The sequence below is a fragment of the Mycobacterium lepromatosis genome (genome assembly GCF_000975265.2).
In the GTDB taxonomy this organism is placed as follows: Bacteria; Actinomycetota; Actinomycetes; order Mycobacteriales; family Mycobacteriaceae; genus Mycobacterium; species Mycobacterium lepromatosis.
In genome coordinates, this window is record NZ_CP083405.1 from 288,358 (window position 1) to 403,700 (window position 115,343).

The following is a 115,343-nucleotide window of genomic DNA, read 5'->3' on the forward strand; positions in this document are numbered from 1 at the left end:
GCGAGGTTATTGGTCGGGTGAAGTTCCGGCGACTCCGCGAGGTATGGCGGTCGTACCCGGCCCGGGGCATCGGAAGGCGGTGCTCTGCACCCAGAAGAAAAGGAAAGATCTAGAGATGCCACAGGGAACTGTGAAGTGGTTCAACGCGGAGAAGGGGTTCGGCTTCATCGCCCCCGAGGATGGTTCTGCGGATGTTTTTGTCCACTACACGGAGATTCAGGGTTCGGGCTTCCGCACCCTTGAAGAGAACCAGAAGGTCGAGTTTGAGATTGGCCACAGCCCCAAGGGTCCCCAAGCCACCGGAGTTCGCTCCGTCTGATCCGGCAGATTCTGGCGAAACCCCTGTGTCTTCCCGCTTAGCGGGTGCGGCCGGGGGTCTTCGTTATCTAGCTGCTGTTCGAATACCGCCGACCTGGCTGCCTGGCGCCTCTGGGCAGGCGCTGAGCAAGATTGCTCAAGCCGCGGATCGCCGAGCTGGCCTACTGTCGGGAGCGTGAGTCAGCTTTCCTTCTTCACGGCCGAGTTGCTGCTCCCTGCAATCGCCGATCTTTCCGGTGTGCTCGCGGCTTTCGGCCAGATCGTGGTGGTTAACGCTCCTGGTAAAAGTTCCGTCCCGGGCGCCCGGCTTTCGGTGGCGGTAGATCAGCCCTGGCGTGCCTCGGCGCTGGCCGAGATGATTAGCGAGACTGGTTTGTTACCTGAGATTTCCCGGACTGAGGAAGGCACTCCGCTGGTCAGGACGACGGTGGACCCGCGGTTGTGTCCGATCGCCGTCGAATGGACACGCGGCGCGGTCAAAACGGTGCCCCCGGGATGGTTACCCGGGCCGCGCGAGCTGCGAGTGTGGACTTTGACAGCCGGCATCCCGGAGGCCGCCGACCGTTACCTGCTGGGTCTAGATCCGCACGCACCCGATACCCACTCACCGTTGGCGTCGGCTCTGATGCGGGTCGGAATTGCGCCCACCCTAATCGGCACACGCAGTAGTCGACCGGCGCTTCGGATCAGCGGTCGTCGTAGGCTATCGCGCCTGTTAGAAAACGTTGGGGAACCTCCCGACTGGGCCGAGGCGTTAGCGCTGTGGCCGCGAGTTTAGCGTACCGTTAAGATCTTATGTTTTTTGCAGTCGGTTTGTGCAGGCTCACCCGAGGGTGCGAAATTGTTAGTTGCCCGCAGGCGGAGAAATGTCAACGCAGCTGACTTTCATCGGAGTCTTAGACAGCCGGCCGGTAATTTCTTCGTGAAGGGGGGGTCTCGGAAGAGGCCGGAATAAGATGATGATGGAGCGTAAGCGAAGTTGGCTGACCCGATGTCGGTGAAGGGCCCTAAGGGCTCTAGGAGCCGCGGAAATGGGAGTCGGCGGCGACTTGTTATAGTCGAGTCGCCGACGAAAGCGCGCAAATTGGCCGACTATCTAGGATCTGCGTACATAGTCGAGTCATCCCGGGGGCATATCCGTGACCTGCCGCGGACGGCAGCCGATGTGCCCGCGAAGTTCAAGTCCGAGCCGTGGGCTCGGCTGGGCGTAAACGTCTACGCAGACTTTGAACCGCTCTACATCATCAACCCCGAGAAGAAGAGTACCGTCACTGAACTCAAAGGCCTGCTTCAAGGCGCCGACGAGCTCTATCTGGCCACAGATGGTGACCGCGAGGGCGAAGCTATCGCCTGGCACCTGATACAGACTCTGAAACCGCGAGTTCCGGTCAAGCGGATGGTTTTCCACGAGATCACCGAACACGCGATCCTCGCTGCCGCTGCGCATCCCCGTGAACTGGATATCGACTTGGTTGACGCGCAGGAGACCCGACGCATCCTGGACCGGCTGTACGGGTATGAAGTTAGTCCGGTGCTGTGGAAGAAAGTCGCGCCTAAGCTGTCGGCCGGCCGCGTGCAATCGGTGGCCACCCGCATCATCGTGCAGCGTGAACGCGATCGGATGGCGTTCTGCAGCGCAGCGTACTGGGACATTGTTGCCAAGTTGGACGCCAGTGTGTCCGATCCGACCGCCCAGCCGCCCACCTTCGTCGCCCGTCTTACGGCTGTAAATGGCCTGCGGATCGCTACCGGCCGCGATTTCGGTTCGCTGGGAACGTTACGTGCAGACTGTGAGGTCTCCAAAATCACTGTCCTTGACGACCTGAACGCAACCACGTTGGCCGCAGGATTGCGCGGCGCTCAGCTTACCGTGGCGTTAGCAGAGGATAAGCCTTACACTAGGCGGCCGTACCCGCCATTCATGACGTCGACGCTGCAACAGGAAGCCGGACGCAAATTGCGGTTTTCCGCGGAACGCACGATGAACATCGCCCAGCGGCTATATGAGAACGGCTACATCACCTACATGCGTACCGACTCGACCACTCTGTCCGAGTCGGCGATCAACGCCGCTCGTACGCAGGCGCGTCAGCTCTACGGCGAAGAGTACGTTTCTGAATCGCCGCGTCAGTACACCCGCAAGGTAAAGAACGCCCAGGAAGCCCATGAGGCCATCCGGCCTGCCGGCGAGACATTCGCTACTCCGGACGCGGTGCGTGGCGAACTTGACAGTGACGAATTCCGGATCTACGAGCTGGTATGGCGGCGCACGGTAGCTTCGCAGATGGCCGACGCTCACGGTACTACGCTGAGCTTGCGGATCGAGGGCCGAGCCGGCGAGCAACATGTTGTCTTCTCGGCTTCCGGGAGCACCCTGACCTTCCCCGGTTTTCTTAAGGCCTATGTGGAAACCGTGGACGAGCTGGCCGGCGGCGAGGCTGACGACGCTGAGCGGCGACTGCCCCATCTGACCTCTGGTCAACGGCTGGCTGTTATCGATCTGACCCCGGAAGGGCACGCTACCAACCCTCCGGCGCGCTATACTGAAGCTTCCTTGGTTAAAACGTTGGAGGAGTTAGGTATCGGCCGTCCGTCGACGTACTCGTCGATAATAAAGACCATCCAGGACCGCGGCTACGTACAGAAGAAGGGCAGCGCTCTGGTGCCGTCGTGGGTCGCGTTTGCTGTTACCGGTCTTTTGGAGCAGCATTTCGGTCGCCTCGTCGACTACCACTTCACCGCGGTGATGGAAGACGAGCTCGACGAGATCGCTACCGGGAATGAGCAACGCACCAACTGGCTCAACAACTTCTACTTCGGGGGCAACCACGGTATGCCCGATTCGATAGCCCGCTCCGGGGGTTTGAAGAAGTTGGTTGGTGTGAATATAGAAGGCATTGATGCACGAGAGGTCAACTCCATCAAACTTTTTGACGATGCGCAGGGTCGTCCTGTCTATGTTCGGCTAGGCAAGACTGGGCCATATCTGGAACGCTTGTTGGCAGGCGATGATGGTGAGCTCACCCCGCAGCGGGCCAACCTCAAAGGCATGCTCACTCCGGATGAGCTCACCTTGGAGGCTACCGAGGAGCTTTTCGCCACACAGCAAGAGGGGCGCTTCCTGGGGGTGGATCCAGAAACTGGCCACGAGATCGTCGCCAAAGACGGCCGGTACGGGCCTTATGTGACTGAGGTCTTGCCTAAGCACGATGACGACGACGGTGCAGCGGATCAGGGAAGTAATAAGGGTAAGAAGGCTTCCGTTTCTCAAAGTCCCAAGCCGAGGACCGGGGCGTTGTTGCGGAGCATGGATTTGCAAACGGTCACTCTCGAGGATGCGCTGAAACTGTTGTTATTGCCTCGGGTTGTTGGCGTGGACCCTGCTTCAGGTGAAGAGATCACCGTGCAGAACGGGCGTTACGGCCCATATCTGAAACGCGGCAACGATTCTCGACCACTGGCAACCGAAGACCAGATGTTCATCATCACCCTCGACGAAGCGTTAAAGATCTTCGCTGAACCGAAGCGTGCTGGTAGACAAAGTGCTTCGCCGAGGCCGCTGCGTGAGCTGGGGACTGATCCGACGTCGGGTAAGCCAATGCTAATCAAGGACGGCCGGTTTGGTCCGTATGTCACTGACGGTGAGACCAACGCTGGCCTGCGCAAGGGTGACGATGTGGTGTCGATAACCGATGAACGTGCCGCCGAATTGTTGGCTGAACGACGGGACCGGGGTCCGGTTAAACGGACTGCTAAGAAGGCTCGCAAGATCCCGGCGAAGAAGACGGCCAAGCGCAGCTAAACTAGTCCTGTTCTGCGGGTCAGCCAGTCACCTCGCTGGAGATCTCTTCAGGGACAGCAAGATTCAGCGGTCGAGCAAGTTGGGTGGGTGCGGTGCGTCCGCGTAGCTCGACGATTTCGCCGACGTTCCAGCACAAGGCTTCGGCGTCGAGCGCACCGCTGACTGCGATTGCCGACGCGAGCACATGGCCGTCCTCGAGTTTGGCCAGTTCGGTAAGCCTCGCTGCCTCGTTGACTGGGTCGCCGATTACGGTGTACTCGAAGCGGGCTTGCGCGCCGATATGACCGGCGATGGCCCTGCCGGCTGACACCCCAATGCCGAACTCTGCACTACCCAGCACCGGTAGGAGTTCGTCGTGCAGCTCACGTGCGGCCGACAGCGCCGCACCGGCACTGTCCGGGTGCTCGATCGGTGCTCCAAAGATCGCTAGCGCGGCATCACCCTGGAACTTGTTGACGAACCCGCCGTGTCGCCCCACGGTGTCCACGACCACACGGAAGAACTCGTTAAGCAGGTGGACCACCTTGGTGGGTGGTTTTGTCTCGGCCAGTTGGGTGGAGCCGATCAGGTCCACGAACAGCACCGCGACGTCACGCTCTTGCCCACCCAATTCGGTGCCGCGCTCCAAGGCCCGGCGGGCCACGTCTTCGCCTACGTAACGACCGAACAGGTCACGAAGCCGCTGTCGCTCGGACAGCTCACGCACCATGTTGTTGAAGCCGGCTTGCAGTAAGCCCAGCTCACTGGCGTCGTAGATCTGCATGTGCGCGTTGTAATTGCCGCGCTGAACCTCGGATAGCGCCCAGCGCAGTTGTCGCAGCGGATCAGCGATCGACATAGCCACCAACCAGGTGCTCACCAGTCCGATGACCAGAACTGCCAACGCCAGCAGCAGGATGGGGCTAAAAAACTGCTCCGGCACGGCATGCAGCAAGGCAATCTTGTCGGCCACCACTGCCAGCACGATTGCCAGGACCGGTACTCCAGTGGACGGTACCCAGGTCAACATCAGCCGCAAGGTTACGCCGGGTGTTTTGACGTTCTCTGGCACGCCGCTGCGCAAGGCTGCCACGGCCACTGGTCGTAAGATCCGTTCAGACTGCAGGTAGCCGATAATTGCGGTCGCGGTGGCGCCCAGTGCGGTGGCGAGCGCCACAATGGGCGCTGAATCCCTGGCTGCCGACCAGCTGGCGACGATGAATACCGCCCCACCGATACCCCAGGTCACCAAGCTGATGATGGTGTGATAGAAGGGCATACGCAGCGCGCGGCTCCGGGCCAGTTCGATCGCGGCAGGATCAGCCTCGGCGAGCTGGTTGTCATGGCGCTGCCATCGGAAAACTGGCATCAGTAGTTTCAGGTTCACTGCGAACCCGGTGGAGAACGCCACGACCACTGAGGTGGTGGAGATTGCCAAGTTGCGAAGGGGCAGATCCTGCAGTTCAACGCGGTCTTGGGGTGGCAAACCGTAGCGCAGGAAACCGAGCACGAACAGGGCGCCGATGATGTCGGACTGCAGCATGCTCAGCGAGAACAGCGGCCACGGGGTGCGTATCCCCCAACGGATGAACGTACTGATCCGCGCGGGCAGTCCTGCCGCCTGGGTTGCCACCACCTAACCGTATCGGTCTGCGGTGACTTGTCGAAACCTCCAGCGTCTTTGCCGGCTGAGACCCGGCGATGCGGGCGGTTAGAGGTTACGGAAATGTTGCGACACGGCCGCTGATTAGTGTCATATCGGTCGGTATCATTACTGTTATCGTTGATGTCCGGGGTGTTTACGCGGCTGGTGGACCAGGATGCGGTGAAAGCCGAGCTGTTGGCCGCCGCTAAGGCCGCCCGAGGCGACATGGTTCACAGTCGGCCTGCTGACGGGACTATGACACATGCATGGCTCATCACCGGTCCGCCGGGCTCGGGACGCTCGGTTGCGGCGGTGTGCTTCGCGGCTGCGCTGCAATGCACTGCGGATTTCGAAGACGGCGGACCGGGGTGCGGGCGCTGTCGTGCGTGCACGACGACGATGGCCGGCACCCACGCCGACGTCCGGCGGGTGATTCCCGACGGCTTGTCGATCGGCGTAGACGAGATACGCGCCATTGTGCAGACGGCTTCGCGCCGTCCAACCACCGGATATCGGCAGATCGTGCTTATCGAGGACGCCGACCGGTTGACCGAAGGAGCCGCCAACGCGCTGCTCAAGGTTGTTGAGGAACCGCCACCGTCGACGGTGTTTTTGCTGTGCGCGCCGTCGGTGGCTTCAGAAGACATCGCGGTCACGTTGCGGTCCCGCTGCCGGCATATCGCACTGGTGACCCCATCGCACGCAGCGATTGCGCAGGTATTGATTGACAGCGAAGGGCTGGCCGCCGACACAGCGCACTGGGCGGCGTTAGTCAGCGGTGGCCATGTGGGTCGGGCACGCCGGTTGGCGACTGATCCGGAGGCCCGGCAACGACGTGAGCGGGCGTTCGGGTTGATCCGCGATGCCGCAAAACCGTCGCGGGCGTATGCCGCGGCCGAAGAACTTGTGGCCGCCGCTGAAGCGGAAGCTCTGGTGCTGACCGCTGAGCGAGCCGAGGTCGAGACCGAAGAGCTGCGGACGGCTCTCGGGGCCGGCGGCACCGGAAAAGGCGCCGCTGGGGCATTGCGCGGCGTTACGAGTGTGATCAAGGATCTAGAGCGGCGGCAGAAATCCCGTCAGACTCGTGCCTCGCGTGACGCACTGGACCGAGTATTGATCGATCTGGCAACCTACTTTCGGGATGCCTTGTTCGTTTCGGCAAATGCGGGGCCGGTGCGACCCAATCATCCGGACATGGCCGACCGAGTGACGGCGCTGGCCGCCCATGCCACACCGGAACGGTTGTTGCGCTGCATCGAAGCCGTGCTGGAGTGCCGCGAAGCGTTGGCGGTCAACGTCAAACCCAAATTCGCGGTCGACGCTATGGTTGCGACTATCGGCCAGGAACTACGTGATTAACTTCTCTGGTGACGATGCAGCTTGGGTTAGCCCGCGCACCTGCCGTAGACTCGTTCCGCCCGAAGCCAGGGCAGGCCGCCTTAGCTTAGTCGGTAGAGCGATTCACTCGTAATGAATAGGTCGGGGGTTCGATTCCCCCAGGCGGCTCCATGTGATGTGTTAAGACATCGGGATTAGGTGTTCACCCTAATGTTTAAGGGTTCGCGCTTTTTCTTTGGGGTCCGTGGCTCGGTGTGTGCTGGTGGCGCTTCCTGGTGGGGTCCGGGGTTAGCTGGCGTATGAGTTTGCCGGTGGCGGCGTCGGCGTATAAGGCGGTATCAAGTGTGGACAATAGAGCCAATAAGGCAGACAGTTCTTGGGTGGCAATCGAGTAGTGCGTAGTGGCTGGCTAGTCGTGGCGCGGACGTGGCCGTCGATTCGGGTGGATCTAGTTAGCGGTCATGGTGAAGAGTTTTGACCCCGGCTGGGTAGGATCTTCGCCTCTCCCTGTTCCCATAAGTTCAGCCAGCTTGCGGACATCAGCGACACCGTGTTCGCTTGCTGGTACCGCTCACATTTATACAAGTTCGCGCTGGGCGATGGTCGGTTCATCGGTTAGGGTGAGTTTGATGCCTTTAACGTGGGCTTTTCATCGGCAGTGCTGCAACGACGTTGGCCTTTGGGTGAACAGTTCGTCTACGAATTCGATTTCGGCGATTGTTGGACACATTTGTGCACAGTCGGGCTGGCGCTCATCGACCAGGAGTCCGTGGTGGAGATTGTGTCCTGCTTACCGCTTCCGTCCTGGAGGTGGGATCGATCCCCGATAGTTACGGGGCGTCGCTGGGTCGGCGACGATGGCGAAAGCTCGAATTGTCTAATCCGAGTTTGATCAACCTGCCGCCCCTTCAGCTGTTCCGGTAACCGTATGCTGCGCAAGCAACGACACGAACGGGATGTGACCCCATGCGCGCTGACCACCGTGAAGTTTGTGTCCACATCGCACACTTAGACCGAGCTAAAGCTCGCCATGCACTACCGGATCAGGCTCCGAAGTGATTGACGCAGTTGAGTTCTGCATAATCTGGCTTAGAGCCCGATCACCGTCTTGGTACAGGAGGGCATTGGTCTGGGGAGCTTACTCCAGGTGTCCATAGTCAGCTGAGCATCCCCCTGTAGTTGGTTCTCCCACGAAGACATAGGCCTACATTCGCACGCGTATCCGGGTGTTCAGTGACCTGTTCCTAATACCTCCTGTCACACCATCCGCCCAGCACCCACTCCGTCGGGATTGGTTCACCGGCTCAACGCCATGTCCTGGTGCCAGCAACGCCAACGCAAGCAAGTACATCCAACAGTAACACTGACCTGACTCAAGCCACCCGCTAAGCAGGCCGACCTACTAAGATCGGCTGCCTCACAGCCATAGACCGCCGAAAAGCCCGATGAAATAGGCTATTAGCGCTGATACCTGTTAGGCTGGCGCGAGAAAGCCAACCGGTCCGGATGCGATACACAACGACAGCGCGGTTGTGTTGGCGAGCACGGTGATTGCGTCTCCGGCACCCGGCAGCCGTGCGAAGATTCGGTTAAGTCCTGGATGCACCGAAACCTTAACGCTGGGCCCTTGGGTTAGCGACAACGTCATTAAGCCGTCGCTGTTGGCCAGGTAGTTGAGTTCGACGGTCCAATCGGCCGGCAGTAGTGGACCGTCGAGCATCATGCGCACCGGCCTGTCCGGTTGCACCAAATAGCCGCAGTGTGACGTAAGCCCTGGAACGATGATCCGGATCCAGGTCACCCTGGCGTCGATTAGCCAGCCGGAACTGTTCAACATCATCAATTGTGATGTAGCCGAGGAAAACTCCGGCCTATCTCGCAGCAGAGCGAACATGTGGCTGGCCAGGTTTTCCGGCCAGGCTACCCGTTGCAGCACCAATTGATCTACCTCGGAATCCAGCAGAGGGGCACTCGAGGCCGCGTGCACGGCGGCCAGGCCAGCACGGACGTTCCGCAGATAGGGTTGGGTGGGGTTGTCACGCCAGCTGGTGAGAAATGTCGTCGTCGAGTATAGGCTGCCGGCCAAAAACAACAACGTGATCCCGATTGTCACCCCAGTGCGGGTCGGTGAAGCGTCTAGCCAACGCGCGGCGAACGCGCGGTTAGGCGCATGAAACGCGATGGCCGTCAGCAGCGCTAGCACAATCACAAGATCCGGCAGATACCGTAAGGTTTGTGCCAATTCTAAAGCGGTTTGCTGCGACGACCGCATCAGATAGATCGGCAGCTGGCAGGCTATCGTATACCCCGCCGCGGTCAGCCACACCAACCCGATGTGTTGTTTGTGGACCAGCGAGAACACCAGCACCCCGATCAACAACAGCCAGCCGAGCGCCATCACCAGCGGCGGGGGAGCGGCCCACGGCGAGGCCGGCGTCCACCGGTCCCAATGCCACGGTCCGCCGGCCAGGCCCGGGACGATACCGTGGGTGATCGAGCGCAATAGAAGCCGCCCCGTCATCGACAGGTCGAAACTCCATCGTTGCTGATTAACCACGACCAGATAGAGCGTTACCCAGCCAACGGTCAACGTCAGCGACGCGATCCACAAGCGCCGGCCGTTACGCCATACCGTACGTAACGCCGCGTGATCACCTCGCACATGGTGCAACAGGGCGGCCACTGCGAACGCGATGAATGGGATCACCGCAGCTTTCTCGAAAAACAACAGCCCACCGCAGTAGACCAGCACACCGGTGGCTGTGTAGCGATGGTTGCCGGTGCAGACCAGCAGGATCGCGTCAGCGCACACCCAGTCCAATGCCGCCAGCATAGGCAGTGAATTCAGCGCCGCTGCCCACCACGCGAACCCCGGCACGGCAAGCGGAGCAAAAAGCGCAAATGTCAACGGGATCAGCAGCATCCTGCGCCAGCCTAGGATTACGTAAAGTGCGCGCAGCAGGGTCAGTGAGACCAGCAATTGCATGACCACCAGGCTGATCGCGGGTCCGGTCCAGACCAGTGGCGCCAATCGGATGAGAGCGCCGGCGACTAAGAAGGCAGCCGGCATCAGGTGGCCGTCATGGTCGTCGAACAAGTAAGATGGTGACAATAGGTTCTGGGTGCCAGCCTTTCCGATCAGGATCAGGTCGTCCCAATAGAAGTAGCCACCAAACGCCAGCACCGCGCGAATCCCTAGCTGCAGCAAGATCAATACTGCGACGGCTAACGCTATGTATGGTGAGCCGGTGCGCGCACTAGTCACCGGGGCAGCCGGTTTCATCGGTTCGACGCTCGTAGATCGCCTGCTGGCGGATGGCCACACGGTGGTGGGACTCGACAATTTCGTAACCGGTCACGTTGCCAACCTCGAGCATCTCGCTAGCACTCCTGCGCTCGCTTTCGTTGAGGCCGACATTGTGACCGCGGACCTGCAGGCGATCCTCGATGAGCATCGGCCCGAGGTGGTGTTCCATTTGGCGGCGCAAATCGACGTGCGCCGCTCGGTCGCCGACCCGCAATTCGACGCATCGGTCAACGTCATCGGCACGGTGCGACTAGCGGAAGCCGCACGCCGCACTGGGGTGCGCAAAATCGTGCATACCTCGTCGGGGGGGTCCATTTACGGCACACCTTCACAATACCCAACTCCCGAAACAGTGCCCGCCGACCCGGCGTCGCCGTACGCTGCCGGCAAGGTGGCAGGGGAGATCTACCTGAATACGTTTCGCCACCTCTGCGGCCTGGACTGCTCGCATATCGCTCCGGCCAATGTTTATGGCCCCCGTCAGGATCCGTACGGTGAAGCGGGTGTGGTGGCCATCTTCGCCCAGGCGTTGCTGTCGGGTAGACCCACAAAATTGTTCGGCGACGGCACCCACACCCGTGACTACGTGTTTGTCGACGACGTGGTCGATGCTTTCATTAAGGCCTCTGGCGATGCGGGTGGTGGCCAGCGCTTCAACATTGGCACCGGGATAGAAACGTCAGACCGCCAGCTGCACACCGTGGTCGCAGCTGCCGTCGGAGGGCCTGACGATCCCGAGTTTCATCCGCCGCGTCTAGGTGACCTTAAGCGGTCCTGCCTTGACATTGGCTTAGCGACAAAGTTTTTGGGCTGGAGTCCACAAGTTCAACTGGACGACGGGGTACGGCGCACGGTCGAGTATTTCCGTGCCGCCCAGCTGCCCTAGGGTGTTGTTGATTTTTGTGTGGTGGGTTATGTGGTGGGGATCGGTGGTGTGGGTTGTGTTGGTGGTTTAGGGTTGGTCGCGGCGTAGGTGGGCTGCTTGCAAGGGCCGCCGAGTAGTTGGTGTTGGTCACCGGCCGCGACATCGAAGCTGGCGATGCTGGGGGTGCGTCTGGTGTGGCGGGTGGCCGGGGATCAGTTGCGCTTTTCTGGTGATGTGTTAGCCCGCCACGCGCACAAGTCACCAGATCACGCCGTGGATGGCTTTTATCTTCCTTCCGCGGTCGATCCCCACAAAAAGTCAAGTACTGCCCTAGGCTAGAGCACCGCCGTACGCGTCATCACCGGCTGCGAGGTCATCGACGAACTGTGAAACCAACACGGCACCAACACAGCCGGGGGCACACCGGCTGGCCGAGGGCCGGTGAACAAACAGACACCCCACAGCCATAGCATGCACCCGAAAGCGCCCCCAACACCCAGCGCCAACAAGATCTAGGCTAGCCCACCAAACTCCCGACCGTATCGGCCAGCGATGGCACACCAGAACACTACTTCACCTGCCACCTATGAAACCGACCAACAATTCCTGCCACAAACACCAACACCCCCGGCCACCACACAACAACGTGAGATCGCAGATCCCGGGAACCGCTGCAACTATGTGCAGGCCTTGAACTCGCGATGATTACGGAACACGCTCCAGGTGAGTGCCGCGCCGACGAAGAGCACACCCACCAAGGCGGTGACGGCCTCGAGGATTTCGAATCGCGGTTCGACAGAAATCAACATCATCACCGATAACGCACCAATCGCCCAGTGCGCGCCATATTCCAGGTACACATAACGGTCCAGTGCGTCCTGGTGGACCAGGTATATGGTGATCGAACGGATGAACATCGAGCCGATCAGTCCCAGGCCCAGCGCGATGATGACTGGGTCAGAGGTGATCGCAAAAGCGCCGGTGACCCCATCGAAGGAGAAGGCGGCGTCGAGAACCTCGAGATAAAGGAATCCAGCTAGGCCAGCCCTGCTGGTTCCTCCCCGCCCGGAAGCCGTGTCAATGTCGGGTGGTCGAAACGCCCGGCTCAATACTTTGACGAGCAGATACGTAACCAAGCCCAGGAATCCGGCGATCAGCACCTTCGCGCGCTTATCGCCAGAGTGCGTCAGCACGGTGGCGATAAGGACCAACACAACGATAGCCACCATCAACAGCGGAGCAAGCCGTCCGATACGGGCGAAGGGGACCTCGATCCACTTGATATCTCGGTTTTGAAAGACGAAATCCAGGAACAGCATCAACAGGAACATTCCGCCAAAAGCCGCGATCTGTGGGTGGGTCGACGTAATGAGCTTTTGATAGCTAGGTGATCCGTCCGGAAATTCCAGTGCGTGATTAGGCGGCGGATGCAAGGCCAAGTCCATGGCGCGAACGGGGTCCAGCGCGGCGGTTGCCCAGACGGCGGCCACTGGGAAGACCAGGCCCATACCGAATGCCGCGATGAGAATCCCGATCGTCAGAAACATCTTCCGCCAAAACTGACTCATCTGCTTGAGCACCGCAGCGTTGATGATGGCGTTGTCGAACGACAAGGACACTTCGAGGATAGCGAGTACTATCAGCAGAAAGAGGGCGGTGAGCCCACCGTAGACGTATCCAACTACGAGGGCTATCGCGGTTATTAAAAACGGGATGCCGAAACCGCGGAACGCTGCCATGAATCCTTCCTGCCAGCCACCCACAATAGCGAAGCCGATAGCAGTCACGAGCCTATTCGACTCTGTGTACTTAGGTATTTTCGAACTGTGCCGATGCATCAGGTCAGTCGACTGGAAGTGCCGCCACAGTGACCGAGTTCGGTGGCGCGTCCTCGCCAATGGTATTCTCGTCAGGGAATTCCATTGGATCCGACAGCGCCTTGCGGGGGCCATTTGCGTGTGGCAGCGTGACACGGGTCGGTGCGGCGGCAGCATTGACTGCGCTGTGCGGCTATGCGGTGATTTATCTGGCCGCCCGAGACCTGGCGCCGACTGGATTCTCGGTATTCGGGGTGTTTTGGGGAGCGTTCGGTCTGTTCACCGGCGCCGCCAATGGCTTGCTGCAAGAAACCACCCGCGAGGTCCGAGCGACGGGTTATGTAGTAAACGATTTGGCGGCCATTCCGGGTCGGCCTACTCGTCCGCTGCGGTTCGCCGGGATGGTTGGTCTCGCTGCCACCATCGTGATCGCAGGGAGCTCACCCGTGTGGAGTGGGCGAACGTTCGCCGAGGCGCGCTGGTTTTCAGTGGCCCTGCTCAGTGTTGGTTTGTGCGGGTTTTGCCTGCAGGCCACCCTGCTGGGCATGCTGGCTGGCACAAACCGATGGAGCCATTACGGGTCCCTGATGGTGACCGACGCGGCTATCCGGGTAGCTATCGCCACAGCAACGTTCGTGATCGGATGGGGTCTAATTGGCTTCTTGTGGTCAACCGTCGCCGGTGCAGCGGCGTGGCTTATAACACTGCTGATCTCTCCCACAGCACGCGCCACGGCACGCCTGCACACACTCTGCGGCACTGCGACATTCCTGCGCGGCGCTGCCTATTCAATCACCGCTGCCGGTGCCAGCGCGATTTTGGTTATGGGGTTTCCAGTACTGTTGAAGCTGACCTCGAATGAGCTCGGGGCACAAGGCGGTGTCGTCATCCTGGCTGTGACACTGACTCGTGCGCCGCTGTTGGTGCCGTTGACCGCCATGCAGGGCAACCTCATCGCTCATTTCGTTGATGAGCGCTGCAACCGACTCCGGTCGGTTCTCGTGCCGGCGGCGATCATCGGCGGTATCGGTGCGGTCGGTGTGTTAGCGGCAGGCGTTGTGGGGCCGTGGCTGCTGCGCGTAGGTTTTGGTCCGCAGTACGACGCCAGTAGAACGTTGTTGGCGTGGCTGGCGGCGGCCGCGGTGGAGATCGCCATGTTGACTCTCACCGGCACGGCCACGGTAGCGGCGGCGCTGCATCGTGCGTATTCACTGGGCTGGGTTTGTGCAACAGCCGCGTCGGCATCGTTGCTGCTGTTGCCCCTGCAGCTGGAGACCCGCACTGTGATCGCACTGTTGTGCGGTCCGCTGGTGGGGATCAGCGTCCACCTGGCGGCCTTGGCACGTACCGGCCATTTAGCCTGACCGGCGTGTACCTTGTGGGCATCGAAACGCATTACCCCGGCGTCTGGATCGTCATCCCCGCTTTCAACGAAGCCGCTGTCATCGGTGAAGTAGTAACCGATGTGCGCGCGGTTTTCGATCATGTCGTCTGCGTGGATGACGGCAGTGTCGACGGCACTGGCGAGATCGCTTTACGCGCTGGGGCGCACCTAGTACGTCATCCAGTCAATCTGGGCCAGGGTGCGGCAATCCAGACCGGCGTCGAATACGCTCGTCAGCAGCCGGCAGCGCAGGTTTTCGCCACGTTCGACGCCGATGGTCAGCACCGCGTCAAAGACCTGACAGTGATGGTCGACCGGCTAGGCGCGCATGACGTCGACGTCGTTATCGGAACGCGGTTCGGCCGGCCCGACGGCAGCCGGCCGCAAGTTCTGAAAGGACCACCGCTTTTGAAAAGGGTTGTGTTGCGGACTGCAGCACGGTTAAGTCGACGCGGTCGCCGGTTAGGCCTTACCGACACCAATAATGGCTTGCGGGTGTTTAACAAGAAGGTGGCCGACGGGCTGGATATCACAATGAGCGGCATGAGCCATGCCAACGAGTTCGTCATGTTAATCGCCGAGAACCACTGGCGCGTAGACGAGGTACCGGTGGAGGTGCTGTACACCGAGTACTCGAAGTCGAAGGGGCAACCACTGCTCAATGGCGTCAACATCATCTTCGATGGGTTCCTGCGCGGAAGAATGCTGAGATGAAAAGGAGCGAAAGATGAACTGGATCCAGGTGCTGTTGATCGGATCGATCATTGTGTTGCTGATCTACCTGCTGCGATCGCGCCGCAACGCGCGGTCTCGGGCCTGGGTGAAGGTCGGGTACATCGCGTTTGTGCTCGGCGGTGTCTATGCTGTGCTCCGGCCCAACGACACCACCGTGGTGGCGCACTGGTTTGGGGTACGACGCGGCACCGATCTGATGCTTTATGCACTGATTATGGCGTTCAGTTTCACTACGCTGAACATCTACATACGGTTCAAGGACTTGGAGTTGCGCTACGCATGTTTGGCTCGCATCGTTGCGCTGGAGGGAGCGCAGGCACCCAAGCCGTTCTAGGGTGTTGGTGTTTGTGGCAGGAATTGTTGGTCGGTTTCATAGGTGGCAGGTGAAGTAGTGTTCTGGTGTGCCATCGCTGGCCGATACGGTCGGGAGTTTGGTGGGCTAGCCTAGATCTTGTTGGCGCTGGGTGTTGGGGGCGCTTTCGGGTGCATGCTATGGCTGTGGGGTGTCTGTTTGTTCACCGGCCCTCGGCCAGCCGGTGTGCCCCCGGCTGTGTTGGTGCCGTGTTGGTTTCACAGTTCGTCGATGACCTCGCAGCCGGTGATGACGCGTACGGCGGTGCTCTAGCCTAGGGCAGTACTTGACTTTTTGTGGGGATCGACCGCGGAAGGAAGATAAAAGCCATCCACGGCGTGATCTGGTGACTTGTGCGCGTGGCGGGCTAACACATCACCAGAAAAGCGCAACTGATCCCCGGCCACCCGCCACACCAGACGCACCCCCAGCATCGCCAGCTTCGATGTCGCGGCCGGTGACCAACACCAACTACTCGGCGGCCCTTTGCAAGCAGCCCACCTACGCCGCGACCAACCCTAAACCACCAACACAACCCACACCACCGATCCCCACCACATAACCCACCACACCCCTCAACCACACAAAAATCAACAACACCCTAGGCTTCAATTACCCCAGCGATGCACCGTTCAATACTGGCTCGCACGGAAGCCGGCAGCACAATAAGACCGTTGAGCTCCTTGTTTGCCCGCGCATAGGCATTTTGTCGTTCCTCGCGTGCTGCCGCATCGTCTTGCGCCAGGTGCAGCAGGTTTTGGGCGCGCGCCAGCCGTTGCTGTTCGTCGGTTGAGAAGTCACTTCGGCGTCGGAGAATCGCTTCAGCCTCGGCGATCTCCAGCGCGCTGATGTACTCGTGGACGGCATCGCGGTATTCGAGTTGCGCTGCTCGATCTCTGACGATGTCGTTGGGCAATTCCGGCCGCAGCAGGTCTGCGCGACGTTTCGCCTTGTGGAAGGCGATGGTCAGTGGATTGCGCATGTCGGTCATCACGGGGAAGTCCAGTAGTTTAGCGATATCGAATTCGTAGTCCAACCACCGGGCGTCGGTCCGCTCGTGAGCTTCGATGAGTTTGGTCAGCTCCCGGAGGGAGCTTTCCTCGTTGGTTCGCAATCGGCCGGATGCCTCGGCCAGGGCGATCTTGGTTTGCTGCTTTAGGCGGTAGCGTTCCAGCCGTCGCTCAGCTCGCCGCTCGTTCGCGGTGGCAATAGCCTTCAGGCCACCGCCGAACGTGCCGCCCAGTGGGAAGATCAGCCACCAGAAATTCGCAGCTAAATGCAGCATTGGGGTCACGTCGCCAGGATGCCACCGAGAATCGGCGAGCACTCCAACCACGATCTTCAGCTCTTCGCGAAATCCGTGTCAGTGCACGTCGGCCTTGAACCGCTCCACGGAACGCTGCACCTCTGCTTCAGCTTCGTCTCGGCCTACCCAGTCTGCGGCTTTCACAAACTTGCCTGGCTCTAGATCCTTGTAGTGCACGAAGAAATGCTTGATTGCGTCCAGCTCGAATGTCGGAACATCGGTGATGCCGTGGATGTGATCCCATCGGTGGTCGTTGAATGGAACGCACAACACCTTGTCGTCGCCGCCGTGTTCGTCGACCATCCGGAACATACCCACCGGACGTACCTCCACTAATACGCCAGGGAACAGCGGCTCCGGTAGCAGCACTAGTGCATCCAGCGGGTCGCCATCATCGCCGAGAGTGTCTTCAATGAAGCCGTAGTCGGTCGGATAGGCCATCGGGGTGTAGAGGTAGCGGTCTAGACGCACCCGTCCCGTTTTGTGGTCGACCTCGTACTTGTTCCGCTGACCTTTTGGAATTTCGATGGTCACGTCGAATTGCACCGTGTCGGCTCCTTAAGTCTTAGCTAGGCCTGGGTAGATCGGTTGCGTTGCGGAGTTCACCCTAGCCGAGATGTTGGTTTGGCGGTTGGTTCGGCACAATGAAGTTAGACAGTCAGGAGGATCATTGAATCCCATTCGCTGGCAGAAATCCTACTTAGTCGTCGGGTCGGCCATGCTGGTGTTCGTCGTCGCCGTGGTGGAGGCGGCAACGGTTTTCATCGTGGGCGACCACAACACGAGTGGAGCACGGTCCGCGGTACCATCTTCGCGGGCTTCTACGGTCAAGCCGGCATTGGTTCCGGTAACCGATACCGCCGTGGCACCCAGCGTTGCCGGGCTGGCTGCGGCGTTGGCGGCGGTGTTGGCAGATCCCAGCTTGGGTAGGTTTGGGGGCCGGATCACCGATGCGATGACTGCCAAGGAACTCTGGCAGCAACAAGACGACATGCCTTTGGTGCCGGCGTCGACCAATAAGATCTTGACTACAGTTGCTGCGCTGTTGACACTAGACGGTCAAACCCGGATCAGCACCCGGGTGGTGGCTGGAGGCCCGAATGCCCAGGGGCCTGTCGTTCTGGTAGGTGCTGGGGATCCGACGCTGTCGGCCGCATCGCCCGACCAGGGCACCTGGTATCGGGGTGCACCGCGGATCAGTGACCTTGTCGAGCAGGTTCGTCGCAGCGGCGTGACGCCGACGGCTGTCCAGGTGGATACCTCGCTGTTCACCGGTCCGACAATGGCACAGGGCTGGGATCCTGCCGATGTGGACAACGGCGATATCGCCCCGATCGAGTCGGCGATGATCGACGCTGGGCGTATCCAGCCGACGACCGTCAACTCACGACGGTCACTTACCCCTGCTCTGGACGCCGGGCGAGAATTGGCCAAGGCCCTGGGGGTCGATCCCGATGCGGTGACAATCGTCAAGGCATCGTCTGGGGCGCGGCAGTTGGCTGCGGTGCAGTCAGCTCCGCTGGTTCAGCGGCTATCCGAGATGATGGACAACTCCGACAACGTGCTGGCCGAATGCATCGGTCGCGAGGTGGCGGCCGCCATAAACCGGCCGTTGAGCTTTGCCGGCGCGGTCGACGCGGTGACCAACCGGTTAAGCACCGCGCATATCGACATCACTGGCGCTGCCCTGGTGGATTCCAGCGGGTTGTCAGTTGACAATCGCTTGACCGCCAAGACACTCGACGGTGCGGTGCAGGCGGCGGCGGGGCCGGATCAACCGGCGTTGCGAGCACTGCTGGATCTGCTCCCGATCGCCGGCGGCAGTGGCACGCTATCGGACCGTTTTCTCGGCTCGGCAACCAACCAGGGTCCGGCCGGCTGGTTGCGTGCCAAGACCGGTTCTTTGACTGCCATTAACTCTTTGGTCGGGGTAGTCACTGACCGCAACGGTCGTGTGTTGACATTCGCGTTCATCTCCAACGACGCTGGCCCGACCGGTCGTGCCGCGATGGACGAGCTTGCTACCAGGCTGTGGGCGTGCGGATGCGCGACGTGACCTCATCGAGCGCATCGTCGAAGTTCACGCTCGGTACCGTGATGGACTTGGGATGCGCGGGCAGCGTAGGAGAGTGGTTAGCATGTCCCTGTCCGCCGGCTTCCGAATACACGCGCCGCCAGGTGATCGACGAGCTGACCCGTGTGGCGGCGAAAGCTGAACCGCTGGTGCGCGACGTCACCGGACTGGCCACCGATCGTGTGGTACTTCCGGTGTGCATCGTCGACCGGCCCGGATGGGTTTGGGTGGCGACCGAGTCCATACGGGTGATGACGAACGGAACCGACAAGGCACGGGGTTTTTTCGCCGGACGGATCACTGGTGCGCAGATAGGTGCGGTGCTGGCGTGTGTGGCGTGTAAAATCCTCGGTCAGTACGACTCGTTCGCCGCTTCCGAACAGAGCTGTCTGCTGTTGGTGTATTCCAATGTCATCGCTGTCGAGCGTCAACTGCGAGTTGAGCCCTCCGATTTTCGGTTGTGGGTGTGCTTGCACGAGGTGATTCACTGGATCCAATTCACCGCTAACCGGTGGTTGTCCGACTACATGTCGAAGGAGCTGGTCTTGTTGAATCAAGAAACCAGTGAAGACATCGGGCAGGTGGTGGGTCGGATCGCCTACTTTGTCCGCAGTCGGTGTAATGGGTCATCCGCAGCAGAGAATTCCACTGCTCACGTATCGGGCATTCTCGGTTTGGTGCGCACCGTGCAGTCTGAGCTGCATCGCGTAGCTCTACATCAGCTTCTGATGCTTGGTAACCTGCTAGAGAGTCTTGCTGACCACGTCATGGATGCGGTCGGCCCGATGACGGTGCCGTCGGTGGCTACGATACGCCATAGGTTTGACGACCGTAGCCACCGCAAGCAACCATCGTTGCAGCGGTTGCTGCGTGCACTGCTTGGCGTCGATGCCAAGCCCAGGAGATATAAACACGGCAAGGCGTTCGTCGACCACGTGGTGGATCGGATCGGAATGGCACGGTTTAACGTGATTTGGTCGGGCCCCGAAACGCTGCCGTTGTCCGCCGAAGTCGAAGACCCGCAACGATGGATCGACAGGGTGCTGTAGAGCATCTGCGCAGGGCGGTCGAGGAGTTCGCTGGCACCTATTGTGTTGTCGATGACCAGTGGTGCGTAGCGCTCTCCGGCGGCTCGGACTCGTTGGCGCTCACAGCGGTTGCGGCCCAGCTACGCCCTACGACCGCATTGATCGTGGATCACAGTTTGCAGTCGGACTCGGCCGCTGTCGCAGAAACCGCTCGAAAGCAAGCTATCGCATTGGGATGTGTTGACGCACAAGTTCTTTGTGTGCAGGTGGGTCGTCCGTTTGGCCCCAAAGGCGGGCCCGAGGCAGCGGCCCGTGCTGCCCGATATGCGGTGTTGGGCGCCTATCGCGATGGCCCGGTGCTGTTAGCCCACACGCTTGACGATCAAGCTGAGACGGTGCTGCTGGGCTTGGGCCGCGGTTCTGGGGCGCGCTCGATCGCTGGAATGCGGCCGCACGATCCACCGTGGTGCCGGCCGTTACTGGGTGTGCGGCGCAGCGTACCGCGTGCTGCGTGTCGTGAGCTGGGCCTAACCGCTTGGCAAGATCCGCACAACACCGACCGTCGTTACACCCGAACCCGGCTGCGCCTCGAGGTGCTGCCGCTGTTGGAGGACGTACTAGGCGGTGGGGTTGCCGAGGCGTTGGCCCGCACTGCGACGGCGTTGCGCGAGGACACCGAACTGATCGACGCGCTCGCCGCACAGGCGTTGCCCAATGCCTGGACCGGGTCAGGGCTACATGCGCGGGCTTTGGCCGCACTGCCCGACGCGGTTCGACGCCGGGTGATCCGTGGCTGGCTGTTGAATGAAGGCGCGACCGGGCTGACCGACAAGCAGATCCGTAGAGTAGACACGTTGGTCACCGCGTGGCGCGGGCAAGGTGGGGTGGCGGTGGGGTCCACCTTGCGCGGACAGCGTTTGATCGCCAGCCGGTACGACGGCGTACTGACCTTGCACTGCGAGCCCCTTTAGCGGCCCGTAGCGAGTCTTGATGCTGCCGGGCCGCCGTGGTTTTTCGCGGGACAGCATGGCACGCTGTGCTCGTGGCCCAGAGCTCCTCGGCGATCAACCCCGGACCGATTGCAGAGCTGTACCTGGCCGATGTCAAGTCGGTTATGCTTACCCAGGAGCAGATTCAGGCTCGGATTGCCGAGCTCGGCGTCCAAATCGGCAACGACTATCGTGACCGTTTGCCTGCTAGTGGCCAGGATCTGCTGTTGATCACCGTGCTTAAGGGCGCAGTGATCTTCGTCACCGACCTGGCACGTGCGATTCCACTGCCAACCCAGTTCGAATTCATGGCCGTTAGTTCGTATGGATCCTCGACGTCCTCGTCGGGTGTGGTGCGGATTCTCAAGGACCTTGATCGCGATATCCACGATCGCAATGTGTTGATCGTCGAGGACGTTGTGGACTCAGGTCTGACCTTGTCTTGGTTGCTGCGGAACTTGGCAACCCGGCGTCCGCAGTCGTTGCAGGTGTGCACGTTGCTGCGTAAGCCCGATGCGCTACATGCGAACGTCGATATCACTTATGTGGGTTTCGACATTCCCAACGACTTCGTCGTGGGCTACGGATTGGATTACGACGAGCGTTACCGCGACCTGCCCTATATTGGGACGCTGGATCCCCGAGTTTATCAGCAGTAGACCAGCAACAGCTGCTAGTCCATCTCCCACACCGCGGTCACCGAAAAGCCCACCGTCTGCTGGCCAGCGTCCTTGATGTGTTGTCCGACGCGTGGATCTTGTCCTCGAGTGCGTTGTTCGCACGGTAGCCGGCTATGGTGGCAGTGTCGGCAAGCTAGTATTTGCTGCACTTGGGCTGCAGAATCACGCTGGCGGTGCTGGTGTTTTGTGGTCCATTATGACGTTGATCAACGCATTGATGACTGCTTGCTGGCCGGTCATTGGTCTGGTTCATCGCGGTGTTGATGTCGAGTTCGGTGAACTCGATGGAGCCTTCGGCGATCAAAGGCCCTGGGACGCCTTGGACTTGCCCTGTCCTAGCGACGGTCACTTGACGTGAATTCTACCCCAGGTGGCGCGAGATTGTGCTTATCGTACGTCGACAGCGTGATTACGGCCAAGCCGGCAGCGGCCACAGCAATCGACTTATGGGTACACTGGGGAGTGCTCGCTGCAAGCGGCCTTCCTGGTACCCTAGCGGATTCGGGAGCGCGTGAATCAGTGAGGCGGTGTGTCGGGGGGCAAGGGGTTTGGTTAGTTGGGTTCCCAACTCGAAGGCAACCCCTTCGACGCTCGGGGTTCGTTCACCCAGGTGCAATAGGGGCTGGTATCGGGTGTGTTTTTGAAGAGAAACAGCATGTCGCGCATGTGGTTTAGGAATGCTGGTGCGGCTATTTTCTGTTTTTGAGCATGTTCTAGGTGTTGTCGTTCTTCGTTGACAGGTCTCTGCTCTGGGTTATGCGTGTGTGTCTGTGCAATTCGTGCGCTGCGTAGCTGCTACTTGGCTACTTGTTTCGTCTACTGGGGGGTCGTTGTGGCGCATGCCGGTCCGTGCGGCTGGGACAAGTCAGTGCCAACCGGGGAGGTCCGCCCGTTGGGTGAAGTTCAAACTACGGTGCCGTAAGTTAGTTGTGTGTTGGGTCATCCACCCATGGATGTTTTGAATTGGTGGTGTTGCCGGCAAAGGCATTTGAGGTTTTCCAGCAACGTCAACCCTCCTGCGTAGGTATCCTGGTGGTTTAACGGGATGGCGTGATCGATGTCCCAGACGATGGACAGGAAGCTATATCTAGGGAAGCGGCAGGTTAGGTCGCGGAAACGGGCGGCACATTCGAGCACTGCCGATGGTTGGTAGCGTAGTGATTCGGCTGAATTGGTCAGCAGATCGGCAAAGTGTTAGGGATACGGTGGCAGTCAACTGGCGAACTTGCCCGGCGTCGATGATTCCGTAGCTTTCCAGGTGGCCTGGCGCAGCGTTATCACAATAGAAGGTCTGGTCATGGGCAACTATAGTGATCATCCCTCGCGTCCCAGCTGTATCGCACTCAGTCTCACCATCGCTAACTTGAATGGGGCAATTGGCCTGTCCGCAGCTATAGGTCAGGCTGCTGCCCTGGGTCAATGCGTCGGTGCGGCGCTGATTCGGTGTTTGCAGGTCAGCCCGGGCACACCTGTGTAGCTAGCTGCAAGAATCTGCGGTCAAAGGTCGTCGCGGCCGCCGTGCCGTAAACCTCGGCCCTCCCTTTGTCGAGAGCGTTGCTTCTAGTGTGACGGTCGTCTTCGGCGGCAAGACGGCGTTGCCGGGCGGCGCCCGATCTACCGCGCGTACTGCAGTGTCGACGAGGTTCGATGATGTGCTGTCGTGACCAGCCATGCGGGTTGCTTATGCGTATAGTCGGCTACACGTCAACTTTAGTGATCAATTCATTGTCCGTGAAAATCGATGCTGAAGATGATTAATTGTATTGTTTCCCAATCGATTTTCTCTTGGTTCCAACCTGGGGAACCCTCTGGCCAAGTGCCTAGGCATCCAGACATCCTGTGGCTGGTCGCCATGGGGGATAGGCTCATTGCGGCGGCCGCCTCGACAGTCATCTGCTTGAACCCGTCGACAACCGTGTATTCGCGCTGGTGCTCGGCTCGCAGGTTTTCGAGGACGTTCGATGCCATAGCAATGACGCCACAGCGGCCATCCGCCTGGCCGCAGGGCCGACTTGAGTCGGTACGCAGACGCGATCGTGGCAACCAAAGCGGTTGATGCCAGGTCATGAACCGCGACCAAATCAGGCACTTTATCGAATATAAATTCGATAATAGCTATGATGTCCGACAAACCTGTCACTTAGTCGGCTGGTACTATATCCTGCCGGTCTGAGAACTGTACGGTCGGATTTGCAGCGCTCGTTGGCGGGTGGTGACCTGGAATGGGTCAAGGAATTGGGACGCGGCGCTAGGTCCTAATATGTTGAGCGGCACGGCGAGCTTCCTCGGCGTTGGCTGACGCCGAACTATCACCGGTTGGGTGGCAGTATGTCGATACGGCACTGCGGCGCATTGATGCGCTAAGTGCTGAGATCAAGCCACTGCGAATCCAATTAGTGAATTGAATTCGACGCCAGCGGGGTTGCCAGGCGCTGCAGGACCACCACGGCATCGGCTGGCTCTGTACGGCGACAATGTGGTCCTAGATTGATGATGCACGCTTGTTCTCACGCTCCGATCAGTTGCTTCGTTTCGCCGAGCTGGATGTCACCGTCTACTCGTCTAACGGCAAATGCATACCGGTACATCTCTCGCGGTAGGGCTCGTCGGAACTGTGTTGGACGGCGTTAATGCCGTCAAGTGCGTCGCTTGACGTGGTTCTCCAGATCGGGGCTACTTACTCACAAGCGGGGCGACCAAGCGTGACGGCTACAACGGCCAGAATCCCATCTTGGCGGTGGAGCAGAAAATCCTGCGCTGGTTGTCTATACACATGCTGCACAAGTGGCCGGTGCCGGCCCTGGAGTGGTCCGACAACCAAACTCAGGAGGAGGCTTCCTGAGATGCGTTGCTTGCGTGCCCTGTTTATAAGTCAGCTGGTGCCCGCGGCCAGCTCCCTGGATTCTCTTTTAGCTGCATCGTTGTTGGGTGACCTCCCGAAAAGATTGAGCAGACGTATTTCTTCGGTGGCACGCACTTCGGGCCCCACCAGTCATCGTGCCGCCGGACTTTGTCCGTGTACCCAGGCAAGGCTGGGCGCCAGCATACGCACCAAGTGCATTTACCGAACGTACGTTCATGGGAAGCAGTAGATGATTTGGGCCACAAAGTCTTTTCCTTGTTCTGGCTGCCAAATATGCAGCCTAGCATCGTCGATTTCAAGCTAATTCGTCCTCGCTGCGCTGTGGGCGCTCCACCTTGACCCCGACCGCTACCCAACGCTCACCAACGCGGTGAGAACAAAGTAAAACAACCCAAAACGACCAACTAGCAACCTTGTACTTGGGGGCCTAACACAGATTAGGAGAAACCGCATGTGGTTTTTGATGGCTTAGCCAGAGTTGTTAGCGGCGCTGACTGCGTGGCTGGAGGCGATTGGCTTCGCGTTGAGCGCAACTAACGGGATCGCGGCACCCCGATAAGCGGCGTGCGTCCAGCGGGAGCCGATCAGGTGTCGGTAGCAGCGGCGGCCACGTTCGCCAATCGCGCCCAGGAGTATCAGGCAATCAGTGCTGAATCCAGCTCTAAAACGTGTTCACCGGCAGCAGCCGGATCACTGCTAACGGCATGACCGGCCAGGTTACACCGCGGGTCCTTACTGCGGTGCAGAGTCAGGCCGTTGGGGCGGCATTAAGGGTCGTATCGAAGGTTCCGCTGAAAGCGGAACTGCAACCTGCATTAAATCAGCAGTGGCAATCCCAGCGGCCTTATCAGAGCCGCCGATTACGGCAACTTTGGCGCCAGCAGCACAAGCGGGATTTCGGTAAATGCAGGCTGTTGCCGTGCTAGGCATAACCACCTACGGATTAACCAGCATCTTGCAATGCCGTTCGGGTTCCGCCAGCTCATCGAAGGCCTGGCCCACTGCGTCCAGCCTGACTTCTATGGTAATCAACTGGGGTGGCATCGATGTAGCCCTCGGCGATCACGTGCAGCGAGTCCGCGAACTCGTCCGGGTGGTATTCGAGCACGAATTGCACGCTGATTTCCTTGGTGATCGCAAAAATGGATGCGTAGAGTCGGCTGCATGCACATCTCGGCGACTAGCAGGTGTATCCTGAGTGTTGTCCGTATCCATACGTCGTAGACGGTCCCGGCCACCCCTACTGCGTCCAACACCGCCGCGGGTTTGCGGTGTCGAGCGAGGAGCCCTGTGCCGGATCTGGTGTTTGGTGCACCCTATCGTGCCGTTCAGTTCACATAGCTGCGACCAAAATGATTCTCTAACGGTTTATGTGCTAATTGTGGCAGGGAGGCGATGATTGCTGGGAAAATCGAACTGCCACCAAGCAACAGGGCATTTCACCGGGAGCGAATTAGACTTGTAAATGGCATGCAATCCTACCGCCATGGATCCGGTCAGCGCTGCGTGTTTGGGATCTAGGCTGTTGGCGATTAGGCAGCAAAGGCGGCGCCGAAAGCAGCATCCGACGATCGGATGCTGATCGAAATAATCGGTTCGATGCCGTTTACGGACAGCAACACCGGGATCGATATGACTAGGATTCCTGGGTGGATAGTTTTTAGCCTTTTAGCACCCCGTATCGAATTCGTGGTTCGCGATAGACATCGCGGCTCGAATCGACGTTCATGCCGCCAGAATCATGCGCAATCCGCTCGGTGAGCGCCGGCATGTCAGCACCGTTAGTGGCGAATACAAGTCAATGCCATTGATTCCACACGACCGCACGCCGATCAGAAACTGACTTGGTCTGGGTATCGTTTCGGGCACGTCGTACCGGTAGATCATGCGTCCATTGCTAAACACCACGACACTTATCAGTTATTCTCGGTGACGGTTTCACCTCCGCTTCGTTGACGCGACTAATCAATTTGGTTACGTTTGCTTTTGGCTTAGTCGTGAAAAGATTGTTTTACTTCTAGCTGTCCTTTGCAATGAGACATCACCTTCCGGTCTAATAGGTGATAGTAGTGGTATGTCGCAAGGAGAGAGGACCAGTTATGGTCAAGAGTCGGTAGCGTTTCTAAGACACCGGACCGTTCGAATACGTCTTCAATATTTGCTATTGTATCTTCGGATGTACCGATACGGTAATTAATTTTACCCACATAGTTGTTGACTAAACTAACGAGGTTTCTATGTGCTGTTGACTTTATTGGTAAGCAAAACAAACCCTTCCGCGTCGGAGTAATTCGCATAATCCTGCAGCCTGTAGTTGCAGTCGTCAATAGCCTGGTCGCGGCTTTACACAATATGCATGATTTTCAGAACACACTATTAGCTCGGTCCGGTTCGTCCTGGTAGACTTCGGCGGCCTACTTGCGCAACATTTCCAGATGTTTTCCAGCGCAGCATGGCCGCTGGGCACAGACATCGACAATGACGACGTGTCCAGTGTGCCGTCCAGGCGTGGCGCAGACGGCTAGTATTGTCGCTGTGGCGACTTCTGAGTAGGTTCAGTGCCAGAAGATGTGTAATTGCTTGTTGCGCAAGGTGAACCGGTAGAAGTGGTGATAGATTCGTGCGACGGGTGCGGAATAACGCGAGGATGGCCTTGAGAGATTTTTGCATCATCCTTCGCTGCCCAGTTAATTTGATAACCATTATTTTCGGTGTCCGATGACAGTATACCAGCAACCCAAGACCACTCCGGTGTCGGTCCGGATGTGCTTGGTCCGCTCCGCTGCGGCGGCGATGAATACTTCCGAGCACCTCATCAGCTCGTAGCTGCCGGAGTGGTGTTCGCCAAACCACGCCTCGTCTACCCCCGAGCTATCCTGCGCAACAACGCACTTCATATCGTATTCCAACGCCGCTGTAAGGAGACTGGCCGATATTATTAAACGGCGGGATAAAGACGTCGAAACGCAGTGGCGCACCCACCATCACTCCAATCCGTTGAGGAAATCCCACAAGGTGATGTTTTACAAGGTTGGATCGTTCCTGCTGCAGCCAGTGCTCTGCCCCACCGATCATCATCTGACGGTACAGGCAGGAGATCACCGCAAAAACGTGGTCGGTGTGGGTAAATGCCAGCACCGGTTCAGCAGCGCCGGCGGTAAAAATGACGGTACAGAGATAGCGGCGTTCGTGCGTTCAGCAATGGCCTCCCTAGTTGCAATCGACATTGCACTACAATAAATTCAGGACGCCCATGAAGTCGACCGAAAAACTCGCTGAAGTAATGGTCAAGTTGATCCTGGCTGATCCAATCCGGCAGCTGGTCCGGTTCCGGAAGCCGATCGGTGAAACCTTCCGGGCTGGGGCGACCATCCGTATTGCCTCACTCTGGTTACCGGGCGATGCTCGCATGGCGCCTAAATCATTCGGCGTATCGTGCGTGCGAGATACGAGATAGCCGTTGAGTTCGTTGTCGGCAACACGGTGCTCTTGAAACTACAAAATGTTCAAAGGAGTTCTCTCGAATATTATCCGGCGGAACGCGTCTGTTAGGGGAAGGAGTGGCGCTTTCCACACCACGATGGTGCCCCAAATAGTGGCCCATCCAGACGGCCCGCTGGGCGCTGAGATTTGTCGAGCGGATCAACGATGTCGGCAGTCAGCTTATGGACGGTGTAGGCTTCTACCGCATCCGGATGAGACAGAGTCGCCGTAACCACGCTGCTCGGAAGCCAAGACGTAGTAGCTCGCCTGGCTAGAGCCGGAATTTGGTTCCGACACGAGTAGGCCAGTTCGGGAAAGTCTATGGGCCGAGACCACCACCACCACAGGTGTGTCGCGGTCCCTGGCCTCGATTATCCGTAGCGGCACATCATTGGGTTCGGTATCCAGCTGACTTGAACGCATCGTCTACACCAAATCGCTATGGCACCGGGGCTGAGAAGGACTTGTTTGCTCTCGCGATTGGCTGGTACTCGCGGCTAGCCAGTTGACTATGCGCTCAGGGTGATGTTGCCCAGGACGTACACCGGTTACCTGTTCGGTGGCGGAGCTGCAGTGTCGCCAGACTCGGGAACTGCCGGTCGTTAGTTTGTGCAAGGTGGTGGAGACCCGCTGTGATCGGCTCTGCCGAGCTGGCGATCGCCACTGGCGGTAGCCTAAACTTTTCTAGCTAGCGTGTATCGGGGAAGGAACCTGGCCAGCACGGCCGAATATCATTGATGAACCGAAAAAGCGTTATCCGTACGGTTACGGCGATCGCCGTATTGGTGCTGCTCGGCTGGTCGTTTTTCTACTTCAGCGACGACACCCGTGGTTACAAGTTCGTTGACACATCGGTGGCGATGGCCCAGATCAACGGCCATAATGTCAAGAGCGCGCAGATTGATGACCGGGAACAGCAGCTGCGGTTGATCTTGAAGACGGGCAACAACGACACCGATGGCTCCGACAAGGTCATAACCAAATACCCCACCGGGTACGCGGTCGATCTGTTCAATGCGCTGAGCGCTAAGAACACAAAGGTCAGCACCGCCGTCAACGAAGGAAGCATCCTGGGCGAGTTGCTCGTCTATGTGCTGCCGCTGCTTTTGCTGGTGGGCCTGTTTGTGATGTTCTCTCGCATGCAAGGCGGCGCCCGAATGGGCTTTGGATTCGGCAAATCACGCGCCAAGCAACTTTCCAAAGACATGCCCAAGACTACTTTCGTTGACGTTGCCGGCGTTGACGAGGCAGTTGAGGAGCTCTATGAGATCAAGGACTTCCTGCAAAACCCCAGTAGGTACCAGACGCTCGGTGCGAAGATCCCCAAGGGCGTGTTGCTCTACGGGCCCCCGGGCACCGGTAAAACGTTGCTGGCTCGCGCTGTGGCGGGAGAGGCAGGCGTTCCGTTCTTCACCATCTCCGGCTCCGACTTCGTCGAGATGTTCGTTGGCGTTGGCGCTTCACGCGTAAGGGACCTGTTCGACCAAGCTAAGCAGAACAGCCCGTGCATCATATTCGTCGATGAAATTGACGCAGTGGGTCGTCAACGCGGCACCGGGCTCGGTGGTGGCCACGACGAGCGCGAGCAAACACTGAATCAGTTGCTGGTCGAGATGGACGGTTTCGGTGATCGGGCGGGCGTCATCTTGATCGCGGCAACTAACCGGCCCGACATCTTGGACCCCGCGCTGTTAAGGCCTGGGCGTTTCGACCGGCAGATCCCGGTGTCCAACCCGGACCTGGCAGGTCGTCGCGCGGTGCTGCGCGTGCATTCCAAGGGCAAGCCGATCGCCGACGATGCCGACCTCGACGGACTCGCCAAACGTACGGTCGGCATGACCGGCGCCGATCTAGCCAACGTTGTCAATGAGGCGGCGCTGCTGACTGCCCGAGAGAACGGCATGGTCATCACCGGACCCGCCTTGGAGGAGGCGGTGGACCGGGTAATCGGCGGGCCGCGTCGCAAGGGCCGGATTATCAGCGAGCAGGAAAAGAAAATCACGGCCTATCACGAGGGCGGGCACACCTTGGCGGCTTGGGCGATGCCTGATATCGAGCCTATCTACAAGGTGACGATCCTGGCTCGGGGACGTACCGGCGGGCATGCGGTGGCGGTGCCCGAGGAAGACAAGGGCTTGAGGACCCGTTCGGAAATGATCGCGCAGCTGGTGTTCGCGATGGGTGGACGCGCCGCCGAGGAGCTGGTGTTCCGCGAGCCGACGACTGGTGCGGTATCGGATATCGAGAAGGCCACTAAAATCGCGCGCTCGATGGTCACCGAATTCGGTATGAGCTCCAAACTTGGTGCGGTCAGATATGGCTCTGAGCACGGCGACCCGTTCCTCGGCCGAACTATGGGTATCCAGGCGGATTACTCTCATGAGGTCGCCCGCGACATCGATGATGAAGTTCGCAAGCTTATTGAAGCTGCCCACACTGAGGCGTGGGAGATTCTTACCGAATACCGCGACGTGCTCGACACCCTGGCCGGCGAGCTGCTGGAAAAAGAAACTTTGCACCGACTGGAGCTGGAGGGTATCTTCGCTGCGGTCGAAAAGCGGCCCCGGCTCACCATGTTCGACGATTTCGGTGGGCGGATCCCGTCGGACAAGCCGCCGATCAAGACACCCGGCGAGCTGGCGATCGAGCGTGGCGAGCCCTGGCCCCAGCCAGTCCCCGAGCCGGCGTTCAAGGCAGCCATCGCCCGTGCTTCGCAGGCTGCTGAGGCCGCGCGACAAGCAGCAAAGGCGGATGCCGATGGGCCTGGCCAGGGTGCCAATGGTTCACATGCCGGGGACCGTCAACGCCAGCAAGACCCTAACCAACCCGACTACGGCGCTCCGTCGGGTTGGCATGCGCCCGGATGGCCGCCACAACAGCCGCCGGTTTATTGGTATCCGCCTGCACAGCAACCCTCACAGTCGCCCTATTGGCCGCAGCCCAGCTATCCGGGCCAAGCCCCCTCTCCGTATCCGTTGTACCCGCCCTGTCCACCTTATCCGCCGCCTGGTCAATCCGCCCCGGACGCGGGTAAGCCCCCTGCACAGTCGGACGAGGGCGTGAGCCCCTCCAACCCGCCGGCGCACGGCTGACGAAACGGAGAATCGATGGCCTTACTGGATTTGGGGCTGGAAGGCACCGTGGTTCCGCCCATCCGGGTGTTCGACCAGCCGCGTGCTGAGGCTGCGATTCGCGAGTTGCTGTACGCGATTGGCGAGGACCCGGATAGGGAGGGTTTGGCCGACACCCCAGCTCGCGTGGCCCGCTCATACCGTGAACTGTTCTCTGGGCTCTACACCGACCCGGAAACGGTTCTGAACACCATGTTCGACGAAGTACACAATGAACTGGTGATCGTCAAAGAGATTCCGATGTACTCCACTTGCGAACACCATCTGGTGTCTTTTCACGGTGTGGCGCACGTCGGCTATATTCCGGGCACGGACGGTAGGGTGACCGGCCTTTCGAAGATCGCTCGACTAGTGGACCTCTATGCCAAACGGCCACAAGTGCAAGAGCGGCTCACCGGCCAGATCGCTGATGCCTTGGTCCGCAAGCTCGATCCACGCGGAGTCATCATCGTCGTCGAGGCTGAGCATCTGTGCATGGCAATGCGCGGTGTCCGCAAGCCTGGTGCGATCACGACGACGTCGGCGGTGCGCGGCCAGTTCAAAACTGATGCGGCTTCTCGAGCCGAAGCGCTCAACCTCATCCTGCGTAAGTGAGTCCGGCGCCGGTGCAGGTTATCGGGGTTTTGAACGTCACTGACAATTCGTTCTCGGATGGCGGGCGTTACCTTGATCCTGACGATGCTGTCCAGCACGGCCTGGCAATGGTCGCGGAAGGCGCGGCGATTGTCGACGTCGGTGGCGAATCGACCCAGCCCGGTGCTATTAGGACCGATCCTCGAGTTGAGCTCTCTCGTATCGTTCCTGTCGTAAAAGAACTTGCAGCACAGGGGATTACAGTAAGTATTGATACTATGCGCGCTGATGTTGCATGTGCGGCGCTGCAAAGCGGTGCACGGATTGTCAACGATGTGTCCGGTGGGCGAGCCGATCCCGCGATGGTTCCTCTGGTGGCTGAAGCCGGTGTTGCGTGGGTGTTGATGCACTGGCGACTGGTGTCGGCCGACCGGCCGTATGAGGTTCCTAATTACCGTGACGTGGTGGCCGAAGTGCGTGCCGACCTACTGGCCGGTGTCGATCAGGCGGTGGCCGCAGGTGTCGACCCTGGGAGTCTAGTGATCGATCCCGGGCTTGGATTCGCCAAGACGGGACAGCACAATTGGGCGCTGCTGAATGCGTTGCCGGAGTTGGTGGCCACCGGGGTCCCGATTTTACTTGGCGCCTCGCGTAAACGTTTCCTGGGGAGGTTATTAGCTGGGGCTGATGGCGGGGTGCGACCGCCGGACGGACGCGAGACGGCGACCGCGGTGATTTCCGCACTTGCAGCCCTACACGGGGCTTGGGGTGTGCGGGTGCACGACGTGCGGGCCTCGGTCGACGCGCTCAAGGTCGTCGGTGCTTGGCTGCATGCTGGGCCGCAGATTGAAAAGGTTAGACGCGATGGCTGATCGAATGGAGTTGCGTGGCTTGACAGTTCATGGACGACACGGAGTCGATGAGATCGAGCGCGCCAACGGACAAGACTTCGTCGTGGACGTCATCTTGTGGATCGATCTGGCCGATGCGGCTATGAGCGACGACCTGGCTGATACCCATGACTACGTGGTTCTGGCCGAGCGGGCTGCCGCGATCATCGCCGGCCCACCACGGAACTTGATCGAGAAGGTCGGCAGCGATATTGCCGACTTCGTGATGGACGACGAACGCGTGCACGCTGTCGAGGTGGTGGTGCACAAGCCGCAAGCGCCGATCCCGCAGCAGTTCTCTGATGTGGCGGTGGTAGTTCGGCGGTCGCGGCACGGCGGTCGCGGTTCGGTGATTCCTGCGAGCGTGGTGTGATGACTCGCGTCGTACTCTCCATCGGATCTAATCTGGGTGACCGGCTGGCGCGGCTGCAGTCAGTCGTCGATGGGCTCGGTGATGTGGTAGTCGCGGTCTCTCCGGTGTATGACACCGTCGCATGGGGCGGCGTGGAGCAGGGCTCGTTCCTCAACGCGGTGTTGATCGCCGACTGCCCGGCGTATGACGCGAAGGCCTGGCTGTGTTGGGCTCAGGAGCTCGAGCGGAACGCGGGTCGGGTTCGGGGCCAGCGCTGGGGTCCACGCACCCTCGACGTCGATCTGATCTCCTGCTACCAGACTTCGGGCGCTACGGCCGGTGTGGTCGAGGTGATTAAGTGCGAAAGTAACTTGACGTTGCCGCATCCGCGGGCTCATCTGCGGGCTTTCGTGCTGGTTCCGTGGTTGGCCGTCGACTCGAATGCTCAGCTGACCGTCGCTGGGCGAGTGCGACGGGTCGACCGGCTGTTGGCAGAGATGGAGCCGACCGAGCGGGAAGGTGTGCGGTTGACCAGGCTGACGCTCAAGCTGAAACGTAGTTCGCCAGCGCGGCTAGTCATTCCGAAATCAGACTGATGGGACCGACCCGGAAACGTGACCTGACGGCCGCGATGATCGGCGCTGCGGTGGTGGGTTATCTGTTAGTGTTTGTGCTGTACCGGTGGTTTCCACCCATCACCGCGTGGACTGGTCTGTCGTTGTTTGCGGTTGCTATCGCCGAGGCGCTGTGGGCACGCTACGTGCGGGCCAAGATCAGCGATGGTGAGATCGGCAATGGCCCCGGTTGGCTGCACCCGCTAGCGGTAGCACACAGCCTGATGGTTGCCAAGGCGTCGGCCTGGGTGGGTGCGCTGGTGCTGGGTTGGTGGGTCGGTGTATTGGTGTACTTTTTGCCGCGGTGGCCGTGGCTGCCGGTTGCCGACAAGGACACTTCTGGAACGGTTGTGGCGGCCCTCAGCGCCTTAGCGTTACTAGTTGCGGCCTTATGGCTGCAACATTGCTGCAAATCTCCGCAACACCCCACCGAGCACGGTGAGGGTGCCGAAAATTAGCTTGCTCGCCAACGTTGCGGACCGCCAAGCGTAGCTTTGGTTAGCAGCCGGGCACTTCTACCGCAGTTTGACCCGCGATTGACGCAGGTGGGAATCGCGAGACTGGCGCGACACGCGGATTGACCCTGCCCGGGTACAGTCAGGCCATGACCGTTCTGTCTCGCGGCGCCCGGGTCCGGCGCAGCGGCCGCAGGCCGGGTTGGGTGCTCTTGACGGTGTTGCTGATCCTCGCGATGGGGGCTAGTTCCGCACTAGTTTTCACCAATCGGGTGGAACTTCTCAGGCTCGCGGTGATCTTGGCGCTCTGGGCCGCAGCCGCCGGCGCTTTTGTGTCGGTGTTTTACCGTCGGCAGAGCGACGTGGATCAGTCTCGGGTGCGTAATCTCAAGCTCGTCTACGATCTGCAGTTGGATCGAGAAATCTCGGCCCGCCGCGAATATGAGTTGACGGTGGAGTCCCAATTGCGTCGCGAGCTGGCCTCCGAGCTGCGTGCTCAGGCCGCCGACGAAGTGGTGGCACTGCGGGCTGAGCTGACAGCGTTACGAACCAACCTGGAGATCTTGTTCGACACGGACCTTCAGCACCGCCCGGCATTGGCGGGTGTGGAGACACCGCAGACAAAAGCTGCCCCCCCAATGTGCGCTTATAGTGATTGGGCCCGCGATGGCCAGAGCAAGCCCGTCGACTGGGTGCCCAGTAATCGGGTTACGTCGGTTCGCCAAGACCGGGTGACCAACCGCACCGACGACACCTCGATCATCGACGTCCACGAGGAACCGCTGTTGCCGCCTCGAGAGCAGGAGCTCTCTCAGGAGGAGTTGGGACCTCATTTTGAGGACTCGCCGTCACAGTCGGATTCGCGGTTAGAACCCCGTCACCGGCCGCCACCATCAACCCCACTACAGGAACTGCTACAACCGCATATGCAGGATTGGCAACCGGTCACCGCCGACGAACAGTGGCTGCCTCATGATACACAAGACGGTACCTGGGCGGGCGTCGAGTCCGCGAGTGCTTCGGTTGCCACCCCGTCGGGTAGTTGTCGGCGGTCCCGCCATTCCTGCCCGGACGAAGCTGCGGCAGGCCCGCCTGGCGAAGTCGAGACCGCGCAGCAGCACATTGAGTCGGGTCGCCGGGCGCGGTCGCGTCACTCCGCCGAATATCGCGCGTACAGCATCGAGGGCGTCACTCCCGAAGGCAGCACCCCGATCAGCCAGCCGCCGCCACCTGCTGGTCCTGCTTTCGCCGAGCAGCCACCACGACTAGTGCCGGCGTCGCCTTTTGATCCGGTACCCCGGCACCGCAGCGCGGATCTCTCGGCGGACGGGGTGAAGGGACGTGACTTAGCAGCCGGTGGACAGTCGGTCGCCGATTTGATGGCGCGGTTAGGGGCCGAGTCGACCGATAGTGGCCGGCGTCGCAGACGTGAGGGCCGTAACGCATGACACCGGGTCTCGCCTGTCAAATCGGCGACCGTCATAGTGACCGTCCGGTACCCCCTGCCATGGGACTGGAACGAACCAACAAACATGTGAGGCCTTCTGCAATGGTGCAGTTCGACGGTTTGCACTCGGTCAGGCTCGAGGCTGGGGTCCTCTCTATCGGCTGGGTGGTTACTGTGCTGGGTGTCGCATTGGAGCGTGCTGACCACGTCGTGTTGGCATGCAGCGTCGTCTTCCGTGTGTCGCGGCAGCGGGCGCAGCGTAGGTTGCCCGAAACCTCAGTGGCCTCGCCGGCCAGGGTGGCCTCCAGTGCTAGGCTGCTGCTGTTGGCTGTTCCCGACTGTGAACTCGCCGGACTGGTGTCCGGTGTGGCTGCAACTTCGGTGGTGCGACCCGGGATGATCGTGGCGTACACTTCGGGGGCTAACGGGGGCACTATCCTCGCGCAGCTGGGCGAGGATAGCTGTATTCCGTTGGGAATTCATCCGGCGATGACGTTCACCGGCTCCGACGAGGACCTCAGCCGATTGCCGGATACCAGCTTCGGTATTACCACGACCGATGAGGTCGGGGTCGGGTATGCGATCGCGCAGTCATTGGTTTTGGAGATGGGCGGACAGCTGTTCTGTGTCGTAAAGGACGCTCGTATCCTCTGCCATGCCATTTTGGACCATGTGGACAACCACATCGTGACGGTGTTCGCCGACGCGCTTGAGGCGCTGCGGGTCGTGCTGCGCGGTAGCGAACTACTCGAGCTGGGGGTACTTCCAGCTTGCGGGGGCGAGGTCGTCGACGATCAGTTCGGCAATACCGCCGAACTAATCTTTGGGCCATTGGCCCGGGCGGCGTGCGAGAACACCGCGCAGCGCGGCCAAGCTGCGCTCACCAGACTGGTCGACCGCGGTGATGCGGACGCGGTAGCGGGACACTTGGTCGCGTTGATGCGGATTGGCCCAGAACTGGCTCAGGCGTATCGGGTGAATGCCTTACGGGCGGCCCAGTGCGCCCATGCTCCCGACGATGTCGTTGAGGCGGTGGCGCCATGACGAACAGTCGGCCGCCCGTATTCAACCCGGACGGGCTCAATGTGTACTCGACACCCCGAGACGTCACCAACGTCAGCAGCGCGCTGCGTCACACCGGCCGTCGGGTGATGCTGGTGCCGACGATGGGTGCGCTGCACAACGGGCACCGGGCCCTGGTGCGTGCGGCTAAACGTGTGCCCGGTTCGGTGGTTGTGGTGTCGATCTTCGTTAACCCGCTGCAATTCAGTGCCACGGAAGACCTCGACGCTTACCCACGCACCCTCGACGATGATTTGGCTCTACTGCGCGCTGAAGATGTCGAGATCGTGTTCACACCAAGCACCGCGGCGATGTATCCCCACGGATTGCGCACCACCGTACATCCCGGGGCGTTAGCGTTCGAGCTCGAAGGTAATGCGCGGCCAACCCATTTCGGCGGTGTGCTGACCGTCGTGCTCAAACTGCTCCAGATCGTGCGGCCTGATCGGGTTTTTTTCGGAGAAAAAGATTACCAGCAGCTGGTCCTCATCCGGCAGATGGTCGCCGATCTGAATGTCGACGTTGTCGTGGTCGGCGTACCGACCGTGCGCGAAGTCGACGGGCTGGCGATGTCGTCACGCAACTGCTATTTGGATTCCGTGCAGCGCGACCTGGCCTCAGCGCTGTCGGCTGCGCTGACGGCCGGGGTGCACGCCGCGACCGGGGGGGCGCAGGCTGCGCTGGACGCAGCCCGCGCGGTGCTGGACGCTACACCCGGCCTTGTGGTCGATTACGTGGAGCTACGCGATGCCGGGCTCGGCCCGGTGCGCGACAATGCGTTAGGCCGGTTGCTGGTGGCGGCCAGGCTTGGCACCACCAGACTACTCGACAACATCTCGATTGAGATCAGAAATTTCTCCGGCATCGCTGGTCCGGACGAATTTCGGGTTGAACACGCCCAAACACCTTGGATGAAGTGATGTTACGGACGATGCTGAAGTCTAAGATCCATCGCGCCACCGTCACGCAGGCTTACCTGCACTATGTCGGCTCAGTGACCATCGACGCCGATTTGATGGACGCTGCGGACCTGCTCGAGGGGGAACAGGTCACCATCGTTGACATCGATAACGGTGCTCGGCTCGTCACTTACGCAATTGCTGGCGAACGTGGCACCGGTGTGATTGGAATCAATGGTGCCGCAGCGCATCTCGTTCATCCGGGCGATCTGGTAATCCTGATCTCCTATGGGACCATAGAAGACGCCGAGGCGCGCGTCTATCAGCCGCGGATTGTGTTCGTCGACGCCGACAACAAGCCGATCGATCTGGGCCACGATCCCGGCTCCGTGCCCGTGGACATATCTGTCACTGCCGAACTATTTGATCCCCGGATCGGTGTGCGGTAACTGTGCTGCTGGCCATCGACGTCCGCAACACGCATACCGTCGTCGGATTGCTGTCCGGATCCAAGAAGCATGCAAAAGTCGTGCAGCAATGGCGGATCCGCACTGAATCCGAGGTTACTGCGGACGAACTAGCCTTGATCATCGACGGCTTGATCGGTGATGATTCCGAGCGACTCGTCGGCGCTACCGCGTTGTCCACCGTACCGTCGGTGCTGCACGAGGTGCGGATCATGCTCGATCAGTACTGGCCGGCGGTGCCGCATGTGCTGATCGAGCCGGGGGTACGCACCGGTATCCCGCTGCTGGTCGATAATCCGAAAGAAGTGGGCGCCGATCGGATCGTGAACTGCCTAGCGGCGTTCCACAAGTTCGGTCAAGCTGTTATTGTGGTCGATTTTGGGTCGTCGATCTGCGTAGACGTGGTGTCGGCCAAGGGGGAGTTTCTGGGCGGTGCCATTGCGCCCGGAGTGCAGGTGTCTTCGGATGCCGCGGCGGCCCGCTCTGCTGCGCTGCGCCGCGTCGAGTTGGCCCGACCCCGTTCGGTGGTTGGTAAAAACACGGTCGAATGTATGCAGGCTGGTGCGTTGTTCGGCTTTGCTGGGCTGGTCAATGGCTTAGTTGACCGTATGCGCCAGGACGTGGAGAGATTTTCCGACGACTTAGGTGATCGGGTTGCGGTCGTGGTGACCGGACATACCGCGCCGCTGCTGCTGCCCGAGCTGTATACCGTCGACCACTACGACCGCCACCTGACTCTGCATGGCCTGCGACTAGTCTTCGAACGCAATCGGTAGGCGCAGCGTTGCCGGTTGAAGACGGCGCGCTGACGACAGCTGGCAGCGCGCACGTGATGTTGCTCTACGTCACTGAACAGTGCCGACGTGAGGTCATTATAAGCTGGCACGTCGTGAACGCTGACCCGTGGGATACGGATGCTGCTCTTCCTGAGCAGTTTCGGATTCGCCGGGACAAGCGTGCTCGTTTGTTGGCGGAAGGGCGCGACCCGTATCCGGTCGCCATCGAACGCACCCATACCCTAGCTGAGGTTCGTGCAGCCTATTCTGACCTGACGACCGACTCCGCTACCGATGACATCGTTGGTATCGCGGGTCGGGTGATATTCGCCCGTAATTCGGGGAAACTGTGCTTTGCGACACTGCAGGACGGTGATGGCACCAACCTGCAGGTGATGATCAGCCTCGACAAGGTTGGTGCCGAAGCGCTTTACGCGTGGAAAACTGACGTCGATCTTGGCGACATCGTTTATGTACACGGGAACGTGATTAGCTCGCGTCGTGGCGAGTTATCAGTTCTTGCCGATTCCTGGCAGATGACATCCAAGTCGTTGCGGCCACTGCCCGTCGCGCATAAGGAGATGAGTGAAGAATCGCGGGTGCGACAGCGTTATGTCGACCTGATTGTTTGCCCGCAAACGCGAACAGTAGCTCGTCAGAGAATCGCCGTTATCCGTGCTATACGGACTGCGTTAGAACGACGCGGGTTTCTCGAAGTTGAGACGCCTATGTTGCAGACGTTGGCTGGCGGTGCTGCGGCCCGGCCGTTCGTAACACATTCCAATGCCCTGGACGTCGATCTGTACTTGCGGATCGCACCTGAACTGTTCCTCAAGCGATGCATAGTCGGTGGTTTCGACAAGGTCTTCGAACTTAATCGAGTGTTTCGAAACGAAGGCGCCGATTCTACGCATTCTCCGGAATTTTCCATGCTAGAGATCTACCAGACTTACGGAACCTATGACGATTCGGCGGTCGTTACCCGAGAACTTATTCAAGAGGTGGCCGACGAGGCGATCGGGACCAGACAACTGCTGATGCCCGACGACAGCGTCTACGACATAGATGGAGAATGGGCGACGATACAAATGTATCCATCCCTGTCTGCTGTGCTGGGTGAAGAGATCACGCCGCAGACGTCGGTCGATCGGCTGCGAGCCATCGCGGATCGGCTTGGCCGCGAGATTGGCCCAAACATTCTTGACAAGCCCAGTTACGGACATGGAAAACTCGTCGAGGAACTATGGGAGCACACAGTGGGCAACACCCTGAGCGCGCCCACATTTGTTAAAGATTTTCCGGTAGAGACAACTCCTTTGACCCGCCAGCATCGAAGCATCCCCGGAGTGACCGAGAAGTGGGATCTTTACCTGCGGGGAGTTGAACTGGCCACGGGATACTCTGAATTAAACGATCCGGTCGTACAGCGGGAAAGATTTGGTCAACAAGTTCGTGCTGCAGCCGTCGGGGAAGATGAGGCGATGGCACTTGATGAGGAATTTTTAGCGGCATTGGAGTACGCGATGCCGCCATGCACTGGAACTGGAATGGGTATCGACCGGTTGTTGATGTCTTTGACTGGACTGTCAATTAGGGAGACCGTTTTGTTCCCGATTGTTCGGCCGCACTCCAACTGAACTGTTCATGTTGTGTCGAGATTGAGTATGCGGTGTTCTTATGGCAGATTAGTATCTGGGGAGGTTTGATCCAAACTGCTTAGGAAGAAACGTGAGGGTAAGATAATGGCGAAGAAAGTGACCGTCACCTTGGTCGATGATTTCGATGGTGCGGGCGCCGCCGATGAAACGGTCGAATTCGGGCTTGACGGGGTGACCTACGAGATTGACCTTACGAACAAGAATGCCGCGAAACTGCGCGGCGATCTGAGGCAATGGGTGTCCGCCGGACGCCGCGTCGGCGGTCGGCGGCGAGGCCGTTCCAATTCTGGACGCAGCCGTGGGGCGATCGATCGCGAACAGAGCGCGGCGATCCGTGAATGGGCTCGTCGGAACGGGCATAATGTGTCGACTCGTGGTCGTATTCCGGCCGACGTTATCGACGCATTCCATGCGGCGACTTAAAAAGTTGCGTATTGACACCCGGACCCTTAGTGCCCGGGCGTCAATAACTTTTGTTGCTTTCGTTGTTGGCAAACTGATCGTCAGCAGCTGGCGGATAAGATTCGGCGGTTTCCTCGTTTCTGGGGTTAAGAACCTGGTGTCGTAGGGCTGAGGCCTCAGATACTTCAAGCCACTGGAAACGGCAATGTTGCCGACCATTACAGTGGACGACAGGTACACGGTTCCGGCCCCTGGGCTAGAACGGGTCGTATTTATGTTATGGTGTAGGAAGAGCAGGTAACCGCCGATGTTCGAAAGATTTACCGATCGTGCCCGCAGGGTGGTCGTCCTGGCGCAAGAAGAGGCCCGGATGCTAAACCACAACTACATCGGTACCGAGCATATCCTGTTGGGTCTGATCCATGAAGGCGAAGGCGTCGCGGCGAAATCGTTGGATTCGCTGGGGATTTCACTTGAAGGCGTTCGCAGCCAGGTCGAGGATATTATCGGCCAGGGTCAGCAGGCGCCGTCGGGGCACATCCCGTTTACACCTCGTGCCAAGAAGGTTCTTGAGCTAAGCTTGCGTGAGGCGCTGCAGCTCGGCCATAATTACATCGGGACCGAGCATATTTTACTGGGCCTTATTCGGGAGGGGGAGGGCGTGGCTGCCCAGGTGCTGGTCAAGCTGGGCGCCGAGTTGACTCGAGTGCGCCAGCAGGTGATCCAGCTGTTGAGCGGCTACCAGGGCAAAGAAGCAGCCGAAGCGGGTACTGGAGGCCGGGGCGGAGAATCCGGTAGTCCATCTACTTCTTTGGTGCTCGACCAGTTCGGCCGAAACCTGACGTCTGCTGCTATGGAGAGCAAGCTGGATCCGGTCATTGGTCGCGAAAAGGAAATTGAGCGAGTGATGCAAGTGCTGAGCCGGCGCACCAAGAACAACCCGGTGCTGATCGGCGAGCCCGGTGTCGGCAAGACCGCTGTCGTCGAGGGTCTTGCTCAGGCCATCGTGCACGGTGAGGTTCCCGAGACACTGAAAGACAAGCAGCTTTACACATTGGATCTGGGCTCGTTGGTAGCCGGCTCGCGCTACCGCGGTGACTTCGAGGAGCGCTTGAAGAAGGTACTTAAGGAGATCAACACTCGCGGTGACATAATCTTGTTTATCGATGAGCTGCACACCCTGGTAGGTGCCGGTGCCGCCGAAGGGGCGATCGACGCCGCCTCGATCCTCAAGCCCAAACTGGCCCGCGGTGAGTTGCAAACCATTGGCGCCACGACCCTCGACGAATACCGCAAGTACATCGAGAAGGACGCCGCCTTGGAGCGCCGCTTCCAGCCGGTGCAGGTAGGTGAGCCAACGGTGGAGCACACTATCGAGATCCTCAAGGGCCTGCGGGACCGCTACGAGGCCCACCACCGGGTATCGATCACCGACTCGGCGATGGTGGCCGCCGCCACCCTGGCCGACCGCTATATCAACGACCGATTCTTGCCGGACAAGGCGATCGACCTGATCGACGAAGCAGGAGCCCGGATGCGAATTCGCCGGATGACCGCGCCACCAGACCTGCGCGAGTTCGACGAGAAGATCGCCGAGGCCCGCCGGGAGAAAGAGTCGGCGATCGACGCCCAGGATTTCGAGAAGGCGGCTAGCCTACGCGATCAGGAGAAGCAATTGGTAGCTCAGCGTTCAGAACGCGAAAAGCAGTGGCGTTCAGGTGATCTCGATGTTATTGCTGAGGTTGACGACGAGCAGATTGCCGAGGTACTGGGCAACTGGACCGGTATCCCGGTATTCAAGCTCACCGAGGCTGAGACTACTCGGTTGCTCCGTATGGAGGAGGAGCTGCACAAACGGATTATCGGCCAGGAGGATGCCGTCAAGGCCGTGTCCAAGGCGATCCGTCGTACCCGCGCCGGGCTAAAAGACCCCAAGCGCCCGTCGGGTTCGTTCATCTTCGCCGGACCATCCGGTGTCGGTAAGACCGAACTGTCTAAGGCGCTGGCCAACTTCTTATTTGGCGACGATGATGCGCTCATCCAGATCGACATGGGCGAGTTTCACGACCGGTTCACCGCGTCGAGGCTGTTCGGCGCTCCGCCGGGATACGTCGGTTACGAGGAGGGCGGCCAGCTCACTGAGAAGGTGCGGCGCAAGCCGTTCTCGGTGGTGCTGTTCGACGAGATCGAAAAAGCGCATCAGGAGATCTACAACAGCCTATTGCAGGTGCTCGAAGACGGGCGGCTTACAGATGGACAGGGTCGCACGGTAGACTTCAAAAACACCGTGCTTATCTTTACATCCAACCTTGGTACTTCCGACATCTCCAAGCCGGTCGGTCTGGGCTTCACCCAAGGTAGTGGTGAGAACGACTACGAGCGGATGAAGCAGAAGGTCAACGATGAGCTGAAGAAGCACTTCCGCCCAGAGTTCCTCAACCGCATTGACGACATCATCGTCTTCCACCAGCTGAGCCGTGACGAGATCATCCGGATGGTCGATCTCATGATCAGCCGGGTCGCTAACCAGATCAAGGCCAAAGACATGACGCTGCAGTTGACCAACAAGGCCAAGGCCTTGTTGGCTAAGCGTGGCTTCGATCCGGTGCTCGGTGCTCGCCCGCTGCGGCGTACTATCCAGCGCGAGATCGAGGACCAGCTCTCGGAGAAGATCCTCTTCGAGGAAGTTGGGCCAGGGCAGGTTGTCACCGTCGACGTCGATAACTGGGATGGTGAAAGCCCCGGCGAGGACGCGAAGTTCACTTTCACTGGGACCCGCAAGCCGGCGACAGAGCCGGATCTGGCTAAGGCCGGAGCACACAGCGCTGGCTGTCCTGGCCCGGTCGAGCAATAGGCTACGCCATCCAGGTCGACTGGCGTTGTTAATTGCTTATCTCGCTGCGTATGCGGCGAAGTATAAGGTAGAGCATCGCGGGAGCCGCGGTGATTCTTGACTTGTTTGCGCACACCTGGAAATTAGCGCCGCTGCATAGTTGTCCCGCCGCTCAAATGGTAGGTAGCAGTGTTACGATTCGTAAGGAATTAACCAAGCGAGGTTTTTTCTGGCGCCTGCCAGTAAGATTACCGCCGAAGATCGATTTCGCTGACATATATTTCGGCTTGGTTCCTTACTCGCTTTTGGCAACTGCCAATGAGTGGCGGAATGTAGCTAATGAGATGTTTGAAATAACTCGTTCGTTCGAAAAAGCGCAAATTGTGTTATAAGGTTAGTGGTTAGTTCTCTCGGCAAAAGATGGCCGCAGCGACTCCGCCATTTCAGAAGTGGCCATGAAAGGTTGCAGTTGGTACCCTGCGACGGTCAAACAGATCGGTAAGGTTGTTGCAGAGTATAACGGAGCTGCGTGAATCGGCGATGCCCCGCACGACGTTGATGAGAATCTATTACGGTAATATACGCTAGCTGCATCCAACGCGTTCGGGAAACACGATGAGGAACTCGCCACAGCTCCAGAAGCAATATTTTCTTGTACTGGTGAAGTAAACAAGCAGGCGTCGTAGGCTTGTGCAATAGGCGTGGCTAAGGGGTTGGAGCAGTAGAAGTTGCCACTGAAAATTGTCAACGAGGCTGGCAACTGGAACGTCAAGGCAATAGCGGGTTAAAGCAGCGAGCTGTCTGGCTGCTTATGACGTCGTCGCTGTTCATGGTCTAGGCCGGCGTGGTATGCATTAGGCCAACAAAGTGATCAACAACGTGAGGCTGTGTGCAGGACAGGAGTTTGAGAGCATCACCTCGAAGTGGCGGAGTTCCCTCACGCCAGGTGTGGTTGTGCTGGTTGTTGGTGGTTATTTCTTGCTGGTTTGGTTTTGTGTGGTTGAGGGGTGTGGTGGGTTATGTGGTGGGGATCGGTGGTGTGGGTTGTGTTGGTGGTTTAGGGTTGGTCGCGGCGTAGGTGGGCTGCTTGCAAGGGCCGCCGAGTAGTTGGTGTTGGTCACCGGCCGCGACATCGAAGCTGGCGATGCTGGGGGTGCGTCTGGTGTGGCGGGTGGCCGGGGATCAGTTGCGCTTTTCTGGTGATGTGTTAGCCCGCCACGCGCACAAGTCACCAGATCACGCCGTGGATGGCTTTTATCTTCCTTCCGCGGTCGATCCCCACAAAAAGTCAAGTACTGCCCTAGGCTAGAGCACCGCCGTACGCGTCATCACCGGCTGCGAGGTCATCGACGAACTGTGAAACCAACACGGCACCAACACAGCCGGGGGCACACCGGCTGGCCGAGGGCCGGTGAACAAACAGACACCCCACAGCCATAGCATGCACCCGAAAGCGCCCCCAACACCCAGCGCCAACAAGATCTAGGCTAGCCCACCAAACTCCCGACCGTATCGGCCAGCGATGGCACACCAGAACACTACTTCACCTGCCACCTATGAAACCGACCAACAATTCCTGCCACAAACACCAACACCCCCGGCCACCACACAACAACGTGAGATCGCAGATCCCGGGAACCGCTGCAACTATGTGCAGGCCTTGAACAGACCAAGTTGGGGTCCGCATGTGTGTGGCAGGGTCGGCAGAGGAGACGGGACCGGCAGTTTGAGGGTGTGGGCAGGCCTGCGAGAATTGCTGGCGGCTTCGGTAGCTCTGGGGACAGGGCCGGAAGACCCGCGACGGACGCGGGAACACCCACCAACGCCGGAAGCCTTCGCTACCGGCCCCAAGCCCCGCCGCCAGTGCCGAGTTGACCGACGTCAATAGCGACGACTTGCCGAGCGCTAGTAGCAGAAACATCGGGGCCGTCGCCCAGTGCCTGTCGGATATCTAACGAAGGTATACCCGGGGTAGTTTAACCCCACTAGCAATGAGTGGAGATCTCCCGCTATCGATGACGGGATGCCTTGTGCGGGATTCAGCAGCCCGGCTACACTGCCGGATTCAGAGTTAAGACCGAAAGCGATAACGAACGCTAAGCCGATTATATTTATATTCTAGTGCCAGGAGGGCATAGGCCAAATCCCCCCCAAGACCTGTACGGCAGTTGATGATCGACCCAGGCTGCGCTCTGTGTAATCTCGAGGTTAACCCAGAAGTCGGAGTAGGCCAATACCAAACCCGGGGGACGGCAAACCCAGGTAGGCTCAGCAGGGCGAGATCGGCCAATCCGGAAGATGATGGTTAGCCTGCCTCCCTTCAGGCAAACCTGCCGGCATGCTCAGGTCGAGCACGTCGGATAGGCCCGGGTCGGCGAGGATGGGCAGCGCGGTCGGCAGGGCCTTGGCCGCTTGTTGCTAATGCTTGGAAAGGGCATCCCCGACTCCCGATTCGCGATATAAGGGTTTATGCGCTAGAACATAGGTACGCGGGGCCTGTGTTGTGAGCGTTATCAGAAATTTCGTCTGGCTAACCGACCGACGCTGCGGTTGCGATGGAATCTAGCCCGAGTATAGGTGCCGCCTTATGCAGGCACTCCTGCAGTTCGGCGTCGGGATCGGAGTCGGCGGTGATCCCGCCGCCTACTCCCAGCACAGCGTTACCGATGGTGTCGAATTCGACAGTTCGGATCGCGACATTCAGCTCACATCCGGCGATTGGCGACGCTAAACCAACTGTGCCGCAATATATTCCGCGACGGCTACGCTCCCATTCCGAAATCAATTGGCGGGCCCTTAGCTTGGGGGTCCCAGTGATCGAGGCCGGGGGGAAGGTGGCGTCTAACAGCGCCGCCATTGGCAGCTCGACGGGAACCTGGGCCGTCACCGTGGACACCAGGTGCCACACGCCCGGAGCGTGCCGTACAACCAACAGCTCAGGCACGGTTACTGTGCCGGTAATGGCTACCCGGCCGAGGTCATTACGCACCAGATCCACGATCATGATGTTTTCAGCCACCTCTTTGGCCGAAGCCTGTAATGCCGACGGCCAGGCCGCCAACGGCAGGGTGCCTTTGATCGGGCTAGACGTCACGCCGGCACCACGGCGTCGAAGGAATAGCTCCGGGGATAGCGATGCCACCGCACCCCACGGTCCAGCGACATAAGCGGCACGCGCCGGCGCGGTACGTGCCACCACAGCGATGAAGAAGTCCAGCGGGGCCCCGGTGACTGTTCCGGTGAACTGTGTGCACACACACGCTTGGTAGATCTCGCCGGCATGGATCGCTTCTAGGCAGGCAAGTACCCCGTCGCGATGGCCCCCCCAGTCGGTCCTATCCCAGTCTACCTGGCAATTTCGCACAGGTCCCGGCGTTGTTGCTAATGCGGCAGCCAGCCAACCGGGCATCGGTGCACCGGAGAGGCTCTCGTACCACCATTGCGCGCCACGGTCGCGACGCAGCACACAGTCGGTCCAACCTCCAGCGGCTTCGGGTATCCGGTTCGGCTGCTTGTCGGCTGCAGGGTCTGGGTAGGACAGGTAGCCGACCCAGCCTCCGCCTACTGCTGCTGCCGAATCGGGTGTTCGTGCGCCTAACTGGACTGCAAAAGCGTCGTTGACATTCACCGGTTGTACCGACAGACTCGGCGCGATTACGGCCATCGCGTCGAACCACTCGCCGGTCAGCGCGGCAGGCGGCGGCAAATCGAGTCCGGTTGTGGCGTCGCCGAGAGAGCGCAACACCTGGGGTGCGTCGCCAAGATTGCCGAGCCGCTCGATTCGCACCGCACTAGCTTGACAGAACAGCGCATTTTCTCACTCCAGGTGTCATCTAAGTTGGATTAGCCTGCCTCTAGCTCTGCCACCGACCCGCGGTGTTACTAACTACGAAAAGGGCTTGCGCTACATCATCAAATATCACGTGTCGATGACGTCGAGTGCCAACTTCCCGGGTCGGGATTTGAAATCGGCGATAGACCCGAGGTTGTATCAACTTTGGGCGCAAGCAAATGCCGTCGCTGGTTACCGGTACTCGGTCGAGGCGTGATCGGGATCGCAATCGATACAAGGTAAAATGGCGAAGATAGCCGTCGTTTGGACCAACTACGGCTCCGCGGCTGCCAGCGAAAATTGGCAACTCAGCTATAAAGTTTGGTGGATTCCTCGAGCGCAGTGGTTCGCACGTTACCGGCAACGGTCAAACTCAAGACGTTGGTCCGTGATGACTTCAGCCAATCGCGCGAAGAGCCTGGCCAGCATCGACCAGTGAAGCTACACCCGCCGACCTGGTCGGCTTGGCACCGGGGTATTATACGCTGCGGGCGTGGGTGGAATGGCAACAGCCCAAGCCAGATGGTCCACAGGTGGTGAAATTGTCCGCCGATAGCATTGTCTCGCAACGGCCGAGATCTCTCCAGGTCGTATCCAGCTGCTACGCTCGATATTCCTCGCGGAAATCTGACATCCGCCAACGGCCAATGACATTGTGCGTCTTCTAGACCGAGTCTGCCGAATGGAAAAGTCGTTGACTTTCCAGGATAATTAACCAATGACGTGAGTGGGTGTATCGCGAATTCTCAACAGATTCTTTGGCACCGGCTAGCTGGCACGCGTGAAATTTCGAGTCGATCCGAAATTATTGTATTTAGGGCAATTATATATTATACTACGATTGTCGGTGCTGATTTGTCCAGACTCGCACAAGCTGGACATCACTAAAAACTACTGCCTAGGTGGTCAATGGGGTTTGGCGATTTGGGGTTGTGAGACGTCGAAAGGTACCCCGACCAGTCCTACTGGCACTAGTGGATGCAACCAACAGTGCATCTAACTAGGGTGATTATAGTAATAGTGACTGCGTCAGCAACCGCGGCAACAATGTTTTCTCAGCCTCGCCACCGTCTGGTGGCTGCTATGCGGCAATTTCGCCTCCGAAGCTTGCTTTGACCGTAACGGGTGGTGGCCGCGACCTGACCACAAAGCCCAGTGACCGGGGTCACCGGAGTCCCCTGATTACTCCGTTCCACTCACTCGATTGCGGATGTTTGTCTCGTTCGGCCCCACTACGCCCGATTATTTGTCTCACTCTCGTCGCTTAAGTGTAGTTCTCTCCGCCTGCTCGACTTCACGGGTTCCGCGCACTCGGCGCTTCTGAAGGCTGGTAGCGGGGGAACACACCGGTGGGTGGCGGCAGCGCCGTACCGGGGGCCAGCCGCACACTGACGGCCGTAAACGCCCTTTGGTCTTCGTCCTGGCCAAGCAAGTCCAACATCTTGCCGGCCGATTCCGGCATAACGGGCTGGACGAGCAACGCCGCAATCCGCACTACCTCGCAAGTCGTATAGAGGACGGTACGGAACCTGGCCTGATCCGCTTCGGACTCGCTCTTGCGTAAGACCCAGGGCTGTTGCGACGAAAAGTACTTGTTCGCCTCGCCGAGCATCAGCCAGATAGCTTCCAAGGCCAGGTGCATCGCTTGTCCGTCAAAGTTGCTGCGCACCCGCTCCAACAAGCTGTCAGCCGTCGCGAAGAGCGCAGTGTCGGCGGAGGTGAACTCACCGGGTTCAGGCACCAAACCGCTCAGATTCTTGGCAACCATCGACAACGACCGCTGCGCTAGATTGCCGAGCTCGTTGGCCAGGTCGGTGTTTATCCGGGTGATGATCGCCTCTTCGCTGTAGTTGCCGTCCTGGCCGAACGGGATCTCGCGCAACAGAAAATATCGGACCTGGTCCACGCCGAACGTTTGCAACAGCATCATCGGGTCGACGATGTTGCCCACAGACTTGCTCATCTTCTCGCCGCGGTTGTGCAAGAACCCGTGTGCGAAAATCCTTCGCGGCAACTCGATGCCCGCCGACATCAAAAACGCTGGCCAGTATACGGCATGAAATCTGATGATGTCTTTGCCGATCATGTGTAAATTAGCGGGCCAGTAACGACTGAACAACTCCGAGTCGGTTTCCGGGAACCCGGCCCCGGTGAGGTAGTTAGTCAGCGCGTCGATCCAGACGTACATGACATGGTCAGGATGTTCTGGGACCTGTACACCCCAGTCGAATGAAGTGCGCGAGATCGAGAAATCTTCCAGCCCACCAGAGACAAAGCTAATCACTTCGTTGCGACGCACTTCGGGTCCGATGAAGTCGGGGTTGGCGTCGTAGTGGTCCAACAATTTGTCGACATATGCCGACAGTCGGAAAAAATAGGTCTGCTCTTTCTCGGTCCAGGTGACTGGCGTGCCGGTTTCTGCTGCTACTCGGGTGCCGTCCTCGAGAAGTCTGGTTTCCGAATCGACGAAAAACCGCTCGTCTCGCACCGAGTACCACCCGGAATAGGCGCCTAGGTAGATGTCGCCAGTCGCATCCATCCGCCGCCAGATTTCTTTAGCTGCCTCGTGGTGGTCGACATCGGTGGTGCGGATGAACCTATCGAAGGAAATGTGGAGTTCCTCTTGCATGCGCTGAAATACATCCGAATTGCGCCTGGCAAGTTGCGTGGTCGGCACGCCGGCGGCTTCGGCGGCCTGTGCGACCTTCAGACCGTGCTCGTCGGTGCCGGTCAGGAAGCGCACGTCGAAGCCGTCGAGCCGCTTGAAGCGGGCAATTGTGTCGGCGGCGATATATTCGTACGCGTGACCAATGTGCGGCGCAGCGTTGGGATACGCGATGGCAGTGGTGACGTAGTAAGGTTTCATCGACAATCCACCTTATTGTGTGCGCGTGAGTTTTAATCGCATAGTTAAACAAGACGCGCCTCCTGCGCCGGAACCCTTGTCGCCGTTGGTAGACGCCCATACCCACCTCGACGCGTGCGGCGCTCGCAACGCCGATGACGTGAATGCCATTGTTGAGCGAGCCGCGGCTGTCGGCGTGGTTGCGGTCGTTACCGTCGCAGACGACTTGGAATCTGCGCGTTGGGTCACCGCGGCCGCCGGGTGGGACCGGCGAGTGTACGCGGCGGTGGCGTTGCACCCGACGCGCGCAAACGCGCTCACCAGTGCCGCTCGGGCCAAGATTGAACGACTGGCGTCCCATCCTCGGATGGTGGCTGTCGGCGAGACCGGTATGGATCTGTATTGGACCGGTCGCCTCGACAGTTGTGCCCCACCTGACATGCAGCGCGAGGCGTTCGCATGGCATATCGATCTTGCTAAGCGATGTGGCAAACCGCTGATGATCCACAACCGGCAAGCCGATGCGGAGGTGCTTGACGTCTTGCGTGCTGAGGGCGCCCCCGAACAGGTAATCTTTCATTGTTTTTCGTCTAATGCTGTGATGGTCCGCCGCTGCGTAGACGCCGGGTGGATGTTCAGTCTGTCCGGGACAGTGAGTTTCCGGAATGCTCATACCCTGCGGGAAGCCGTTCCGTTAATCCCAGTGCAACAGCTTCTGGTGGAAACCGACGCGCCATTTTTGACCCCGCATCCCCACCGCGGTCTAGCGAATGAGCCCTACTGCCTTCCTTACACCGTTCGGGCCATTGCTGAACTGGTCGAAAGCTCCCCAGAAGAGCTGGCGCAAATCACCACTAGCAATGCTCTACGCGTGTATAAACTAGGATCTGGATAGGTTTAGTTGCCCATCGCCCCCTCGCCATTCCGACGCGGAATGTAACTTGGCCAGCCCAGAAGCGAGAGAGTTTCGTCGTGATTTCTCTTACATCTTGCGCGTCAGAGTTGCCCTGTCTTGGCCAGTTCGTTATCTTCTTGTTATCCACTAGTTGGGGGCTATTTTTTGTAGTTTTTTGAGCCGAAAAGGTCGATGATATCTGGTTGCTGAGGTGGTCGGGGTAGGCGAGCGTTGAACGTATTAACGAAGCTCGATCAGACCCCGTCGACAATGTTGCGGTTTGTAGTTGGGATGCTGCTTTTGGTCCTCGCGTTCGCTGGTGGTTACGCGGTCGCCACATCCAAGACAGTGACATTGACTGTCGACGGAACCTCTATGCGGGTGATGACCATGAAATCACGGGTGATTGACATCATTCAAGAGAACGGGTTCGCCGTCGGCGAGGGTGACGATCTGTATCCTGCCGCTAACGTGTCGGTTCATGCCGCCGACAACATCATGTTGCGGCGCAGCAGACCACTACAGATTTCTTTGGATGGTAAAGAGGTCCAGCAGGTTTGGACGACGGCATCCACTGTGGACGAGGCGCTGGCCCAACTTGCGATGACCGACACGGCTCCCATCGCGGCTTCTCGCTCCAGCCGTGTTCCACTGACTGGTATGGTGCTGCCTGTCGTCAGCGCCAAAACGGTCCAGATCAACGACGGTGGTGCGGTGCGCATGGTGCACCTGCCGGCGTCGAATGTCGGAGGGTTGCTGGCCGCTGTCGGTATTCCGCTGCAAGCGAGCGATCAGGTGTCGCCGAGCGCGACCTCACCGATAGTGGAAGGTATGCAGATCCAGGTTACCCGCAACCGCATCGAAAGAGTCACCGAGCGGATTCCGCTACCCCCGAGCTCCCGTCGTATCGAAGACCCGGAGATGAACATCAGCCGTGTGGTCGTCGAGGACCCGGGCACCCCCGGCACACAGGATGTGACGTTCGCGGTGGCCACAGTCAACGGTGTCGAGACCGGCCGGCTGCCCGTCGCCAATGTGGTGGTGGAGCCGGCCCGCGAAGCGGTGATCCGGGTGGGTACCAAGCCCGGTACCGAGGTGCCCCCGGTGAACGATGGATCTATCTGGGACGCCATCGCGGGCTGCGAAGCCGGTGGTAACTGGGCGATCAACACTGGTAACGGGTATTATGGCGGTGTCCAGTTCGACCAGCGCACCTGGGTGGCCAACGGCGGCTTGCGATATGCGCTCCGTGCTGACCTTGCTACCCGGGAAGAGCAGATCGCGGTTGCCGAGGTGACACGGGCGCGCCAAGGATGGGGTGCTTGGCCAGTGTGCAGCGGAAGAGTGGGTGCACGCTGACCATTCGGCTGCTCGAGCGTACCGAGATCAAGCGGCTGATCAAAGAACTTAAATGTCGGCCACGAAAGTCTCTCGGCCAAAATTTCGTGCACGACGCCAACACAGTGCGACGTGTGGTTTCGACCTCAAGAGTGAACCGGTCTGACGTCGTCCTGGAGGTTGGTCCTGGCTTCGGGTCGCTCACTTTGGCACTGCTAGACAGCGGCGCTGCCGTCAGTGCTATAGAAATTGACCCACTGTTAGCGGGTCGGTTGCTGCAGACGGTTGCTGAGCATTCAAATAACGAGATCCACCGGCTCACGGTGTGCAATCGTGACGTTTTATCCCTTCGCCGTGGTGATCTGGCTACCGAGCCGACGGCGCTAGTTGCCAACCTGCCGTACAACGTTGCGGTTCCAGCGTTATTGCATTTGCTCGCCGAATTCCCGTCCATCCGGACTGTGACTGTGATGGTGCAGGCCGAGGTCGCCGAACGGCTTGCCGCCGAGCCAGGTGGCAAGAATTACGGCGTGCCCAGTGTCAAGCTGCGTTTCTTTGGACGGGTCCGTCGCTGCGGCATGGTGTCTCCAACTGTTTTCTGGCCGATTCCTCGTGTCTACTCCGGTTTGGTACGCGTCGACCGCTATGCGACCTCGCTATGGCCGACGGATGACGTCTTCTGTCAGCAGGTATTCGAGCTGGTGGAAATCGCATTCACCCAGCGGCGAAAGACATCTCGCAACGCCTTTGCGGAGTGGGCGGGTTCGGGTGACGAATCAGCGAATCGATTGCTTGCTGCCAGCATCGATCCTGCCCGTCGCAGTGAGACGCTGTCCATAGATGACTTTGTCCGACTGCTGAGATGTTCCGATGATCGGGACGACGCGGTGGTGCGGTCTGCTTCGGCGAGCTGACGGGCGGGTTGGTTGCCCGCAGCGATAGTCTGCTGCGGTGTTCGCGTCTGATGGCAACACCACTACCCAGTGGATGCCCACCGGGTCGGTTACCGTTCAGGTGCCCGGGAAGGTTAATCTCTACCTCGCTGTTGGTGATTGCTGCGACGATGGCTACCACGAGGTGACGACGGTTTTCCATGCCGTATCGCTGTTCGACCAGGTTACGGTGCGCAACGCCGATGTGCTATCGCTCGAGCTCATCGGCGAGGGCGCCAACCACGTGCCTACTGACGAACACAACATCGCCTGGCGGGCGGCCGAGCTAATGGCCAAGCACGTTGGCCGAGCGCCGAATGTTTCGATCATTATCGGCAAGTCCATTCCGGTGGCCGGGGGGATGGCGGGTGGGAGCGCCGATGCGGCCGCGGTGTTGGTTGCGATGAACTCGTTGTGGGAGCTTGGTGTGCCCCGCCGAGATCTGTGCATGCTCGCGGCGAAGCTAGGCAGCGACGTGCCGTTCGCCCTACAAGGTGGTACCGCGCTGGGGACCAGGCGCGGTGAGGAGCTAGCTACCGTGTTGTCCCGCGCCACTTTCCACTGGGTGCTGGCGTTCGCCGACAGCGGTTTGCTCACTCCGGCGGTGTACACCGAGCTTGACCGGCTCAGGGATGTCGGAAATCCACCACGGCTTGCCGGACCCGGGCCGGTGTTGGCCGCCCTGGCCGCCGCCGATCCCGAGCAGTTGGCGCCGCTGCTAGGCAATGAATTGCAAGCAGCCGCGGTCAGCTTAGACCCGGCGCTACGGTGTGCGCTCCGCGCCGGTATGGAGGCAGGTGCGCTCGCGGGCATTGTGTCTGGCACGGGCCCGACCTGTGCATTCCTGTGTACCTCGGCGACCTCGGCGATCGATGTCGGTGCGCAGTTGGCAGGGGCGGGTGTCTGCCGCACTGTTAGGGTCGCCACCGGGCCGGTACCCGGTGCTCGGGTGGTACCTGTGCCCACGAACCGAAGTCTGAATGACATGTGAAATCCAACTCAAATTAAGTCATCGTTTGGCATTTACTTAAGAAAATTTTAAGATACCTCCCGGTGATGTCGACGCTGTGTCGGTGGGCGATTAACGAATCGTCGGGTCACCGCTGATGCGAGATCTAACCGCTCCCCAGCTGTGCACGTGTACCTGCTACACAGCGACGTCCAGCAGGCGGAACATGATATCCAGGTTCTTGGCAAAACACCTGAACCGAGGAGGGTTTGTGAGCAGGTTTACCGAGAAGATGTTTCGCAACGCCCGTGAGTCCTCCAAAGGCATGGTGACAGGTGAGCCACACAATCCGGTTCGTCACACCTGGGGTGAGGTGCATGAGCGCGCTAGCCGAATAGCTGGTGGGTTAGCAGATGTTGGTGTTGGTCACGGCGATGCGGTCGGTGTGCTCGTTGGCGTGCCGGTGGAGATTGCTCCGACCGCGCAAGGGCTGTGGATGCGCGGCGCTAGCCTAACCATGCTGCATCAGCCCACCCCGCGGACCGACCTGGCGGTATGGGAAGAAGACACCGCCACCGTCATCGACATGATCGAAGCCAAAGCGGTCATCATCTCCGACCCGTTTATAGCAGTAGCGCCAGTGCTGGAGGCTCGCGGTGTCAAGGTGGTGACCGTCGAGCAGTTGTTGGCAGCGGATCCGGTCGACCCGATCGAAACCGACGAGGACGATCTGGCGCTGATGCAATTGACATCCGGCTCCACGGGTTCGCCCAAAGCTGTTCAGATCACTCACCGCAACGTGTATTCCAATGTCGAGGCGATGTTTGTCGGCGTCAGGTACAACGTCGAGAAAGATGTGATGATCAGCTGGCTGCCGTGCTTTCATGACATGGGGATGATCGGGTTTTTGACCGTGCCTATGTACTTCGGCGCCGAGCTGGTCAAAATCACCCCGATAGACTTCCTGCGCGACACCCTGCTGTGGGCCAAACTAATCGACAAATACAAGGGCACCTTCATCTGCGGCCCGAACTTTGCCTACTCGCTGTTCACCAAGCGGCTGCGTAAGCAAGCCAAACCTGGCCAGTTCGACTTGTCGACTCTGCGGATTGCGATGTCAGGTGCGGAACCGGTGGACCCGGCGGACGTCGAGGACTTGATCGACGCGGGCAGGCCGTTCGGCTTCAGGCCGGAGGCCATCCTGCCAGCATATGGAATGGCCGAGACCACACTGGCGGTGTCGTTTTCACCGGTTGGAGAGGGGTTGCTTGTTGACGAGGTGGATGCCGACCTGTTGGCGGCGCTACGCCGCGCGGTGCCGGCCACCAAGGGCAACATCCGCCGACTGGTTTCGCTCGGTCCGCTGTTGGACGGCCTGGAGGCCCGTATCGTCGATGAGGATGGCAATGTGCTTCCACCCCGAGGGGTCGGCGTGATCGAGCTGCGTGGTGAGTCGCTGACCTCGGGCTACATCACGATGGGCGGTTTCATTTCGGCCCAGGATGAGCACGGCTGGTATGACACTGGCGATCTCGGCTATCAGATGGAAAACGGTCACGTTGTGGTGTGTGGTCGGGTCAAGGACGTCATCATCATGGCTGGCCGCAATGTCTACCCGACCGACATCGAACGGGCGGCGGGTCGGGTTGATGGTGTCCGCCCGGGTTGTGCGGTGGCCGTACGACTCGACGCCGGGCATTCGCGTGAAACCTTCGCTGTTGCTGTAGAGTCAAACGCTTTCGAGGACACCGCCGAGGTGCGCCGCATTGAGTATCAGGTGGCGCACGAAGTGTTCCAAGAGGTGGACGTGCGGCCACGCAACGTGGTGGTTCTCGGCCCGGGAACCATTCCGAAGACGCCGTCAGGCAAACTGCGGCGGGCCAGTTCCGTTACCCTCGTCACCTAGCGTTCTACCCGAAGCCGAGCGGATGCAAACTGCCGTAGTTTGCGGCTTGTCGTTGTACGGACAGGCGCGCTCGTGACACGCAGCTGAGGGGGACACGGTGGTTACCAGGCGTGGACGCGGTTCTGTGCGGGCTTTAGGCCCAATCCGACCAACAATTCGGTGGCGTCAGCGGCCTGCTTGCAGATAGTGAGAACCTGCACGCGCTCGGCAGTGGTGAAGTTCTCCAGCACGAAAGACGCCGGATCTTTGCGGCCAGTCGGACGACCAATCCCAATGCGCACCCGCTGAAAATCTTTGGTACCCAACGCGGCCGTCACCGAGCGCAGCCCGTTGTGGCCACCCTCCCCACCGCCGAGTTTGAGCCGGATGCGACCGAAGTCGAGGTCGAGGTCGTCGTGGACGATGATGATGTCTGCGGGTGCTACCGAGTATAATTTCGCTAGTGGCCCCACCTGCTTGCCAGACTCGTTCATGTAGTTTCGTGGCTTGGCCACCAACACCGGACAACCCGCTAGCTGGCCGTTGACGACGTCAGCGCCGGAACGCTTATGCACCTCGAATTTCGAGCCCAGTCGAGCAGCGAGTAGGTCGGCAACCATAAACCCAACGTTGTGCCGAGTACGGGCATAGTTTTTGCCGGGGTTGCCTAAGCCGACCACCAACTGGGGGCACCGCCCACTGACCAGGGTGGGCTTGGCCACCGCGCGAACCGCCTACTCGGACTCGGTTACGGTGTTTTTGGCTTTGCCAGCCTTGTTTTCGGCTGTTCCTACTTCCGGAGCTTTGGGAGCCTCGCCGGCGTACTCGGCCTTGGTTTGTGCGACCGTCGCCGCGTTCACCACATTGACCACCAGCATCTCCGGGTCGGAAACTAGGGTGACGCCAACCGGCAGGGGTATCTGTCTGGCGGTGAACATAGTCCCCGGTTCGATGCCCTCGATAGATATGGTCAACTGCTCAGGAATCGACAGCGCTTCGGCCTCGATCTCAATGGAGGTGGCCTCCTGGGTGACCAAAATGTCGGGTCCAGCGTCACCTTCGACCTCAACGGGGACTTCGACTACGACCTTTTCTCCACGACGGACTACCAGCAGGTCGGCGTGCATGATGGTGTGGCGGATCTGGTGGACGTCGATTGCTTTAGTTAGCGCCAACTGTTCCTTGCCATCGATGTCGAGGGTGAGCACCGCATTGGCACCGATCTGTCGGAGTACAGCGGCGAAAGCGTGTGCCGGCAACTCCAGGTGCTGTGGCTCCTCGCCGTGGCCGTAGAGGACGGCGGGAACCTTGCCGTCACGCCGGGCTCTTCGGGACGAGCCCTTGCCGATGTTAGTACGTACCGATACGCTCAGCCGGTTGACTGTTGACTTAGCCATGATGTCGTTTCCTGTGTGCTCTGTGCCTTGAGATTCGGGAGATAGGAGCGCGATGTCTAGGTGGTTTTCCGGCGATAACGGTGCTCTGGAAGTCTAGTTAACCGCCATCCACCCTCGCCGTGACGCCCGGACAGGCTAGCGCATAGAACCTCCAGAGGGAAATTTGGCGTCTGGAGGTTGCTTGGATAGCCTACACAGCGCGGAGGCGGTAGATCTGATCGCCGAGCCTCCCGACTGCGGCCCATCGGCTGGGTCCGGCCGAGAAGGCCGAACTTCGGGTAGGCGAACGTGTTGTCCAGCATATCCTGTGACATGGCGTAAAAAGTTTGCCGGCCGTCGAAATCGGTGTTAGTGGACACCACGTTTGGTACCGGCCCTCATCAACGCGTCACCGAACTTGTGACCGGAGTGTCCTTGCAAGTCGGTGTGCGAGTAGCCCGGATGAGCGGCCAATGTTCGCAGCGGCGAACCTACTGCGGTGAGACAACACGGCAGCTCGCTGGTGAACAGCAGGTTGGCGAGCCTAGTACTGGCCGTAAGCCCGCCCGCAGACGGGACGGTGGAGATTCGGGCATGCTCGAGGGCCGCTCAGGTCAGTTCCAGCGCCGCGAACGCACCCCACCGTAGTGTCATAAGTTATCCATTGCTGCAACGTTTTGGGCCCGGCACTGCTTATATTGCTTCTCAAGACCTACGATCATCGCAGAGTTTCGCTCGAACAGATTGTCCGTGATTTGCTCTTCTCACTGAGCTCAGGTCAAAAGAGGTCGCACGGCTAACTGTCGCCTCATAGGTTTCCGCGAGGATCAGGTTCTGGTGGGTGGTCACACTAGATATTCTGTTAAACTACTTGTAGTTTGCAGTCATCACCGGTAGGGCACGGTCGCTTCAGCCATGTGTGTCACTGTCGGACCCGGCCACTCTTGCTGCAGCATACTAAACACACCGTTAAATGCTGTAGATGCAATACTAAAGTTAAAAGCCTATTTTTCCAAGTCTTGCTGACCGTTGGCGGCATTATCTATCGAGTCAAACACCCGGGCCGACATATAGGTCGGCAGAGATAGTCTCTGGTGTTAGCGCTCCGAAATACATCTCTTTAGTTTTTATCCTTTCTTGCTGGGGATCAGGCAGTTCATCAGGTGTGGTTGTCCAGGATTTAGCCACCGCGGCATGGAAGCAACCGTGACTGCTTTGGGTCGGGATTACTTGGCGGCAACGACAAATCCACGGATGATCGTCTCGATATCGTTTGATTGTGCGACCGCCTCGTTGGCCAAGCTGGTAATGGTGAGCTGAACGAGGTATTGCTGTTTAGCGGGTGGTGGGCCAGTGGGGATCACGATTCGGTTCCAGGCATGTAGTCGTTTGCCCTCGAGGTCATAGCTGCCTTGAATCATTGCCGACGGAAAACCGTTGTAGTTTGCCGTAGAAGCGTCCAGCTGCCTGAAGTTCTTGAAGAGTTGGGCATCGTCATTTCCGTGTTTAATGACTTGGGTCGGGTCGAATTCTCCGCGCAGCTTGAATACCACGAGCCTTGCTGTCGGATACTTACCGCCTTTGGCGATGATCAACGTCTCCGGTGTGATGTTCGGATTGCTATACGGTGACCATCCTGGTGGTGTCGGTATTGACACGGTCAGACCGACTAAGGAGCTCGGCGCCACCTGCTGCCCGGTGACACCGATGCTTTCCAGATACTGCGGCAAAGGGATGGGCTTGTCGGTCGTGGTCGTAGTGGTTGTCGAACTTTTCGACAGGATTAATTGGTAGTCAGGGGCTTTCGGCCCACAGGCGACCGCGGATATGCTCAGCGTGACCACCGCGGCAGCAGTGTGCAGCCTGGCATGGATTGCCTTCCTCCTCATCGTTTCGTTCTGCATCGTCGCCGGAGGCTTTCACTAAATTTCACGTACCACGTCGATCGACCGAGCCAGCCTGGCGCCCTTCGACGTGACGACAAAAGGTCGTTCGAAATGGGTGGGTTTTTCGGCCATGGCGTCCAGCAGCTGCTCGTCGGTCGCGGTGGCGAGGTTCATTTCGGCATAGAGCGATTCACATTTACGCACGGCGGCGCTAACATCGGCCCTGTCGGCGTGGCTAAATTAGCTCGTTCCGGGATAGTTGCACATTCAAAATATTTCGCGATTCTGTGATCGAAATCCTTCCCTTGCAATAGGTTTACCCTCTTACAGGAGGTGCTGCAATTCGGGTTGTGGTAGATGACGGTGGTGCCCCGCGGACCGCCCTGGTCGGTAACCATCTACGCGTCTCCGTCGAATAACCCTGTTACTGAGCCATTTTCGAAAACAGCGCGGATGGTGCTGGCTAACAACGGTGCGATGGACAGAACCGTGAGCTGGGGGAAACGCTTCTCCTCTCCGATCGGCAGCGTGTTCGTGACGATTACTTCCCGGGCGCCGTACTGGGCCAGCCTTTCAACAGCCGGGTACGACAGCACGCCGTGGATAGCTGCGATGATCACGTCACTGGCGCCATCGTTACGCAGCAATTGCACTGCTCCGGCAACGGTGCCGCCAGTGTCGATCATGTCGTCGATCAGCACACAGGTGCGGCCTTCGACTTCGCCGACGACCCGGTTGGATACCACGTGGTTAGGTACGCGCGGGTCTCGGGTCTTGTGAATGAAGGCCAACGGGACACCGCCCAGTGCGTCGGCCCATTTCTCGGCGATCCGCACTCGTCCGGAATCGGGGGAGACCACCACCATGTTATTATCCGGGTAATTGTCCTTGATGTAGCCTGTCAACAAGTTTTGCCCGCGCATGTGGTCGACGGGCCCGTCAAAGAACCCCTGAATTTGGTCGGTGTGCAGGTCGACGGTCACGATCCGGTCGGCTCCCGCCGTTTTAAGCAGGTCAGCGACCAGTCGCGCCGAGATCGGCTCACGGCCGCGGTGCTTCTTGTCCTGTCGAGCGTAGGGGTAGAATGGCATAACGGCGGTGATCCTCTTGGCGCTGCCCCGCTTCAGCGCGTCGATCATGATCAGCTGTTCCATTAGCCAGGTATTCACCGGTGCCGGGCAGGATTGCAAGACGAACGCGTCACAGCCGCGCACTGATTCGTGGAAACGCACGAAGATCTCGCCGTTGGCGAATTCCCGCGCGTCCTGAGTAGTGACGTGCACGTCGAGTTCTTTGGCTACCTGCTCAGCCAGCTCGGGATGCGCACGGCCCGAAAAAAGCATCAGGTTTTTTCGATTGTCGGTCCAGTCGTGGCTCAACATGCCGCCCTCGCCGTATCGGGGTTGAAATCGGGAATGAGAAGGCCCCATCGTACGCAAGCGTTTTGTCTGAACACGTGGCCGGGTTGCCAGAAAACAAAATTCACGGTGGCTAGTCGGGTTTGGATTTCTGCTGGAATTGTTTGCTAGCATGTGTCGAGGCCTTTTCTGCGGCCTGAGCCGCGGCACTGCCGGGTCGCTTGTGTTGCACCCAGTTTTCGATGTTGCGTTGCGGGCCCACGGAAATAGCCAGTGCCCCCGGCGGGACGTCGTTGCGCACAACTGTACCGGCGCCTGTGTAAGCGCCGTCGCCCACGGTCACCGGCGCGACGAACTTGGTGTCCGACCCAGTACGTACGTGCGACCCGATAGTGGTGCGCTGTTTGGCTGTGCCGTCGTAATTGACGAATACACTGGACGCGCCGATGTTGCTGTGCTCGCCGATATCGGCGTCGCCGACGTAGGTCAAATGCGGCACTTTGGTGCCGGTTCCAATGGTGGAGTTCTTGGTCTCGACGAAGGCGCCCAACTTGCCATTGGTGCCCAGCACGGTGCCGGGTCGCAGGTAGGTGAAGGGGCCGACCATGGCTCCCGCACCTATCGTCGACGATGTGCCGTGCGTGCGGACCACCGTGGCACGCTGACCGATTGAGACGTCGGTCAGCGTGGTGTCCGGTCCGATAACGCAGCATTCGCCGATCTGAGTGTGGCCGAGCAACTGAGTGCCGGGGTGGATTACGGTGTCGCGGCCGATCGTCACGTCTATGTCGATCCAAGTGGTAGCGGGATCGATGATGGTGACACCAGCCACCTGGTGAGTGGCTACAATACGGCGGTTGAGTTCGGCGCTTAGTTCGGCCAGCTGAACGCGGTTGTTGACGCCAGCCACAAGCACGTTGTCGTCGATGTGTTGAGCATTCACCTTTTGGCCGTCCCGGCGAAGGATGGAGATCACGTCGGTGAGGTAGAGCTCCTGTTGGGTGTTGTTGGAGTTCAGTCTGATCAACGCCGACCGCAATGCCGTGATGTCGAAAGCATACACGCCGGTGTTGACCTCGCGAATCTCGCGTTGTGAAGGCGATGCGTCGGCGTGCTCGATTATCGCCATAACTTCATTGTCCTGGGCGCGCAGGATCCGTCCGTAGCCAAGGGGATCGCTAAACGTCGTGGTTAGCACCGTTACTGCGGCAGATGTGGCGTTGTGGGTTGCGATCAGTTCGGCCAGAGTGTCGGTGTCGAGCAGTGGGGTATCGCCTGAAGTGACGACGACAATGCCACCGTAGTCATCGGGTAGTGCGGATAGGCCGCAGAATACGGCATGTCCGGTACCACGAGGTCGATCCTGGAGTGCGACGTCAATTGTGCGTCCAAGGGTGTCGGCCAGTTCGGCGACTAGCGGCGCAATGCGCTGGTGCCTGTGGCCTAATACCACAACTAGATGCTGGGGTGCCAGTTTGGTGATCGCGTGCAGTGAATGCGACAACATGCTGCGACCGGCGATGGTGTGCAGCACTTTCGGGGTATCTGATCGCATTCGGCTGCCGGGACCGGCCGCTAAGACGAGGACCGCGGTATCACCACGAAACGTCATCGACTCTCCTCGAGTGTCTGCCCGTGAGCACGCGTGTCTGTACATCGACTTGCCGTCAAGCGTGGCATTTCATGTACGCTTGACGGCAAAGAAATCGCTCCGTCGCCAGGACTCGAACCTGAACTATCTGAACCAAAATCAGAGGTGCTGCCGATTACACCACGACGGATTGGATACCGACGATGAGCGGTCCACCGTGGTTGGTGGACCGTGTCACCATGTGAGACTCTAGTCTGCCGGCCGCGTCCGGTCCGAGAGGAGTCGGATAATTTGATCAGCCGAAACGCTATCCTCAACGGCGTGGCAGTGCTGGATGAGGAGCCGGACAAAAAATAAGTGCGCGCACCGCGCGCCAGGATGACCGGTCATGAGCGCCGACGCCAACTTATTGGTATCGCACGCTCATTGTTTGCCGAGCGCGGCTATGACGGGACCGCAATCGAAGAGATCGCGCAGCGCACCGACGTGTCCAAAAGCCGATCGTGTATGAACATTTCGGCGGCAAGGAAGACCTCTACACAGTGGTGGTAGACCATGAGATGTCGGCATTGTTGGACGGCATCACCTCGTCGAGGACCAATAACCGGTCCCGGGTGCGTGTCGAGCGGGTCGCACTGGCCTTGCGCACGTACGTTGAAGAACGTACTGAAGGCTTCCGGATCATGATCCGCGACTCCCCGGTTTCGATCAGCTCGGGCACTTATTCCGGCTTGTTCAACTACACCGTCAGCCAGGTCAGTTCCATCCTGGCCGGCGACTTCGCCCGGAGCGGCCTAAACCCGAACCTGGCCCCGCTGCCCGTACAAGCACTGGCGGGTTTGGTGTCGATGACAGCACAATGGTGGCTCGACATACGGGAGCCCAAAAATGAAGTGGTCACAGCGCACCTGGTCAACCTGATGTGGAATGGCCTGACCCACCTGGAGGCTGTTCCTCGGCTGCAGGACAAGTAGAGGTTTTGGTGCGCTGAACCACACGGCACCGGAGCAGTGGAAAACCACCGGAAACTACGACCTATTCGACGATCCTGTCGGAACGTGTTACTAGAGTGAAGTATTCGGCTTAAGCGAAGTCGCTCGAAAGCAGGTCAGCGGTCGTTTTGCGGCGGACTAGTACACGGGGCCGGCCATCCGTGGTGGCTACCAAAAGTGGCTGGCCGACTGTGTTGTAGCGTGACGCTATGCTGTGGTGGCAAGCACCGGTACAGGACACGACCGGCCAGTCCCCACGGTAGCACGTCCGCAGGCAGTTCGATATCGCGCGTGATTTCGTCGCCCGCTTTGCAGTGCCGGCTCGCTGACGTGACCTTGTACTGCATCCCACCCCGTACCAGCGACAAATGCAGGTTATCGCTCATACTGCTGTCCACTGCAGCGAAAGTGCCCCCCCGAGTTGGACCTTTACCGAACACACGCAGTAATTAAAGTGACACTGACCCAACCGCTGATCGTATGGCCAGGCCACACCATTATGGCCGGGTGAAGGAAATGCTCGGCGGCATCCGCGTGATCGAGTGACTCCTTCGATCACGCGGATTAGCTTGTCAAGGTCCAGTCCGCGATCTGCAGCTACATACGGGATACTGTAGGTCAATCCCAATATTGCGTTCGGTGAGGATGACGCTGTTCTGGGCGCGCACATCGGTCATCGCCGCGATGGTACGGTGAACGGCCTCGCCTTACAGGGCCGCGTCGGTGATCTGCGAGTCGCTGTCGCAATGCAGCCCGACCAGATCGCGGGATCGAATCGCCGGGGCGCTGCCTTGCCAAAAGACAGCAGGAGCTCTATGCATGTCACGCTTCCAAGGTGTGCCCGGTCGGTGTCAGGTGCGGGTTATTCTTACGATTCCTTGTTGCCGCCGGAGTCGATCTTGACGAAGCCTCTAGTGCTCCCGATGGGCCCTAGAATGGCGCATCATGACCGCACCGGGGCCTGCCTGCTCAGACACCCCAATCTTGGGGCTCGTTGAATTGGCACTCACCGCGCCGACCTTCGGCCAGCTCATCGAGCTCGCGAGCACTAGACCAGCTGAATTGAGCCTGACTGGCCCTGCCTGTGTGCGGTTGTTCGTCGCCAGTGCACTGGCTCGGCTGGGTCCCTTGCTGGTGGTCACCGCCACCGGTCGCGAAGCAGATGATCTTACCGCCGAGTTACGCGGCGTCTTCGGCGACGCGGTGGCGGTGTTCCCGTCCTGGGAGACGTTGCCACACGAACGACTGTCACCTGGCGTAGACACCGTCGGCACCCGGTTGATAGTGCTGCGCCGACTAGCCCATCCCGACGATGCCCGGTTGGGTCCCCCCTTGCAAGTGGTGGTGACCGCGGTGCGTTCGCTGCTGCAGCCGATGACAGCGCAGCTGGGTTTGGTGGAACCTGTTACCTTGAGCGTCGGCGATGAGATCGATTTTGAACGGGTTATCGCGCGCTTGATCGAGCTGGCATATACCCGGGTGGATATGGTCGGCCGGCGCGGTGAGTTCGCTGTCCGCGGTGGGATTCTCGACATCTTCGGCCCGACCGCCGAACATCCGGTGCGTGTCGAATTCTGGGGTAACCAGATTACCGAGATACGGGTGTTCTCGGTGGTCGATCAGCGCTCTATTCCCGAGATCGGTGTCGACACGTTGATTGCGGTCGCCTGCCGAGAACTCCTGCTCAGCGACGATGTGCGGGCGCGGGCCGTCGAGTTGGCCGCGCAGGCGGCTGCACGGCGGCCGACAGGGGAAGCTGCTGTCTCCGGCAGCGTCACTGACGTGTTGGCCAAGCTGGCCGAGGGGATACCGGTCGACGGGATGGAGGCGCTGCTCCCGGTACTTTGTCCTGGCGAGTACACGCTGCTGACTGACCAGTTCGCTGCTAGCACGCCGGTGTTGTTGTGTGACCCGGAAAAGGTCCGCGTTCAGGCGGCCGATTTGATCAAGACCGATCGGGCATTCTTCGAGGCGTCGTGGTCGATAGCCGCCATAGGTGCCGACAACCCGGCACCTATCGATGTCGAGCAGTTGGACGGGTCGGGGTTCGTCGAATTAAGCGATGTGCAGGCCGCCACCATCCGGTCCGGTCATCCGTGGTGGACGTTGAGCCAACTGCCCGACGAGTCGGCGTTGGAGCTCGACATCCGAGCGGCACCGTCGACACGTGGGTATCAGCATGACATCGACGGTATTTTTGCGATGCTGCGTGCGCATGTTGCCACCGGTGGATATGCGGCGATCGTCACGCCTGGGACCGGAACCGCCCATCGAGTGTTGGAGCGACTTGCCGAGTCTGACATTCCGGGTGTGATGCTGGAACCGGCCGCCGCACCAGGACTTGGCCTGGTCGGGGTGCTCAAGGGTCCGCTGATCGATGGTGTGGTGATACCGGGCGCCAACCTGGTGATCATCACCGAAACCGATCTGACCGGCAGTCGGGCGACGGCCGTCGACGGCAAGCGACTGGTGGCCAAGCGGCGCAACACCGTCGATCCGTTGGCACTTACCGCTGGCGACTTGGTGGTGCATGATCAGCACGGCATCGGACGGTTCGTGGAGATGATAGAGCGCACTGTTGGCGGCGTTCGTCGCGAGTACCTGGTGCTGGAATATGCTTCGAATAAGAAAAGTCGGCAGGCTGATAGGCTGTATGTTCCGATGGATTCGCTGAATCAGTTGTCGCGGTATGTAGGCGGGCAGGCGCCAGCGCTGAGCCGGTTAGGCGGCAGCGACTGGGCCAACACCAAGACCAAGGCCCGCCGCGCGGTGCGAGAAATCGCGGGTGAGTTGGTGTCGTTATATGCCAAACGCCAGGCCAGCCCAGGACACGCATTCGGGCCGGACACGCCCTGGCAGGCCGAGATGGAGGACGCGTTCGGCTTCACCGAGACCGTCGATCAGCTTACCGCGATCAACGAGGTCAAGGGCGATATGGAAAAGTCGGTGCCGATGGACCGGGTAATCTGCGGCGACGTTGGTTACGGCAAGACCGAGATCGCGGTGCGTGCGGCGTTTAAAGCGGTGCAGGACGGCAAGCAGGTTGCCGTGTTGGTACCGACCACGCTGCTGGCCGAACAGCATTTGCAGACGTTCACCGAACGGATGGCCGGATTCCCGGTGACCGTCAAGGGGTTGTCACGGTTCACCGACGCCGCCGAATCCCGCGCGGTGATCGACGACCTTGTCAAGGGGTCGGTGGACATCGTGATCGGCACACATCGGCTACTGCAGACTGGGGTGCGCTGGAAGGATTTGGGTCTGGTCGTGGTTGACGAGGAGCAGTGGTTCGGCGTCGAGCACAAGGAGCACATCAAGTCGCTGCGCACCCACGTCGACGTGCTGACCATGAGCGCCACCCCGATCCCGCGCACCCTAGAGATGAGCTTGGCTGGGATTCGCGAGATGTCCACGATCCTGACGCCGCCTGAAAAGCGCTACCCGGTTTTGACTTATGTCGGCCCGCACGATGACAAGCAGGTAGCGGCCGCGTTGCGGCGCGAGCTGCTGCGCGGCGGGCAGGCGTTTTATGTGCATAACCGGGTCAGTTCCATCTATCAGGCCGCCGCCCGGGTGTGTGGCTTGGTACCCGAAGCGCGGGTGGTCGTCGCGCATGGGCAGATGCTTGAGGATCGGCTGGAAAACACAATGCGGGGGTTCTGGAACCACGAATACGACATCTTAGTGTGCACTACGATCGTAGAGACCGGCTTGGACATCCCCAACGCCAACACGCTCGTCGTCGAGCGTGCCGATACCTTAGGTCTGTCCCAGCTGCACCAGCTGCGGGGTCGGGTCGGTCGTAGCCACGAGCGTGGTTACGCCTACTTCCTCTACCCGCCGCAGGCGCCGCTGACGGAGATCGCCTACGACCGGTTGGTGACCATCGCACAGAACAATGAGCTGGGCGCGGGCATGGCGGTCGCGCTCAAGGACCTAGAGATCCGCGGCGCCGGCAACGTGCTAGGTGTTGAGCAGTCCGGGCACGTAGCAGGAGTCGGCTTCGACCTCTATGTGCGGCTGGTGGGTGAGGCCGTCGAGGCGTACCGAGCCGCTGCCGACGGCAAAACCGCTATTACGGTAGAGGAGCCCAAGGACGTACGGATTGACTTGCCGGTGGATGCACACCTGCCGTCAGATTACATCGCCAGTGACCGGCTCCGACTTGAGGGCTACCGGCGGCTAGCCGCGGCGTCTTCTGACACAGAGGTCGCAGCCGTTGTGGACGAGCTCATTGACCGCTATGGAACACTGCCCGAACCGGTCCGTCGGCTGGTAGCGGTGGCTCAGTTGCGGCTGCTGTGCCGCAGCTCGGGCATCATTGAGGTGACCTCCCCGTCGGCCGCGACCGTGCGGTTGTCCCCGATGTCGCTGCTAGATTCCGCCCAAGTGCGGTTAAAACGGATGTATCCCGGAGCACAGTACCGTGCCACCACGGCCACGGTCCAGGTTCCTATCCCGCGAGCCGGCAGCTCCGGGGGAGCTTTAGGCGCTCCGCGTATCCGCGATGTGGAATTGGTTCAGGCTGTAGCCGACTTGATCACGACGCTGCAGGGTATACCGAGGAAAGATATTGGCATAACGAAACCGACATCGAAGCGAGTAATAACAAGTTCGACGAAGGTGAGCTTACCAGCTCCGGACGGACCGACCAGAACCACCCCGCCGTTATTGCAAGACCGGCCCCCGGTGTCCGGTTGATTTCGGCACCGGAAGCTTCCGCATGGCGAACGGCTGGTCGACACCGTCGAGGTGATAGACAAACTGCGCTCCACTGGCCCCTGGGAAAGGGGGTAGATCCACGGCTCGTTGCGCCGTTACCTGTTGGAGGAGACCTATGAGCGGTTGGACTGCGCTCCGCAGCGGCAACGCTGAAGTGTTGCGTGAAGAACTAGACTACGCGTGTTATTAGGTTCTTTTCCACGCCTGCATCGTCAAGGACGTGCTGCAACTTCCTTTCACTGTCGCTGATGTCGCTGGTGTGCTGATGCGCAAGTTGTACCATCGAGTGTCGGTAGTGCTTGCGGTCGAAACAATTTCGCTTGATAACCAATTAGCGCAATGGGATTAGAGTGCAAGGACGCTGAAAAGCCGCGGAACTCAATGAGAGCCGACGCCCATATCAGCTAATCTACATTAGCTTTGTAGCAAAAGTGGGTTCAACTTTTCGAAAAAGCTAGACTGCCCGCTGACTTGATCTCCTCCCCGATCCTTTAATCTCGATATCCGGTGATATAGACTTCGAGAATGAACTTCGAACAGCAGGTTTAGAGTTTGTATATACGGTCTGCGGGGGTGAGGAAGCTGGTTATCGCCGCGTATCGCGGGAAAGCATTCCAGAGGAGTTTGACGTCACTCTACTCAGCTAGACAGACGATGACGAGTGGTGCCCACTTCCTATCCGGCACCTAAGCTGTCAGCGAGGAGTCCGAGCCGCGGAATGCCGATTCCGACAAGAACAGTGCAGCGGACACCGGGAAGTTGTGAGGCGACTCCAAGCTTGCTGATGAACCTAAAGGGTCCAAGTGGTGCTGACACCGGCCCACACGCATTTCCAAACAGCAATCACCATGTTTGCTATAGTGAAGTTTCTTGTATTAATTGACCTTTAGATCAATTAATACAAGAAACTTCAAGTGTCAGTACTAGCCGTATGTTGCTAGTAGCTAATCGATAATTCACTGAAGTCGATGCAGTATTTGTGCACCACGGCCCCGCAGCGACGAGATCGTCGACAAACCCATGGGACGATGATCAGACCGAAGTCGGTGCCCGAGAGTCGTAGGGGAGTGTGATGCCGCCGATACGTTGGTTGCGTACGGTCGCCGTTATCGGTGCAATCGTCATGGCCGGTGGACACCCATGCCAGCGATCGGCCCGCCGATCAGTTCAGTTGCGTGTGTAGGCGGAGAAACGCTTTGCGGCGTTGGACAAATCCGGTCATCGCGCTGGAAGTCTATAATCCTTATATTGCCCGCATCACTGAGGCTTGAGAACCCGAAGTGCCATATTGTGTGGACCACGCTGGCGGGCATCGTGCAGTTGGGGAGCCACCACGGTACATACCACGGCGCGACGCTGGAACCGAACGGTGGTTTACGTCCCCCTCATATTGACAGTACATGCGACGCCGTACGCGTCGTCGATAACGATGAAGGAGGATGCAGGTTTATGGCTGAGAGAGGAGCGGGTGATGGGACCGATGCAGTTTATTTCGGAAACGTGGCGGTTGTACGGGGTCGGTGCCAACAACGACGGCATTGCTAGCCTGGACAACATCGCCGACGCCACGTTGTCGGCCATGGGCTATATTGTGCTGAACCGGAATTGTGCTGAAGTGAAAAAGATCTGGTGACACCACGAGGTCGGATCACGGCGCTGCCCGCCTACAACAAATTCAGCGCTTAAGCATGAGCTGCTCGAGACTGGGCGACTGCCTACTCGGCTGGTCACCCGCTGTAGAAGAATAAGAATAGATTGGGTGTGACTCAGACTTTACTCTAACGGCGGCCCGGGACCGACGCGGCAGTGGAGGTTCCTCGCTGGCGGGGTTGAGCCGGGTCGACCCCACCCACAGGACGTCTACGTATCAGCCACGAAATTAAGGAGAACTTGGTGCCGATTATCGAGCAGGTTGGGGCCCGCGAGATTCTCGATTCCCGCGGCAACCCGACGGTCGAAGTCGAAGTGGCGCTTATTGACGGAACTTTCGCCCGTGCAGCCGTGCCTTCGGGCGCATCTACCGGCGAGTACGAAGCCGTCGAGTTACGTGACGGTGACGTTCGTTACGGTGGCAAGGGAGTGAAAAGGGCCGTGAACGCCGTGCTCGACGAGATCGGCCCAGTGATGATTGGCCTCAATGCCAATGACCAGCGGCTGATCGACCAGGAGCTGCTGGACCTCGACGGCACCCCCGACAAGTCCCGATTGGGTGGTAACGCGATCCTGGGTGTCTCGCTGGCCGTCGCCAAGGCGGCTGCCGATTCAGCGGAATTGCCGCTGTTCCGCTATATCGGGGGGTCTAACGCGCACATACTGCCGGTGCCGATGATGAACATCCTCAACGGCGGCGCGCATGCCGACACCGCTGTCGATGTGCAGGAGTTCATGGTGGCGCCGATCGGGGCACCTAGCTTTGTTGAGGCGCTGCGTTGGGGCGCCGAGGTATACCACGCGCTCAAATCGGTTCTGAAGAAAAAGAGATTAAGCACCGGCCTGGGTGATGAGGGTGGCTTTGCCCCTGAAGTGGCCGGAACCACCGCGGCGCTGGACCTGGTCACCTTGGCCATTGAAGCAGCTGGTTTTAAGCCGGGTGCCGATGTGGCATTGGCTCTTGATGCGGCAGCCACCGAATTCTACACGGACGGCATCGGCTACAACTTCGAGGGCATGACCCGCACTGCCGACCAGATGACTGAGTTTTATGCCGACTTGCTGGGCTCATACCCACTGGTGTCCATCGAAGACCCGCTGTCTGAAGATGATTGGGACGGTTGGGCCGCTCTGACGGCGTCGATAGGGGAGCGAGTGCAGATCGTTGGGGATGACATCTTTGCCACTAATCCGGAGCGACTGGAGGAGGGCATTGATCGCGGTGTGGCAAACGCGTTGCTAGTTAAGGCGAACCAGATCGGCACGTTGACCGAGACGCTCGAAGCGGTCGCGCTAGCACATCAAAATGGATATCGCACGATGATCAGCCACCGCAGCGGCGAGACCGAGGACACAATGATCGCCGACCTGGTCGTGGCTCTCGGTAGCGGGCAAATTAAGACGGGAGCACCCGCCCGCAGTGAGCGCGTCGCTAAATATAACCAGTTGTTGCGGATTGAAGAGGCGCTCGGTGACGCCGCCCGCTATGCCGGCGACCTGGCATTTCTGCGATACGTCGTGGAGACGAGATAAGTGACAACCAATCCGGAATGCAGCTAGCTCTCCAATGCCCGAAGCGAAACGACTAGATCCAAAGCACCGTTCCCCGGCATCGCGCCCAGGGAAAGCCGGCGACTCGGTTCGAAATCGTCGCTCCACTAAGCCCGTCGCTAAGCCTTTCGTCACGCCTGCCCGGACCGGGCCGGTATCGTCTCACTCCGGCCGTAACTCTACGCGGCCGCTGACTGATCATGTGGTCGAACCCATCAAACAGTCGATCATCGAATCCCTTGAACGACGGTCCGATCAGCGGTTGGGTTTTACCGCGCGGCGCGCGGCTGTGCTGGCCGCCGTTGTTTGTGTGCTGACACTGACCATTGCCGGGCCGGTGCGCACCTACTTCGCGCAACACACGGAGATAGAGCAGTTGGCAGCAACTGAGGTTACATTGCGCCGCCAAATTGCAGATCTCGAGCAGCAGAAGGGCAAACTCGCTGACCCGGCCTATATTGCGGCACGGGCCCGCGAGCGCCTCGGCTTTGTGATGCCCGGAGATGTGCCGTTTCAAGTCCAGCTTCCATCGACTGCCGCGGTGTCTTCGCAGCCAGGGGGCCAAGCTGCGAAACCAGCCAACAACGACCCGTGGTACACCTCGCTATGGCATACCATCGCCGATGATCCGCACCTACCGCCAGCCACCGGCCCGCTGGCCTCTCCACTCGCTCCGCTGCCCACGACTTCCGGTGGTTGACCGTGCCGACCTGGAAGCCGTGGCTCAGCAACTGGGTCGCGAGCCTCGCGGGGTCCTCGAGATCGCCTACCGTTGCCCCAACGGTGAACCCGGCGTTGTCAAAACCGCGCCGAAACTTGATGACGGCACCCCGTTTCCGACGCTATATTACCTAACGCATCCGGCGCTCATTGCCGCCGCCAGCCGGCTGGAGTCGACCGGACTGATGCGCGAGATGACCGAGCGACTGGGCCAGAATGCCGAGTTGGCTGCCGCGTATCGACGAGCGCACGAATCGTATCTGGCCGAGCGGGACGCAATCGAATCGCTAGGGACCACGTTCTCTGCTGGAGGCATGCCCGACCGGGTTAAGTGTCTGCACGTGCTGATTGCCCATTCGCTGGCCAAGGGGCCCGGGTGGAATTTGCTCGGTGACGAGGCGCTCGTGCTGCTGGCCGCTGATCCGACGACGGCCGTGACCCTAGTAGCAGGGCACTGGAAGGAACGTGACCGGTGAGTCGGGTCGCTGCGATTGACTGTGGTACCAACTCGCTTCGGTTGCTAATCGCTGATGTGGCGGGCAGGCAGTTGCGCGATGTGCATCGCGAGATGAGGATCGTGCGGCTGGGACAAGGAGTCGACGCAACGGGTGAGTTTGCGCTGGACGCGATTGCTCGGACCCGGTCCGCGCTGGTCGACTATGCTGCGCTGCTGAGTGCTCACCGCGTCGAACGGGTGCGGATGGTTGCCACGTCGGCCGCGCGCGATGTCGTCAATCGTGATGTGCTCTTTGCAATGACAGCCGACGTGCTTGGTGCCGTAATCCCTGGCTCTGTAGCGGAGGTGATCACCGGCGCCGAGGAAGCTGATCTGTCTTTTCACGGTGTTGTCGGCGAATTAGATAGCTCCGGTGCGCCTTTCGTCGTTGTCGACCTAGGTGGTGGATCTACCGAGATCATTCTTGGTGGTGGGTCGGCGGGGTTCGGGGTCGTAGCGAGTTATTCGGCCGACATCGGCTGCGTGCGGCTGACCGAACGTTGTTTGCACTCCGATCCGCCGACACCCGAGGAAGTCGCTGCAGCCCGCCAGGTGGTGCGTGAACAGCTCGAAGTGGCATTGCAGATGGTACCGGTTGAACAAGCACGGACCTGGGTTGGGCTGGCCGGGACGATGACCACGCTGTCTGCCCTGGCACAGAATATGACGACATACGACTCTGCGGTCATTCATCTTTCGCGAGTGTGCGGCAGTGATCTTATGGCGGTCTGTGATCGGCTGATCGGCATGACACGCATACAGCGCGTCGCGCTGCCACCGATGCACGTGAGCCGGGCCGACGTGATCGGCGGTGGTGCAATCCTGGTCCAGGAGTTGGCGCGCGAGCTGCGTACCTGGGCGGGTATCGACGAGCTGATCGTCAGCGAACGTGACATTCTGGATGGCATCGTGTTCTCGATCGCGGGGTAAACTCCGGTCGATGTCACGTCGGTACCGTAGAGTTGTTGACTGAGTGGTGGGTTGCTTGAGGTTGACCAACGGTTTGTGGTTCGCGCGGACATAGAAGAGTTGACCTGTCGCCACCGATGAGTTCACTCTAATGACTAACCGAAATAACCAACCGTTTCGCTGCTAAATTCGGTTGTCGAAATTAACGGTTTCTGCAGGGTGCAATCTGCATGACGGTCGATTACACGAACGACTCCAGTACCCACCGTGCACGCGGAAAAGCGGTCAATTGAGCGGACGGTCCACGTTTTTACGGCGTCCATCATTTTGGGTTGGCTAGCTATTTGCATTGTCCCCACCGTCTCCCTGCCATCGCTGGAAGCGGTCGAGCAAAGGGCATTCGGTGCCACCGAGTCCTCAGGAAGCTTTGTCGTATTCAGCGATCCGGTGCATTGGGCAGATGTTCCACGAAGGGAATTTCGACAGTTAAGAGATAATTGTGTTGGAGGGTAACCAACTGTTAGGTGACGCAGCTATTAAATATTACGATGTAATGATACAGCAGTGGCAAGTTGGTAGCAGCACGTTAAAGCGTGCCAGACTTCTATACCGATCCCATCACGTCGGCGAGCGTGCAAAACAACTATGGTAAAGCCTTGGCTGTATCATTGCTTCTGACCGGTAATCGAGGTGAGCCGCTGGTCCACGAATCCCTGGATGCCGTCAGTAAAATCGTCGCATATGCACCTGCTTCGCCTAATATTCAGACTTATGTAACGGGGGCGTTATCGCTTATTACGAATATGCGGCACAGTGGTGAGGCATCTGTGGTCGAGATCTCCACAGCTTCAGTCATTGTGATTTTTGCCGCGCTGCTCTTTGTCTATCGTTTGTCCATTAATGTCATTGCTTTGCCGTTTATGGTGACGGTCTAACTTACTGTGGTGCTCTGCAGTGTTGATATTGTCGTGCATAGCGGAGCTGTTGGTCTTACCACCTTAATTAGGTCGCTTACGATTTAGATCGGCACTGATTAAAAGATTTCCTCTTAAGGCGGTATTAGAAAGATCGCCAGGCTAGTGATGCTAAAGGTTCCACCTTAGTATATCATGTACCACGGAATTGCTCATATCATTTTGGGCACTGGCTTGACCATTGCCGGTTCTACCTTGTGATTCAGGTACGCCCGATTACTCTATCTTTAGGAGCTTGGCAATTCTCACCGCTGTAGGGGTGCTGATTATTTTTGCGGTAGCGTTGAAGCGGTGGCCAAGAATGCTGGTCATTAGAAGCAGTTTTTCCTGTTCGACTCCAAGTTGCCGATTCAAGCTTGTGGTTAGCGGCGTGTCGGCACCGTTGGTAGTTCACTGGCCCCTGCCCGTTCTGACTATCACTATGGTGACTGCTCTCGTTCGTTTCCTGGCTTATGTACGGATTTCGAATCAACTACAAAGACCTGACAATTTACACAACTGCACTACAGGAAAATAAAGGCTTCTCTATCGCGGACCACCATTTCTCCCCGGCGTGTATGAAGCCGGAAATTTTAATGATAAAATCGGATAATTATGTGCGAAGCTTGGAGGATTTTCTGATACTGGACCAGCTAGATAAAGTAGTATTTACTATTCCGTAGATATAGCGCCGCCGGTCATAATGCTATTCCAATAACTGGCAATTTACCACGCGTACGTACCACTTTAGACCAGCATGTGGAACGTACGGTACGTGTACAGATAGATATTATTAGCGCTATCGGGTGAACGACTTGTGTAAAGTACGCCTACTGGATGGTCAAAACAGTGGCTAATATTAGGAATGTGAGTGTTTTTATCAATTTTAGACAGTATACACAGCCTAGCTGGTGACACTGCATATAGTGTAAATGGCTAATTTGGGTACACACGAATAGTATTGAATATTTGACTATTTTGGGTGATTAATTTGAAGTTATTTATATCGAGAAAAACACTGCCTAGACATGCCAAGCTGCTGGTAATTTCGGTCGATCTTTGACGCATTGGATGGTTTGTATCAGGACGGAGACTCTGCAATTTTCCGAGGACTCCTTGGTGGGCGTGCAGAGTAGAGCAGCTTAGTCAGGCATTCACAATAGGATGTTCGATCATCGGAAGTCTCACCCGAAAATGGTGCGGTCGTTAGCGGACTCGATAGTAAACCGAGCTGTGATGCGCCTTGACGATTAAGCTTACGATGGCTTGGCTCAAGCTACTGCTTAACCCATTGTCCCAGGATTTGTCCGAGCAGACAAACTGCTTGAATAGTCGTGGTAAAGTGTCGGCGTTTATGTCGGACCCATACCGGTTTGTCAGGCGGATCATCGATCAACCGGTGTGTCGGTGCTGCGACTGGCCGCGTCGTTCACCACCGGAACCACCAGGTCGGCTAAGTCGACGTCGTCGGTTTACCGGTTTTTGCCCTCGCCCAACCGGGAGCGCAGTGGTAGCTGGTTAACAAGCGACGTCATGCGCCGTGTCTTTTGATTTAATGCGGTCCAAGGCATTCTCGCTGGTTGGTGGCAACGCCGAATTATCCTGGTGGGTGAGTTCGGCATAACCGTGAATCTCAGCCTACGGTGTTTGCAGGTCGTGGCTGGCGTCGGTAATGAATTGGAGCATTCGAAAGTCGGAGTTGGTGTGTTGCGACAGCGCACATCTACGTTGTCCAGCAATCGACTTAGCGTCTGTCCGATGATGCCGACACCATTGTCCGTGGTTGGCATCCTGCGGATGCACTGGTGCGTCTATTAGGTCGCCATCGCTGGTAAAGGGGTTCATGGTGAACTTCGCGGCGACCTCGCGGCGCGACTGGCGAAGGGTGTATCCGACCCCATTCGAACCGTGAGTGCCGCCGTGACCAGGAGCGCGCTGGCCATAAGAACGATGGTGGTGATGTTCTTGCGCGCAATGATTTGGCCGGCGAGGGTAAGCGTGATATGCAGACGACAAGGATGTCGGGATCCTTCCATTCGGCAGTCAACCCGATAGGGTCCGCGGCTGCCGAGGTTTTCGGTATGGGGTTGGGCCGTCAGTCCACGTCTGCGCTTCGAGAGCTCGTACTACATCGAGCAGCGCGGAGAGCTGCTGCTCTTCGGAGAAGAAGCTTGCCAAGCCGCGGCCATGACGCCGTTGTTTAGCACAGCGATCCGGTTTCCGGGCGTCTGTTCGGTAAATTCCAGCAGCGCCTCTTACACCGGAGGAGTATCGGCATGCGTAGAAGCATATTCGCCGGTTAGGCATCTAGCGTATGAGTTATCAAATGTATGCAGGATTTCGGCGACCGTCGTGTCATTTGTCGCGGTGACATACCCGCGCTAACTCAGCACGAAGATGACGCCGACAGCTACCGGCAACTATATTAACGACAGCTAGTACGCTCAACAGCAACATGGTGGCGTAACGGAATGGGTGAGCCAACTATGGTTTCTGGATGAAACGTTTTCGTCCGTTGTCATATGGAGGCCGTTCGGGCGTTATTTCGGTGGCCGCAGAATTGGCGCAGGACGGTATGGATCATCGGCTTTATACCGGAGGTGATCGTTTCCTCCAATATAGAGATGGATAGATCGACGATGTTGGTGTGCCCAGCGAAGTCGTAGTTCCAGACTGGGTTGAGGACAGCGATATCGGCGTGTCACTGCTGGCTAATTCACGCGGCTGGTGGTGTCGGCTTGCAAATCGCCGACTTTGAGAACCTCGCTGCAAGTGGGGTCAGCTTGGTAGAGCACCGCAACAACCCACAGAATCGAGCGATCAGTTCCTCGAGGTTGAACGGCTCGGTCATGTCGTCGTTAGCGCCTACAAGTTAAGTTGGTTACTCGTTTCATGACCGAGTCACGCGTGCTCAGAAACAGCGTCGGAGTGCAGGGTTGTATTCTCGGATTTGCTATAGGATGCATAGTACGCTCACGTCAAGGACCAGAACGTCAGGGGGCTGACCTTTTCGAACTTGGCTAGGGTGTGGAAACTTTCGACCATCCAGCCTTCATAGTGCAAGGTCATCTTCACCAGGTTCGTCAACGCCGGATCGTCGTTGATCAGCAAAACTCGGATCGGTGTTCCAGCGGCCCGATAGATCAAGGGCAGCTGTCCAAGAAGATCCTGGCTCGTCCCCTAGTTACCCACGTATCCCGACATTGCGGTATTTTTCCCTACATTTTTCTCGACCGCATAATCTGATTATCATAAATCAAATATGGACGCATTGTTCAATGTTATACTCGGCGTCCGAGCACGTATGTTTTCCTGGTGTTGTATCAGTCTTCTTGATCTAGATGGTACGCCCAAAATACTGTTATGGATACCTATTGATCTTATGGAACGGCCGCCATTGACGCCGATGACAGGACCAGCCACGATTCGTCTGTTAGTCCCGCGGGCACCGACTGGTAATCACTGGTGGCGACGGGCAATTCGACAGCAAGACCGTCTCAGCCCGTGCACAGACAGCAAGGTGGCGGGTGGTCAACTCAGTTCGGCACGACCCCGGCGGTGACGGCGGGTGCGGGCGTTTCCAAGCTGGCAACTGGGCGCATCGTTAGGTACGAGCCCGAGGAGTAGTTTAGCAGGTTATATTCCGCGCCAAGCTGATTCGGTTTTTGCCGGTTAGGTAAGGCTGTGGCCCAGTATACAACGAAAGGCACGCACACCCTGCTTCGTATGCAAGACCCCCATTGTTATAGTGTCACCCCCTGTTGAATTCTACGGCGTTGTCAGTACTGGCCGTGTTGTGTTACCGGAGGTTTGTACATTTTGACCGCGGGAGTGGTCCTGTTTGTAAATCACCGGATCGGGCCCGGAAATCGACCGCAGCGAGCACCTTATGGATGATAGCCCCATGGGCATCGACATCGCCTGAACCGATGATCATCGTGATCGCTCTCCTGACAGGTTAATGGCTAGCTGTCCAGGAGACGTCGCGAGGCTTGCTCTTGTTGCTCGTAGTTGTTGGCGCTGCGCACTAGGCCATCGCGTACCCCGTGCAGCATGTTCATATGTTGCGAACCGCCTGATTCATCTGCTCCATAGTGTTGTAGGAAGTGCCTGCGAAGTGCTACTCCAGCCAGAGTCAGCGATGCTCAGTAACGAAGCCCACATCTTAAAGGCCTCGCCCTCGACTGTTTGGGTGTGCATCTCAAATCGGCTCGCCATGTCCCGCATCGCGTATGGATCGGTTATAAAACGTGGTGCCATGTTGCTCTACTCTCTTGATTTTGCAGTTTATGAGTTTATCGAAATTGTTTGTATTTGTAAAAAATAGGTGCAGCGGGAACCGCATAACGGCTACATTACGGCCTAGAGGTTAACTAATGATCTCGAATGCATGGCATGTACATACCTACCTTTCACATCAAACCACGATCTGTTTGGGCATGACGATAAGCTTGAATCCTTACCGCGGCCCGGAATACATGCTGTCGCCCATGGCAGTCGCTGTCGTCCTGGGTCTACTCGGGCATCCCTGTGACCGATCCAGCTTCGTAGGATACGATTCAGTTACTGCTCTCTAGTGGAGTGGTAACCAGAAGCCAAGTTCATCGGAGATGGTCCCAGACTAGCTGGCAGGTACTGAATAGATCGCCCACTGAAGACGCCTCGCCTAAGCTTGTCAGTGCCGCCGTGTTCGCCAGGGCCACTTCTCCCGCGGCGGCCGCACCGGAAGCGCTAATCAACGTTACTGGCGAGAACTGCTGGCGCGACGACACCAAGTGCATATTCCAGCGACACGGTAATCGGAATGATGATACCAACATACCAAGCCGCAGTGACAGACTTGCTGGACACCATTAAATTAAATATCAATGGAGTGCACAAAAGACTGTTGACTGCATTCTCGAGAGTCTACATTTCTGGGAGCAAAAAGTTTCGTACAGTCGAACTAAGAGTAGGCGGATTAGCAAGTAACCACACCGCGTTTTGCCGGCTAGTGTAGAACGGAATGCAACCTCCTGGATTGTAGGATGCCCCAGGCTGGCTAACTGCGGCAGGTTGCAGGGCCGCCTCACCCGGATTAGTGTCCTGTTTCGCCGGCCTCAGCGTCTGAAGTGAGGAGGCCGCGTAGGTTATTCACGGTGGCGTCTTAAACCCCCATTTCGGCGTAGTGTGCCTCGGTGGCCATGATGGCTGGCTTAGTTGATAACCAGGACTTTTGTCTCTACCAAACCAGCCAGCAACGTCCTATTGGCGGTGACCACCTCCGGGTGTACCGTCGCCATAAACGTCTCCTAGTAAGCGTCTGCCGTCCTGGTGCTAAGCTAACTCACATATGGACATATGGTTGCGCTGTTGCTGATCCTGCGCAGGTCCATTGTTAGCCGGTCAACATGTTGCCGATTGACTCCCATGAGGCGGCTTGAAGTGCCCAATTCCGTGGCCACCGTCCTCGTCATTCCAGTGAGGTCTGCAGCAACCGGCTGCCGGACCGACGGGCAGTCACTAGCGTCAGCTGCAAGTAGACTGCCACACGATCAAGCGTGACATAGCGGAGGCCCAGTTCCCATTATTCATAGCTGAGGAAATTCGCCAAGTTACCCGTACAGGATCAACAGGTTGCCGCTGGCGCTGCTGACAGGGGCCATTGAACGTTGTGCCCATCTCGTTGACTAGTGAGATTAGGGCATCGATGGGTCCATAATGACCCGACACTGGCCGAGAATGCGTTGGCGGCTTAAGCGGTTCCATGCGTACTGGCGTGAGTCCCAAGGTGTTTATAAATTGCTCTTGAATTGCTTGGTGTCGGCAGCGAACTGCTGATAAAGAGCGCCGTAGGTGGCAAGAATCCCTGCCTGCAGGGCGGATACCTCGCAAGCGGCTTGGTACTGCAGGGTTCTGGGCGAATGTGCATGGGTTTTCCGCTGTCAGCTAACTTCCGATCGTTGCTAGTTGTGTCGCAACGGTGGCTAACTTTTCGAGTATCTCTTATTAAATTATAGAAATGAAATTAATTGTTCCCAAAATGTACGCTTTCGACTCAAATGGTTGGGCCGAATTTGTGTTTTCTTATGAGCCTCCGTGTATTGTCTTAAGGTCAGTGATCTACGTTTCCACAGTCCTGATCGAAAGATTCAGAAAAATGGTATCTACGACTTTCTTAGCGCTGACCCAGGCAGTTTTAACAAGCTCCGACCGGCTGGATAGGGCGGTATTATCTGGTTCCCATCGGAGGCACCGATTAATGGGCGTAGGGTGCGGATCGCTCGCTAAGCGAAGCTCTAGCGCACGTCGGGTAACGAGGCGACATCGCGTTGGGATGCGATGTCCCAGAAACGGCTGACGCACGCTAGATTCTTCGCCGGGCCCCCATAGCCCAATTGGCAGAGGCAGCGGACTTAAAATCCGTCAAGTGTCGGTTCGAGTCCGACTGGGGGCACTGTAGCATGCAAATTGAAGGCTGTGCCGATGCATCCGGACGTTGGGGCTAGGCTTGCGGTACTGTTGGAGCGGCGCAAGCGTCTATCTCAGCTTGTCTGCGAAGGTGATGGCTACGGGAGCATTTCGGGGAGTTGGTGACAACGACCGGTGTGGCAACTACATGGCGATCAGCTGGGCAACAGCAGGTGGAACGTTCTGTAAAAGGAAAACCAGCCGATTCCTTCGGAAATAGTTCAGAAACATGGAGCTATTTTTGTTTGTTATATTGGCATTGGTTCCAGGGTCGACCGCCAGCGTTATGTTGGATATATCGTTTTGCTGGTGGCGCCTGGACGTTCAGAGTTAGTTAGCTGGCGAGCGCGCCGGCTGCGCGGGGGTACTGGGGACTTAGGCTTGCCGCCCTGATCAGTGAAGTGTGTAAGACGTCTGAGGTGCCTCGACGGCACCAAATTAATATTGGCATACATGTGAAGGATCGGCCGTCGAGGGTGAAGCCCTTGCTATCGTAGAACGAGTAGAAGTAGTGCGCTCGATAATTCTTCTTAGCGCACCATAAGGCGACGTCATCTACGGACTGTAAGCGGAGAGCATTGTCAAGCAGGACGCTTCCGACTTCTCAACGTTGGTTTTTTACTGCGATGTAGAGCACGTTGATTTCGAGGTTATGGGGGTTCCCGGGCTCTGGCCCGAAGATGCTCATGCCAATGAGCTGGCCATCGTCCTCGGTAAAGTCACATTGACCACCTAGGTAGATTTAGCCTGTGGGCGTACCCATCGTAACTTCAGTTTTTTCACTGAAAATGTCAAGCACACAGGGTGTCAGAATTCCGGCGTAGGATTGTCGCCAACTCGGGTCAGTGCGTCTTCACGACGTGGTCGTAGTCTGCGGGCTCCGCTTGTCGGATCTGGATATCGCCGGGAATCTGTGTCACGCTAACTACGCTAGTTCCTCGGGTATCCGTTGGGACGGTGCAAACACTCGGTTACCGATAATCTGTTGGTCATGTAAGCGAAAGCGCTTGTCTGGCAACAGGTCATAGGGCTGTTTGGCCGCTACAGTGGCCGCACTGCTGTACCTGGACATCGAGGTGGGAGTCAATGCCCATGCACTGACCCAGTGTGGGCATGTTGTTTGACTTTGCTACTCGGATCGTCTAATGGGGTGTTAGTTGGTAACGTCTTTTCACCGGCTGAGATGTTGGTAGCATTGGCAATCACGCGGTCGCCGCTATGGTTGAGTGGCAGCGTCACCGGAAAGCGTCCACATGTGCTCGGAATCGATTATTGCTCAATCGTTTTTGGTGCTGACAATTTTGATATTTGTGCTCACCGAGTCGTTCACCACCAGCTGGATACAGCCGTTTAGCATCGACGGGATCTTACGGGTGGCACTCATTGGTCGGCTGACCGGCGAGCTGTTTGTGTGTGCTTTTGCGGCTGCGGAACGGCTGGACGACGTGGTAGAGACCCAGCTGTTCACCCGGATCGTTACGCTACTCACCTGAATCTGGGGTACCGCGTTAGCCGGCATGACAGTGTCGTTGGAGATCCCACCGATCGTGCAGGGCCTGGTGGGAACCCAAGTCACTATCCTGGACACCAGTACTCCGTTGTCATTTGTCTGCTACGGGGTTATTCTGTTTTGGCTGTTAAGTGTGGCGGTGCTAATGTCGCTTTTTCTGATTGATGGGAAGCTAGCCGTACAACGAAGTGACCATCGGTGAACTGTACTACCTCGCTCGGGGACATGCCAACCGCGAAGTCGACGCAGGTATCAGAGGGCTACGACGTGACGGTCGGAAGGATGGGAACGCCGCTGACCGGGGTCGATTCCCGAAAGTCGTGGCTCTAGATCGACAAGGAGCGCGAGTGGCGACAGCAGACAACACCCAACTCGGTACCGCCTACACCAAAACGTACCACAGCCGATCTGCCCCGAGGACCTGTTCCGCGCAGCCGCTTGGATATGTTGGTTGCGGCGGGGCACACCCGGACATCTGCGTGCGTTCCGCATTTTGTTGCGAGCAAACAAGGAGCACTGCTATGGACGCACTCAATCCAGATTCTATTTGCGGAGAAACAGGCATCATCACCAATAACGGCCGCGACCAAATTGAGGCGTATCGGGCCGAGCGTGTGTTGGCATTGAGCCGCACATCGATCGTACATGACCGTACGAACACCCTTTCTGCCAAGGATCATTAGGTGACATATGACCACCGAACATAATTTTTTGGGGAACTGTAACTGCCCTCAAATGGCCGCCGTGCGAGGAAGAATTGAGTCAGTACCGAATCGAGCTCACGGCTATCTTGGCTCCGCACAAGTTTTCGATACCATCACTGCGCGTTATGTGTTATAGGCACCCTACAATCCATATTACTATATTCTGATCCCGCTGGCGGATGTCCGCACAGAGTTTTTGTGCGAGGAGAACCATCCACGGCACGTACAGTTGTGCCTGTAGTGGTTACACTTGCTGTTTGGGGCCAGTTAAAACCAGCAGTCAGGCGCGCGAGTACCTTAGACATCAATGGTGACAGCTCCGTCGTGGGCGCCGTGTGATTCAACAGAGATCGATTGCGGTGTCTCGAAAAGGACGAGTCGATCTATAGGCCTCCACGCAATCCGTGTTCATGGGTCGACACTCTACGCTCGCAACCGCCATGTTCGGGTAGAGCTGGATAGTCATCTTCGCCCATGCTTGATCTCCTATTCTGCTATTCGCAACCGTTTTACCCACAAGGTATTACATCAATTCGGATAATATCGCCTTCGAGCACGTATAACCCAGCTCGATGCAGACGCTGTATCCATACAAGGGGACCACGGTGCTACTGGTCGGTGTGTGGGAGACACCGTGTATCCGGATCTGACGTGGACGTTACCACTATCCGTTATCGCTGTAACGCCGATCACTAGCCTAGTGTCCTTCTAAAACGAGAAGTTCGACATCATCGTTGATAGGTACGGCTCTACTGCGATCACGTACCCGGTTCAGCTAAATTACCGGTCGGTTGTTCGTCGTGCGGGTAAATCGATCGAACATGTCGCTCCGAGCCATCATTACCGGTAGCGCCACCTGCACCAGAGCGGCTACGGCAAGGTCTGGTTTTCCCCGGTGCAGAATCTGGATAGACAACGCCGTCTTGATGGTTAGCGGCGAAGAGTATTTGCGATATGGGAAAAGCTCGTTGACGTAGTCGTTTTCGGCACGGGCTCAAACGGTCTGATGATCGAATGTGCACTGGCATTGTGCGGCGTGCAACCGATGGTGCTGGATTGCCTCGCTGATGCCGGCAATGAGCGCAAAGCCAATGCCCTTGGCGACCAGATAGTTCGGATGATTGACATGCATGGGCTCTATCACGAATTCGGTGGTTGGCCTGGTTCACATCAGTGGGTTGCGAGTGGTGTGTGCATCGTGATTCTATTGGTTTATGCTGAGGCGCCAGGCAATCCGATCTCATGTGTTGCCGATCCACTAGCTGCAGTTAATGCGGCTAGTGGAGCACTTAGTCCGTAGTCTAGGCGCCGCTGTCCGCTGGCGTCACGAACTCACTCAATTGGTCGGGCACGGCAGTGTCACGTTGGTAGTTGTCGGATCCGGAAGAGCGTTGGGATCGAGTGTCCTGGGAGTACCACTTCTGTCGTTATTAGTGTCGGTGACGTGCCCATTCCCAAGCACCTCTGTGCTGTAGATAGCGTCGTCGGGTTTAGCGTACGCAGTATCGATATATCTATAAGCAGTACCCGATACACTTGATACCTGGGTTCGGTCGTTCGTCATCTGGGCACCGCCGATTCGAGCAAAGTGTGTTGATGTTCTTGCTAAACGTATAGCCGGGGCGCTCGCTGGTCGTGACGATAGAGTTTGGCGACGATCCGTTCCCCGGCAGGGCTGTCTTGAACCTTGTTGGAGTTCCAGGACAATCTATGTCGGATGCGTGGCGCCGATCTGCTGATGGAGCCTTCTGTGGCTACCTACTGTGTTGTGTCGAGATCAACGTTAGTGTTTTTTGGTGGGTGAGTTGTGATTGTGATCGGTGTAGTGCCGGTCTTGGTGAGTTGACCGGCACTACACCGATCACAATCACAACTCACCCACCAAAAAACACCGCGACACCCACCCACAACAGGACGCACACATAAACTACACTTCGCGGTAGCCAGCGGTGATAACTTTCAACAATTAAATAAAACGAACTTCAAACACAAGGAACCCAGCCCTTACAGGTAAACGTGTGGCCCACACTGTAAACGTCTCCCAGGACCACCGGAAGTACTAGTTAGGTCGAACGTGGACGACCTCAGCCATGTTTACGGCGCTTGACGCAACCACCATCCGGCACGTTCCGGAACAGAGTGCCGACACCATCGACAGGATCAACACGATCAGGCTCCACTAAACTGACCGCTGTTATGTTGTCTCCGATCGAAATGGCCACCAGCCAGAGCACGTAGCCGGTGGCCACCCCGCTGCTGGTGCCCACCACGATTTCGGGGGTGTCGCTGCCAAGCAATCAGTTGTCTTCAGCCGCCAAGCCGTTAATGCTGCTCAGAAGTTGATCATATGGCCGATCAGGCCGTGAAAGCACTCCTGCAACGCCTCTGACATCGTCGGATGCGTATGCACGTTGCGAACCAGCTCAGTGGCCGTCAAATCCCATTTCTGCGCGAGCGTGAGCTCCGGCAGTAACTCGGACACGTCATGACCGATTATGTGCCCGCCCAACAGCTCCCCATACTTGGCGTCCGCAACGAGCTTAACGAAACCGCTAGGGTCACCCATGCCGTGCGCTTTCGCGTTGGCGGTAAACGGGAACTTAGCGACTACGACGTCATAACCCCCGTCTCGGGCTTGCTGCTCGGTCAGCCCGAAGCTGGCTACATTCGGTTGGCAGAACGTCGCGCGCGGCATCATACGGTAGTCACCGAGCGCCAAAGTCTCTGCGCCGGCGATAGCCTCGGCCGCAACCACACCTTGGGCCTCGGCAACGTGGGCCAGCTGCAGTTGGCCGGTAACGTCGCCGATGGCATAGATATGCGAAACATTGGTTTGCATATAGTCGTCGATGCCTATGGCCTTGCCTTCGGTCAAAGCTACCCCGGCCTTGTCCAGTCCGTAGCCGTCGACGTTGGGCGCAAACCCGATGGCCTGCAACACTTTGTCGGCCTTCAGTTCTTGGGATTGTCCGTCCTTGCTAACAGCCACCAAGACATGCGAACCGTTGTCAGATATGGACTCCACTTTGGTTCCGGTCAGGATCTTGATGCCCAGCTTCTTGAACTGCTTCTCGATCTCCTTAGACACATCGGCGTCTTCGTTGGGCATGGCGCGCGACAGGAATTCCACGATCGTCACGTCGACGCCGTAGTTCTTCAGGACGTAGCCGAATTCCATACCGATGGCCCCTGCACCGACGATGACGATCGAGCCAGGCAGCTCCCGGGACAGGATCTGCTCCTCGTAGGTAATCACGTTGGTCGACAGCAACGTGCCAGGTAGCAGCCGGGTGTTGCTGCCGGTGGCGATGATGGCGTTGTTGAACGTGACCGTTAGTGGAGTTTCAGGGCCGCCATCCGATAATTCAACGGACAACGTGTTGGCGTCGGTAAATCTACCGTAGCCGTGTATCTCGGTGATCTTGTTCTTCTTCATCAGGAAGTGCACGCCGGCGACGCGACCCTCGGACACCTTGCGGCTACGATCGTAGGCAATCCCGTAGTCGAAGCTGGCGTCGCCGCTGATGCCGAAAGTCTTCGCCTCTTTAGTGAAGATGTGTGCGAGTTCGGCGTTATGCAATAACACCTTGGACGGGATGCAGCCGACGTTGAGGCAGACTCCGCCCCAGTACTTGGGTTCGACGACTGCTGTGCTCAAGCCAAGCTGTGCAGCACGAATGGCAGAGACATATCCGCCCGGACCGGCTCCGAGCACAACGACATCATAGTGAGTCACGACTGTTACCCTAGTGGCTGACTAGGCGGTGACCTGGGAACGGGTCACGCGAGTACTCGAACTCGCGAATCAAGATCGTCTGGGCCTCAGTACGGAATGACACCCAACCAGACAGTGGCCGATCCGTTCGTAGTTGTAGTTCATAGAGAGGCGCCAACGCAGCGACGACGGCAAGCGGGTCCTGACATCACCGCAAGCACCAGCGCCGTGATCAGCCGGCTTGCCGGGTACCAGCAACACGCCTGCCAGGGTGCATTCGACGACATAGACCAATACCATAAATAGCCGCGCTGTCTTGTCAATCGTGTGATATTACCAATACAACTCGGGCGAGCCCGACCTCCGTGACAGCGCTTCATACACCGAGGAGCACCGTAACCAACTTCCACCACTTCAGATACTGGTCCAGACCTGGTGTTGCCACCGGTACGGCAGCCAACTCGGCCACTAAATCCTCGTCGCCAGCCACTGCCAAGTCAGACTTCTCCAGACCGGCGTCGAGTGGCAGCGGCTGCAATCCAATGCTATCAAAATCAAACTCGAAAAAGGACTGACTCCTTGCCGATGTCGATAGCCGGGACGAACGGTTCGTTTCCCGGGCCGGGTTTGCGATCTGGGTCGACGTCTTCGTCAGCCAAGAGACGTCACTTCGATAGCCGCGAGCACATCGAATCAATCTGGCGCCACCGCGAGGATGAATGAACCCAGAATCGCTACCCATCGACGCCCGGAAAACAGAATCAGCGGCATACCAGTCACACTGGGAATAATGCACACAAGGGCAATGACGACGTCGGGCCGGATCTTCTGATGAATCAACCCGGTGCGCGCCACTCCCGTCAGCAACCCGACCGTGCTTCCGATCAGCAGCGTGCCGGCCAGTCAAGGGGAGCGCGGTCCACGGTGGCGACCGTACTGCGGTTACCAATGACCGGTGCGACCGTATGCTCCAAGTGCACCACCTGACCACACACTAAGGGCCGTTCGTGTTCCCTGCGTAGGCATTACCGGTGATGACCGGTGTGGTTCTGCGACGGCGTTTTCTTCGCGCCGGTGACAACCTGACCGCTACTGAGGAACCGCACGTCCTCCGGCGCTTCCAGACTGAACACACCGCCGCCCCAGGACAACATTGAGGACCAGCTAGGTGCTTTTGTCTCCTTGATCGTGGGGGCTTCGTGCTAAGGACTATGCTGTTCCTGCAATCAGGCCAGCAGCGCTGCGGCAGCCGTGATGGCCGCCATCGGGTAGGGTGGTTTTATACGGAACCGTAAGAAAAATACCAGCGCCTCGTCCGAGTAGGACACCAGTAAACTCTTGGTCTGTCGGTAGTAATGGTTCAGCATTATTTTACGTCTCGCGGCCGAAACCAGCCTGTTTGTAGCAGCTGAAGCCCACATGGGCGGGATGCGCAGTGTAGCAGTTGATCCACACTTGGCTGGCTTGAATGTCCCGGTCGGCTTGGTAGGCGATATTGCCGTAGCGGCTCCACATGCCAGGAGCAAGACCATAAAGGGTATAATTGTCGATACTGATAACGTGGTTATCGGTGAACGGTGACGTTGCGACCACCGGCCTGAAGAATTCCTCCTGGAAGATCTGTATTCTTGGTCTTGCCGGCGAAGATCGTCGATTGCACAAAAACCCGTAGGCTAGGTTCTCGCCCATATAGGCGTGATCGCCACTGGTGATCAGGGTGGCGCTCTCGTCTTTGTTGATCTGGATGTGGGACGACACCTTCTCTAACTAATCGTTGGAAGCCTGAGAACTCGGCATCGCTTCGGTGTCCAACAAACCGACCTGGACCGCTTTGGGTCGGATCGACGCCAGCTCCGGAAACTCGTCATAGATATCGGCCTGCAATCAGGCTGTGCGATGGGCAGGTGCACATTTCGCCTTGGTTGAGGGCACACACGGTGGATCCCTCGCGCGACGTTTTATCGAAGATGGTGCCGGTGATCGACCATCATGTTGGAGAAGAAGATATTCGGGCTCTTGCCACCGACTTCCAGACCGCCCGAGCTACCGGCACCGGTGTTTGTTCAGTCGGTTTGAGCTCCACCGTATTGCCTGGTGCCAGTTTCCAGGCACCCATCAGTATGGGAAGTTCCACGGAATGATCTTCCCCGCTACGCCGAGCGGTTCACGTAAGTGATAGGTGACAGTGTCCTGGTCGATCAACGACAGCGAACCTGCCTAGGCGTAGATCGCTTCGGTGAAATACCGGAAATGGTCTGCTGCCAGAGCGATGTCAGCGGCCAGAACCTCCCGGATAGGGGTACCGTTATCCCAAAATTCGGCTAGTGCTAACGTGGCTATGCGTTATTCGATGCAATCGGCGATCTTGTTAAGAATCGTTGTCCACTCGGTAAAGGCGATTTTACCCCAGGCCGGTGCAGCGTCGAGCGTCTTTTCGATGTCAGCCTCGCCCAGATTAGGCTACTTAGCAAAACGTCTGTTCGGTCACCGACGTCGGATTCTAGACATAGCGAACCTCGGTGGACGCCATAAATTTGGTCCTCCCTAAATTTTATCGTACCGAGATTCATGCGACATCGGTGCCCCAGCTTAGCCCAGACGTGGGAAAACAATCATCGGTTCGGCTCCTCGTTTACTGGCAGTACCAAATTCCAATGCCAAAGATGTAATATAATGCATATCGCTGTCGACGCCACCGTGTCTTCCATGACCTCGGAAGCCGCTCGGACATCAGCATCCCACAACCTGTCTCTGTGGTTCGGGGGGAGGATCACCGGCGTGAAGGCACTGGATTGGGTGCGCGCGCAACGGACCGACACTGGCCGATTTGTGCGATGCGGAGTCGAACTGATGCGCACCGAGGTGCTCGACACCCGTACCCGGATCCTGTACGTGAATCGTCGCAGTGAATACCTAATACAACTTCTGGCGCGATGCCACTAACTCTCGCGGGCTGTGGCGGCGCATCACGCTCAAGAGTTACCATACCCCGATTCCTCCGAGTGTGACGTGCTGATCGATATCGATGAACTATGGCGAATTGACGATGAGAAATGGGCGTGGGCTAGTACCGGCGTCATCGCACCCGACCACACGCGGACGCCGATCAGTCCCTCTCGAGTCGGCGTGGATGCATCGTTCGTGCGTGAATTTAACATGCTGACAAGCGAACCCGTAGCCCAGGGGTTCGAACTACCGGATAGCTAAATCAGATGCAACCTGGGACGACCCCAAGATAACGTGCTGGTGAGCAACGGCTTTGGCGCTGACTCACTTACCGATTTCGGCTATCCGCGAGCGATCAAGCGATGGCGTCGTAGCACGCCCTTGGCCGATGCAAAGACCGTCTTCGATGGGGTAACTCCGATGTCCGCCTCTTTTGCGTCCGTCGATCGAGCGCTGGGCTTCGCACGCACCTTCATGGGACGAGCGCTCGCTTTACGGAATTATGAGCTCTACGAACTGCGTGGCTCGTTGCTGTCCGCTAACTATGACGAATTCCTCCACGAAACAGTAAAACTGCGCGTGGTGTTCGCTCTCTAAGAGCACACCTCGCTAAACTATGCTGCATGGATCCGTGACCAGCTGTTGATCGTTACGTTCACGGGACGGGGCCAGCCGCGTCGAAATCGCTCCATCAGATAGCTCGCAACGCGAACCATTGCCCGGTATCCCGGCCACGACCAACACCGTCATCGTCGCCGCGGACGAGCATGGCGACGAGTTCTTGTTCGACTCCAGCCGACTCAACACACCCTCTCGATTAATGCGCTGCGCGTGCAACGAACAACTAGATCAGGCAAGTCCACACTAGCTTTCTTAGAAGCTGAAAAACTATCGTGGCAAAAATATTTTGTGCTATCATCAGGATAGCAAGTTGATTCTGTACCTAGTGGTTTGGCCCGGATACATCAAACAGCCGGGCCCGACACTGTTCGACGGCTATGGCGGGTTTCAAGATCATCCAGCACACAGGGATATAGGGGCGTGCTGGGTCAGCTGTGGCTGGACCACGAAGGTCGACACAAGTTTGCTGAGATTTCGTTTCTTTGACAACCGATTTGGTGAATCGCGGTATCGCAGATGTCGAGCAGTTCAACGCACGCGGTGGCAGCACCGGCGGGTTACTGATGGGCATCATGCGGACCAAATACCCAGAAAAGTTCGACACTCTGGTCTCTGAGGTGCCACTGCTGGACATGCACTACTACCATCGCCTATTGACCAGCGTTTATTAGATAGCCTACCATGACGACTCGCACCACTGGGAGTTCATCGCTTAATCCTCTGATTTTACTAGAGCATTTCAGCGAACCGGCATTATCCACTGGTGCTGTTCATTACTTCCACCGCGACAACCGGGTGCATACTGGCCATTCCCGCAAGATGACCGCGGTCCTCCAAACAGTCGGATCTGGTACTACGAAAACATCGCGGGCGGGAACTCAGGTGGGGTCGAAAACGAGCAGGTCGCGTTTAAGGCGGTGCTCAGTTACGCATTCCTGTACCGCATGCTAGGGGTTGACTTGCGCAGCACATCGCGGCAAGGAGCTTTACCAGCAAGTTCGGAATTTACTTTGCTGCTATGACTTCGGCGGCGGATTCCAGCAACGGGGGCGAAGGCATGATGATGTACGGACAATGAGATCCAAGCGAAGATTTCGCTATACTTAGGTCTCTGTGAAGTTAAGTTCATGGCTATGTGGCGAGCCTGTAAGACGATGATCACTCAATCAGAAGCAAAATTGGTGCGTCGACATAGCTAGCAACTACACGACGACCGCTACTCATATAGGCAGATGTAGAATCTAACCTAACTGACAGAATGATCATACCTGCTCGGCCTTGCCGAAGTAAAGCGGCACCCGCTTACGAGCTGGCCGTTGACCGGTATCCAGTCAGCCGACGTCAAGCTGATAAACGAATCGGTCCCGTTCGAACGCCTCGAGGCTTGCGTCCCCGAGATCACCGCTGAGCTGGAACGCATCCCGTCGCCGCGGTTATGGGCACCGAGGTTAATCGTTAATCAGGCGCCTGCGAAAACATGAGCCTAGCGTCTACCCAGATGCTAGGCGGCATTCTGGATGGCCTGACGCGCAACACCCCCGACGCGCTCGACTTCATCCACACCACCGAAACCCAATAGGGTGCAGATCGCGATCGCACGCCTAAACGGCCTGTTGGGCAATTACAGCCAGGTCGCACCCAAGCTACGGCCGGACCTCTCACATGTCTATTGTTCCTGATGATTACAAGATCAGACTAGTAACCTGCTATCGAGACACTACTTCAAAGCCCTGAAAAGGGTTACACTAATCGTTATGTCTCGGCTGAGCACCAGCCTACGTAAAAGCACTGTTTTTCTCGTTCTTGGTATCACCACTGTGACCTTTCCGAAGATTGTCGTTGCCGACGGTTCCACGGAGGATTTTCCGATCCCCCGCCGGCAAATCGCTACCACCTGTGATGCAGAGCAGTATTTGGCGGCAGCCAGGGATACCAGCCCGATCTACTACCTGCGGTACATGATCGATATGCACAACAAGCCGGCTGACATCCAGCAAGCCGCGGTCAATCGTATCCATTGGTTCTATTCCTTGAGCCCCGCCGGCCGCAGGCAGTATTCCGAAGACACCGCGACAAACATCTACTACGAGCAGATGGCCACGCGTTGGGGAAATTGGGCGAAGATTTTCTTCAACAATAAGGGCGTTGTTGCCAAAGCCACCGAGGTGTGCAACCAGTACCAGGCCGGAGACATGTCGGTGTGGAACTGGCCGTAGTCATGCTCTAATCGCGATTTTGCGCTGTACCTGCCGAGTTGGACCGATTCGTGTTGCTCCCCAATAGGAGGACAACGTAATTATGCTATGCGGCCTGCGTCCTCTGGGTCAACAGGAAAGGTGTAGCGGTTATCATGCCTTGGTCCGCTTGCCGAACTGCTTGCCACGAGGATTTAGAGTACACTTATCACGGTTATCGGTTATGGAATCGCGACCGGCTCCGCGCCGATGCAGCTCCGTGCGGGCCAGGCAATGCTTGTCACATGAGCCAAGCACCTGGTAATCGGATCCCTGACACGCTTGCTTTCCTCGATTGACATCAGCTCACTTGTCAACCCGGAGCAGGCTGCACCAACCGGGCCACCCAAATATCGTGCACCGGCACGCCGTAGATGAATGCAACAATCCGAATGTGGACCTGGGCGGAAACATCGCCGACATCTTGTACATTGGCCACGTGCGCAGAATGAGACTCGCCACCCTGCGGCAGGTCAGTAAACTGGCTCGCCACCAGGATGCATACTGTCTGACGTGCAGGGCACCGTTGCACGATCTGTGTGACATTATCAGCAACACCTGCGGTTAGCCAGCCGACATAGTTTTAACTGCACTTAGTGTCATTTAGTGCAGTGTGGCTGCTAGGAACCGATCGGTGTTTGCCGGTGCCGCCCATCGAACGGATGATGCCGGTCTTCAATCCGGCCTGGATTTCCTGTTTGAACCGCGACACCAGCAGCAGGTTGTAGTCAGATCCCACCGCCAACAGCACGATAACCGACATTGCAAGCACCAAATAGTGCAATTCGATACCGAGAATGTGTTGCCAGAGTAACACGGACAGTCCAAAGGACGCGCCCAGTGAAAGCGCGACTGTACCCACGATAACAGCGGCGGCTACAAAGGCTCGGGTAATGATCAGCATGATGATGAAAATCAGGCAAAGCGATGAAATCCCTGCTATCACGAGATCCCAGTTAGCGCCCTCGTCGATGTCCTTGAAGACGGCCGCTGTGCCGGCCAGGTAGATCTTGACGGCCTCCAATGGGGTGCCCTTGAGAGCCTCCTCGGCTGCCGTGCGTATCGCGTTGATACTTGCGATACCCTCGCCGGTGGCGGGATCCCCCCGATGCAAGATGATGAAACGAGCCGCGTATCCATCCGATGACAGGAACGATTGCATCGCGCGCTTGAAGTCGGCGTTCTTGAAAACCTCGGGCGGAAGGTAAAATGAATCGTCGTTTTTAGCAGTGTCGAATGCCTTCCCCATCGTGTTGGCGTTGTCGCTCAGCTCGTTAATCTGATCAAAGATCCCAGACATGGTACTGTACATGGTCAGCATGACGGTGCGCATGCTCTCCATGCTTTCGATCATCGGCGGGAATTGCTCCAACATTTGCGGCATCAGCAGATCCATGTTTTTGATGTCACCAACGATCGAGTTCAGTTTCTCGTCGATCTGGTCCACGCCGTCTAGCGCATCGAATATCGATCGAAATGACCAGCATATTGGAATGTTGAAACAATGTCTTTCCCAGTAAAAATAGCTACGAATCGGCCGCCAGAAATCATCAAAATTCGCTATTGCATCACGTAATTGGCCAGTAGTTTTTTGCATTTCTATAGTGTCACTTAACATGTTGTGAGTATTTTCTGTGAGCAGCGTCATCAAGTGGTACATACGCTTCATCGAAGCAATCGTTTCGGCCATATTTTCAGCCTGTCTAAGAATGTCGTTCATCCGATCACGTTGGTACTTCATGGTTTGTACTTGGCCAGCATTTTTCATGCTTATCTGAAATGGTATCGAAGTATGATCCATTGCCGTTCCGTCGGGTCTGGTTATCGCCTGGACCCGAGAAATTCCTGGAACACGGAAAATTCCCTTGGCTAGCTTGTCTAGGATCAGGAAGTCGGCCGAATTTCGCATATCATGATCCGACTCGATCATTAAAATCTCGGGCTTCATCCGGGCCTGTGGGAAATGACGGTCTGCGGCCAAAAAACCTTGGTTGGCGGGAATGGATGCGGGAAGATACGCCCGGTCCTTGTAGTTAGTCCGGTATCCGGGCAGGGCCAGCAGGCCGACCATGGCGATAGCGCAGGCGGTGGTGAGAATGGGCAGTGGCCAGCGGACCACCACGGTGCCGATCCGTCGCCAGCCACGTACCTTGATCAGCCTTTTGGGTTCAAACAGGCCGAAACGGCTGCCGACCGTCAGCACCGCCGGTCCGAGGGTGAGTGCGACCGCCACGGCGATGAGCATCCCTACCGCGCACGGGATGCCCAAGGTTTGGAAATAGGGCATCCGGGCGAAGCTGAGGCAAAACGTCGCCCCGGCAATTGTCAGCCCAGAGCCTAAAATGACGTGGAAAGTTCCCCGGTACATAGTGTAAAAGGCCGCTTCTTTGTTTTCGTTGGCCTGGCGGGCCTCCTGGTAGCGGCCAGTGATAAATATCCCGTAGTCTGTGCCGGCCGCGATGGCCAAGGATGTGAGCAGATTTACCGCGAAGGTGGACAGACCGATGAGCCCAGTATGTCCGAGCAACGCGACGACTCCCCGCGCCGCCGCTGATTCGATCCCGACCGTGAAAAGCAGCAGAATAACGGTGGTGAACGATCGATAGACGAGCAGCAACGTCACCAAAATCACGATCACACTCGTTGCGGTGATCCGGATCATGGATTTGTCGCCGCTATGATGCATGTCCGCGACCAAGGCCGATGCTCCGGTGACCCAAGCCGTTATCCCGGGAGGTGCAGGCGTCTGCACAACGATTTTGCGGACAGCATCGATTGATTCTTGAGCCAGCACCTCACCTTGGTTACCCGCTAAACTCAATTGGACATAGGCAGCCTTACCGTCATTGCTTTGGGCGCCGGGCGCGGTAAGGGGATCCCCCCAAAAGTCTTGAACGCTTTGCACGTGCCTGTCTGCCCGCAACCTACGAATCAGGCTGTCATAGAATCGGTGAGCATCGTCACCGAGTAGCTTATCGCCTTCCAGGACGATCATTACTACACTGTCAGAGTTTCCTTCGTTGAAGGCCTGACCCATCTTTTGAATCGCAATGTACGACGGCGCATCCTTAGGGCTCAGCGACACTGAACGTTCTTGCCCGACGTCCTCTAGTGATGGGACGAAGACACTAACGGTGACGACAATGGCCAGCCATGCCAAGATGATCGGTACCGCAAATCGGTGGATCATCCTTGCGACGAACGGTCGCTTGGCATGGGTGTCTAGGTCGTTCGCGCATTTGGTCGTCACGCGGACTTCACCAGGCAGTAGGTGTAGGCGTTTACCTCGTTGGAAACTCGTTCAGCTTTGACCACGCCGTTCACGATTATCCGACAGCCGATACTATCGGTATTGCCTTGAACCACGAGGTTTCCCATCACTGCGGCCAAGGTAGTGGTCATACTTAACGACCATGGCAATTGTGCCCCATCTATTCGCTGAGGATCGGAATTGACGTCGAAATAGCTGATATCTGCGATTGTTCCGGGTGGGCCGAAGACCTCGTAAACAATCTGCTTGGGGTTGAACGGCTTGTTGCTTACCAGGTTGCTGTCTGCGTAGGATTCGCGTTTCTCGGAGGCGAAATAACTGTGGACGCGGTACACTACGAACCCCCCGACCACGAGCACTGCCAGGATGACAAGTGGAATCCAAATCCGTGACAACAACTTGAAAATTGGCATCCCCTTACTCCGTTGGCGTTTGGACATTGGCGGCCCGTTGTCCGCTTAATCAAGTTCAACTTCAGATCGTCGCGCCGGACCACCCGCACCACAAGATCAGACCGCCACAGCTCTGGTGGTGGTCGGTCCGAGCCGAAGGCGTTTTGGCCGGAGTGCAATCAAGTCTTGCGAAAGTAAATCACGAGGCCTACCGTTGCCTCCCTTCCTGCTGCACCCTTGGCACTGTAACGCATATAATGTACGTAAAAGTAAACCTGCTGCTCTGATGGCAAATCATGCTCGCGCGTAACGCAAATCACGCGCTGGACGTCATCCTATGGTGGTAACGTAACTTACGTTTCAGAGCGCCCTTAACGAAAAAAACAAGCGTCAACGGGCGGTGGCGCTCGTGGAAGCCGCACACTCGCTGGCGCTTGAGTCGGGTGTGACGTCGATGACGCTGACTGCTGTCGCCGGCCGTGCCGGAACTCATTACCCCGCGGTGTGCTGCTACACCTCGCCGCCGAGGGTTGGATACGGTGTGTGAAACGTTGGCGAAATCCGGTCCGATGTCACTATCGCGGGTCGCTGAGACGTTGGCCAACGGTCTGGCCGCTGATCCGCTGTTCTGCGATCTGCTCGCCAATCTGCACCTGCATCTTGCAGTATGGGGTGGACATCGCGAGATAGTCATCGAGGGCACGTGGACCAGTACCACTGCCGTGATCGCCTTGGCGGACGCAAGCCAGCACGCGCTCGGGCGTTCTGGTGCATTCGACATCCTGTTAGCCGCCTATTCTCTGGCGGCTACCATGTGGCAGATCGCATTCCCCCGGAGCGGCTCACCGACGCTTATGCCGAGGAACCGGAGGCCTCCCTACCCAGAGTGGAACCTTAACTTTGCCACCGCGCTGACTCAGCTTCTCGCTGCTACTTACATTGGCCCCATCGCCGGATCGCAGGGAGCAGAAACAGACATCGTGCTGTGACGAAGCAAATGGAAGTTGATAACCGGTGCCTTGCGCGACGTACAGGTGAAGGGCATGTTCGTGGGTTTTCCGATCTGGGACAGGAACAGTTTCGGCAAACGCCAATGCGGGGGCGAACTATGGTTAAAGCGGTCGAAAAGGCGGCAGTGAAGCGCCCGATAAGTGGTAAAGTGATCGGGTGGTCAAGATTCCGGCTGCTGCCGCGGTGCGAGAATGTGGATCCGTGATTGTGGTTGCGGCAGCAGAGTTTCGGTGTTTATCGATTCAGCAGTTTCTTCGGCACTCACGACAACCGGGTGGTTACCAGCGGCCATTTCCGATGACAGCAAGCAGTTTAATCACAAACACGTAGTTTACTAGGTTTATGGCCCTGCCAGGACTGTAACCAACGTCAATTATATAACTATATCTGGACATCAACGCCCAACGGTAGCAGGTAAGCAATGCAGCTGCTGACCTGGACGCTTTCGGTCAACCACGACATTTTCTTCGGTAAACCGTACCGCAATCGTCGGGAAAGTACATACGGTGTCGATGAACCCCAACGATGCACCTGCCATGCAGGCGATTAAGCGTACCGGACAAATGTTCAACGAGTTCAACACCGACAGTGCGATTATGATCGTTCTGGAAGACGGTACAACCGCTTGGCGATGGGGCTCGCCACCATAACAATACGGCGAGTTGATCTGGAAGCCCTTGGCGGACAAAAAGCATGTTCAGCACGTCCAAGATTGCTGAGGGCCCGTTGACGGTGGCCGGGTCGCTAAGCTCGGACGACAAGGCGGTCTATATACAGGTGTATCTGACCGGTCAACAGGGCGAGATCGTAGACAACGGAGTCTGTCCAACAAATCGTGAACGGCACGCCAGCGCCGTCGGGCATCTAAGGCCTACATGACCGGTGGTGCCTACCCTCCGCCGATACCGATTAGTCAACGGAGGGTAGGCACGAGGGGTTTAACGAGTCACGATGATCACCTTCCTAGTGAGCATTGTTATGTTGCTTTTTGTCTACTGTTCTTTTGTCCAAGTGATTCTTATCCTCGTGATGGTGGGAATTGCGCTCATGGCTGCCCGGCAAGTTGTCGCTTTCCCAGCTTGTAACAACACCATTGGACTGTAACAAATTTCGCGAACAAATTTCGCGGTAAATCTGCTTGTATCGCTGACCATTGCGCCGTGAACTGACTATACCCTATTAGATTAGTCCTTAGGTGATATCAAAAGGCATTCACTCTTGGTGAGGACTGGGAAAAACTTTCTACACCATGTTCCATGTAACTGTGCACGTTGCCATCGGTTCAGGTCTGTCAATTGCCGGGGCGACGTTTTGCCTCAGCTTCGCCCGGATGCCCTATGTCCGGACGCTCGGCTTGCTGTGCTCCGTAGGAATGCTGGTCGCCGTGATCGCGGCTATTACGCTGGAGCCGGGCGTCTTTACTATCAACCTATTGACAGTTTTTCATTTAATTAGACCCCAAACGTAAAATACGGACCCGTGGATAGCAACAGATTGAGTATTGTCACCATTCGTCGGCCTGGGACAATTTTTGCTGTGTCTATCGTGATTGCTCTTATCAGGTTGCTCTCTTTGCCTGGGTATAAGACCAATTACGACACTCTCGAGTATTTTCCTACCAGTACCAGAAAAACATCTGATTTACCATCTGTTCCTGAAATTTTTTCAGACCCGGATAAATCCGGAATTGCTAATAATCGAGACCGATCACGACATATCGCAACACGGCTAATACGCTGATGTTGGACCGGATCATCAGGGGGCATTCACGATATTCTTGTGTGTCCAGGCGATAACTAGACCGGCTGGGAACGTCGACCGAGCAAATGTCCATACCATTCTAGATCATCATGAAAAACACGACACAAATCGAGAATCGTCCGTATCTGCACTAGCGCATGACGGACTTTCTTGAAACAAGTCTACGCGATGAAATAGTCTATACTATACGATGCAGCGCATATATTGTATCGATATCGAAAATCGCCACAACCATCACGCCATGCGGAAATCATTATCCGAAATAAAATAATTTCCGTTACCAAAGAACGGTGGGTAACATCGATGATTTCTGGCGGCCGATTCGTAGCTATTTTTACTGGGAAAGACATTGTTTCAACATTCCAATATGCTGGTCATTTCGATCGATATTCGATGCGCTAGACGGCGTGGACCAGATCGACGAGAAACTGAACTCGATCGTTGGTGACATCAAAAACATGGATCTGCTGATGCCGCAAATGTTGGAGCAATTCCCGCCGATGATCGAAAGCATGGAGAGCATGCGCACCGTCATGCTGACCATGTACAGTACCATGTCTGGGATCTTTGATCAGATTAACGAGCTGAGCGACAACGCCAACACGATGGGGAAGGCATTCGACACTGCTAAAAACGACGATTCATTTTACCTTCCGCCCGAGGTTTTCAAGAACGCCGACTTCAAGCGCGCGATGCAATCGTTCCTGTCATCGGATGGATACGCGGCTCGTTTCATCATCTTGCATCGGGGGGATCCCGCCACCGGCGAGGGTATCGCAAGTATCAACGCGATACGCACGGCAGCCGAGGAGGCTCTCAAGGGCACCCCATTGGAGGCCGTCAAGATCTACCTGGCCGGCACAGCGGCCGTCTTCAAGGACATCGACGAGGGCGCTAACTGGGATCTCGTGATAGCAGGGATTTCATCGCTTTGCCTGATTTTCATCATCATGCTGATCATTACCCGAGCCTTTGTAGCCGCCGCTGTTATCGTGGGTACAGTCGCGCTTTCACTGGGCGCGTCCTTTGGACTGTCCGTGTTACTCTGGCAACACATTCTCGGTATCGAATTGCACTATTTGGTGCTTGCAATGTCGGTTATCGTGCTGTTGGCGGTGGGATCTGACTACAACCTGCTGCTGGTGTCGCGGTTCAAACAGGAAATCCAGGCCGGATTGAAGACCGGCATCATCCGTTCGATGGGCGGCACCGGCAAAGTCGTCACGAACGCTGGGCTGGTGTTCGCGTTCACGATGGCATCCATGGTCGTCAGCGACCTGCGGGTGATCGGGCAGGTAGGTACCACCATCGGCCTGGGTCTACTGTTCGACACGTTGATCGTGCGCTCGTTCATGATGCCCTCGATCGCTGCCCTGCTGGGACGCTGGTTCTGGTGGCCGCAACAGACCCGCACTCGGCCGTTGCGGACCGCGGCTGCGCTGGTTGAATCCCATCCAGAACGTTCCTTGGCTTACAGCGACTAAATGGTGTGACCACTCTTCGGGCATCAGTGTCCGTCGCGGTCGCCGCGGCCCATCCGTAATCTCACCCGATCCACATAGCAGCTATACACACGATCGCGCTAAATCGGATTTTGGGTGGCCTGACCACAGGAATGTCGCCGTGCATCTTGCCGATGCTTTCGGTGGTGTTTTTGTCCAGCTTAGACAGCACTCAAGCTAGTACCCGCGGCGGCCGTCAGGCAACGCGACCTATATCTGGTGTGATCGCCGATCTAGTCTGCAGCTTCAGCGTGTTCACTTTGACCGTGTCTGCGCTATTGTTGGGTCTGCATTTGCCCGCAGGACATCAGCTGATTAGGCCGGCCCTGGGTGACGTTGGTGCCTGATCGACCGTGGATTGATCTTTCCGCTACTGCAATGCTTGGTTGAGTGACTGTTTGCTCGCCTGTTTCCAGGTCTAACACAGAGCCAATTCGGTTTAAAAACAAACGGTTTTGGGATGTTCCTAACGTTGGGCGTGCTGTACGTGTCGTGCGCCGGGCCGGTACTGGCCGTGATCGTGGTTGCCGGTGGCACAGCATCGATTAGGTTGGCAAGGCTCGTGCTGGCGTTGGTGTTCAACCCGTCCGCGATGCTGCATCACGCCGCCCCTGACTGCACGGTCGCTACGCAGAAAGGCATCGGCGCCAACGACATCCAGCACAAGCTGAAGTTGAGCAGCGCAGTAACAGAGTAACCGGCCGATTGCATTGGACGGCACCTACTAGCTGCAGCAATGTGACCTGGATCCGGCCGTGAGCGGCATTACCCAGTAGCTCAATCCCCAGAGCGGAGCTTCGATCGACCTCGTGTCGTTACAGGACAAGTATAGTCTTGGCCGACTCCTGGGTGTACTCTTACATCAACTGTCATCGCTCCATCGGCCACTTGGTCGACTGGTACAACCGATATTGCGATGACGGGTTCCCGGTCATTGGGCTGTATACTTTGAAGTGCGCCTTCAAACTGGTAGCAAGCAACATGGCCATCGATATTTCAGGATTACATATAAATTACCCGTGCGCACTCAACAACAATTACACCACGTGGATGCACTACCAGAACCTGTATTGGCCCACGGAATACCTGATTTAAACGACGGGAACGTTGCGCCACACCACGTTCGGCGAAGGCGGCTACAACGCCATCGAAGAACTGATCCGCCAACTGCTTGTAGCCGCTAATCCGGATGCTCGATTGCCAGACCAATACAGTCATCAGCACCATCCCGGACATTAAGCTCACGCCCTATACCTACCTGGGTGTTGGTAAAAGCGGAAACTACGGCGGCCAAAACAAATATCAAACGGGCAGCGCAACATCCGGGTACCCGGCCGAGTTGACCTACTATGCATTCTCTTTGCGCGGTACCTGGTATTTTTGGCGACCAGGATGCCATCGTCGACATCGACGATGCCGCCATTCGGCTGAACTATACGGCGGAAACCGTCTTCGCTGACCGCTGGGCTGTTGTTCCTCGAGCGTCGCATCATCGCACTGCGACAAGCGCATGTACTCGGGCACGTCTTTACCCCGTTAAGCACATCTTTTGGTGCCACGACTGCGACAACCTGATATGCCATGTGGTAGCTGAGATGCACAACACCTACGGTGAACGCTACATCTTTCTTATTACCATCAGCCAACCAACCTATGTTGACGGCCAAACCTGCTATGTTTTTCCCCGTTTCAATCAGGCGGATGGCTATTTATTTGGTACGAATGCGACAGCAAGGTCCACATCACCGTCACGTTGCACCATCACCACCGGTCGACGTTTATGGCCAGCCTGCACGTCAACCGACAACGACCCAGCAGGTAACGTTATCACGCAAATCATTTCACCTCTGGCACCGTTGTCAGTGGTGACGCATAGACGGATCCAGGGAATCACATTGTGGTTAAGTAGATTTCCGATGGTGACCTGTCGAACGACCTGTGCGCATAGTTTTTCTATCAGGCCGTGACGTAACTCATGCGCTCTATTTACCCAATTGCCAACTCGAACACCCCGGTGGCACGATTTGGCTGTAACTCAACGACGCAAGATCGACCTTTTGCTCGACATGGCTGGAGTACAATGCTGCAGCCAGGTGCTCGAACTAGGAGCTGGGTGGGACGAGCCGGGCATCCGCGCTGCCACTCGCGGGTCTTACGCCCGGTCATACCTTACTCGTCGAGCAGCGGCCCCTGACGTGACAACGGGTAGCCATAGCCGGGTTGTCGTATCGAGTCCAGATTGGCCTGCGCTATTACCGCAATGTCGACAGATGCTATGACTTGCTAGTGGTCCTTGGTCGTTAGAACATTGAGAGTGGTCTTGTGGGTTTTAGGCTGCGTTCGGTAGGAGTCGATGTTTTCGTCGGTGTGGACATTATTACATGGGCGCGGTATTTCGTCACGCTGGACAGGCTGGTAGGCGAATATCGCGATCAAGGCGATCACTATGCCGCACAACCTGATTCTGGCCGTGAAACATACTTGGATTCATGAAGTACATCTTACCTGGCGTCCTACCACCCTTCTACGAAGGCCATCGTCGGTATCACCCATACGGCATACCTGGGTGCGTATAACGTCGAAACCTTTTGACTCTGGCTTGGTTAGGTTCATGTAGCCTCTATATGCATTGTGCAATTGGTTTTTCGATGAGGTGTTCAGGAAGAGTACGATCTGTAACGTAGTATATGCGAGGTCGGGCTATTTAGATTTCTGCCAGTGGACGTTTGCGCGTCGAGATGCGTTGTGAACGACTACGGTATCTTTAGTGATTTCAAGCGTTTCGGTGTTTGTGCTGGCGGTGGTGCATTCGATCACGTTTGCCATCAACCAGAGGTCGGTGCGCTAGAACATCATGGACATGACATGGCCCTTGGGCTTCGTCTCCTTGGCTACGATTTTCGTCCACGGTGACACGGGCCGCCAATGGCTGTTGCTAGCGCTGACGCCAAGCTGTGCACTGAGGCTGTACTGGCTCATTTACCGCAAGACGGTTGGCAAGAGCGCTGGGACACGCTATGCCAACCTGTTGCACGACGCCGCGGCGGGATCACTGTGGTCCGCAAGATCTTTCTCCTGCAGGGCTTCTTGATTCTATTTGTCTCATTACTGCTTCAACTGTCGGCAGTGAGTGGTCCAGCATCGAAGCCATTTGCTAGCTTTCACAGGGATGGGATTGGCTGTTTGCCTTGTCAGTGTCGTCTTCGAAGTGGTCAGGACTCGTCAGCTGCGGGTACTCAATCCGACTCGGCAAATCTCCGGGTTCATCATGGAACGCGACCTGTGTTTTCTGGACGCTCCACCCCCCAAAAATACTTCGGTGAAGTCTGCGTGTGGTGGGGGCTGTGGTTCAATCACGATTGACGACTGGGTGTCGTTGGCCAAGATGGTTTCACCGCTGGTGAAGATCTATTTCCTGATGTACATGAGCGGTTCAGCTCACCGATAAGTACATGAAAGACCATCCCGGTTGCGCCGAATATCAAAAACAAGCAATATATTTCATGCCCAGACCACCGGACAGTGTTAGCCGCGCGTCATGCGCTATTAAGACGCGGGTCTAAAGACTGGTGATACGGGCGCTGTGGGGTTCGGGCTACAGCGAAGAACCCACCCAGGATGTTTACCTACGAGGTATTGCGAGCGGGGTCAGAATACGACTCCGCCAAGGGCTCGCAGCGGGGGGAGTCGAGCGCTGGCATGATGATCGGTCAAGCAGCGGTCGGTGAGCAAGATGGTGGTCGTGTTTCCCGGACAAGGTGTGTAGCGAGGAAGCCGGAAGCCGTCGGAATTGCACGACGCCGTGGCCAGTGTCGACCCGGCTAGCGCGACCCGGTCGCCTAGTCGACGATGACTAATAACGAGCATCGTCGGGCAACTCGCCTGTCTGGATGAGTTGACTGATGCGCAGCGACAGTGCATTGAACTGGCTTACCACGATAAGCTGACATACGTCGAAGTGTCGCAGCGACTAGCCGACAATTTGTCAACGATCAAGTTACGTATATACACATATATCATTTGGACTGTGTAACTGCTTGGTCGCGTCAGCGACGATGCAGAGCGTAGCGATGTGAAAGAGCAGCGCTCTTGACTAAGCCGAACGATTTTCGGCTGCTTGAACTTGCTAAGCAAGTCGCCAATCGGGCTCGTCGTCGAGATGGGCTAGTGCGACGATCACCGGCTATACCGCCGGAACAGCTCCAGGAGGCCACACTCGCCGCGGTGAAACCTTATACGGGTCGGGCCGGTTATGTGGGCGTCCAGCAGTATGGGCGGCCGCAGCAGCGATCGTAGTGAACCCGACTGCGTTTGCTGCCGGGGTGTCGATGTTGCCTACCGTGCCGTCTTCCTCATCGTCGACAACACCGATCTCGACCTCGAAAATGATCTTGGGGTATCCGGATGTGCGGACCGTCTCTACCCCCGCTGGCTACCAGACGGCCACGATGATGTTCTCGTTGCGATCGCAACATGGGGGTGGTGGTGAACAACATGCCGCCGCCGTTTCCGGACACCGTTTACTATATGTGGTTGATCGGGCTCAAGGTCCAACATCTGCAGCAGCAATGGGCACCGCGGCCGTGGCGCCTCGACAACAGCCAGGCCATTTGGGTCGCAGCGCCTGACCCCGTCGTCGGTGCACGGGGTAACTGATGGGCAACTGCGGAGATGGCTTTGTGCCGTGCCGCCAAGAAGACTACGACGTACTCGTCGACTTAACGGCCGGGGTCGCGGACATTCTCTGGTGTCGTGATGACTTACGGCCTGCTATGGACCTGGGAAACCTTCCCCGAGTACTTGGATGCCCTGGAAGCCGACAAACGCGATATTGACGTAGCCACCTTTCCCCGCTGCGGGTGTACGTGCTAAGTCAGCACGGCGCCTACTGCAAAACAGCCACTACTGAAAACCTCACGAAAATGAGCGCGCTGGCGAAGCAAGCGATGGAGGTTGGGGCGTTGGGCTTCTCGTCGTCGCTGCTGACCATCCACCGGACCGAGAGCGAATAGCCGATCCCGAGCGACGACGCCGCCCGCGAGGAAATTAAAAAGATCCACAGGGGAGGGGATGGTCGATGGCGGCGGTTACCGGCTCTAATGCGTGACCGACATTCCGCCCACCGGCTGATAGCCGTTGCTGCAGAAGGTGTTCGATTTCGTCGAGGAGTTCGGGTTGCCGATCCACTTTCACGATGGTTGCCGCCTACGCGGGTGACCCCGTGTGGCCGGATAAAAAGGCCAGTAATAAGGTGTCGGTGCTGGAGTTTTGCAATTCACCGCACAGTTATTGCTGCATCCGATCGGACTGCATCTCTTCGTCAACCCGTTCGTGCTCTAACCCAACTACCGCGGAATCGCCCAGCTACCGGTGGCTGGGAAAGTCGTGCAAATACGCCAGCTCAAAGGTTAGCGCCCGCATCCTGACCGGACAAGCCTGGTCATGATTGTCCGACCCTGTACATAGCGTACGAGTAGTGCTGGATTTTCCCGCTAGGGAACAATCCCAAGAACGAACCTGACCCGGCGATCGCATCGCCACTCGTAACCGTGTCCGCGTCGAGCACCCAATATTAGAGACCTACATTGGGTTCTCGACGACGTTAGCCAGGCTGTTTGCCGCTACTGGCAACCTAAAAGACAACTCACAGTACACCTTAGGAAAGCTACTGCACCGCAACTACCTAATAGAGCCGGTCTCGGCTACAGTGAAGCACACTACGGCATGATCTGCGACACAAGCTACCTGACACTCTTCCTGGCGAATTGGGCACATGACCGAGCGCGTGGACTGTTCTCGTTGCCCTTGAACTCACTTCCGTGCTGGTCCGCCTCGGCCGGCACGGCCGACCGCGGCCGGATCGCAGATCGGCTACTAGGGCCCCGACCTTAAAGTCATCGACCCCGTCGCCCTTTGGTTGCACAAGCCGGTGATCAACTACGACCAGACCGCTGAGAGCTACGTCGCGACCGTGGTTGTCGAGCAAATATATAGTCTGAAACAGGTTGCCGACCGATGTCCGCCCCGGCAAGGCTGGTACGTGTCCTGCAATCCGCGCCCTAGTAAGGCTGATACAGTCACGGTAGTGATCGTTCCCTGCGAAGTTTGAGTTGTGACAAACCGGCATCACGTGTGGATTCCGCCTGAAATCAATTCGGCATTCATGATCGTTAGTCCCGGATCGGGGCCGCTGATTACCCCAGCTGCAGCACAGGACCAGCTGGCTGAAGACCGTCTGTCATCGCCAACTATGAGAGCTGCGACGACGTCGTGTACGTCAAGTCGTGTAAGTCATATGTGGGCTAGCGCAGCACCTAGGCCACTACAGCAGCGTTCGAGACGATATTAGCGACCACGGCTTAGCCGTTGCGGACAAACGGGCCCTAGTGTTAAGTGTTGACGACTACAAGCTAGTTGGGGCAAAACAGCTCCCGTGATCACCGACATCGAGGCCGCGTACGAGCAAAAGTGGGCGTGGGATATAGATGCGAGGTGCAAGATACCACATCGGCGCGTCGACGGCGGCTGAGCACTTGGCGCCGAGGCAGCGCGCGTTGCGCAACCTTGGCATCAACATCGGCACGAATAGCGGAAGCTCTGAGAGTGGCCACGTGCACAGCGGAACTGGCAGGCATCACCGAAGTCGCCAGAGTGCCCCCGGGCCCAGGAAAGGCTGAGATGGTAGAACATCCGGACTAGGCAGCCCGGGCAACGTTAGCTTCTTCAACTCCGGCCGCTACGTCACGGGCGGTCTCAACGTGGCAAAATCTAAACTCGAGCTTGTTCGACGCAGCCGCGCCAAACCAGGCTATAGTCGCTACCAGCGGATTCGAGTCGGGTAACCCGAACATTGGCGTCGGCGGCGCAACTGGTCCTAACTCGGCCCTCAGAAAACCCATACGAATGCCGCATACCGCAGATATCCTGCGCTCAGGCTTTTGTAACAAGGGTGTTAGCGACACCGGCGTCGTGAGCTCAGACACTAGGCAGCCGGTTCTATCCGAGTAGCACTGCACGCAGCCTTGGCGCTTGTCCTCGAAGCCGTGGGCGCAAGGAAGGTGGACCTCAAGCGGCTAGTCAGCAGTTCTCACCGACTACCTGTTCATTTGTCTGATCACCGTCGATGCCGGCTTCCGTGCGAGCCAGTATTGAACGGTGCATCGCTGGGGTAATTGAAGCCTAGGGTGTTGTTGATTTTTGTGTGGTTGAGGGGTGTGGTGGGGATCGGTGGTGTGGGTTGTGTTGGTGGTTTAGGGTTGGTCGCGGCGTAGGTGGGCTGCTTGCAAGGGCCGCCGAGTAGTTGGTGTTGGTCGCCGGCCGCGACATCGAAGCTGGCGATGCTGGGGGTGCGTATGGTGTGGCGGGTGGCCGGGGATCAGTTGCGCTTTTCTGGTGATGTGTTAGCCCGCCACGCGCATAAGTCACCAGATCACGCCGTGGATGGCTTTTATCTTCCTTCCGCGGTCGATCTCCACAAAAAGTCAAGTACTGCCCTAGGCTAGAGCACCGCCGTACGCGTCATCACCGGCTGCGAGGTCATCGACGAACTGTGAAACCAACACGGCACCAACACAGCCGGGGGCACACCGGCTGGCCGAGGGCCGGTGAACAAACAGACACCCCACAGCCATAGCATGCACCCGAAAGCGCCCCCAACACCCAGCGCCAACAAGATCTAGGCTAGCCCACCAAACTCCCGACCGTATCGGCCAGCGATGGCACACCAGAACACTACTTCACCTGCCACCTATGAAACCGACCAACAATTCCTGCCACAAACACCAACACCCCCGGCCACCACACAACAACGTGAGATCGCAGATCCCGGGAACCGCTGAACTCGACCACTAGTGTGTGTTAGCCGGCGGTGCCGATTCCGGGGCGGCGTGAGTGTCGGCAACGCCACAAAGCTGAACACCACCAGGCTGTAGAGCACGAAGAAGGCGCCCATGGCGTATTCTTGGCCGTACCTCAAGCTGGTCAGCGACGAAATTTTGTCAGCTGTGAAGGCGACGACCAGCCCGAGCAATTACATCAACGTGGCATCAGGACACATGGCAAAAAGCGACAGCCAGCCGGTCGAGTCGTACAGGGGTCTGGTTCACTGACCAGGGATAGTTGGTCAGTGATTATTTCCTTGGAATGGCAGTTGGACGGGTGCCGTCGAAACACTGCCCTATGGACTCGTGACACTACCAAAGTACTGCCACCCATAGTCAGTGTGACTAGGCATCTCATCCGTCTATTTCCGATTTCGACCATGTCAACTATTATCCACACAACTCTTGTGCGCCAGGAGCGTATCGGTGCGCAAAATTACTTGGCCGAAATCGCTGGCACGTATGGGAAATACAGTTGAGTTGTATTAGCTTCACTACAGCGGTAGTTACGGAGTTGTGGCTTTTGTGCAGCTTGTGCCACCTAATGTGGTTGGTGAGAACAGCGTGGAGTTCGTCGGACTGCTTCAGCGGATGGTTGGGTGTGTTACGATTGGCAAGTCGCTCATTGGGCATAGGCAACGCGGTCAGTGGGTTGGCGACTGGTTTGGTCCGGTCACCGTAGTGGCCCAGCGGATGAGCCTGATAAATGTGTTCTAGTCGATATCGACCAGGGGGAGAGTAGCTGACCGCAGCGGCGGTGCTGCACCGGTGTGGCCGTAGTGTGGCCCGGTTAGTGCGCGGCGTGAAGAACTGGGAGAACGCCAGGCGGTCTAAAGTTCCGGCCAATAGATCGGCCAGCATTTGCACCGTTATCGAGATCACCAAGCTAGTGATCAGCAACACTGTCAGTGCGATATGCGCGGTGGATTCGTTGCTTGTTGCTGCCAGGCCGAGCAGGGGCTGGCCATCAATCCAGCCAGCAAACGAACACAACATGTCAGTACGCGGCGCGTGCCCCTCATTCAAGGCATCCCACAGGGCCGCAGCGCCACTTGGCAGCACGTCGAAAACCGTGGGGCGCCAAGACCAAACCAGCCGGGGGCCAGGCCGAGCGGGATAATCAGTATCGCGTTGCTTAGTACAAAGATATAGCGTGGCTACGCTTACCAGTCCGAGACCATTGCGGCCAACCAGTACAGGGCTGGGTAGGCTGTCGTATCGCTGTGGCCATGGCACCCAGTACGGATATCGAGATCACCGCACACATCAGGCCAGTGAACCCGGCCCGCAGCGGGCTGTTGATATTGCCGGCCATTGTCGCACCGAGCAGGGTGAGTGCACCAATCAGCGTCGGCACTACCGCGGTGATGGTGGCCCGCTGCCCGAGCTGTTGCAGGGCGGCCAGGATAGCTCTACGAGTACTGGGTGACCACGCCAAAGCCGGGGCAGGACAGCCAGGTAGATCTCGAGCTGACTAGGCAGCTGAGTGTGCGCAACACTTACGGTCTGCACCATGTCGACGCTACTAGCAGCGCGAATCCGCACCGTACAATCGCCGCCAATGTGAGCACAAGCTTGCGCGGATCACGAGCCAGTAAATTACATCCTAGCCACCTGCTGAGCGCGAATAGCGCCACAAACAGCGCAACCACGCATCCATTGTGTCTGTGTCACGTGTGACCCGGCTACTAAGACCCTAGCCGCCGGCCGCTACTTGCCGTACCGGCGGTGTCTCATGCTGTAATCACGCAGTGCACGCAGGAGATCGACCCGCCGGAATGCGGGCCAATGCGTTTCGGTGAACCACATCTCTGAATACGCACTCTGCCACAGCAAAAACCCGGACAGGCGTTGCTCCCCTGAGGTGCGGATCACCAGATCGGGGTCAGGTTGACCAGAGGTGTACAGGTTTTCGGCAATGCCCTCAACTGTCACCGCCTCAACAAGCTCCTCGGCGGTGGCGCCGTTGGCGAGTGCCTTGCCCAACAACGCACGTACCGCTCCGACTATCTCGCGGCGACCTCCGTAACCCACTGCGACATTGACATGGAACGGTGCGACGCCCGGTGTGGATTCCACCGCGCCGCGCAGTCGACAGGCTGGTTCCTCGCCAAGCAGCTCCAAATCGCCGACGGTACGCACACTCCAGCGGTTGGCAGGTGCGCAGATTTCTTCAACCACATCGGTGATGATCTCGATTAGTGCGGCCAGTTCATCGGGATCGCGTTGCAAGTTTTCCGTGGATAGCAGGTAAACGGTGGCCATTTCGATGCCGGCTTCTTGGCACCACCGTAGCATTTCAGCTATCTTGGCTGCGCCCATCCGATAGCCGTAGCTGACATCGTCGTATCCAGCGTCGCGGGCCCACCGCCGGTTTCCGTCACACAGGACCGCGATGTGGCGGGGAAGTCGGGACTCCGAGGCCGCCAGACCCTGTCGCAGCCGCAACTGATAGAGTGCATACAAAGGCTCTTTTAGCTTTGGCGGAATGATCTCCACGAACATCTACCCTACTGTGGCAAGCAACAAAGTCCGGTCTGCATTTCCGGCTATGTCATGTAGGATCTATCCGATAAACATGCCGGGTTACTGTGATTCACATCGGTCAATGGCAGCTCAACGTGGGGAAGCAGACAGAGGAAATGAACGGTCAGGTCGGCATGGTCAGCAATGTGGAAACTTAATCGCCAGATTCGGTGCCGACTAATGCTGTTCTCAGGTTGTAAAATGCGTTGCCCGCGTCCTGACCAAACCTAGCCACAAATCTCGTTTTCAAGGCTGGATCCACGTTTATTACGTGGTAATCGCTGCCTGTGCGAGCGCATCACTAGTTGCGGTCTAGTAGGCCGGTGGCATTCACCCGCGCCGAGCTTGTCACGTTTACCTACACCGCGGCCACGGTGCTGATGTTCAGCGTCAGCACCACCTAATCATCGCATCAACTGGAAACCCGCTACCGCTCAGAAATAGATGAGGCGGGCTGGATCATTCGATGATTTTCGTGTTCATCGCGGGAACTATACGCCACTCGCACTGCTGGCCATGCCGTCTGAGTTAGGGCGAGTGGTGCTGTGGATCGCGTGGGGCGGCGAGCTGGACGGCGTTCTGCTGAAGATGTGCTGGCCGTCGGCACCGCGCTGGGTGAGGGTGTCATCCTACCGTTGCTGGTTTGGGTGGCTGTGTGGTAAACCGGAACGGCCCTGCACAATGCCGGGGTAGCCGCCATGATGTTGTTGTTTGTCGGCGACATTCTCTACGGGCTGTGCTGGCCCAACCCATGGCAGCCAGATTCAGCTTCCACGAGTTTTCCACGCCTGCCACCGCGATCGCGGCGATTTTCCACTACATTGCCATGTGGTTTGTCGTCTTCTAAGTGGAGTGGCGTCGTCGATATACTGCCACGAGATCCCGCCGACATCGAGCACACTTTACTGCATGAATAATCGCTTTGATCTTATCGACCATATTTGGTAGCAAACGCACATAGCCAGAACGCTATAACAATACTCAAGAATCGAAATTGCAAGCGCTGCGACTCTTTTAGGTGAGTTGTGATTGTGATCGGTGTAGTGCCGGTCTTGGTGAGTTGATCGGGCGGTGCATTTTGGGAAGTAGGTGGTGTAAAAGATCGCTGGTGTTCTCGTTGCTGCCGCGTTGTGGTGGTGAGTGAGGTCGCAAAAAGTAGATCGGTTGTGCTTGACAGGTGATGCGGCTATGAGCAGCCGTCTTGAGGCCCTGATCCCAAGCCGGGGGTTTTACCGAGGTTCTGCGGTAAAGCGTTGAGTGTGGTGATCATGGCCGCAGCGACCACATCAGTGCTGCGGCCCTTAGACAGGTGGCGCAGCTGCACGAACCCGATACTGTGTTCGGCCAGGGCGTTGATGTGGGGGGGCCTGGTTTTTGCCGATGATTAAATCGCCCGCCCAATGTTTTAGAGCACCGCACGGTCGTGCAGCTTCGGCGGCACGCTCACCGATGGTGACCATACCCAGAATATGGCGATGCCCGGTTTTGGTGCGCTGTGCCCGTAGTGTGCCTAACGCCCACCCAGTGTGCACACATGCCGGCCAACACCTGATGTCGTTTCCCGCGTCCTTGCACGAAGAACGCCTTGTACAGCGTTTCGTGAGGTACCTGCATCTTCGGGCCGGTCAGGAGAGGTCGTTGGCCAACACCCCAGCAATGTGTTCGGGACTGTACTTTTTGACTTTTTGGCCAGCAACGCTTCCACCACCGTACGCAACTGCCCACCGCGGCCAGCTGGCCGGCCTTTTCAGTCGCTGGGCCCGCTGCTCACTGCATAGCTAGGCACGGCGCGCTAAATAACCCGATTCAGCTTGTGCACCAGCACAGTTGGCGTCGAATCGGTGCAACACCCAGCAAAGCGATCCGTAACCGCACGAGCCGCCCCTCGTTGGTGACCTCACGCATCATAGTCAACGGCACCCAACCCAAACAGTTAGCAATCGATCACATCAACTCACAACGCTGCGACACACCCGACACCACCTACTTCCCAAAATGCACCGCCCGATCAACTCACCAAGACCGGCACTACACCGATCACAATCACAACTCACCCACCAAAACCACCGCGACACCCACCACCTCGCAACCCACCCACAACAGGACGCACACATAAACTACACTTCGGCGCCACCAATCCGAACTCGCATGCCACCGAGCAGCCACACGCCTTAGCGTCAGGCTAGTTCACGTCGTCCGACGGGATGTCGAGGCTCGATATCGTCGCCGCGAGTCCGTCGTATTGGCTTATGAGCATGCATAATTCGATCAGCTGACGTCGATCTAGGTGAGTTTTCAGCTGTTGCCAGCTACCGCTAGTGATTTTTCGGTCCTTGACGAACTCGTCCGTTGCGGCCAGCAGGGCCTGTTGTCGGACGCTTAACCCAGCGTCTGCCGGAACGTCAGGCCAGGCGAAGACTAGAGCCTGTAGGTTCGCATCCAGACCGTGTTTATGTGCCATGCGGCGATGATGTTGCAGCTCGTATTCGCAAGCGCGCAGATGTGCGATCCGCAGGATTACCAACTCGGTATCGGTGCGTGGCAGTCTTCCCCGCAGCAGTCGGCCGCCATAAATCAGCCATGCCCAGAACAGCAGCTGGCGCTGTCCCAGGATGGTGAATAGATGCATCTCGGATGTGCGAAGTGAGCGCGCGGCCAACTTGGCGATCACCCAGTTGATCGGTCCCAGCTGACGCAGGCCACCGGATGGGATACGACCGACCGGGCCGGTGCCAGTACTGCCGCTCACGCGTGTTTCACCGAGTACGAAGAGATCATGCCGCGGTATTCGTCGAGCTTGGATGCCTGCCTTCAAGCGGGGAACGCCCGCAGAGGACAGTTGTTACGTTCGCAGGCACGACCCACGTGCGCCGATTGGTTAGCGATATTCCCAAGCCTCCCTAGATCTCCTGACAAGTCGAGTCCTTCCGAGTAGACGAGCCGGTGCCCCTGAGGAAATTCGCAACCCAGCTCAATCAATCGTGAAGGCTTTAGCGGGCTGATCATACCGGGGGCGGCTAGGCACTCGACGGTTCGGGCCACCTACATCTAGTACATCTAGATACGCCCGTCGGGCATCTGGGCGATTTGCACCAAAAGATCCTGCCCGAGTTGGCGAACGTTCGTAAACATTCCATAGTGGTCAGGTCCCTCTGCTGGCGGAGAAGTGAAAACCGTTGGTAAAATCAATTTTTGATGTGTTGCTTGCTCGGTCGACGCGGACGAACGAAAAGAACACATCCCCCGTATCGGATGGTTGTTGCAACGTTGGCAACCGGTGCGTGGTGTTCTTGTAGCTTACCTAGTAGAACGCTGACAGCTGCTTTACGTCGTAGCGGACGTTCTCCGCCACGTTGTGGAATGGCAATGGCGGTAGGGCAGCACTACGGCTACGGCGAAGTAAGTAATTGGCCAACCCAAGCTCGGGCCAAGGTATGCGATTCGTCACTGGTGAATTTGCCTTCTGTAACCACGTGGTCGATCAGAGCGCCGAACTCGAGATACGCTAAGTTCGGCGGCCATCTTTAATACCTGTTGACCCAATGATGAGACGGTTGTTGATTTCGAACGTGTTGGTCGTGGGGTCGTAGCAGTGCAACATACTGTCACGCGAAAGCGCGTAGCCTCCGTAGTGCGGCCAGTCAGTCACCGGGTCAGCTTGTGGGCCAAGTGGCCGGGATGCGGCCGCGTCTGGGACGTTAGGTTTTGGTTGCTGCGGCTAGCTCGTGTAGGTAGTTCTGGCGTTGGTTAGAGTGTAGTCACGAACTTCTTCGTGTTTGTGCGACATGGTGATCGATTCGCTACCGTTGTCCTCGGAGAACCGTTCCTTGGTCGTGGCGGCTATCTGCGCAGTGGTGAATCGATAGCGTCCGTCCAGGTTGACCACTGCGCGGATGGGCACTGACCATTTCCCATGTCGGCGATTTCGTGCGGTTCGATGTCGATATCCAGCATCGCCGTCCACCGTCACCTCACGCAGCTTGGTTGCTAGCCGGGTATCGTCGTGAGGGGCGAAGAAGGTCGCGTCCACCCCTAACACCTCGGTGATGCGCAGCAATACACCCACAGTAGGTCGAGTGAACATCGTACTCGATCTGATTGAGGTAGCTTGGCGAGGCCTCCAGTATCTGGGCCAGTTCGTCCTCACGGAACCTGCGCTCACTACGCAACTGGCGAACATACGGGCCGACGAACGGCTTGAACATCCAATTATTTTTCCTTGGTCGTTAAAGCACAATTTGCCGAATTCGCACAGAAGTCACGTTTCGTGTTCGACTGGTATGTGACAGACGTCGTTTGGCATGATTCGGTGCGGGGCTAAACCTGGGGTGTGGACGAGTAGGAAACGGGGCCGATACCGTGAGCTTGGACAAAATAATGATGCCGGTTCCCGAAGGTCATCCCGATGTGTTTGAA

General features: G+C 57.8%; 97 protein-coding genes, 3 tRNA genes and 17 pseudogenes (1 of these 117 running past the window's edge). 76 read left to right on the forward strand and 41 right to left on the reverse strand.

What is annotated here, in order from left to right; all coding sequences use genetic code 11:
• The first annotated feature begins 115 nt into the window (after window positions 1-115).
• The 4 genes from cspA (at window position 116) to topA (ending at window position 4,120) form a co-directional block, all read left to right on the forward strand.
• Complete coding sequence (gene cspA, locus MLPF_RS01150; protein WP_007166602.1) at window positions 116-319, forward strand: cold shock protein CspA; 204 nt, start codon at window positions 116-118, stop codon at window positions 317-319.
• A 25-nt stretch (window positions 320-344) separates the two neighbouring features.
• Entirely contained in the window at window positions 345-497 is a 153-nt protein-coding gene (locus MLPF_RS01155; protein WP_156146920.1) for a hypothetical protein, read from the forward strand.
• Window positions 494-1,096, forward strand: coding sequence for a hypothetical protein (locus tag MLPF_RS01160; protein WP_045842315.1), 603 nt, complete (start codon window positions 494-496; stop codon window positions 1,094-1,096). Before MLPF_RS01155 ends, MLPF_RS01160 begins: the two co-directional genes overlap by 4 nt.
• 213 nt (window positions 1,097-1,309) lie before the next feature.
• On the forward strand, window positions 1,310-4,120 hold the full coding sequence (gene topA, locus MLPF_RS01165) for a type I DNA topoisomerase (RefSeq protein ID WP_045842316.1): 2,811 nt from the start codon (window positions 1,310-1,312) through the stop codon (window positions 4,118-4,120).
• 19 nt (window positions 4,121-4,139) lie between these two features.
• On the opposite strand, the gene MLPF_RS01170 is transcribed toward topA, so the two are convergent.
• On the reverse strand, window positions 4,140-5,735 hold the full coding sequence (locus MLPF_RS01170; RefSeq protein WP_237755928.1) for an adenylate/guanylate cyclase domain-containing protein: 1,596 nt from the start codon (window positions 5,733-5,735) through the stop codon (window positions 4,140-4,142).
• Between the two features lie 150 nt (window positions 5,736-5,885).
• Here MLPF_RS01170 and MLPF_RS01175 point away from each other — a divergent pair, with 150 nt between their 5' ends.
• Complete coding sequence (locus tag MLPF_RS01175) at window positions 5,886-7,103, forward strand: DNA polymerase III subunit delta' (RefSeq protein WP_045842317.1); 1,218 nt, start codon at window positions 5,886-5,888, stop codon at window positions 7,101-7,103.
• 74 nt (window positions 7,104-7,177) lie between these two features.
• Window positions 7,178-7,253, forward strand: a tRNA-Thr gene (locus MLPF_RS01180).
• A 1,303-nt stretch (window positions 7,254-8,556) separates the two neighbouring features.
• Here MLPF_RS01180 and MLPF_RS01185 read toward each other — a convergent pair.
• On the reverse strand, window positions 8,557-10,365 hold the full coding sequence (locus MLPF_RS01185) for a hypothetical protein (protein ID WP_236684815.1): 1,809 nt from the start codon (window positions 10,363-10,365) through the stop codon (window positions 8,557-8,559).
• Here MLPF_RS01185 and MLPF_RS01190 point away from each other — a divergent pair.
• A complete protein-coding gene (locus MLPF_RS01190) occupies window positions 10,331-11,275 on the forward strand; it encodes an NAD-dependent epimerase/dehydratase family protein (RefSeq protein WP_162196851.1) in 945 nt (314 codons plus the stop codon). The two genes, MLPF_RS01185 and MLPF_RS01190, sit on opposite strands and share 35 nt — an antisense overlap.
• Before the next feature lie 87 nt (window positions 11,276-11,362).
• Window positions 11,363-11,593 carry a hypothetical protein gene (locus MLPF_RS01195; protein ID WP_237817102.1) on the forward strand — a complete coding sequence of 77 codons (231 nt, stop codon included), beginning with the start codon at window positions 11,363-11,365 and terminating at the stop codon, window positions 11,591-11,593.
• Here MLPF_RS01195 and MLPF_RS01200 read toward each other — a convergent pair.
• Together MLPF_RS01200 and MLPF_RS01205 are read right to left on the reverse strand one after the other, a co-directional pair.
• On the reverse strand, window positions 11,590-11,760 hold the full coding sequence (locus tag MLPF_RS01200) for a hypothetical protein (protein WP_237817104.1): 171 nt from the start codon (window positions 11,758-11,760) through the stop codon (window positions 11,590-11,592). The genes MLPF_RS01195 and MLPF_RS01200 overlap by 4 nt on opposite strands.
• A 171-nt stretch (window positions 11,761-11,931) precedes the next feature.
• Window positions 11,932-12,993 (reverse strand): DUF475 domain-containing protein, encoded by a 1,062-nt coding sequence (locus tag MLPF_RS01205; protein WP_045842322.1) that lies wholly within the window; start codon window positions 12,991-12,993, stop codon window positions 11,932-11,934.
• A gap of 158 nt (window positions 12,994-13,151) precedes the next feature.
• On the opposite strand from MLPF_RS01205, the gene MLPF_RS01210 reads away from it, so the two are divergent.
• The 4 genes from MLPF_RS01210 (at window position 13,152) to MLPF_RS01225 (ending at window position 15,815) form a co-directional block, all read left to right on the forward strand.
• Window positions 13,152-14,435 carry a hypothetical protein gene (locus tag MLPF_RS01210; RefSeq protein WP_045842323.1) on the forward strand — a complete coding sequence of 428 codons (1,284 nt, stop codon included), beginning with the start codon at window positions 13,152-13,154 and terminating at the stop codon, window positions 14,433-14,435.
• Window positions 14,436-14,449: 14 nt separating this feature from the next.
• Window positions 14,450-15,169: a glycosyltransferase family 2 protein gene (locus MLPF_RS01215; RefSeq protein WP_045842324.1), complete on the forward strand. Its 720-nt coding sequence runs from the start codon at window positions 14,450-14,452 to the stop codon at window positions 15,167-15,169.
• A 13-nt stretch (window positions 15,170-15,182) separates the two neighbouring features.
• Window positions 15,183-15,524: a DUF2304 domain-containing protein gene (locus tag MLPF_RS01220; protein ID WP_045842321.1), complete on the forward strand. Its 342-nt coding sequence runs from the start codon at window positions 15,183-15,185 to the stop codon at window positions 15,522-15,524.
• A 120-nt stretch (window positions 15,525-15,644) separates the two neighbouring features.
• Entirely contained in the window at window positions 15,645-15,815 is a 171-nt protein-coding gene (locus tag MLPF_RS01225; protein WP_237817104.1) for a hypothetical protein, read from the forward strand.
• On the opposite strand, the gene MLPF_RS01230 is transcribed toward MLPF_RS01225, so the two are convergent.
• The 3 genes from MLPF_RS01230 to MLPF_RS01240 all read right to left on the reverse strand — a co-directional run bounded on the left by MLPF_RS01230 (window position 15,812) and on the right by MLPF_RS01240 (window position 17,394).
• The gene (locus MLPF_RS01230) at window positions 15,812-15,976 is read right to left on the reverse strand and encodes a hypothetical protein (protein WP_175266278.1); all 165 of its coding nucleotides are present in this window, start codon (window positions 15,974-15,976) and stop codon (window positions 15,812-15,814) included. The two genes, MLPF_RS01225 and MLPF_RS01230, sit on opposite strands and share 4 nt — an antisense overlap.
• Window positions 15,977-16,143: 167 nt before the next feature.
• Window positions 16,144-16,827 (reverse strand): hypothetical protein, encoded by a 684-nt coding sequence (locus MLPF_RS01235; RefSeq protein ID WP_045842346.1) that lies wholly within the window; start codon window positions 16,825-16,827, stop codon window positions 16,144-16,146.
• Between the two features lie 78 nt (window positions 16,828-16,905).
• Complete coding sequence (locus MLPF_RS01240; protein WP_045842325.1) at window positions 16,906-17,394, reverse strand: inorganic diphosphatase; 489 nt, start codon at window positions 17,392-17,394, stop codon at window positions 16,906-16,908.
• 124 nt (window positions 17,395-17,518) lie between these two features.
• Between MLPF_RS01240 and dacB the strand changes: the two genes are divergently transcribed.
• The 5 genes from dacB to MLPF_RS01265 all read left to right on the forward strand — a co-directional run bounded on the left by dacB (window position 17,519) and on the right by MLPF_RS01265 (window position 21,977).
• Complete coding sequence (gene dacB, locus MLPF_RS01245) at window positions 17,519-18,904, forward strand: D-alanyl-D-alanine carboxypeptidase/D-alanyl-D-alanine endopeptidase (RefSeq protein WP_082082285.1); 1,386 nt, start codon at window positions 17,519-17,521, stop codon at window positions 18,902-18,904.
• Window positions 18,892-19,971 carry a zinc-dependent metalloprotease gene (locus MLPF_RS01250; RefSeq protein ID WP_045842348.1) on the forward strand — a complete coding sequence of 360 codons (1,080 nt, stop codon included), beginning with the start codon at window positions 18,892-18,894 and terminating at the stop codon, window positions 19,969-19,971. The genes dacB and MLPF_RS01250 overlap by 13 nt, the downstream gene beginning before the upstream one ends.
• On the forward strand, window positions 19,950-20,921 hold the full coding sequence (tilS, locus tag MLPF_RS01255; RefSeq protein WP_045842326.1) for a tRNA lysidine(34) synthetase TilS: 972 nt from the start codon (window positions 19,950-19,952) through the stop codon (window positions 20,919-20,921). The genes MLPF_RS01250 and tilS overlap by 22 nt, the downstream gene beginning before the upstream one ends.
• A 65-nt stretch (window positions 20,922-20,986) precedes the next feature.
• Entirely contained in the window at window positions 20,987-21,598 is a 612-nt protein-coding gene (gene hpt, locus MLPF_RS01260) for a hypoxanthine phosphoribosyltransferase (RefSeq protein ID WP_045842349.1), read from the forward strand.
• Window positions 21,599-21,689: 91 nt separating this feature from the next.
• Window positions 21,690-21,977: a hypothetical protein gene (locus MLPF_RS01265; RefSeq protein WP_045842327.1), complete on the forward strand. Its 288-nt coding sequence runs from the start codon at window positions 21,690-21,692 to the stop codon at window positions 21,975-21,977.
• A 729-nt stretch (window positions 21,978-22,706) separates the two neighbouring features.
• Here the strand turns inward: MLPF_RS01265 and MLPF_RS16750 are convergent.
• Entirely contained in the window at window positions 22,707-23,039 is a 333-nt protein-coding gene (locus MLPF_RS16750) for a hypothetical protein (RefSeq protein WP_420329567.1), read from the reverse strand.
• A gap of 2,031 nt (window positions 23,040-25,070) precedes the next feature.
• Here MLPF_RS16750 and MLPF_RS16755 point away from each other — a divergent pair.
• Complete coding sequence (locus tag MLPF_RS16755; RefSeq protein ID WP_420329568.1) at window positions 25,071-25,190, forward strand: hypothetical protein; 120 nt, start codon at window positions 25,071-25,073, stop codon at window positions 25,188-25,190.
• A gap of 1,551 nt (window positions 25,191-26,741) precedes the next feature.
• Here the strand turns inward: MLPF_RS16755 and MLPF_RS16760 are convergent.
• Window positions 26,742-27,464: pseudogene (locus tag MLPF_RS16760) on the reverse strand (LLM class flavin-dependent oxidoreductase); the annotation flags it as partial.
• Between the two features lie 36 nt (window positions 27,465-27,500).
• On the opposite strand from MLPF_RS16760, the gene MLPF_RS15425 reads away from it, so the two are divergent.
• The 17 genes from MLPF_RS15425 to MLPF_RS01355 all read left to right on the forward strand — a co-directional run bounded on the left by MLPF_RS15425 (window position 27,501) and on the right by MLPF_RS01355 (window position 44,833).
• Window positions 27,501-27,722: a hypothetical protein gene (locus MLPF_RS15425; protein WP_045842330.1), complete on the forward strand. Its 222-nt coding sequence runs from the start codon at window positions 27,501-27,503 to the stop codon at window positions 27,720-27,722.
• A 980-nt stretch (window positions 27,723-28,702) separates the two neighbouring features.
• Window positions 28,703-31,057 carry an ATP-dependent zinc metalloprotease FtsH gene (gene ftsH / locus MLPF_RS01280; protein WP_045842332.1) on the forward strand — a complete coding sequence of 785 codons (2,355 nt, stop codon included), beginning with the start codon at window positions 28,703-28,705 and terminating at the stop codon, window positions 31,055-31,057.
• Between the two features lie 15 nt (window positions 31,058-31,072).
• Window positions 31,073-31,690 carry a GTP cyclohydrolase I FolE gene (folE, locus tag MLPF_RS01285; RefSeq protein ID WP_045842333.1) on the forward strand — a complete coding sequence of 206 codons (618 nt, stop codon included), beginning with the start codon at window positions 31,073-31,075 and terminating at the stop codon, window positions 31,688-31,690.
• Window positions 31,687-32,541, forward strand: a complete 855-nt coding sequence (folP, locus tag MLPF_RS01290; protein ID WP_045842334.1) for a dihydropteroate synthase — start codon at window positions 31,687-31,689, stop codon at window positions 32,539-32,541. The genes folE and folP overlap by 4 nt, the downstream gene beginning before the upstream one ends.
• Window positions 32,534-32,932, forward strand: a complete 399-nt coding sequence (gene folB / locus MLPF_RS01295) for a dihydroneopterin aldolase (protein WP_045842335.1) — start codon at window positions 32,534-32,536, stop codon at window positions 32,930-32,932. Before folP ends, folB begins: the two co-directional genes overlap by 8 nt.
• The gene (gene folK, locus MLPF_RS01300) at window positions 32,932-33,507 is read left to right on the forward strand and encodes a 2-amino-4-hydroxy-6-hydroxymethyldihydropteridine diphosphokinase (RefSeq protein ID WP_045842336.1); all 576 of its coding nucleotides are present in this window, start codon (window positions 32,932-32,934) and stop codon (window positions 33,505-33,507) included. Before folB ends, folK begins: the two co-directional genes overlap by 1 nt.
• Window positions 33,507-33,983, forward strand: a complete 477-nt coding sequence (locus MLPF_RS01305; protein ID WP_045842337.1) for a DUF3180 domain-containing protein — start codon at window positions 33,507-33,509, stop codon at window positions 33,981-33,983. The genes folK and MLPF_RS01305 overlap by 1 nt, the downstream gene beginning before the upstream one ends.
• A gap of 146 nt (window positions 33,984-34,129) precedes the next feature.
• Window positions 34,130-35,428, forward strand: a complete 1,299-nt coding sequence (locus MLPF_RS01310; protein ID WP_045842338.1) for a DUF6779 domain-containing protein — start codon at window positions 34,130-34,132, stop codon at window positions 35,426-35,428.
• A 101-nt stretch (window positions 35,429-35,529) separates the two neighbouring features.
• Window positions 35,530-36,471 carry a DUF2520 domain-containing protein gene (locus tag MLPF_RS01315; protein WP_045842339.1) on the forward strand — a complete coding sequence of 314 codons (942 nt, stop codon included), beginning with the start codon at window positions 35,530-35,532 and terminating at the stop codon, window positions 36,469-36,471.
• Window positions 36,468-37,409 carry a pantoate--beta-alanine ligase gene (panC, locus tag MLPF_RS01320; RefSeq protein WP_045842340.1) on the forward strand — a complete coding sequence of 314 codons (942 nt, stop codon included), beginning with the start codon at window positions 36,468-36,470 and terminating at the stop codon, window positions 37,407-37,409. The genes MLPF_RS01315 and panC overlap by 4 nt, the downstream gene beginning before the upstream one ends.
• Window positions 37,409-37,837 carry an aspartate 1-decarboxylase gene (gene panD, locus MLPF_RS01325; RefSeq protein WP_045842341.1) on the forward strand — a complete coding sequence of 143 codons (429 nt, stop codon included), beginning with the start codon at window positions 37,409-37,411 and terminating at the stop codon, window positions 37,835-37,837. Before panC ends, panD begins: the two co-directional genes overlap by 1 nt.
• A 2-nt stretch (window positions 37,838-37,839) precedes the next feature.
• Window positions 37,840-38,631 (forward strand): type III pantothenate kinase, encoded by a 792-nt coding sequence (locus tag MLPF_RS01330; RefSeq protein WP_045842342.1) that lies wholly within the window; start codon window positions 37,840-37,842, stop codon window positions 38,629-38,631.
• Between the two features lie 113 nt (window positions 38,632-38,744).
• Window positions 38,745-40,268, forward strand: coding sequence for a lysine--tRNA ligase (gene lysS, locus MLPF_RS01335; RefSeq protein ID WP_045842350.1), 1,524 nt, complete (start codon window positions 38,745-38,747; stop codon window positions 40,266-40,268).
• 105 nt (window positions 40,269-40,373) lie between these two features.
• A complete protein-coding gene (gene lsr2, locus MLPF_RS01340; protein ID WP_045842343.1) occupies window positions 40,374-40,712 on the forward strand; it encodes a histone-like nucleoid-structuring protein Lsr2 in 339 nt (112 codons plus the stop codon).
• 286 nt (window positions 40,713-40,998) lie between these two features.
• The gene (gene clpC1 / locus MLPF_RS01345; protein WP_045842344.1) at window positions 40,999-43,545 is read left to right on the forward strand and encodes an ATP-dependent protease ATP-binding subunit ClpC; all 2,547 of its coding nucleotides are present in this window, start codon (window positions 40,999-41,001) and stop codon (window positions 43,543-43,545) included.
• An 883-nt stretch (window positions 43,546-44,428) separates the two neighbouring features.
• Window positions 44,429-44,602, forward strand: coding sequence for a hypothetical protein (locus MLPF_RS01350; RefSeq protein ID WP_237817228.1), 174 nt, complete (start codon window positions 44,429-44,431; stop codon window positions 44,600-44,602).
• Window positions 44,603-44,833 (forward strand): hypothetical protein, encoded by a 231-nt coding sequence (locus MLPF_RS01355; RefSeq protein ID WP_237817102.1) that lies wholly within the window; start codon window positions 44,603-44,605, stop codon window positions 44,831-44,833.
• On the opposite strand, the gene MLPF_RS01360 is transcribed toward MLPF_RS01355, so the two are convergent.
• Both MLPF_RS01360 and MLPF_RS01365 read right to left on the reverse strand, forming a co-directional pair.
• Window positions 44,830-45,000 carry a hypothetical protein gene (locus MLPF_RS01360; RefSeq protein WP_237817104.1) on the reverse strand — a complete coding sequence of 57 codons (171 nt, stop codon included), beginning with the start codon at window positions 44,998-45,000 and terminating at the stop codon, window positions 44,830-44,832. The genes MLPF_RS01355 and MLPF_RS01360 overlap by 4 nt on opposite strands.
• A 1,054-nt stretch (window positions 45,001-46,054) precedes the next feature.
• Window positions 46,055-47,311, reverse strand: a complete 1,257-nt coding sequence (locus MLPF_RS01365; RefSeq protein WP_045842352.1) for an aminodeoxychorismate synthase component I — start codon at window positions 47,309-47,311, stop codon at window positions 46,055-46,057.
• Window positions 47,312-47,411: 100 nt separating this feature from the next.
• Here MLPF_RS01365 and MLPF_RS01370 point away from each other — a divergent pair.
• A pseudogene (locus tag MLPF_RS01370) lies at window positions 47,412-48,007 on the forward strand (hypothetical protein); the annotation flags it as partial.
• Window positions 48,008-48,650: 643 nt separating this feature from the next.
• Here the strand turns inward: MLPF_RS01370 and metG are convergent.
• Window positions 48,651-50,222, reverse strand: coding sequence for a methionine--tRNA ligase (metG, locus tag MLPF_RS01375; RefSeq protein ID WP_045842354.1), 1,572 nt, complete (start codon window positions 50,220-50,222; stop codon window positions 48,651-48,653).
• Window positions 50,223-50,241: 19 nt separating this feature from the next.
• On the opposite strand from metG, the gene MLPF_RS01380 reads away from it, so the two are divergent.
• The 5 genes from MLPF_RS01380 (at window position 50,242) to MLPF_RS01400 (ending at window position 56,221) form a co-directional block, all read left to right on the forward strand.
• On the forward strand, window positions 50,242-51,096 hold the full coding sequence (locus MLPF_RS01380; protein ID WP_045842355.1) for a TatD family hydrolase: 855 nt from the start codon (window positions 50,242-50,244) through the stop codon (window positions 51,094-51,096).
• A gap of 231 nt (window positions 51,097-51,327) precedes the next feature.
• Window positions 51,328-52,455, forward strand: coding sequence for a resuscitation-promoting factor (locus MLPF_RS01385; RefSeq protein WP_201775231.1), 1,128 nt, complete (start codon window positions 51,328-51,330; stop codon window positions 52,453-52,455).
• Entirely contained in the window at window positions 52,410-53,348 is a 939-nt protein-coding gene (rsmA, locus tag MLPF_RS01390; RefSeq protein WP_045842357.1) for a 16S rRNA (adenine(1518)-N(6)/adenine(1519)-N(6))-dimethyltransferase RsmA, read from the forward strand. The genes MLPF_RS01385 and rsmA overlap by 46 nt, the downstream gene beginning before the upstream one ends.
• A 37-nt stretch (window positions 53,349-53,385) precedes the next feature.
• The gene (locus tag MLPF_RS01395) at window positions 53,386-54,357 is read left to right on the forward strand and encodes a 4-(cytidine 5'-diphospho)-2-C-methyl-D-erythritol kinase (RefSeq protein ID WP_193386708.1); all 972 of its coding nucleotides are present in this window, start codon (window positions 53,386-53,388) and stop codon (window positions 54,355-54,357) included.
• Window positions 54,358-54,586: 229 nt separating this feature from the next.
• A complete protein-coding gene (locus MLPF_RS01400; protein ID WP_045842358.1) occupies window positions 54,587-56,221 on the forward strand; it encodes a fatty acyl-AMP ligase in 1,635 nt (544 codons plus the stop codon).
• 101 nt (window positions 56,222-56,322) lie between these two features.
• Here the strand turns inward: MLPF_RS01400 and pth are convergent, their stop codons facing one another.
• Together pth and MLPF_RS01410 are read right to left on the reverse strand one after the other, a co-directional pair.
• On the reverse strand, window positions 56,323-56,922 hold the full coding sequence (gene pth, locus MLPF_RS01405) for an aminoacyl-tRNA hydrolase (RefSeq protein ID WP_045842359.1): 600 nt from the start codon (window positions 56,920-56,922) through the stop codon (window positions 56,323-56,325).
• A 12-nt stretch (window positions 56,923-56,934) separates the two neighbouring features.
• Complete coding sequence (locus MLPF_RS01410) at window positions 56,935-57,597, reverse strand: 50S ribosomal protein L25/general stress protein Ctc (protein WP_045842360.1); 663 nt, start codon at window positions 57,595-57,597, stop codon at window positions 56,935-56,937.
• Between the two features lie 345 nt (window positions 57,598-57,942).
• Between MLPF_RS01410 and MLPF_RS16765 the strand changes: the two genes are divergently transcribed.
• Window positions 57,943-58,224: a hypothetical protein gene (locus tag MLPF_RS16765; protein ID WP_045842361.1), complete on the forward strand. Its 282-nt coding sequence runs from the start codon at window positions 57,943-57,945 to the stop codon at window positions 58,222-58,224.
• 578 nt (window positions 58,225-58,802) lie between these two features.
• On the opposite strand, the gene MLPF_RS01420 is transcribed toward MLPF_RS16765, so the two are convergent.
• The 5 genes and pseudogenes from MLPF_RS01420 to MLPF_RS01440 all read right to left on the reverse strand — a co-directional run bounded on the left by MLPF_RS01420 (window position 58,803) and on the right by MLPF_RS01440 (window position 62,601).
• A complete protein-coding gene (locus MLPF_RS01420) occupies window positions 58,803-59,465 on the reverse strand; it encodes an LpqN/LpqT family lipoprotein (protein WP_045842371.1) in 663 nt (220 codons plus the stop codon).
• A gap of 33 nt (window positions 59,466-59,498) precedes the next feature.
• Window positions 59,499-59,860: pseudogene (locus MLPF_RS01425) on the reverse strand (ArsC/Spx/MgsR family protein).
• The gene (locus tag MLPF_RS01430; RefSeq protein WP_045842372.1) at window positions 59,861-60,841 is read right to left on the reverse strand and encodes a ribose-phosphate diphosphokinase; all 981 of its coding nucleotides are present in this window, start codon (window positions 60,839-60,841) and stop codon (window positions 59,861-59,863) included.
• Between the two features lie 112 nt (window positions 60,842-60,953).
• Window positions 60,954-62,432, reverse strand: coding sequence for a bifunctional UDP-N-acetylglucosamine diphosphorylase/glucosamine-1-phosphate N-acetyltransferase GlmU (gene glmU, locus MLPF_RS01435; RefSeq protein ID WP_045842362.1), 1,479 nt, complete (start codon window positions 62,430-62,432; stop codon window positions 60,954-60,956).
• A 97-nt stretch (window positions 62,433-62,529) separates the two neighbouring features.
• Window positions 62,530-62,601: transfer RNA gene (locus MLPF_RS01440), tRNA-Gln, on the reverse strand.
• A 188-nt stretch (window positions 62,602-62,789) separates the two neighbouring features.
• On the opposite strand from MLPF_RS01440, the pseudogene MLPF_RS01445 reads away from it, so the two are divergent.
• A pseudogene (locus MLPF_RS01445) lies at window positions 62,790-63,385 on the forward strand (TetR/AcrR family transcriptional regulator).
• Window positions 63,386-63,494: 109 nt separating this feature from the next.
• Here the strand turns inward: MLPF_RS01445 and MLPF_RS16770 are convergent.
• A pseudogene (locus MLPF_RS16770) lies at window positions 63,495-63,738 on the reverse strand (diaminopimelate decarboxylase); the annotation flags it as partial.
• Between the two features lie 610 nt (window positions 63,739-64,348).
• Between MLPF_RS16770 and mfd the strand changes: the two are divergent.
• The 7 genes and pseudogenes from mfd (at window position 64,349) to MLPF_RS01480 (ending at window position 74,386) form a co-directional block, all read left to right on the forward strand.
• Window positions 64,349-68,104, forward strand: coding sequence for a transcription-repair coupling factor (gene mfd / locus MLPF_RS01450; protein WP_237755929.1), 3,756 nt, complete (start codon window positions 64,349-64,351; stop codon window positions 68,102-68,104).
• 1,093 nt (window positions 68,105-69,197) lie between these two features.
• Window positions 69,198-69,865 (forward strand): annotated as a pseudogene (locus tag MLPF_RS01455) (lysozyme family protein).
• 153 nt (window positions 69,866-70,018) lie between these two features.
• A complete protein-coding gene (gene eno / locus MLPF_RS01460) occupies window positions 70,019-71,308 on the forward strand; it encodes a phosphopyruvate hydratase (protein ID WP_045842363.1) in 1,290 nt (429 codons plus the stop codon).
• 34 nt (window positions 71,309-71,342) lie between these two features.
• Complete coding sequence (locus tag MLPF_RS01465) at window positions 71,343-72,026, forward strand: FtsB family cell division protein (protein ID WP_045842364.1); 684 nt, start codon at window positions 71,343-71,345, stop codon at window positions 72,024-72,026.
• Entirely contained in the window at window positions 72,019-72,522 is a 504-nt protein-coding gene (locus MLPF_RS01470) for a DUF501 domain-containing protein (RefSeq protein ID WP_045842365.1), read from the forward strand. Before MLPF_RS01465 ends, MLPF_RS01470 begins: the two co-directional genes overlap by 8 nt.
• On the forward strand, window positions 72,519-73,472 hold the full coding sequence (locus MLPF_RS01475) for a Ppx/GppA phosphatase family protein (RefSeq protein ID WP_045842366.1): 954 nt from the start codon (window positions 72,519-72,521) through the stop codon (window positions 73,470-73,472). Before MLPF_RS01470 ends, MLPF_RS01475 begins: the two co-directional genes overlap by 4 nt.
• Window positions 73,473-74,044: 572 nt before the next feature.
• Complete coding sequence (locus MLPF_RS01480; protein WP_050038841.1) at window positions 74,045-74,386, forward strand: MMPL family transporter; 342 nt, start codon at window positions 74,045-74,047, stop codon at window positions 74,384-74,386.
• 1,164 nt (window positions 74,387-75,550) lie between these two features.
• Here the strand turns inward: MLPF_RS01480 and MLPF_RS16775 are convergent.
• The 3 pseudogenes from MLPF_RS16775 to MLPF_RS01490 form a co-directional block, all read right to left on the reverse strand.
• A pseudogene (locus tag MLPF_RS16775) lies at window positions 75,551-76,861 on the reverse strand (histidine kinase dimerization/phospho-acceptor domain-containing protein).
• A 61-nt stretch (window positions 76,862-76,922) separates the two neighbouring features.
• Window positions 76,923-77,557: pseudogene (locus tag MLPF_RS01485) on the reverse strand (DNA-binding response regulator).
• A gap of 812 nt (window positions 77,558-78,369) precedes the next feature.
• Window positions 78,370-78,664: pseudogene (locus tag MLPF_RS01490) on the reverse strand (WXG100 family type VII secretion target).
• Between the two features lie 2,102 nt (window positions 78,665-80,766).
• Between MLPF_RS01490 and MLPF_RS01495 the strand changes: the two are divergent.
• The 6 genes and pseudogenes from MLPF_RS01495 to MLPF_RS01515 all read left to right on the forward strand — a co-directional run bounded on the left by MLPF_RS01495 (window position 80,767) and on the right by MLPF_RS01515 (window position 84,368).
• Window positions 80,767-80,840 (forward strand) — tRNA-Leu (locus MLPF_RS01495).
• Window positions 80,841-81,464: 624 nt separating this feature from the next.
• A complete protein-coding gene (locus tag MLPF_RS15430; RefSeq protein ID WP_272946058.1) occupies window positions 81,465-81,590 on the forward strand; it encodes a hypothetical protein in 126 nt (41 codons plus the stop codon).
• A 517-nt stretch (window positions 81,591-82,107) separates the two neighbouring features.
• Window positions 82,108-82,347, forward strand: coding sequence for a hypothetical protein (locus MLPF_RS16780; protein ID WP_237755930.1), 240 nt, complete (start codon window positions 82,108-82,110; stop codon window positions 82,345-82,347).
• 24 nt (window positions 82,348-82,371) lie between these two features.
• Window positions 82,372-82,566, forward strand: coding sequence for a hypothetical protein (locus MLPF_RS16785; RefSeq protein ID WP_045842367.1), 195 nt, complete (start codon window positions 82,372-82,374; stop codon window positions 82,564-82,566).
• 488 nt (window positions 82,567-83,054) lie between these two features.
• A pseudogene (locus MLPF_RS01510) lies at window positions 83,055-83,847 on the forward strand (DUF427 domain-containing protein).
• A gap of 173 nt (window positions 83,848-84,020) precedes the next feature.
• Complete coding sequence (locus MLPF_RS01515) at window positions 84,021-84,368, forward strand: FAD-dependent monooxygenase (protein ID WP_272946059.1); 348 nt, start codon at window positions 84,021-84,023, stop codon at window positions 84,366-84,368.
• A 784-nt stretch (window positions 84,369-85,152) separates the two neighbouring features.
• Here MLPF_RS01515 and MLPF_RS01520 read toward each other — a convergent pair.
• The 5 genes and pseudogenes from MLPF_RS01520 to MLPF_RS01540 form a co-directional block, all read right to left on the reverse strand.
• Entirely contained in the window at window positions 85,153-85,365 is a 213-nt protein-coding gene (locus MLPF_RS01520) for a hypothetical protein (protein WP_236685207.1), read from the reverse strand.
• Window positions 85,366-85,400: 35 nt separating this feature from the next.
• A complete protein-coding gene (gene lpdA, locus MLPF_RS01525; RefSeq protein WP_045843791.1) occupies window positions 85,401-86,804 on the reverse strand; it encodes a dihydrolipoyl dehydrogenase in 1,404 nt (467 codons plus the stop codon).
• A gap of 355 nt (window positions 86,805-87,159) precedes the next feature.
• On the reverse strand, window positions 87,160-87,321 hold the full coding sequence (locus MLPF_RS01530) for a hypothetical protein (protein ID WP_156147280.1): 162 nt from the start codon (window positions 87,319-87,321) through the stop codon (window positions 87,160-87,162).
• Between the two features lie 155 nt (window positions 87,322-87,476).
• Entirely contained in the window at window positions 87,477-87,686 is a 210-nt protein-coding gene (locus tag MLPF_RS01535) for a putative holin (protein WP_175266494.1), read from the reverse strand.
• 392 nt (window positions 87,687-88,078) lie between these two features.
• Window positions 88,079-89,231: pseudogene (locus MLPF_RS01540) on the reverse strand (aldehyde dehydrogenase family protein); the annotation flags it as partial.
• 225 nt (window positions 89,232-89,456) lie between these two features.
• Here MLPF_RS01540 and MLPF_RS16790 point away from each other — a divergent pair.
• From MLPF_RS16790 to MLPF_RS01570, 6 genes and pseudogenes are all read left to right on the forward strand, one after another.
• A complete protein-coding gene (locus MLPF_RS16790) occupies window positions 89,457-89,726 on the forward strand; it encodes a hypothetical protein (protein WP_236685206.1) in 270 nt (89 codons plus the stop codon).
• A 66-nt stretch (window positions 89,727-89,792) separates the two neighbouring features.
• A complete protein-coding gene (locus MLPF_RS16795) occupies window positions 89,793-89,990 on the forward strand; it encodes a hypothetical protein (RefSeq protein ID WP_237756044.1) in 198 nt (65 codons plus the stop codon).
• Window positions 89,991-90,023: 33 nt separating this feature from the next.
• Complete coding sequence (locus MLPF_RS16800) at window positions 90,024-90,326, forward strand: hypothetical protein (RefSeq protein WP_237817230.1); 303 nt, start codon at window positions 90,024-90,026, stop codon at window positions 90,324-90,326.
• A gap of 506 nt (window positions 90,327-90,832) precedes the next feature.
• Entirely contained in the window at window positions 90,833-91,021 is a 189-nt protein-coding gene (locus tag MLPF_RS16805; RefSeq protein ID WP_237756043.1) for a prolyl oligopeptidase family serine peptidase, read from the forward strand.
• A gap of 594 nt (window positions 91,022-91,615) precedes the next feature.
• Window positions 91,616-92,029 (forward strand): annotated as a pseudogene (locus MLPF_RS01565) (Clp protease/crotonase-like domain-containing protein); the annotation flags it as partial.
• 75 nt (window positions 92,030-92,104) lie between these two features.
• Window positions 92,105-92,566: a DUF5078 domain-containing protein gene (locus MLPF_RS01570; protein ID WP_045843787.1), complete on the forward strand. Its 462-nt coding sequence runs from the start codon at window positions 92,105-92,107 to the stop codon at window positions 92,564-92,566.
• Window positions 92,567-92,897: 331 nt separating this feature from the next.
• On the opposite strand, the gene MLPF_RS01575 is transcribed toward MLPF_RS01570, so the two are convergent.
• The 3 genes and pseudogenes from MLPF_RS01575 to MLPF_RS01585 all read right to left on the reverse strand — a co-directional run bounded on the left by MLPF_RS01575 (window position 92,898) and on the right by MLPF_RS01585 (window position 96,295).
• Window positions 92,898-93,077, reverse strand: a complete 180-nt coding sequence (locus MLPF_RS01575; protein WP_045843786.1) for a hypothetical protein — start codon at window positions 93,075-93,077, stop codon at window positions 92,898-92,900.
• 144 nt (window positions 93,078-93,221) lie between these two features.
• Window positions 93,222-95,834: pseudogene (locus tag MLPF_RS01580) on the reverse strand (MMPL/RND family transporter); the annotation flags it as partial.
• Entirely contained in the window at window positions 95,831-96,295 is a 465-nt protein-coding gene (locus MLPF_RS01585; RefSeq protein ID WP_045843784.1) for an MmpS family transport accessory protein, read from the reverse strand. The gene MLPF_RS01585 and the pseudogene MLPF_RS01580, both read right to left, overlap by 4 nt.
• 352 nt (window positions 96,296-96,647) lie before the next feature.
• On the opposite strand from MLPF_RS01585, the pseudogene MLPF_RS01590 reads away from it, so the two are divergent.
• The 4 genes and pseudogenes from MLPF_RS01590 to MLPF_RS01605 all read left to right on the forward strand — a co-directional run bounded on the left by MLPF_RS01590 (window position 96,648) and on the right by MLPF_RS01605 (window position 101,218).
• Window positions 96,648-97,236: pseudogene (locus MLPF_RS01590) on the forward strand (TetR/AcrR family transcriptional regulator).
• 510 nt (window positions 97,237-97,746) lie between these two features.
• Window positions 97,747-100,503: pseudogene (locus tag MLPF_RS01595) on the forward strand (MMPL/RND family transporter); the annotation flags it as partial.
• 152 nt (window positions 100,504-100,655) lie between these two features.
• Window positions 100,656-100,868 (forward strand): hypothetical protein, encoded by a 213-nt coding sequence (locus MLPF_RS01600; protein WP_162196985.1) that lies wholly within the window; start codon window positions 100,656-100,658, stop codon window positions 100,866-100,868.
• A gap of 113 nt (window positions 100,869-100,981) precedes the next feature.
• A complete protein-coding gene (locus MLPF_RS01605; RefSeq protein WP_050039339.1) occupies window positions 100,982-101,218 on the forward strand; it encodes a hypothetical protein in 237 nt (78 codons plus the stop codon).
• Between the two features lie 305 nt (window positions 101,219-101,523).
• Here MLPF_RS01605 and MLPF_RS01610 read toward each other — a convergent pair whose 3' ends face one another.
• Entirely contained in the window at window positions 101,524-101,739 is a 216-nt protein-coding gene (locus MLPF_RS01610; RefSeq protein WP_175266488.1) for a hypothetical protein, read from the reverse strand.
• A 131-nt stretch (window positions 101,740-101,870) separates the two neighbouring features.
• Between MLPF_RS01610 and MLPF_RS16810 the strand changes: the two genes are divergently transcribed.
• The 3 genes from MLPF_RS16810 to MLPF_RS01620 all read left to right on the forward strand — a co-directional run bounded on the left by MLPF_RS16810 (window position 101,871) and on the right by MLPF_RS01620 (window position 103,969).
• A complete protein-coding gene (locus tag MLPF_RS16810) occupies window positions 101,871-102,488 on the forward strand; it encodes a DUF1365 family protein (RefSeq protein WP_420329653.1) in 618 nt (205 codons plus the stop codon).
• A gap of 893 nt (window positions 102,489-103,381) precedes the next feature.
• Window positions 103,382-103,612, forward strand: coding sequence for a DUF1295 domain-containing protein (locus MLPF_RS01615; RefSeq protein ID WP_236685202.1), 231 nt, complete (start codon window positions 103,382-103,384; stop codon window positions 103,610-103,612).
• 78 nt (window positions 103,613-103,690) lie between these two features.
• The gene (locus tag MLPF_RS01620; RefSeq protein ID WP_045843782.1) at window positions 103,691-103,969 is read left to right on the forward strand and encodes a hypothetical protein; all 279 of its coding nucleotides are present in this window, start codon (window positions 103,691-103,693) and stop codon (window positions 103,967-103,969) included.
• Between the two features lie 200 nt (window positions 103,970-104,169).
• Here the strand turns inward: MLPF_RS01620 and MLPF_RS01625 are convergent, their stop codons facing one another.
• A complete protein-coding gene (locus MLPF_RS01625; protein WP_156147273.1) occupies window positions 104,170-104,388 on the reverse strand; it encodes a hypothetical protein in 219 nt (72 codons plus the stop codon).
• Between the two features lie 28 nt (window positions 104,389-104,416).
• Between MLPF_RS01625 and MLPF_RS01630 the strand changes: the two genes are divergently transcribed.
• The 4 genes from MLPF_RS01630 to MLPF_RS16815 all read left to right on the forward strand — a co-directional run bounded on the left by MLPF_RS01630 (window position 104,417) and on the right by MLPF_RS16815 (window position 106,870).
• Window positions 104,417-104,554: a sigma factor-like helix-turn-helix DNA-binding protein gene (locus tag MLPF_RS01630; protein WP_420329652.1), complete on the forward strand. Its 138-nt coding sequence runs from the start codon at window positions 104,417-104,419 to the stop codon at window positions 104,552-104,554.
• Between the two features lie 219 nt (window positions 104,555-104,773).
• The gene (locus MLPF_RS01635) at window positions 104,774-105,010 is read left to right on the forward strand and encodes a hypothetical protein (RefSeq protein ID WP_050039336.1); all 237 of its coding nucleotides are present in this window, start codon (window positions 104,774-104,776) and stop codon (window positions 105,008-105,010) included.
• Window positions 104,995-105,177, forward strand: a complete 183-nt coding sequence (locus tag MLPF_RS01640) for a hypothetical protein (RefSeq protein WP_050039335.1) — start codon at window positions 104,995-104,997, stop codon at window positions 105,175-105,177. Before MLPF_RS01635 ends, MLPF_RS01640 begins: the two co-directional genes overlap by 16 nt.
• A 1,474-nt stretch (window positions 105,178-106,651) precedes the next feature.
• Window positions 106,652-106,870, forward strand: coding sequence for a PPE domain-containing protein (locus MLPF_RS16815; RefSeq protein WP_156147272.1), 219 nt, complete (start codon window positions 106,652-106,654; stop codon window positions 106,868-106,870).
• 346 nt (window positions 106,871-107,216) lie between these two features.
• Here the strand turns inward: MLPF_RS16815 and MLPF_RS01645 are convergent, their stop codons facing one another.
• The gene (locus MLPF_RS01645) at window positions 107,217-107,420 is read right to left on the reverse strand and encodes a hypothetical protein (RefSeq protein WP_156147271.1); all 204 of its coding nucleotides are present in this window, start codon (window positions 107,418-107,420) and stop codon (window positions 107,217-107,219) included.
• Window positions 107,421-107,792: 372 nt separating this feature from the next.
• On the opposite strand from MLPF_RS01645, the gene MLPF_RS01650 reads away from it, so the two are divergent.
• Window positions 107,793-108,023, forward strand: coding sequence for a hypothetical protein (locus tag MLPF_RS01650; protein ID WP_237817231.1), 231 nt, complete (start codon window positions 107,793-107,795; stop codon window positions 108,021-108,023).
• Here MLPF_RS01650 and MLPF_RS01655 read toward each other — a convergent pair.
• The 4 genes from MLPF_RS01655 to MLPF_RS01670 form a co-directional block, all read right to left on the reverse strand.
• Entirely contained in the window at window positions 108,020-108,190 is a 171-nt protein-coding gene (locus MLPF_RS01655) for a hypothetical protein (RefSeq protein ID WP_237817104.1), read from the reverse strand. The genes MLPF_RS01650 and MLPF_RS01655 overlap by 4 nt on opposite strands.
• Before the next feature lie 601 nt (window positions 108,191-108,791).
• Window positions 108,792-109,463, reverse strand: a complete 672-nt coding sequence (locus MLPF_RS01660) for a hypothetical protein (RefSeq protein WP_050039361.1) — start codon at window positions 109,461-109,463, stop codon at window positions 108,792-108,794.
• Window positions 109,464-109,536: 73 nt separating this feature from the next.
• Window positions 109,537-109,839: a hypothetical protein gene (locus MLPF_RS01665; protein WP_050039360.1), complete on the reverse strand. Its 303-nt coding sequence runs from the start codon at window positions 109,837-109,839 to the stop codon at window positions 109,537-109,539.
• Window positions 109,840-110,111: 272 nt separating this feature from the next.
• Complete coding sequence (locus tag MLPF_RS01670; RefSeq protein WP_045843854.1) at window positions 110,112-110,900, reverse strand: (2Z,6E)-farnesyl diphosphate synthase; 789 nt, start codon at window positions 110,898-110,900, stop codon at window positions 110,112-110,114.
• A 220-nt stretch (window positions 110,901-111,120) separates the two neighbouring features.
• On the opposite strand from MLPF_RS01670, the pseudogene trhA reads away from it, so the two are divergent.
• Window positions 111,121-111,774, forward strand: a pseudogene (gene trhA, locus MLPF_RS01675) (PAQR family membrane homeostasis protein TrhA); the annotation flags it as partial.
• A gap of 339 nt (window positions 111,775-112,113) precedes the next feature.
• Here trhA and MLPF_RS01680 read toward each other — a convergent pair.
• The 3 genes and pseudogenes from MLPF_RS01680 to MLPF_RS01690 form a co-directional block, all read right to left on the reverse strand.
• Window positions 112,114-112,251: a hypothetical protein gene (locus MLPF_RS01680; RefSeq protein WP_175266300.1), complete on the reverse strand. Its 138-nt coding sequence runs from the start codon at window positions 112,249-112,251 to the stop codon at window positions 112,114-112,116.
• An 858-nt stretch (window positions 112,252-113,109) separates the two neighbouring features.
• The gene (locus MLPF_RS01685; RefSeq protein ID WP_045843853.1) at window positions 113,110-113,676 is read right to left on the reverse strand and encodes a carboxymuconolactone decarboxylase family protein; all 567 of its coding nucleotides are present in this window, start codon (window positions 113,674-113,676) and stop codon (window positions 113,110-113,112) included.
• A pseudogene (locus tag MLPF_RS01690) lies at window positions 113,673-115,132 on the reverse strand (short-chain fatty acyl-CoA regulator family protein). The gene MLPF_RS01685 and the pseudogene MLPF_RS01690 overlap by 4 nt, the downstream one beginning before the upstream one ends.
• 154 nt (window positions 115,133-115,286) lie before the next feature.
• Between MLPF_RS01690 and MLPF_RS01695 the strand changes: the two are divergent.
• Window positions 115,287-115,343, forward strand: the 5' end (the start) of a protein-coding gene (locus MLPF_RS01695; protein WP_045843852.1) for an acyl-[acyl-carrier-protein] thioesterase. Its footprint extends 741 nt past the window's final position; only the first 57 of its 798 coding nucleotides appear in the window; the start codon lies at window positions 115,287-115,289; its stop codon lies off the right edge, out of view.

Excerpts from the sequence above, each read along its gene's own strand:
- cspA (WP_007166602.1), top strand. The coding sequence starts at position 116 with ATGCCACAGGGAACTGTGAAGTGGTTCAACGCGGAGAAGGGGTTCGGC.
- topA (WP_045842316.1), top strand. The coding sequence starts at position 1,310 with ATGTCGGTGAAGGGCCCTAAGGGCTCTAGGAGCCGCGGAAATGGGAGT.
- MLPF_RS01175 (WP_045842317.1), top strand. The coding sequence starts at position 5,886 with ATGTCCGGGGTGTTTACGCGGCTGGTGGACCAGGATGCGGTGAAAGCC.
- MLPF_RS01185 (WP_236684815.1), bottom strand. The coding sequence starts at position 10,365 with ATGAAACCGGCTGCCCCGGTGACTAGTGCGCGCACCGGCTCACCATAC.
- MLPF_RS01205 (WP_045842322.1), bottom strand. The coding sequence starts at position 12,993 with ATGGCAGCGTTCCGCGGTTTCGGCATCCCGTTTTTAATAACCGCGATA.
- MLPF_RS01210 (WP_045842323.1), top strand. The coding sequence starts at position 13,152 with ATGGTATTCTCGTCAGGGAATTCCATTGGATCCGACAGCGCCTTGCGG.
- MLPF_RS01220 (WP_045842321.1), top strand. The coding sequence starts at position 15,183 with ATGAACTGGATCCAGGTGCTGTTGATCGGATCGATCATTGTGTTGCTG.
- MLPF_RS01230 (WP_175266278.1), bottom strand. The coding sequence starts at position 15,976 with ATGCTGGGGGTGCGTCTGGTGTGGCGGGTGGCCGGGGATCAGTTGCGC.
- MLPF_RS01235 (WP_045842346.1), bottom strand. The coding sequence starts at position 16,827 with ATGCTGCATTTAGCTGCGAATTTCTGGTGGCTGATCTTCCCACTGGGC.
- MLPF_RS01250 (WP_045842348.1), top strand. The coding sequence starts at position 18,892 with ATGCGCGACGTGACCTCATCGAGCGCATCGTCGAAGTTCACGCTCGGT.
- tilS (WP_045842326.1), top strand. The coding sequence starts at position 19,950 with ATGGATCGACAGGGTGCTGTAGAGCATCTGCGCAGGGCGGTCGAGGAG.
- MLPF_RS15425 (WP_045842330.1), top strand. The coding sequence starts at position 27,501 with ATGTTTTACAAGGTTGGATCGTTCCTGCTGCAGCCAGTGCTCTGCCCC.
- ftsH (WP_045842332.1), top strand. The coding sequence starts at position 28,703 with ATGAACCGAAAAAGCGTTATCCGTACGGTTACGGCGATCGCCGTATTG.
- folE (WP_045842333.1), top strand. The coding sequence starts at position 31,073 with ATGGCCTTACTGGATTTGGGGCTGGAAGGCACCGTGGTTCCGCCCATC.
- folB (WP_045842335.1), top strand. The coding sequence starts at position 32,534 with ATGGCTGATCGAATGGAGTTGCGTGGCTTGACAGTTCATGGACGACAC.
- folK (WP_045842336.1), top strand. The coding sequence starts at position 32,932 with ATGACTCGCGTCGTACTCTCCATCGGATCTAATCTGGGTGACCGGCTG.
- MLPF_RS01305 (WP_045842337.1), top strand. The coding sequence starts at position 33,507 with ATGGGACCGACCCGGAAACGTGACCTGACGGCCGCGATGATCGGCGCT.
- MLPF_RS01310 (WP_045842338.1), top strand. The coding sequence starts at position 34,130 with ATGACCGTTCTGTCTCGCGGCGCCCGGGTCCGGCGCAGCGGCCGCAGG.
- MLPF_RS01315 (WP_045842339.1), top strand. The coding sequence starts at position 35,530 with ATGGTGCAGTTCGACGGTTTGCACTCGGTCAGGCTCGAGGCTGGGGTC.
- panC (WP_045842340.1), top strand. The coding sequence starts at position 36,468 with ATGACGAACAGTCGGCCGCCCGTATTCAACCCGGACGGGCTCAATGTG.
- panD (WP_045842341.1), top strand. The coding sequence starts at position 37,409 with ATGTTACGGACGATGCTGAAGTCTAAGATCCATCGCGCCACCGTCACG.
- lsr2 (WP_045842343.1), top strand. The coding sequence starts at position 40,374 with ATGGCGAAGAAAGTGACCGTCACCTTGGTCGATGATTTCGATGGTGCG.
- clpC1 (WP_045842344.1), top strand. The coding sequence starts at position 40,999 with ATGTTCGAAAGATTTACCGATCGTGCCCGCAGGGTGGTCGTCCTGGCG.
- metG (WP_045842354.1), bottom strand. The coding sequence starts at position 50,222 with ATGAAACCTTACTACGTCACCACTGCCATCGCGTATCCCAACGCTGCG.
- rsmA (WP_045842357.1), top strand. The coding sequence starts at position 52,410 with ATGGGGTGCTTGGCCAGTGTGCAGCGGAAGAGTGGGTGCACGCTGACC.
- MLPF_RS01410 (WP_045842360.1), bottom strand. The coding sequence starts at position 57,597 with ATGGCTAAGTCAACAGTCAACCGGCTGAGCGTATCGGTACGTACTAAC.
- MLPF_RS01420 (WP_045842371.1), bottom strand. The coding sequence starts at position 59,465 with ATGAGGAGGAAGGCAATCCATGCCAGGCTGCACACTGCTGCCGCGGTG.
- glmU (WP_045842362.1), bottom strand. The coding sequence starts at position 62,432 with ATGACGTTTCGTGGTGATACCGCGGTCCTCGTCTTAGCGGCCGGTCCC.
- mfd (WP_237755929.1), top strand. The coding sequence starts at position 64,349 with ATGACCGCACCGGGGCCTGCCTGCTCAGACACCCCAATCTTGGGGCTC.
- MLPF_RS01465 (WP_045842364.1), top strand. The coding sequence starts at position 71,343 with ATGCCCGAAGCGAAACGACTAGATCCAAAGCACCGTTCCCCGGCATCG.
- MLPF_RS16780 (WP_237755930.1), top strand. The coding sequence starts at position 82,108 with ATGTGCTCGGAATCGATTATTGCTCAATCGTTTTTGGTGCTGACAATT.
- MLPF_RS16785 (WP_045842367.1), top strand. The coding sequence starts at position 82,372 with ATGACAGTGTCGTTGGAGATCCCACCGATCGTGCAGGGCCTGGTGGGA.
- MLPF_RS16790 (WP_236685206.1), top strand. The coding sequence starts at position 89,457 with ATGCATATCGCTGTCGACGCCACCGTGTCTTCCATGACCTCGGAAGCC.
- MLPF_RS01570 (WP_045843787.1), top strand. The coding sequence starts at position 92,105 with ATGTCTCGGCTGAGCACCAGCCTACGTAAAAGCACTGTTTTTCTCGTT.
- MLPF_RS01585 (WP_045843784.1), bottom strand. The coding sequence starts at position 96,295 with ATGTCCAAACGCCAACGGAGTAAGGGGATGCCAATTTTCAAGTTGTTG.
- MLPF_RS01600 (WP_162196985.1), top strand. The coding sequence starts at position 100,656 with ATGCTTTCGGTGGTGTTTTTGTCCAGCTTAGACAGCACTCAAGCTAGT.
- MLPF_RS01605 (WP_050039339.1), top strand. The coding sequence starts at position 100,982 with ATGTTCCTAACGTTGGGCGTGCTGTACGTGTCGTGCGCCGGGCCGGTA.
- MLPF_RS01610 (WP_175266488.1), bottom strand. The coding sequence starts at position 101,739 with ATGACTGTATTGGTCTGGCAATCGAGCATCCGGATTAGCGGCTACAAG.
- MLPF_RS16810 (WP_420329653.1), top strand. The coding sequence starts at position 101,871 with ATGCATTCTCTTTGCGCGGTACCTGGTATTTTTGGCGACCAGGATGCC.
- MLPF_RS01615 (WP_236685202.1), top strand. The coding sequence starts at position 103,382 with ATGACATGGCCCTTGGGCTTCGTCTCCTTGGCTACGATTTTCGTCCAC.
- MLPF_RS01620 (WP_045843782.1), top strand. The coding sequence starts at position 103,691 with ATGGGATTGGCTGTTTGCCTTGTCAGTGTCGTCTTCGAAGTGGTCAGG.
- MLPF_RS01625 (WP_156147273.1), bottom strand. The coding sequence starts at position 104,388 with ATGCTCGTTATTAGTCATCGTCGACTAGGCGACCGGGTCGCGCTAGCC.
- MLPF_RS01635 (WP_050039336.1), top strand. The coding sequence starts at position 104,774 with ATGTGGGCGTCCAGCAGTATGGGCGGCCGCAGCAGCGATCGTAGTGAA.
- MLPF_RS01640 (WP_050039335.1), top strand. The coding sequence starts at position 104,995 with ATGGGGGTGGTGGTGAACAACATGCCGCCGCCGTTTCCGGACACCGTT.
- MLPF_RS01645 (WP_156147271.1), bottom strand. The coding sequence starts at position 107,420 with ATGGGTTTTCTGAGGGCCGAGTTAGGACCAGTTGCGCCGCCGACGCCA.